Source organism: Siphonobacter sp. SORGH_AS_0500, assembly GCF_031453245.1.
GTDB lineage: Bacteria > Bacteroidota > Bacteroidia > Cytophagales > Spirosomataceae > Siphonobacter.
This window is the reverse complement of the sequence record NZ_JAVIYT010000001.1, coordinates 4,183,130-4,298,472: the sequence shown is the minus strand read 5'-3', so window position 1 is coordinate 4,298,472 and position 115,343 is coordinate 4,183,130. Positions and strand designations below refer to the sequence as shown.

Below are 115,343 nucleotides of genomic sequence, written 5' to 3'. Positions count from 1 at the left end.
ATGAATTTCTTTAGGCTTGGTCAGGTGAGCCCAGCGGGCCTGCACCAGATGCCGATTAGGATAATTTTTTTTGATGGATTGCTGAAGAGCGGCTTCTACGCAATTCAGCTGAAAAGGCGGCAAAAACTCACCATCAGGCATGGCTTCGATGCCATCGGCATTGCCGCAAACGCCAATAAAATTTTCGACATGGGTGTACCAGGGAGCTATGTCTTTGTACCGAATGGGCCAGTCAATACCGTAGCCAAAACGTTGGGGAGCAGTAAATTCAAAATCACTCCAGCGTTGACAGGCCCTTCCCCAGGTCAGGGATTTTCCACCAACCTGATACCCGCGAATCCAGTCAAAAGGCTTTTCCTGAATATAGGGATGATCCTGATCGCGGATGAAGAAATGAGCATTATCCGAACCAAATCCGGCGGCTTTACTAATAAGCGGATTTTCTTCAAGAAAGGCCTTACTCATCCGACCCCGATGCGGAATCTGCCAGGGATGCAAATGAGCCGTTGGGTAATCTTTGAGATGTTCCACGGAACGACCCCGTTCCAGGACCAGCGTTTTTAATCCTTTGTCACACAGCTCCTTGGCTGCCCAGCCACCGCTGATACCAGAGCCAACAACGATGGCGTCGAATGTAGCTTCTTCTTTCACTAAATACGTATGCTAATAAGTGTTCATATAAACATACTTATTTATTATTGAAATTTAATAAGATAAAGAATAGCTATTTATCGAAAGGGTTTAATCTTCGATTGCTTCAATACCCAGTTGCTTCAGCCGTTCCAAATGATCCTTCATGGTCTGAAGTTGTTCGGGAGAGTGGCCTTGCCAGGTGGTTATTTCACCCACCACCCGGAAGGCATGTTGCGAGCGGTACGATTGGGTAGGGTTTCCTGGAAATTTCTTATCAGTTAAGTTGGGGTCGTCTTCGATGGGGCCGGTGGGTTCAACGATGTATATTCGCTCACGTCCGTCGCCAGCAGCCAGTTCGGCTCCCCAGATGGCGGCATCCAGCGTAGCGGTTAAATAGATGAACTTGGCTTTGTTTCTCTTTCCGTAGTTAGAGTGAAAACCCGGTTGAATCAAGTCTCCGGTTTTCAGATCGGCTTTGGTGCCGTGGTAATAGGACTTGGTTGTGGATTCGGTGTTTAGGCTCATGTGATTCGGATGGGTGACTTTTAACGAGGGCTAAAGTGCTAAATTGAACATTTGTGTTTTAATTCCCCTTCTTCTTTGCAAAGCCCCGTACATTAGCATTAATAATAAAACTGGGACAAAACAGTGGGACTTTTAGACTTTATATTCGGAAAATCGACAAAAATTGAAAATGAATTCTTTGGAACAATGTTATTTCTTGAGGATAAAAAAGACGCATTAAATAGTTATTTTGAATGTAAGCGACATTTTAATCCTTCCAACAAAATAATAGAAATCGGAATAGACGGAGAAGTGTCGGGTCCGACACAAAAACAAATTGACTTTTTCAAAAGTATTGAGGCCAATTATTCCATAATTGCGAAAGCAATTTCACCTTTAATTGAAGATGAATTTGGGAATCGGAAAGAGGGTTTTAAAATCAATGACTTTAATAACGAGTTTGAACCCGTTTACCTGCGACTTCCAAGATGTGAAGACAAACCGATAGTTTGGGAAATTGCTTTTGAATCTGACCACGACAGAAATCATACTTTTACATTAACAATGTCGGACTTTGACGCAAAAGAAATGTTAATTGATGGATAAGTTACTGATACTATCAAAGCTTTTGCGTTATTCGGGTGACGTGTAAACTTGTAGCTTTGTGCTTCATGTCCGAACCCTGCGTTACCCCGCGTTTGCAACGCGGATTTAAGAGAGGCACGTCGCAGACGTGCCCCCAACCCAAATCTATTCCTTCACCGTCTTCAACTGAAAATTATCAAATACAGCCGTTCCTTCACCCTTGGCAATTACCCCAACCCGAACGGCCCGGTCCCAGGGCGGCAAAAACGCTCCATCGACGGAATCGAATACCTGGGTGTTTTTTTCGTTGATGAGGTATTTGAAGGTAATGTCTTTGCTATTCTTTACCTCAGCTTGCAAGACTACCGTTTTAGCACTCGTTATCGGAAGCGTTTGGAGGACTTTATCTTTTCCTTTTTCACGTTTCCAAACGAGCATTTCACCTTTTCGAACAGAAATCCCCACCACATTCTCATCATCTCCGATTAAACTCAAACCACTACTTAACCCCTCTTTTGTGGGCACTTCCACCTGTACCTGAGCGGTATAGTTGCCCGTGTACGTTTTACGGGCCAGGTAAACGCCAGCCTGTTCAGGAATAGCTTTTAACTGAAGTTTTCCTGCCTTGACCTGATACTCGGGGCGATGAAAGACCGACCAGTTCCATTGATTGGAAAAGCTGGAAAAATCATCTTTCACCAATGTAGGTACCTGATTGGGCGTGGCAAGGGGAGTTTTGAATGCTACCCAGCCATCAGGTGTAAATTCGAATTCCCGCAAGACTCCCTGACGACCTGAATAAGCAGTACTTTTCGTGCTGTAGGCATGGTAGAGGAAGTAATACTTTCCGTCTTTTACAATGGGTGTACCATGACCGGGACATTTCCAGTTTTCATCCGAAATCAGAATAGGGTTTCCCGAAAACTTCTCCCAGGGGCCTAATAGATTTTTGGCCCGGGCCACGCCCGAAACGTAAGTGCAACCTTCTCCGCAACAGCCTGCTGCCGCGTAAAAAGCATAGATATATCCACCGTGCCGCATCATCGATACGCCTTCCACCAGGTTGGATTCCCAGGGTTGATCGTTGCGGAATAATTCCTTTTTCTCGCCTAGCAGAGCCGTCCGCTCTTCGTTCATTTCCTGAATCCAGATGGGTGTTGGCTGACGAATACTGTTGCCGTCTTCCTTCCAGATCAGATGTAGTTTACCGTTTTCATCCCGCATCGGAAAGGCGTCAATAGAGCCATCTGACTGGCATACCAACGGCCCGTGATCCTTCCAGGGACCTTCGGGCTTATCAGCACTGGCTACACCTACGCACAGGTTTCCACCTTTTTTATGAGCGGTATAATAGGCATACACTTTACCTTTTTCATAGGAAATTTCGGGTGCCCAGAAGTAATAATCCGCCCAGTCGGGAAGCTTGTTGAAAATATAACCTGCCGTTTGCCAGTGAATTAAGTCTTTGGATTTTAACAGCGGAAATTCTGGAGCCCAGTTAGAAGAAGTAGCCGAAGCCCAGTAGGTATCTCCAATTTTGGTAACGGAAGGATCGGCATGATCGCCCGGAAGAACGGCTTGCTGCTGAGCAAAAGCAGTTACTGAAAGCGTCAGTAACGAGGCAATGAGTAAGGATTTCATAGGTTTAGCATAAACGGATGAACTAGGCATAGCCCATCCGGCAAAAAATAATGGTAAAACTAGTAGTGACTGTCCAATAATGATACTTAAAAGTAAAATAGGAAGACCGTGAGTTCGTTCGAAAGAACCGTTGAAGGAGACCTTTGCTGCAACATTCCCTCTCGTTCCTACCAATCCTACCTGTCGTTATCCTCGCAAGCAAAGCAACCGGGAAGGTCCAATTTCCAGGTAATGCTACATCCTTTGCCTGCTATTTGAAAAAACATTATTCAAGATAAAACAAGCCCAGTTACTTTGCGGGGACAAATTCTGCCTCTGCCATGGTTGTACCTCCTAAATACAGTTGGTTTCGATTATTGTTTGTCTGGAAAGGTTCTATTATTGAAAAAATCTATCCCAGGCTGATCGGTCTCTTTCTTTTCTGCTGCGTCATTGTGTACTTGCGGGGAGAAATTTTTGACTATAAGATCGCCCTCAACCCAACTCCTTTTTCTTTGATTGGCGTGGCGGTTGCTATCTTCCTCGGTTTTAGAAATAGTGCCAGTTACGACCGTTTCTGGGAGGGTAGAAAACTCTGGGGGGCCTTAGTGCGGGAGAATCGCTCGCTGGCCCGGCAGGTGACCACGCTGACGGGGTTACCTATGCAGTCCAACGAACTTTCGGCTTTTATTCACTTGCAAATTGCGTTTGTCTATGCCCTGAAACACCAGTTACGGTCCACAGACCCACGACCTGATTTGGAGCGGAACTTACCCGAATCTTTAGTAACGCAGGTGATGCAGGCTCGCTTCAAACCTATTTTTCTATTACGGGAAATGGGCTTCTGGCTTCAAGAACAACGGCTAGCCGGAAAGCTGGATTCAATTACCCTGACCACCATTGACCATACGCTTAATCAGCTTTCGGCCATTGTAACGGGCTGCGAACGTCTCGTCAACACACCCATCCCTTATACGTACAATGTATTACTGCACCGTACGGTTTACATCTATGGCTTATTATTACCCTTTGGCCTGGTTGATTCGCTGGGCTGGATGACGCCCGTTATTGTGGTTTTTATCGGTTATACCTTCATCGCGGTGGATGCCATCGGCAGTGAAATCGAAGAACCCTTCGGCACCGAACCCAATGACTTGCCCCTCAACGCGATGTGCCAAATCATCGAAGCCAGTGTATTGGAAACCATTGGGATAATCCTTCCGGTCAATACTAGTTTTTCCTCGAAGTTGATTGTGGATTAGTGACAAAAAGCGACTGTACCCGTTGAAGACTATCCGTGCAGATAATGTCGGCTCCGGTAAGAAGAGCGTCCTGATACTGAGCTTTTGCTTCAGCAAAAGGCAGGTGATCCACGGTATTATTAGCTCCCCAGGAAGTCATGATTCCCATTTGGTGAATGCGGTCATAAAAGGCTGCCGGCTGAACTTGCGAAGGAGTTAAGGCCACAAGGTTTTCGTAAGGAATGCCGGATGTAGTGATGGCATCAATCGCTTTTGCATCATTGAAACCCAGAGCAATCATTAAGGAGGGGTATTGCCGATGAAGCTTCTGAGCTTCGGCCACGGTATAACAAATAACAACGACATCGGTAACCATCCGGTGTTTGACCAGCGTCTGCATCAATCGTTTCGGATCCGTGCCGGGTTTCATGTCCAGAAAAAGAACTATTTTATGCTTAGCGAAAGTCAGTAATTCGTCCAGCTTAGGAATTCGCTGGCCTTTTAATACCCGACCGCGTTCGTCTTTCAATTCCAGTTTTCGTAATTCCTGATACGTGAACTCATTCAGATTTCCTTTTCCCGTCGTAGTTCGCTCCAGGGAAGCATCGTGCAGAAGCACAAGCACGCTGTCTTTACTCATGCGTACATCAATTTCCTGGGTAGCACACGGCGATAGTTGATAGGCGTGTTGCAGAGCCGCCAGCGTATTCTCCGAATACCCTGAAACCGGGGTCGTTCGGTGAGCCATGATGAGCTTTTTATTCTTTTCCCACTTAAAGTACTGTTGAAGCGGCTCGTTTTTTTTACGGCAGATAGGCTGGAAATCAGGGTGACCCGTCAGGAGTATACAGGTCAGAAAAAGAAAGCGAATCATGATCTGAGAAGAAATTTTAGCAAAAGACGGTATTCTTTTTCAATTCCTTAGTTTTACTTCCATCCATGAATTAACTAACGCTCCTTCTATCTACGATGAAACAGGTATTACTAACGGGTGGAACAGGATTAATCGGAACCCGACTAACGCAATTGCTTTTCGAACGCGGGTATAGCGTCGCTTACCTGACGCGTGGCAGCAAGAGCGAAGCAAAGATTGATCCCAAAGTCAGGCAATACCGCTGGGATGTGCGTAAGAATATGCTGGACGAGCAGGCTTTGCTCGATAGCCAGTACCTGATTCATCTGGCCGGAGCGGGCATTGCTGAAGGTCGCTGGACGGAAGAACGCAAACGGGAGATCATTGACAGCCGGGTGCAGACTATGGAGCTTATTACCCGAAAATTAAAAGATTCAGGACATCGCTTTGAATCGTTTGTCTCGGCTTCGGGCATTAGTTACTACGGAGCAGACACCGGAGCAGAACGGATTTCGGAGCAACACACTCCCGGCGTTGATTTTCTTGCTGATGTAGTAATCAAATGGGAAGCGGCGGCTGACCAACTACAGGCTCTGGGCATTCGTACCGTAAAACTACGCACGGGCATTGTGCTGGATACCAAAGGCGGAGCCTTGAAAAGCTTTCTGATTCCGGTACGATTGAACCTCGGTTCACCGCTCGGTAGTGGTGAGCAGTTCATCAGTTGGATTCATACCGATGATCTTTGCCGGATGTACATCGAAGCCCTGGAAAATGCTTCGTGGACGGGGGCTTATAATGCCGTTGCTCCCAATCCGGTAACGAATGAAGAGTTGGTGAAAAAAACGGCGGCTGTTTTACATAAACCTTACTGGGCTCCGAATGTACCGGCCTGGGTATTAAAGGCCTTATTTGGGGAAATGTCGATTGCCGTTTTAGGCGGGAATTATATTTTGAATCAACGCATTCGGCTGGAGACGGATTTTGAGTATGAATACCCGGAATTAGAGCCAGCCCTAAAAGCTATTTTGACTTAGTTTGAGCAGGTACTTGTAGGCTGCGGCTACAACCGTAATGCAGGGAATCTCAAACGCTAATCTTCTGAAACGATGGTTTGGTTTATTACGGGTTGTTCTTCCGGCTTTGGAAAAGAACTGGCCCGACAATTACTTGAGAAAGGCGAGCAGGTGGTAGCCACCGCCCGCAATCTGGATAGTCTTCAGGATCTGGATTCTGAAAAGCAGTTACTTAAGCTTTCCCTGGATATTACGGATCAATCTGCCGTGGAATCCGCAGTGAAGGAAGCCATCAGCCGTTTTGAGCGGATTGATGTGCTGATCAACAATGCCGGGTACGGCTTGGGAGGAGGACTGGAAGAAGCTAGCGACGAGCAAATTCGGGCTCAGTTTGAGACAAACGTGTTCGGAACCATTCAAGTAACAAAGGCCATCCTGCCCCTGATGCGTGAGCAGAAAAGTGGTTATATTCAGGTACTTTCGTCCATTGCAGGCTTAGTTTCAACCCCTGGCTTTGCCTATTACAATGGCTCTAAATTTGCTCTGGAAGGCATGTTTGAAGCTTTACAACAAGAGGTAAGACCTTTCGGTATCAAGGTAACCATCGTGGAACCTGGCCCTTTCCGTACGGAATTCGCCGGATCATCCATCAAACTGGCTGACCCGATTCCAGCGTACGCAGAAACGGCGGGGAAAATTCGTAATTACTTTGATAAAACGAATGGGAATCAGCTAGGAGATCCCGTAAAAGCCGCCGGAATTTTGATTGGTCTGGTTGAAAGGGATGAGCCTCCGTTGCGATTACTACTGGGCAACTGGGCCGTTGATCGCTATACTCAAAAGCTCGAAACCGAACTGAAACACATCAAAGCCTGGGAAGAGTTAAGCCGATCAGCGGATTTTGATGACTAAGGTACTGATGATGAGTAGTATTTTTATGGATACATTTTCTTGACAACTTGTCTCGAAAATGTATCTTTGTTTATATACTTAACTGGAAGGTATGAAAACGATGACTGTTGGTGAAGTAAAAGCCCATTTTTCGGAAGTATTAAAGGAAGTAGAAGCAGGCGAGCGAATCGCCATTACTTTCGGAAAAAAGCGGGAGATTAAAGCTTTTCTGGTGCCCCGAAAAGAAGATATGAAACCTCGTACGCTGGGTATTCTTCAGGGAAAGGGAAAAGTGGTTTTCAAGGATGCTTACCAAATGTCGGACGAGGAATTGTTGGGATGATTAGTTACCTGTTGGATACACACGCACTCATCTGGGCTTTAACCGAGCCTGAAAAGTTATCCAGAAAAGTCAGAACCGTTCTGGAAGACCCGTTGAGTTCGGTTGGTGTGAGTGCTATTTCTTTCTGGGAAATTTCCATCAAATACGCTCTGGGAAAGCTGGAGCTGGAAACCCTCGTGCCGCAGGACTTTCATCAGGCTTGCCGGGATATGCGGTTTGACATCGTAGAGCTTTCCGCCGAGGAAGCTTCCACCTACCATTTACTCACCGCCACGCATCACAAAGATCCTTTCGATCGGATGCTGGTTTGGCAATGTCTTTCTAATAATCATATCCTCATCAGCCAGGATGAAGATATGAAGAAATATGTTTCTGAAGGGTTGAAGGTATATTGGTAGTTAAGCTTATAAGTCTCTTCTGATCCCGAGACCAACGCCTACCGTCATGGGCCGGATTTGCATGTAATCGCCCTCCCTGATCCCGCCCATCAGGCTTTTCCGGGCGAAAGCTTTCAGGTTAAGCGAAGTTTTCTTGAAAATCCGGTAGTTGGCTCCGATGGCGGCCTGCGTACTTGTATTGATGTTGCGATAAACCCCATCTTTCGGCCCATATTCAGCCGGCGGAATATCTTCATAGCTATTATCAACCAGGACGTTCTTCAGGAAGAAATCCAGCGTTAATCCCGCCGTAGCAAAGTAATTCAGACGCTTTTCTGGGCGGAAATTGTAACCAATACTCACCGGAACAGACAGGAAATCAAACGAATACCGGAATTGATTGGTACCACCAACGGATACTGAATTGAGGTCGTTTGTTGGATTGCTGGGAGACGGAAAATTCAATTGGTTGGTTCGAGAGTTCTTCTGGGTTGATAGTAACTGGTTATATAACGTATTCCGGTAATTGCTACCAGTCAAAATAATATTGTTATTCATAATGGAATGGCCTTTCAGGTATTGAGCACCAGTTTCCAGGTACCAGTGCCGGGAAAGGCGGGTCCCTCCCGTAAGCTCAAGCAAATATGAAATATGCGAGCTGTTACGATACGTATTCGTCTGAGGTTGGGCCGTCGCCAGGGATAGTCCACTATAGGCAGGAGCGTAGGAATAAAAGGCAGACGTATATTGACCACTAGTAGAAACGGCGGGGTCGAAATTAGCCCAGGAAGCATGGAAAGCAATCCAGTGCTTCGATAGTGGTAAGTTTGACTTGGGCTTTACGAGAAGGGCAGGAGCCGTCGCTAGGGCTGGTGAGGTTAACTTCCTGTCAACCGTATATAAAGTCCAGGACTTACCTTGAGCATCCTGTAAAGTAATCGTTTCCTGTTTCTGAAGTGTTAAAGGTTGCGATTTAGCAGGGGTAGTTGAGGCAGTAGGTTGGATAGAAAAAGTGGGTACGGTTGAAGGTTGAGAATAGGGACGAGTTATCGCCTTTTCCGACCGCTCTTGGGTTGAATTAGGGATTACTAAATTGGTTTTCTTACGGGTAACTCGCTGGTCAGTCTGGTTTTCATTACCTGCCCATCCCGCCTTTTTAGACTCTGATCCAGAAGATAGGAAAGGCTCCTCTACTTTCAATGTAGCGGAAGAAGAATGCATACGGGTAGCTGGTTCCGTAGTTGCCCGAGCAGGGACCTTCGGAGATTCACTAGTTACTTTTCCGTGGGCAGACTGAGCCAGTACCGGGCGATTTTTGGTCATAGGAGTGTTATTGGACTGGGAAAAATACCACCAGCCCAAACTGCCTACTAAGAAAAGAAGCACCGTGCCTATCCAGAATAAGGGCAGGCCCATGGGTTGCTCGGGCGGAAGTTTCTGCTCAAGGCGATCCCAAAGCTCGTCCGAAGGAGATTCGGAAGCTTCTTCGAACGCCTTACGCCAGCGTTCTTCAAAATCGTTAGGTTCTTGCTGGCTCATGTCCAGGAAAAATTCATGTTAATGTCTGTTTTCAGCGATGCGGTGGTTTAGTAACATCTTTTGCATCAGAGTTTTAGCTCTGCTGTATTGTGATTTTGAGGTACCTTCTGAAATATCCAGTAAAGTGGCGATTTCCTGGTGTTGATACCCTTCAATGGCATAAAGGTTGAAGACTGTTCGGCAGCCCGGCGGTAACTCTTGTACTAGTAATAAAAGGTCTTTCCATTGCAGGTCATCGGTCATGGTGGTGGCCACTTCCTCTTGCACGTTTTCCAGTTCTTCGGCAAAATGATAGCGGCGATTATCCCTTAAATAATTCAGAGCGGTATTAACGACAATGCGTTTAATCCAGGCTGCTAAGGGAGACTCAAACCGGAAACTGTCTATCTTTTCGAATATTTTAATAAACGATTCCTGCAATACGTCCTCGGCTTCATCCCGACTTTTGACGTACCGTAGGCATACCACCAACATCCGCCCAGCGAACGCGTCGTATAAACGACGCTGCGAGACGCGATCCTTTCGGCGGCAGCCAGTTACCAGTTCTTGTTCATCAAAAGTCATTTGTAAAGGTTAAGCCATGTCTTGTTCCTCCGAAAACAGGACACGAAGGGTTGAAAAAGGGTTGGAAGGCGTATTAAATTATTTTATAAAACGTGTATCGCAGGTATTCATTCTATTTTTGTGGAATTAAATCAGTTGTATCAAGTCAAAACTCACCTGTCGCTCTGGAGCGGACGGAAGTTCATGTTAAACCTGATCTAGTAAAAACCGTGTTGACCGTCTAAAGCAGAAGAATCCTGCTATCAGTGCGAATGATGAATGACTATGAGAAAAAGCTTCTGACGGAAGTTCAGTTAGCTATCCATGAAATTGAGGCCGTATTAGGGACAACTTTCAGTTTCACAGAAATGGAAGATAATGCACTCCTGGTTCAGGCTGTAGGGGAAGAATTGAAAATTATAGGAGCGGTAGTTTCTGAATTAAATCGAATGAATAGCTCTTTCTTACGCATGAATCAACGCGTGGTGGAAGTAGCCAGGGGCATTGAAACGGATGATGGACGTATAACGCTCGATGATATTACGTGGGTTTTGCAAAATGATTTACCACTTCTGAAAGAAGAAGTGCAACAACTTTTGATGCAGGAATGAAAGAGAAAATAAAACAATTAGCCGGAAAATACGCTGCTGAATTTGTAGCTAATCGTCGGCATTTGCACACAAATCCAGAATTGTCTTTTCAGGAATACGAAACCCAGAAGTTTGTAGCCGAACAGTTACAAACCTTGGGCTTGGCTCCGCAGGCCATGGCGAATACTGGTCTGGTGGCTTTGCTGGAAGGTAAAAACCCATCCAAAAAAGTAGTAGCTCTACGGGCGGATATGGATGCTCTGCCCATTCTGGAAGCCAATGATGTGTCGTATAAAAGCACTAATCCCGGCGTGATGCACGCCTGCGGTCATGACGTACATACGGCTTCGTTGCTGGGGGTAGCCCGTATTCTGACCGAGCTGAAAGACGAGTTTGAAGGAACGGTTAAGCTGGTTTTTCAACCCGGTGAAGAGCTGGCTCCCGGTGGAGCTTCGATGATGATTCGGGAAGGCGTGCTGGAAAATCCTACTCCTCAGGGAATGATTGGGCAGCACGTTGCTCCGCAAATTCCTGTGGGTAAAATCGGTTTTCGGGAAGGCATGTACATGGCTTCAACGGATGAGATTTACCTGACGGTTAAAGGAAAAGGTGGGCACGGAGCCGCTCCCGAATTGGGCGTGGACCCCGTGCTGGTAGCTTCGCATCTGATAGTCGCTTTGCAGCAGATCGTTTCCCGGAATCGTCCCCAGAATTCACCTTCGGTGTTATCCTTTGGCCGGGTCATTGCGAACGGTGCCACAAACGTTATTCCTAACGAAGTCAAGATTGACGGAACGTTCCGTTGCATGAATGAAATCTGGCGGGAAGAAGGCTTGCGTCGAATTCAGAAGTTAGCCGAAGGCCTCTGCGAAAGCATGGGGGCGGAATGCGAAGTGCGAATCGTTCGGGGGTATCCTTATCTGGAAAATCATCCCGAATTAACCCGCCGTTTGCGGGCGGAGGCCAGCGAATACATGGGCGAAGAAAACATCGTCGATCTGGACATCTGGATGGCAGGTGAAGACTTCGCGTTTTATTCCCAGGTAACCGATTCCTGTTTCTATCGTCTGGGTACGCGTAACGAAGAACGTGGCATCGTATCAGGAGTGCATACGCCTACGTTCGATGTAGATGAACATTCGCTGGAAATCGGAGCAGGTTTGATGAGCTGGCTGGCTCTTCAGGAACTCGCCGTGTAGAATAGTTGATAGTTATGGGTTGTTAGTTGTTTGAAAACTAATTAAAAATAGTTAAGGGTGATTCGTTTCAGTTTTCCGAAACGAATCACCCTTAACTATTTTACTAACAACCAACAACTATAAAATCGTGCGGAATAGGATGAACAGCGTTCCTGCCAGAATCATCGAAACGGGTAAGGTTAATACCCAGGCTAAAACGATGTTACGAATGGTGCTGGCCTGAAGGTTCTTAATCCCTTTATTGGCCACCATACTTCCGGCAATACCTGAAGAAAGTACGTGTGTGGTCGATACGGGTAAACCTAATCCAGAGGAAAGACCAATGGTCCCGGCGGCTACTAACTCGGCACTGGCTCCCTGAGCATACGTCAGGTGTTGCTTTCCAATTTTTTCACCTACGGTTACGACAATACGTTTCCAACCTACCATCGTACCTAAACCTAAAGAGAGGGAAACCATTAGGATAACCCAGGTCGGAGCATATTCCGTGTAAGATTTTAAGCCTTTCAGTGAAGAATCCAGCGTAGATACTTCGTCACGGTTGAGCGTTAATGCTCCGTCTTTTTGAATTTTAGATAAATCTCTGGCAATCAGAAGAATATCTTTGCGAGATTCTAAACGTAACTGAGGAGGAATCTTTCCATTGGAAACTCTGAGTACACTGTCAAGGTCAGAAATGCTAGCTTTCACTACCTTCAGACGTTCCTGATCTACAGCCGCCAGACGAGGCTCTTCAATGTGATTAACCAATTGCTGAATCTTTACCAGATTCGTCTGCATGTGGGACGTATCCTTATTGGCATCCAGTGCAAAGTAAGCAGGAGTAATACCGATCAGAATCAACATGATCAGACCCACGCCTTTCTGTCCATCGTTTGAGCCGTGGAAGAAACTTACGCCCGTACAGGTCGCCACCAGAATACCGCGAATCCAGCCCGGAGGCGACTGGTTTTTCTTAGGTTCCTTGAAAATGATATCATTCTTAATGGTTCTTTTCAGGATAAACATCAGAATGATAACCAAGCTAAAACCCACCAGTGGAGAAAGCAGAAGGGCAAAACCCGTTTCTTTTGCTTTGTCCCAGTTAACGGAACTAACGCCTGATACGTTTTCGGGTAATAAAGAATAAGCCAGACCTACGCCGAGGATGGAGCCAATCAGCGTGTGTGAGGACGACGAAGGAAGACCAAAATACCAGGTGCCGAGGTTCCAGATGATGGCACTAATCAGTAGTGATAGTACCATCGCCACGGCATGATAGACATTTTGGTCGATTAGCAGTTCAACGGGAAGGAGATTGACAATACCCATTGCGACGCTGATGCCTCCGAAAAATACACCAAGGAAGTTGCAGAAACCTGACCACATAACGGCCACGTTAGGTTTCAGGGAGTTTGTGTAAATAACAGTAGCTACCGCGTTGGCCGTATCGTGAAATCCATTCACGAATTCGAAGGCACACGCACAAAAGAGGCAGATACACAGAAGAAAGAAAATTCCAGTCTCTAAGCCAAACATAAGGAGTTAAGGGGGCTATTTTGACGCGAAGCTACGCAAAGGGATTAAGCCTAATGTTAAGGAATTGTTAAGAGTATCTGAATGAACAGGCTTACCCTCTGCTAAGAAAAAAGCTCTAACGATTGGTGAACTTGCTTTTGACCAATCGTTAGAGCAAAGATCAGGCGAATTATCCAGCTATCCTTCGGATTGGTGCCGGAAATACCGAATTTTTATTGGAAGAACCAAAAAATATATTCCAACTAAGTTTTAAGCATTTTGTTCGGCTCTACGTAAAAATAGTTTCACGAAGGCAAAAACTTAGGCTGGAACCGTAGCAGGAGCCGTCTTGGTAGCCAACTGGCCGCAAGCTGCGTCAATGTCTTTTCCGCGACTGCGACGAACGGTAATCGGGATATTTTTCTGCTCAATGAAACGGGCAAACTTGGATAGCGTTTGCGGATCCGTGTTTTTATACTGAGCGTTTTCAATGGGGTTATACTCAATGATGTTGATGTGAGCGTTGGGAATGTGCTTGGCAAAGTTCCAAAGCTCCTTGGCATCCTCAAGCGAGTCGTTGAAGTTGTAAAACAGGATGTACTCCAGCGTAATTTTATTACCCGTTTTGTTATAAAAATACTTCAGAGCATCTTTCAAAGCTACTAGCGTATTACTCTCGTTAATCGGCATAATCTGATTCCGTTTGCTGTCATTAGCTGCGTGCAGCGAAAGAGCCAGATTGAATTTTACCCCATCGTCACCAAGTTTCTGAATCATCTTGGCAATGCCAGCAGTACTCACCGTAATACGCTTGGGCGACATATTCAGCCCTTCGGGAGAAGTAATGTGCTCGACGGATTTAAGAACGTTGGCGTAATTCAGCAAAGGCTCGCCCATACCCATGTACACGATGTTGGTCAGGGGTTGGTTGTAATTCTCTTCTGCCTGGTTTTTAATGGCTACCACCTGATCATAAATCTCAGCAGGGTCGAGGTTCCGTTCCCGATCCATGTAACCCGTTGCACAGAATTTACAGGTTAAAGAACAACCCACCTGACTCGAAACGCAGGCCGTCATTCGATCATCGGCGGGAATTAATACGCCCTCGATCAATTTCCCATCAAAAAGCTGAAAAGCGGATTTGATGGTCTTATCACTCGAAATCTGTTGCTTAGAAACACGAATCGGTCGAATTTCGAAATGCTCGGCAAGGACTTCCCGTGTCTTTTTGGACAGATTCGTCATCTCATCAAAGCTGCGGGCCGACTTCTTCCATAACCACTCTAAAATCTGTTTGGCCCGGAAACCCTGTTCTCCGTGCTCGACCAAAAAGGTCTTCAGCCCTTCCGCTGAGATTTTCCGAATATCCTGTTTTTGTATGACTGTGTTTTCCATTGCTCGAAATCCTAATTCTTTGCCCAACTGCAATCTAACTCATTGGGTTCCAATTCTATACTTAATCTTTCCGTAACTGATCAACTTTTTCAATCAATCGGTCACTTTTGGGAATGGCATCCGACACCTTGTCCATAACTTTTGGAGCAAAAGGACGGATAATGGGGTAAACGTAACTTCCCTTCATCTGTTCGCGATTAGGGTAACCTACATTCAGAGCATTCAGTAACCATAAAAAAATGCTGATACCGAAAGCATACGTAAACAAGCCCACAACGGCCCCGGCCATACTATCGAAGCTACCAAAAATGGTATAACGCATACTTCGCCGAAGTAGCCATCCGAAACGATTGATGGTGAAAATAACCAGTACAAAAATACTGGAAAAGCCCAGGTAAGGCAGAAACTTTCGACCAATGGTTTCGCCCACATACGGAGCTACAAAAGCAATGGCTTCATTTAATAGCTTGAATCCAAGGATAATGGATACGACAAAAGCAATAACTGCAATAATCTCGACCAATACGCCCCGCCGAAATCCCGTATACGCTCCGTAGGCCAGAGGTATTAGCAACAACAGGTCAAGAAAATTGAAATTCATTTAGGTATGGGTAGGGTTTGAAAATAGTTTGATTTTGGGTTTGGCAGGTTTGATTTATGGTTATATGATGAGGTTTGAACTATAATTCGCCAAATCATTACCGTCATTATGGGCCCGCATTTGTAACGTAAAGAACCGCAGGCAACTAGCCAGCTGGATTAATTTTTATGTAGAGACGCGACGTCATCGCGTCTGGCCGGGAAATGAAAATCATTTAAATGGTAATATCCGCCCTGGTTGGTTTCCTCACCAAACCCTATTCTTAGCAGTAAGGGCTGGTGAAGACACCAGCCAAGGCGGGAGTAACCAAAGCCGCCTCTACCCAGCCGAGATACCGTCGCTTATGGATTATAATCTACTCTCACGGCTATCCAGAGTGAAACTTCCGCATCACCGTTTTCTTGCTTCATTCGAGAGAACGGCTGGTGAGATAGTAACGTTTAACGGCTTTAAACCTTATCAAACAACGGTTCAAACCTGCCCCAAACCAAAACCTCCTCCAACTACTGTAATAATTGCTTCACTGCTGCTGAGATGGCTTTCCCTTCGGCTTTTCCGGCCAACTCTTTTGTGGCTACGCCCATAACTTTGCCTAGATCGCTGGGGCCGCTGGCACCTACGCGTGCAATGATTTCCTGCAAACGAGCTTTGAGTTCGTCCTCAGTTAGCATTTTTGGTAAAAACTCTTCAATTACGGCCACTTCCGCAAATTCTTTATCGGCTAACTCCTGACGACCGTTTCCGACGTACATTTCCGCCGAATCCTTACGTTGTTTCACGGCTTTCATCAGGATTTTCATTTCCTGATCGGAAGTTAGTTCGTGAGCAGTTCCAGACGTTTCTTCTAATAAAATGGCTGATTTAATAGCCCGCAATGCCAGTAAGCGTGACTGATTTTTCGCGAGCATCGCTGATTTAATCTCAGCTTCGATGGTTGATTTTAAAGACATAACCTAAAATTCAGGATTGATCTATAAAGATTTAAAAAGATTTCCCGCAATATTTGATGCGTTATTTAGAACTGTTCTTGCTAAAGAAGAGTTCTCTACCTTGCAAAGTTACAAAATCTCAACCGCAGAAGGGGCTTTCCTGTGCTAGCACCCCTGCATATCATACGATTTATGCCTACTCGTCTTTCGGTAAATATTAATAAAGTAGCTACGCTGCGGAATTCCCGCGGAGGTAATAATCCGGATGTTATTAAAGTGGCCCTCGATTGCGAACGATTTGGAGCCGAAGGAATCACCGTTCACCCGCGTCCCGACGAACGTCATATTCGGTATCAGGACGTACTGGATTTGAGCAAAGTATTAACAACGGAGTTTAACATCGAAGGAAATCCCACGGAGCAGAAATTTGTTGATCTGGTTCTTCAGGTAAAACCGGCTCAGGTAACGATGGTGCCCGACGTGCTCGGAGCCGTTACTTCTAATGCGGGTTGGGATACCCTGGCGAATAAAGCGTTACTGACGGATTTGGTTAAGACCTTTAAAGAAGCGGGCATTCGTACCTCCATTTTTGTGGACGCCGATGTCGCAATGGTAGAGGGAGCCGCCGCCGTTGGAGCAGATCGCATTGAATTATATACGGAGCCCTATGCTCATCAATATTCACTCGATCAGTCATTAGCATTAACGCCATTCATTAAGGCGGCTGAACGGGCCAATGAATTGGGTTTGGGTATTAATGCCGGGCATGATTTGAGTCTGGATAACCTTCGCTATTTCCAGCAGAACATTCCAGGATTACTGGAAGTATCCATCGGCCATGCCCTGATTTGTGATGCTTTGTATTACGGTTTGGAAAACACCATTCAGTTATACCTGCGGGAAGCAAAAGCAGGCTTGATTTAATGGATAATTTAGAAATAAGATAGAAATAGATCTTCCCGAAAGGCAACGTGCCCTAGGCAGCGTACCTCGGTTTAAATTTTTGGGAAGTTACTAAAGAAAAAAGCTCTGAATTCTCAGAGCTTTTTTGCTGACTTATGGTCAATACTCCTCTCGTTGAGAAGTACTTCAATTGTTGTTGTAAGGAAAAGACCCGCCGATGAAAAGAAACGTTGGAAGGTTTCAAAACTATTCTGGTAGATAGCCTTCCCGAAAGCTTTTAAATAAACTCAAACCTAGTCCAGCTATTCATTCAATTCAATCCAGTACCCATCTGGATCTTGCAGAAAGATTTGACGAATGCCATCGGGACGGGCTTTGGGGCCTTTGAAGGTTAGATTTTTGCTTTTGAGGAAATCCTCTGTTTCATCCATATCCGCAATTTTCACCGCGAAATGATTCTTGCGGGAGCCTAATACTTCTCCATTAACTACCTCCGTACGGTTTCCTAATAAATGTAACTGCTTAGTACCGCCGAGGCTAAACCAAGCTCCCGGGAAATCAAACGCGGGGCGGGGTAATACTTCCAGCTCTAAAACATCCCGGTAAAAGGCGATACTCGTTTCGGTATCGGCGACGTATAAGGCGACATGATCCAGTTCAATAATATGCATAGATGAAAGGCGATTCAGACCAGAATCTACAGGTCGGTGATAAAAACTTCACAAACATACAATCTTCCGGCTGGACGGGTAAATTTTAGGTTAGGTCTATAATTCTACCCTACTTTTAAGCATTGTTTGTATAATTGATGGTCAAAAGCATTAATAGCTTAATATTGTTCTGTATTAATTATAGATAGCGATATTTTGTTGTGATGCTGTTCATTTCCCATTGATTTCCTCACCAATACTTCTTATGCGTAGAGTTCTATTACTAGCCGCATCGCTGGCGTGTTCGTTGCCTTCCTTTGCTCAGGGTCTTTCGGGAGTTACCAATGGCCTGCAAAAAATGCCTGGTTATCTCAATATGTACTGGGACGCCAAAAAGGGCAAAATGTATCTGGAAATTGATAAGCTGGATACCGAAATGCTTTTCCATACCACGCTTCCGGCGGGAGTAGGTTCTAATGATATTGGACTGGACCGTGGAAAAATGGGTGCTGCCAAAGTGATCAAGTTTCAGCGGACGGGACCGAAGGTATTAATGCTGGAGCAGAATTACGGGTATCGGGCCACTTCTGGTGAAAAAATGGAAGTTAGAGCCGTAGAGCAATCCTTTGCTCAGTCGGCCCTGTGGGGATTTGACGTGGCAGCTGAAGAAGGGAAATCCGTTTTAGTGGATGCCACCAGCTTCTTTCTGCGGGATGGTTACGAGGCGGCTTCAGCCATTGCCCGTACCAAGCAGGGTGTTTTTCGGGTCGATCCTACGCGTTGTGCCTTTTATCTGCCTTATACTAAAAACTTTCCCGAAAATACGGAAGTAGAAGTAACCATCACGCTAACGGGTGAGCAGGCCGGTTCTTTCCTTCGGGAAGTCGTACCTACCCCAAATGCAGTAACCGTTCGGGAACATTATTCCTTCATCAAGTTACCCGAGCCCGGTTATCAGCCTCGTGAATTTGACCCACGGGCGGGTATTAACTCCATCGATTACTTCGACTACTCGTCGCCTTTCAGCACAGCCATTGAGAAGCGATACATTCGTCGTCACCGCTTGCAGAAGAAAAATCCAAACGCAGCCGTCTCGGAAGCCGTGAAGCCCATTGTCTATTACATGGACCCCGGTGCTCCCGAACCCATTCGCTCGGCGTTGATGGACGGGATTGCCTGGTGGAATCAGGCCTACGAAGCCGCAGGTTTCAAGAATGCCTTTCAGGTAAAAGTATTACCCGACTCGGCTGATCCGATGGATATTCGCTATAACCTTGTGCAATGGGTTCATCGCTCAACGCGGGGCTGGTCATACGGAGCAAGTGTGATTGATCCTCGCACGGGTGAGATTATTAAGGGAAAGGTAACGCTGGGTTCGCTTCGCGTTCGTCAGGATTATCTGATTGCGAACGGCTTAGTAGGAGAGTACGAAGGGGATAAACCCAGTAAGGAAGCCGAAGAAATGGCACTGGCTCGTCTGCGTCAGTTGGGAGCCCACGAAACGGGTCATACACTGGGTCTACCTCATAACTATGCCTCTAACCATAATGACCGGGCGTCGGTAATGGACTACCCGCATCCGCTGGTTCGCATCATGGGTCAGAATAAATTAAGTCTGGCCGATGCCTATACCAAGGAAATTGGTGGCTGGGATAAAGTAGCCATCAACTACGCCTACCGCGAGTTTAAAACGAAAGAAGAAGAAAAAGCGGGTCTGAAGAAGATCATCGACGATTATATCGCCAAAGGTTTCTTATTTCTGAGCGATCAGGATGGACGTCCTGAAGGTTCGGCTCATCCCATTACACACTTGTGGGATAATGGTAAAAATTCAGTGGAAGAACTCAACCGCGTCATGCAGGTTCGCCGGATTGCTCTGACCAATTTCAGCGAAAAGAAAATTCCAATGAATGCTCCGATGGCGACACTGGAGGAAGCACTCGTGCCGATTTATCTTTTTCACCGGTATCAGATCGAAGCAGCCAGTAAAGTAGTGGGCGGCGTATTCTATACCTATGCCGTTCGTGGCGACAAGCAAAAAGTCATGGAATACGTTTCAGGCGATGAGCAACGCAAAGCTCTCGATGCCCTGATGGCGACGCTAAAACCCGAAGAACTGGTACTACCAGCCAACATCGTGAAGCTGATTCCGCCCCGTCCTTACGGATTTAACGAAAATTTCCGCGAAGTATTTAAAGATCGTACGGGCTTGACTTTTGATCCGCTGGCTCCCGCCGAAGCCGCGGCTAACATGACCCTTCGTTTGGTATTACAACATGAACGGGCCGCTCGACTGATTGGTAACCATTCCATTGATTCATCCTTACCCGATTTCAGTGAAGTGGTAGACAAAGTAGTAGGAACAACCTGGAAGGCTCCCGTACAGGAGGGCTATGCAGGTGAGGTACAACGCGTAGTAAACGCGGCGGTGCTGGATCGATTGTTACAGTTGGCGGCTAACAAAGATGCCGCTAGCCAAGTGCGGGCAGTAGCCTTACTGAAACTAAAAGATCTAAAAGATTGGCTCGAGAAATCAGCTACTTCGGCTAAAGATGTCAACCAGAAAGCCCAGTATCTTTTCGCCGTTTCGCAAATTCAGCAATTCGAAGCGAGCCCCGAAACGGTCATTATTACGCCTCCCTCTAAAGAACCAGACGGAGCACCCATCGGTAGCTTTGACGAGTTTAGCTGTGAATGGTAATACTTTAGTTCTTGGTATTAAAAACAGTTATGATGGTTGATGGATGGGTTATTAGTCGTATGAAAGTTACTGATAATGAATTCATCAACCGTTTGTTATTACTAACTAAGATTCCCTGCCGACATGGCCCGGCCAACATTCTGCGGGCAGTCAACCACTTGCCTAACTTAAGGCTGGCAGAGGGTAAAACCTAAAAAGAAAAACAAACAATCAACAACTATAAAACCACCATTTGAGCCGCCGCTGCCAGCTTTTTCGCTGGCAGCACTAGCCTAGTGCTTTTAGAGAAAAAGAATTAAAGTTATCAATGGTTATAGTGATTCATATAAGTTATGGAGAATGAACCATTCGCTACCAGCAAAAGCCAGCAGTGGATGAAAACTAACACCCACCAACAACGATAAACACATCTTAACCAAACTACCTATGAAACGATCACTACTTTGTGGATTGGCCCTGTTGGGCTTAGGGCTGGGAAAAGTGGAAGCTCAAAGCAAAAAGAAAGCTCCCGAGGCTTCGGTAAATCTGCTGATTCCGGCTAAAAAACTGGAATCGCTAAAGCAGGAATTGTTAGTGGAAATCGACAAGATGAAAGACTTTTCCGCCGAAATGAATGACATGGTTTTCAGTTTCGGGGAATTGGGTTTTCAGGAACACGAAACCTCTAAATACCTGACCGGGATTTTAGAAAAAAACGGGTTTACCATCCAGAGAGGTATCGGAGGCATTCCCACGGCCTGGACGGCCACCTGGGGAACGGGCAAACCTAAAATCGCGGTAGGCTCCGATATTGACTGTATTCCCAAAGCTTCGCAAAAACCCGGTGTAGCGTATCACGACCCTATCATCGAAGGTGCTCCTGAGGTCATGGAGAAGGGCATAACTCGGGTAATCCCTTGAACATTACCGCCGTTCTGGCCCTGAAGAAAATCATGGAACGGGAGAAAATTTCAGGCACCCTGATGCTCTGGCCGGGCGTTGCAGAAGAGCAGGTAGGAACAAAAGCATATTACATCCGAGACGGCTATTTCAAAGATGTAGATGCCTGTATTTTCACGCATGTCGGTAATAACCTGGGCGTAACGTATGGTGACGTAGGTAATAACGGGTTAGTCTCGGTGAAGTTTAATTTTGAAGGAGCCGCCGCCCACGCCGCCGGTGCTCCTTGGCGGGGTCGCAGTGCTCTGGATGCCGTAGAGTTGATGAACATCGGCTGGAACTTCAAACGTGAACACTTATTACCCACTCAACGCTCACATTACGTCATTGTAGACGGTGGCGATCAGCCTAACGTGGTTCCGTCCAAAGCTTCGGTCTGGTATTACTTCCGCGAACGGAGTTATGATAAAATCAAGCAACTGTTTGACTACGGCGTGAAAATGGCCGAAGGGGCTTCCATCATGACCGATACTAAATACACTTATGAAATTCTGGGTTCGGCCTGGCCGGGGCACTTCAACAAGCCTATGGCGGAAGTAACCTTCCAAAACATCAAGCGGGTAGGGTTACCTACCTGGTCGACGGAAGACCAGACGTTGGCGAAAGCTCTTCAGGAGGAGTTAATGTCACCGGAAAAAAATGGTCTAGCGACAAAAATTGATAGCACAATTGAGCCTCCCGCCGTATCTCTGGGCGGCGGCTCGGATGATATTGCCGACATTGCCTGGTCTATGCCGACGATTGTGCTGCGTTACCCTTCCAACATTCCGGGCTTACCCGGTCACCACTGGGCAAATGCCATTTCGATGGCTACCCCGATTGCTCATAAAGGCGTTACGGCGGGAGCGAAGGTAGAAGCCATGACCATTCTGGATTTACTGGTTAACCCTGATTTAATTAAAAAATCCTGGGATTACTATACCAACGTGCAAACCAAAGATATGAAATACGAGCCGCTGGTTCGGGAGACAGATAAGCCTGCCGTCCACCTAAACACGGAAATCATGGCGGAGTATCGCGAGAAAATGAAGAAGTATTACTACGATCCAAGCAAGTATAAATCGTATCTGGAGCAGTTAGGAATTAAGTATCCAACGGTGCGTCCCAAAGAGGAAAAACCCAAAGCAGAAAAGACCGGTAAAGAATAAATTAAAGGAATACCCTAAAAGAGCCTCGCCCCGAGGCTCTTTTTTTATGAATACAATAATCTGAATGTTAGTAATTTAGCTCATCAGAATAAAATAATTATAAATAAATTGTTTAAAATTAAATTGTGTACAATATATTTGAACCACTTAATCATTATGGAACACCTGAAATTAGATAATCAGCTTTGCTTTCCGATTTACGCGGCTTCCCGGCTCATTACGTCGGTGTATCGTCCCATGTTGGAAGAATTGTCGCTAACGTATCCCCAATACCTGGTTTTGCTGGTCTTGTGGGAGAAAGAGTCGGCTACCGTTAAAGAATTAGGTGAAAAGCTTTGGCTGGACAGCGGAACACTGACCCCTCTACTTAAACGCATGCAGGAGAAAGAACTGGTGCTGCGGACGCGGGATAAAGCCGATGAACGGGTCGTGAACGTAACCCTGACGGAGGCTGGCAAGCAATTAAAAAACAAAGCATCTGATATTCCTAACCAGTTAATCAGTTGCATGAATATGGAAATTGAGCAGGCGGTACAATTACGTAATCAGCTTCAGGCCTTATTAACCAATCATTCGAATCCCATTTAATAGAAAACAAACGCCATGGAAAAATTGTATACAGCTCAGGCTACGGCCACGGGCGGACGCAACGGTCAGGTTAAATCAAGTGATGGAGTGCTGGATCTGGAAGTTCGCGTTCCTAAAGAAATGGGAGGTTCCGGTGGAGCTTACTCTAACCCTGAACAATTATTTGCAGCGGGTTACGCTGCGTGTTTTGATAGTGCATTAAATCTGATTATTCGCACTGGAAAAGTAAAAACAGGCACAACCACCGTTACTGCCGAAGTGAGTATCGGTAAAAACGACGCGGGAGGATTTGGTCTGGCGGTGACGCTGGATGTAACTATTCCGGGAGTAGATCAGGCTACGGCGGAAGCATTGGTGGAGAAGGCTCATCAGGTTTGTCCTTACTCAAATGCCACCCGTAACAATGTAGAAGTGACCTTACAGGTAACTGCCAGTTAAATAAACTTTATGCGTATAGAGTTTTGGGGTTGAGGGTCTTGAGTGAACCTTACCTAAGAAAAAGCCTCCTGTATTCTTTGCAGGAGGCTTTTTGTGGTATTAATGTTGTAGTAATGCTAAGGCTCGGTTGGCTACGGTTTCTGGGGTAATCCAGTCCAGACAGGCCAAATCCCCTCGAGCACAGGGTTTATTGCCAAAAACGGAACAAGGGCGGCAACTGAGCTCTTCCGTAGGTACCTGTACCATGTTTTCTTCTGATTGCATCCAGGGACCGAAACCCGCAAAAGGATGCGTGGCCCCCCAAATAGAAACCACGGGAACACCGTTCAGCGTAGCCAGGTGCATGTTGCTGGAATCCATGCAAATCATTAAATCAAGTTGATGAATAAGCGTTAATTCCCCCTGAAAGGACAACTTACCCGCTACCACCTTTGCCTGTGGAAACGCTTGCTCCAGGGTCCTTAACTGAGCGATTTCCACCTCACCACCGCCGAACAGAAAAATGCGAACGTTTTGTTGCTGGGTAATGAGCTCAAGCACTTTCTGCATGCGGTCAAAAGGCCACATTTTTTGTTTATGCTGAGCAAAAGGAGCTAGTCCAATCCATTGCATATCAGTAGATTTTGCCGGAATAGCCTGGTCCTGCAAAAACCGTTCTAATTCACCTTGAGCCGTTAATGAAAAATAGGGCGGTGCGGCTATCTGAGCTTTATAGCCTGCTTTCTCAAAGGTTTGTAAATACCTTTCAATGCTGTGAGGTAAGGGCTTTAATACCTTATTTTCAGGACGAGTCAGGGCTTTTTTATCGGATCGTCCTTTGTCGATAGTGGTAAAACGAACGCCTGAAAGAGCAAAAAATGATTTGAGGATGGACGTTCGCAGGTTCTGGTGCGTATCAATTACGTATTCAATCTCACCCCCTTTTTTCAAATCGCGGTAAAGCTGATACAGGCCCTTAATGCCTTTATGACGACCCTGTAAATCGGCAGGGAACACCTTCACACCAGCCATTCCTTCAAAGAAAGCCGCCAGTTTGGGACGGGTTACTACGGTTAATTGCCGATCGGGGTATTGCCGGGCAATGGCCTGTACAACCGGAGTTAACAGGGCCACATCGCCCATTGCCGAGAACCGAAAAATGATTAATTGTTTCATTCGCTAGCCATCACCCCGAGTAGGTACGCAGGACTTCGGCTTTGATAGATTAACTCGTTGTGAACTTATTTCTGCTGGTATAGCACCGGGTTCAGAGCCGGATCATTATACATTTTCATCTGACGATAAACCTTCATATACCGATTGCCTTCCCGAATATCTTCCAAAAGCTCATCGAAACAGCTTGCTAAATCCTGTTCCTGTTCAAGTAAAAGCTGAAGCTTCTGTTTTGCCTTTGCAATATGTTCTTCCGACGCATCCGAGCGTTCGGCCTGTTCGCGGAAGTGGTAAATCTTAAGCTGAAGAATGGACATCCGATCCAGTAACCAGGCGGGCGTTTCAGAATTCAGGCGAGCGTTTGGTTTCCGGGCAATTGCTCCGAAAAAAGCCATAAACCAGTCATCCATTTTTTCCACCATGTCCGTCCGATCCTGATTCGAGGCGTCAATACGGCGTTTAATACCCACTAGTTCAGCGGGATTGATATGAGGATCACGAATCAAATCTTCCAGATGCCACTGAACGGTGTCGATCCAGTTTTTATGATAGAGGTACGACTCAATCGTGCCTGAATCGTAGGGATTATTTAAAGGAGTATCAACGTGGTCCGTGCGATGGTAATCATTTATACTCTGACGGAAAATGTCGTTAGCTAATGGAGCATTCATGCAGTAAAACTTTCCACAAAAATATTGAAAAGAACCAAGTACGAACCAATATATAGATATAGATCGGCACGAAAACGTCAGATTCAACTGATTCCCAGCTATCAGGAATGCGGGTAGAGGAATTTTCTGACCAGTTTGAATGAAGGGACTAGTAACAAAAGCGGACTGGCGAAATGGACAAGCCCCAGAAGTGAGATACTACTTGGGAGCACTCCATTTCGTCAGTCAGTTCTTACTTTTTGGCTTTCTTATAGAGTGGAACTGTACTACAGGGTTCACCAAACATGAGCGTTTGAACCACGGGGCGAAGTTTGCGTGTAATTTCCACGTAAGCTGAAATCGGGACGGGATAGGTACTGCAACCTTTCACTACCACACGAGCTCCTTCGTAGTCTTGTGGATTAATCTGAGATAGGGCATCCTGAAAAAGTCGGTCTTCCAGAGCCTGTAAATCCCCGAAAACAAATTGATGAGCGTAAGGCTCTAAATGCACGGCCAGCAACATGTAGGCCCAGGTGGGAACAATCGCATCTGCCGAGCAGATAATAGCTACGTTTTTATCAGCGTACTGACTCCAGTCATGGTTCTTCAGAAATTCGCGGAAATCCTTTTCGCGAAGAATGGCTTCCATAAAAAGGTTATCCTTCAGATCGTAGATAATCCGCTCTCCCTGATGGTAATATTCTTCCAGATCCAGGCTCTTGATGCCCGAATTAGCTACCCGATTAATGATTTCCGGCGTTTCCATCTGACCTTGGAATGATTATAATTTTGGTTTGGGCTTGGTACCCATAAATTCTTTTAAATAATAAGGCTCAAACGTAATCAGGTCCTCAAATTGCTGATGCTGAAATGCATCCGTTGCCAGGTATCCGACTGTTTTAGCCGAAGGATAAATCAATTGAGATGGAAATAACGCATGGGCCTGTTGGGCTAACGCCGGTTTGCACTTGGCGGCTCCATCTCCAAAGAATACAACGGGTCGCTCCTTTAAAAGTTCCTCGAAACTATGTTCGTCGATAATTTCAGCGGCTGTTTCTCGTAGACATTCCAGACTGACGGACTGGTAATGGGCACAATATACTTCCATGCGACGAGCATCAATCATGGGGCATAAGACGTGCGATTCCGGATAAAAATCGCGTAACTGAGCTGCCATGGCTTGAAGGGTATCAATGGCAATAAGCGGTTTGTCGAGAGCGAAGCATAACCCTTTGGCCGTGGACACGCCAATACGTAACCCTGTGTAGGAGCCTGGTCCTTTGGCTACGGCGATGGCGTCTAGATCAGCCAGTGAAAAGCCGGCTTGTGTTACGATATGGTCCAGCAGGGTCGTGAGCATGGACGAATGCGTCTTTTCCGTAAGGAGTTCATAGCATCCTAGTAATTCACGGTTCTGGTGAAGAGCAACCGAACAAACCTGCGTTGACGTGTCTAGTGAAAGAATAAGCATGCTGCAAAATTACAGTAGCCGGGGGCTTGAACATACTAGTCGTCAGCAAAGAAATATGGATTAGTCTAAAACGGCGGTATAAAATGGGTTTTAATTGTCAATCATCTAATTCATAGGTTTTATAATTTTTCCGTTAAAGTATGTTTTTACATAGATTATCTATTGAGTTTTGTTAGTTTTGAGTCGAACCATTTGGTTTTGAAATGAATCACTACTTTTTCGGTAAGTACTTTTGTCTACTATTCCATGGTCAGTTATTTTACATTTTTACAAAAAAAAATAGGATACAAGCGTAGCAAATTGAGAAAAAACTTGTAATGTTGCAGAACAAATGACACAGCTTGAGACCGGAATACACCATCGCCTAGGATGGAGGATATTAGGAAATCAAATTGTACTATTCATTTAGGTATTAATTCGAATTGATCGCCCTCAGGGCATTCATAATAATCTCACTCGATCTCGCTGCGTCTGCAGATCGGGTATAACGTGGGTTGGATAGACGCCGCTCTCCGATTCGGGTTTCTCGGATCGGAGACTTTATTTTTAGAGGATTCATTAATTTCCTACAAGAGGCCTTTCCGCTAGGGAAAGCCTTTTTTTATGTTGAATAGCAAAAACGTAGCTTTCTTCGCAAGCCCGTTTTATAACATTACTTAATCTCTTTACACCATGATTACCTGGAATGAATTTGAGGCCGTGGAAATCAGAGTGGGCACTATCATTCAAGTAGAAGACTTTCCCAAAGCCCGCAAACCTGCCTACCAGTTACTCATTGATTTTGGCCCGGAAATTGGCGAAAAGCGTTCTTCAGCTCAAATTACAGCTTTGTATACGAAAGAAGAATTGGTAGGTAAACAGGTAATCGCGGTGACAAATTTCCCGCCTCGGCAGATTGCTAACTTTTTCTCCGAAGTGCTCGTAACCGGTTTTGCGGATGAGCAGGGGAATATTGTACTTTCCCAACCTGAACGTATAGTTCCTAACGGCACGAGACTGATCTAGGAAAACAAGGGGAGCGGGCGTTTATTACCGTCCTTGTTTAAACATACCTCGACAAATAAAATATCTTTTGTGATGAAGAAAACGATTGTGTTATGCCTGAGTCTGGTACTGATCGCTTTTGCGAGTCAGGCTCAGTCGAAAGACGAGACGGCAGTAGCCGAAGCCGTAGAACAACTCAAAGCGGCGATGATCAAAGGGGATAAACGTGCCCTAAACGCCATCACCAACGACCAATTGAATTATGGACATTCCAGCGGTATCGTGGAAGATAAGGCGGCGTTTGTTGATAATTTGACGAATGGAAATTCCGTTTTCAAGTCCATTACCCTGACTGATCAAACCATTACGATTGTGGGTAATACGGCCTTGGTAAGACATATTCTTACTGGCGAAACGGCCAACAAAGGTCAGGCAGGTCAGGTGAAAATTGGGGTATTACTGACCTGGATAAAGGAAAAAGGGAAATGGGTATTGCTGGGTAGACAGGCGTATAAAGTTAGTTGAGGGTTGTCATGTACATCGGTATAGAAAAACGGTCCTGAAACTTAGCTTCAGGACCGTTTTATTTTATTGAATAGTAAGTGAAGTAAAGCGAAAGATGGTTAACTCCTCATTACAACACGCCCATTTTACCCAGTTGATAATCCGTAATGGCCTGTTGAATTTCTTCGTAGGTGTTCATCACAAAAGGCCCGTGTGCTACAACAGGTTCGTTTAAAGGCTCAGCAGAACCAATCAGAATGCGGGAATCGCTGGTGGCTTCCACCGTAATTTCATTACCGTCGTTAGCGAATTGTACTAAAGAACGGTTATTGACTTCCCGTCCATTCACAATGATTGAACCATTGAGTAGGTAAAACAAAATGTTCTGTTGGGCGGGAATAGTTCGGGTAAAAGAACCACCCGTTTGCAGACTTACATTCGCAAGGGAAAGGTCAATGAGCGGTTGAATGGGGCCTTTTATGCCATTCCATTCTCCAGAAATAACGGCTACTGAGCCTTTATCAACAGAGGCTAAGGGAATGTCCTGTTCCTGTAAACCCGTGTAGTTTGGTTTCACCATTTTATAACGAGCGGGCAAATTCGTCCAAAGCTGGATTAACTCAACAGGGCCACCCGACTCGAGAAATTCCTCTGAGGATTCTTCGGCGTGAACCAGTCCGCTTCCCGTTGTCATCCATTGAACACCCCCTTTTTTTATCGTACTGGCAAAGCCGCTGCTATCCCGGTGTTGTACATCGCCTTCATAAATGAAAGTAACTGTTTCAAAACCCCGGTGAGGGTGAGGCGAAAAAGGAAGTCCATTGTTATGAGCCGGAAATACCTGCGGACCGTGGTGGTGCAATAACAGAAAAGGATCAATCTGATCAAGTCCCGCGGCTGGAAGTGGCTGATGCATCGTCAGCGGACCCATGGGTCGAGGCTGAGGATGAATGATTTTATGGATGGATCGTAAGGTCATGATTAAAATGTATGTATATACATATATATCAAAATTTGATGGTTTTTAGTTCAAAAGGCTAAGCTTATTTTGTGAATGGGGTAATGCGAATTGGTCATTTAGAGGGAAAGGTTTTTTGCATATCAAGTTTCTGACATTTTTAGTAAAGTCCTCCCTATGCATTCGCATCCAAGACCTTCGTATTTACACTCGGCAGAGCTGAGTAACTGTAGATTAGGTAGAGACGCGACTTCATCGCGTCTGGGTAGAGGCTGCTTTTGTTACGATTGAAATGGATCTTTATTCCCCGAGTAGACGCGATGAAGTGGACTAGCCCCAAGAAGTTGGACGGTTGTTTTAAAAGCCAGCGTTGATGCGGAAGTCTACGGGACTCATACCCTGTAGGTTCAAACGGATTCGCTGGTGATTGTAATAGTGAATGTACTGCCTGATGTCTTTTTCTAAAGCCTGGATACATTCATAACTGTTAAGGTAAAATAACTCACTTTTAAGCGTACCAAAAAAATTTTCCATCACCGCATTATCCAGACAATTCCCCTTTCTGGACATACTTTGGATCAGACCCTGCTTTTTCAGTCTTCTCTGATAGGGTTTCATCTGATATTGCCAGCCCTGGTCCGAGTGTAACAAGAGCCTCGTAGGAGCAGGCAATTTAGCTAAGGCCTCTTCCAGCATCCGACTTACCTGTTTAAAATTGGCTCGCTCCGAGAGATCATAACTGACAATCTCACCATTGTAAAGATCTAGTATGGGGGATAAATACAGTTTTTGAGCACCCACTTTGAACTCGGTGACATCGGTCACCCACTTGGCAAAAGGCTTTTCTGCTGTAAACTCCCGATTCAGTAGGTTGGGAGTGGTGGGAGCCTTTTCTCCCCGATAGGACCGGTATTTTTTGAGGCGAATCCGGCTTCTGAGCTGCAACTCTCCCAAGAGTTTGAACACCGTTTTATGATTGAGCGTATAGCCTTCTGCCCGTAGAACAGAGGTCAGGCGTCGGTAGCCATAGCGTCCCTGATGTTGCTGATAAAGCTGGCTCAGCCGCTGTTTATGGGGAGCATACTTGCCTAACCTATCCCTGCTTTTGAGTTGATAGTAGTACGTACTGCGGGCGAGCTGAGCGGCCCTTAGTAGCAGCGATAGATCATAATCAGGCCTTAATTCATGCACAATCAGGGCTTTTTGCCTTTTTTCTGGGCCTGAATCAAGGCTCGTAACTTTTTTAGGTAAGCCACCTCCGCCTGCAGTCGTTTATTCTCCTCAACGACTCGCTCGTATTCACTGGCGGGCACTCGACTCGATTGGGATGAAGCCATAGGGGGGAAATCGTTAAGCTCATCGCTCTGCTGGGGGTAATTTGCCAGGGCCCTGTTAATCCAACCCCGAAGCACACTAGTCGAGCGAAGAGAAAAAGTCAAACAAACTTCCCGCAAAGATAAGTCTTGAGTCAGAAAAGCGGCAACGGCGGCAGTTTTGATCGATTCGGAATAGCGATGTTGATGCGAAACGCATGCCAGAGCCGATGGCCCAAAGGCTTCATACCCATCGATCCATCGTCGTAGCATGGACTCGTGAATACCGTAAGCTCGGGCTAGGGCGTGAATCGATGCTTTACTCGACTTGGCCGCTTCCACCGCTGCTTTCTTAAAGGCATAACTATACTTCTTTTTCTTTTGCATTGCTCCTTTCAGTTAATGTCTAACTTTTCGGGGGCAATCCAAAGTCGCGTCTCTACATTACAGAAAAACACATCTACTTGTAGTTGATCGGCTTTGCCGAGTAACGAAATAGCTATAGGTCTCTGGCCGGGTGGTATTAAAAGACCTTTGGGACAAGTAAGTACTTGGTCACCTATATTTATTCGCGAAAGACGGCCAGAGGCCTACAACTAGGTGGTCACTCGGCAGAGCCGAGCGACTGCGGAGGATACTATCTTGATAGTAAAAGCTTAGGCAATTTTATGTAGCATGAAAATAATTTTAGAAACCAATAGGCTACTAATGAGGGAATGGGATGCAAGCGATGCCGTAAATTTCTATCGATGAAACCTTAACCCCAACGTCATAAAATATACAGGAAATTCAGCATTCACGAGTATAGAGGAAGCTCAGGAATTTCTTGAACACTACAAGAACTATGAAATAAATGGCTTTGGAAGATGGGCGGTGATTCATAAATCAACCCATGCATTTCTAGGCTAGTGTGGACTAAAGTATGATAGAAGTTTAGGGGAAACGGATATTGGTTTCAGGGTTTTTGAAGAGCACTGGAATAAGGGATATGCTACCGAAAGTGCAAAATCCCGTATTTATTATGGGTTTAATACGTTAAAACTAAAAATGATTATTGGAAGAACTAGAGTAGAAAATACCGCTTCCATCAAAGTGCTTGAAAAGGTGTGCATTTGTGAAAGAGTTTAATTTTGACCAATCGAACAAAGGGGTGATCTATAAAATTGAAAGCGATCTGAGGTAATTTTTATCGCTCTGTCTTAATTACAATCCGAAAGCCATCTGGGCGTAGGGATTTCAAACAATAAAGGCGACTCACAGAGTCGCCTTTATTACTTTATTTTTTCAGTGCATTCCACAAAATTTCCGCTGGGTGCAGGGCTTTGCGGCCCGTTCCGTCGTGGATTTGGTGGCGGCAACTGGTACCGGCTGCGGCGATGATTACTTCTTCGGGCTGTTTTCGAATCGTTGGAAATAAGACCAGCTCGCCAATTTTCATCGAAACGTCAAAATGCTCGGCTTCGTAACCGAAACTACCTGCCATGCCACAGCAACCCGAAGGAATCAATTGTACTTCATAGTTGGCCGGTAAGGACAGGATTTTCTTACTCGGCACGAGCGAACTCATCGCTTTCTGCTGGCAGTGCCCATGCAGTTTAATGAGTCGTTTTTCGGTTGTGAACTGGTCGGCTTTGATGCGTTTCGCGTCCAGCTCCTGAGCCAGAAACTCTTCAAAGGTGTACACGTGAGAAGCAATGGCTTTAGCATCGTTTACCAGATCGTCGTCCACCAGATCAGGATATTCATCCCGGAAGGTAAGAATCGCAGAAGGTTCAACACCCACCAGTGGCGTTTCCTGGGTAATAAGCGTGCGAAGCAGTCGAACGTTGCGGTTGGCTACTTCTTTGGCCATTTTCAGTAATCCTTTCGATAACTGAGGCCGTCCCGATTGCATATTTTCGCCGGGAAGCATCACGTTATAACCCAGTCGTTCAAAGAGTTGTACGACTTTCTTACCTACTTCAACGTCATTATAATTAGTGAATTCGTCCGCGAACAAATAGAAGCTCCGGCCTTGCGAGTTTTTCGATTTCCCTTCTTTGTTCCACCAGTTGGTAAAGGTCTGTTTGGCCAGTAATGGCATCGTCCGGTCGGGATGGAAGCCAACCATCCGGTTAGCGACGCGTCTAAGAGCAGGGGTATCAAAAATGCCGTTGTAGGCCCAGGGAGCCAAACTTGCCAGCTTATTAAGGGAGGTAAAGTTTGCTACCAGTCGGGAACGCAGCGGAATACCTTTCTCCTCATAGTAATGTTGCAGAAATTCCATTTTAAGCTTAGCCATGTCCACATTGGAAGGACATTCAGCCTTGCAACCTTTACAAAGCAGACACAAATCCAGTACTTCCTTGATTTCCTCATGGGCGAAGCGATTGATTTGCGTAGAGTTGGTCAGAAATTCCCGGAGAATATTGGCCCGAGCCCGCGTGGTTTCCTTTTCGTTTCGCGTTGCCATGAAACTAGGGCACATGGTACCTCCGCTTAGCTCGGTCTTGCGACAATCACCCGAGCCGTTGCATTGCTCGGCATGTTGCAAAACATTCTGATTCTGATACCGAAAAAAGGTTTTGAACTCCGGTGTTTCCTGACCAGGTTCGTACCGCAGGAAGGTATCCATGGGAGGCGTATCCACGACCTTGCCGGGATTGAAAATGTTCTCTGGATCCCACATACGCTTTACCTCTTTCATTAAAGCGTAATTCTTATCACCCACCATCCAGGAAATAAACTCGCCCCGCAGACGACCATCGCCGTGTTCACCCGAAAGCGAACCGTCGTATTTCTTTACCAGCCGGGCAATCTCTTCGGCAATTAAGCGGAATTGCTGATTTCCCTCTTTCGTTTTGAGGTTAATGATGGGCCGTAAGTGAATCTCACCCGAACCTGCGTGAGCATAGTGTACGGCACTCATGTTATTCTGAGCCAGAATTTCATTGAAATCCCGAATAAAATCGGGTAGATCATGAATATCCACTGTGGTATCTTCAATCACGGCTACGGCTTTTTCGTCGCCGGGCAGGTTGGATAACAAGCCTAATCCAGCTTTACGCAAAGTCCAGATTTTACCGGTATCCGCACCAAAAAGGATAGGGAAGTGGTAACCCAGATGGGCCGCCTTCATTTCCGCTTCCATTCGGGCGGCTACTTCCAGTACTTCTTCCTGCGTTTCCCGACGGAATTCAACGACCAGAATTGCTCCCGGATCACCCTGTACGAAGAAACGGTTTTTACTCTGTTCGATGTTTTCCTTGGTACACTCCAGAATGTAGTGATCAATCAGCTCACTCGCCGAAGGCTTGTACTGCATGGCGATGATGTTCGCCCGCAGAGCTTCATCCACCGAATGAAAGTGCACACAAACCAGTCCGGCTTCTTTGGGAGGCAGCGGGTTAATATGCAGTTTGATTTCCGTTAGAAAACAGAGCGTTCCTTCCGAACCTGCAATCAGTTGACAGAAGTTGAAATCCATGCCGCCGGGCGTGAAAGGCTCACAATTCAGGAGCATATCCAGGGCATAACCCGTATTCCGGCGTTCGATGCTGGGTTTAGGGAAGTTCTTCCGAATTTCCTGCTGATTATCTGGATTCGAAAGGATATCGAAAGTCTGACGGTAAATGTTCGCTTCCAGAGAATTGGAAACGCCTTCAACCGCATTACTTTTCTTCAATAAAGACTGAATGAACGGACTTTGAGAAGCCTGGGAACCAAAGGTAGCTTCCGAGCCGTCGGCCAGAAGGGCTTTAACTTCCATCACGTGCTCCCGCGTGGAACCGTAAACCACGGAGTTAGAACCGCAGGAGTTATTCCCTACCATTCCTCCAATCATGGCCCGGTTGGCCGTAGAGGTTTCGGGGCCGAATAAAAATCCGTAGGGTTTCAGAAAAAGGTTCAGTTCATCGCGAACGACGCCGGGTTGCACCCGCACCCAACCTTCCTGTGGATTTATTTCCAGGATTTTAGTAAAATATTTGGAAACGTCTACCACGATACCTGCTCCAACTACCTGACCCGCCAGTGAGGTTCCGGCGGTACGGGGAATGAGCGAAGTGCGATGCTGACGGGCAAAAGCTATAAGGATTTTTAGATCTTCCTGCGTTTTAGGAAGGGCCACCGCCGTTGGAAATTCCCGGTACGCTGAAGCATCAGTAGCGTAAAGCGTACGCATGGTTTCGTCGTAGTAGAATTCGCCTTCGAGTTGGGTGGCAAGGTCACGGAGAGCTTCGGTCGGAACTGAGGACTTCGTAATTAATCGATCCGTTGCTGTAGTCATGATTCGTTTTATTGCTTCGGGGCTACAAAGGTAACCGATCGGGTGAATAGTTTACGGTATTACCATTTTCAGTTTTTGCTTTTTACAAAAGATTATTTGGAGATGGTTTTCTTTTGAAGCCACGGACAAACTCCACTGCAGAGACGCGATTGATCGGTTCTGGTTAAGGTAATGAAGGGATTAACGTTACTGCGGGATTATAAATCCCTGACAGATTTGCTTTCGGATTGGAAATCCGAAAGAGCGGAATAAATCCGAACCAGTATACCCCTGTCGGTCATCTCGAACGAAGTGAGAGACCTTACGAGTGAGAGGTTATGTTTCTTTTAGATAATTTTTCTGAGAACGAGAGAAGATCCTTTGCTTCGTTTTGAATGACAGGGAGTGTAGATTAGAAAACGCGGACGAACGAAAAGCAGTAATACGTAAGTGGTAGTTACTGGGGCGTGACATTCAGATAACCTCGGTTGATAACCCGGGAAATGCTGGCAAAAAAATAGTCCCAGACCTTACGGCCCAGGACTATCATGAGAGAACAGCTGCATACCTACCACGTTTTACTCGTTCATAAAAAATTAGTTTACTGCAATCGTACGAGAAGGTTGATCCGTGCTGATGACGAAGTCTTTTTTCAGTTTTGTTTCTCCGTCAGATACTTCAATGGAGTAAGTCCCATCGGCCAGGCTGGCTACGTCAAAACGACGGGCGTAACCTTTTGCATTCTTCGTAATATTTTCATTAAAGAGAATTTCACCTTTACCGTTGCGGAGCGTTACATTCAGTTTTTTACCCTGAACTTTTTCCAACAGGAAGTTTACTTTACCTTCTTTGCCTTTGAAGACATTAACGGCGTAAGAGGCTTTAGCGGTTTCTTTAGGATCTTCCAGAGAAGCAGCGTTTACGCTAACGAAAGAAAGAGCAACAAGAGCAGCAGCGAAGATGGATTTGATTGAAGTTTTCATGGCTTTTATAGATTGATACTGGTTTGACAAAAAGGTTCGTGTTATGTTTTTAGAATTTCATGGCTTTATCAATTTCGGGTGTTTTGCCCTGATTGATGATTCAAAGATAATGGACTGAAAGGTACTATGTAATACAAAGTAGTATGTGTGGCTATCTAGTGTGATGAATGGTAGTATTCGTTTACTAACTCAAGCCTTACTTTTCGTTTGAATTACGTACCAATGATGCGATGGAAACGGCCAGCGTTGCAAGCAAAAGGCTTTTTTATCTAAATCGAGGATGAACGGATGATTAATCGGGATGAAAGGTAAATGGACCTTTGAATCTTCTCAATAGTCAATAATTTCTTGGTTGAGTCAAGAAAAAAGAAGAAAAATGAATGTTACCCGAAGGTTAATCTTTTGTGAAAAATGAAGGAAGTGGAGGTCTGAGCTCCGCTATTATCCGTAGATTTTAGTCGCTCGACCGAATAAAACGCGGGGATCGTTTGATTGAGCCAGCGGTTTGTTCTAATTTGGAAACACAGCCGGAAAACAACCGAACCTTAACCTCTAGTAGTACATGGCATATCCAGAACAGGCCGGAGACGAACCTTTAAAGCAAGCTCAGAAGGAGGCCGCTTTAGCCAAAGCAAAAGCTGAACGGATTGAAGCGGAAAAGCAAATGGCCGAAGGCGAACGAGCCATTCGGCAGGCCCGGCGAGACCTGGCACTGGAAGAAACAGTAGCTGCTCAAGTGGGTAAACTGAAATCCCTCACTAGCCTGACGGAAACTCCGGCAACGCCCGTTACCCTTCCTAGTGGGGGCTTGACCGTCGGTGAAGGGGTCATTTTCCCGCAAATACTGGATTCCGTTAATCAGCAACTGCGAAGTCTGATTCAGCAGTGGCTCGGCGATCAGGTAAATCTTCAGTCGTCACAGCTCATTATTTATCAGGAGCAGGATGCCTGGGCTGTTCATCACTATCGCCTGTTGCTGGATCAGATCCAATCACTTCATAAAGCATCTGAACAAGTTTTTCAGCGTACCCAACAAATCATCCGACGGGCGAATGCCTGGCTGGAAAACCAACCCTTAGCTGAGTCGCAAAACGTAGGAATTGGGTTGATTGCTGTACCCGCTCTGGCCAGCGGAATTGTCAAATCGGTCGCCGATCTGGTGCAGTTATTTAAAAAGGAGGTAGACATTCGCAGTCAGTCTTCCTTACTAACGGAAGAGGACGCGGTGGCATTACTGCAAAAAGAAGCCTTAAGGGCCGGATTAAAGCTGGAAATTTATTATCCGAAGTTATACCCCGTCTATAAAACCGGAGTGACTTCAACTTTTGTAGAACAGTGGCATTCGTTAGCTCAATCGCTTCAATTGGCGGCAGAAGCAGCGGAGGCTGTGCCGGGGTTGCTGGAACGTCTGCACACCTGGGCTGATACGGATGAAAGAAAGTTTCGCCTGCAACAACTTATCCAAGAATGGAACGACTTGCAGGCCGCTTTGACGGTTATCCAGACCACTCATGTTCAACTGAAGCAGGAGGGAACCAGGGAAAACGCCTTTATGATCCAACCGCTGGAACAGTTGTCCCAGTTACTAATGAACCATTCGGCTTATCACCTTCGTTTGCAGGTGAGTTCAAAGGGAGCATATCAGATTACCAAGCGACTCTGGTGGAATGCAGAGATTGAATATCATGCCTCGGTGGAATTGAATTATATGCTGTTTCAGTCGGATGGGCAATTAATCCGAGCGGATAAATTAAGCAGCCGGGCTTCATTTACCTGAATTTGATGAGACTATGTTTGATGTAGTTTGATAACGTTTGCCAAGCAAAGTCCAATCAAACGTCAAACCTTTAATCAAACTCTCGAACTTTTCTATCAAACGCGTTACTCAAACTTCCTCAAACCATTTCAACCCAGAGTAATGGATTATCAGAAAGCAGTTGAAGCGAAAAATCTTTTATCGGGTCAATTACTGGCCTCTCAACATAAAATTATCAGAGCTTTTGGGCTGGAGTCCGTTTTAGAAACGAGTCATAACCTGATGCAACCACCGGCCATTGCAGGGATCGGTATTGGGCGGGACGGACTGGATGATTATCACATGCGGATTCTGTTACAAAAGCCTTTATCCGCAGAAGAAGTAAAAGCTCTCATGCAGGTGCTGGAGGTAGAAGAGACCGATTTGCGACTCGTAGCCACTGACCGCATCAGGGCTTTAAACGGCCCTATTCAAACCCGCCAGCGGCCTTTGCCTTACGGTATTTCTATCGGCCACAATCAGGTTTCGGCGGGTACACTGGGAGGGGTGGTTTATGACGAAGGCAAACCGTTCTGGCTGAGTAATAACCACGTCTTTGCCAATGGAAATGAAGCCACGCCGGGAGATGCAATCTGGCAACCCGGCAGTCGGGATGGCGGGACAGCGAAAGATCAGGTAGCTAAACTGGCCCGATTTGTACCTATTGACTTTTCGGGTTCTAATGAAGTAGACGCAGCTTTGGCAGAACCTTTGGATAATTCATTGATTTCCACTACCTTTCCTCCATCGAATCCGGCTTTGCCTGCCATTACGGGTATTACCGTCCCTACGTATGGGATGGAAGTCGTGAAATACGGTCGAACAACGGGTTTTACGAAAGGAAACATTGTTTCGTTAACCACGGATTTACCCGTAAGTTTCGGGCACAAACAGGCCTATTTCATTGACCAACTGGAGATTGAAAGTGAAAACGGTAGTTCGTTCTCACAACCAGGCGATTCCGGTTCACTTATTTTACAGGCTGGAACGGGATTGGTGGTTGGTTTGTTATTCGCCGGAGACGGGAATCTGACTTTCGCCAATCCGATTGCCCAAGTCCTGAAAGCTTTGAACGTTACATTCGGATAATGCTATGAAAATGAGTACGGTAGGTGAAATAAAAAAAGAACTTTCCCGGCAACTCTGTGACAAACAGGAGTTTCTGGGGGTTTCGATTCGGCGGGAGAACGAAAAAGAATACATTCTCATCCGAGTCAGAAGTTTCGGTGCGGAATGGGAAAAACGAATTCCTTCCGAAATCGATGGCGTACGAATTAAGCTGGAAAAAGGAAATCCGGCTCAGGCTTATGCCTTGAAATAGCGTTGTTAGGTAATCGTTACTTGTTATTAGGCAATAAAAAAACGACAACTTTTTTGCTGCCGTTTTTGCTAATAAAGTATTCTTCTGCGAAGGTTACCGCGTTCCGGTTAATGTATTAATTTCTGCAACGGCCAGTCGATACGCCAGTTGAGCCGAGTATAAATCCTGTTCTGCTTTCGCCAGATTTACTTTTGATTCCAGTAAATCTTTCTCCAGTTTTAATCCCGCCTCCCGGGCGTTTGTTTTCATCCGTACTTCTTCCCGGCGTAACGTAACCGCTTGATTGGCTACTGTGATTAACCGCTGCGACTGCGTGATTTTCCGATACGCTTTACCAATTTTTGCGGCTACATCCTCTTGCGTATACGCCAGGTATTCTTCGGCCTGTTTTTTCTGAGAAAGTCGCTGATTCTCCTGCGATTTGCGTTTGCCAAAATCATAAATATCCCAACTGAGGTTCAGGCCCAGAAAGTAATTATTATTGGGTAAATCAGAAACCACATTCTGATACGTATATCCGCCTACTACGCCAATGTTGGGTAACTTATCCTTCTTGGCGGCTTCCAGCCCATAGTTCACTTTCTCAATCGTCTGATTCGCCAGTTTTACGTCCGGGTTGGCATTTTTTGCTTCCAGCTGATACGCTTCGAGCGTTTGGATGGAAACAGGTTCCACGTGTACATCCGCCAGCTTAAAGGAGGTGGTATCCTGCACACCCAGTACATTTCTTAAATCGGCTGCGTAATCTTCCATCTGGTTCATAATCTGCACGACTTTTTGTTGCTGGTTCGCTAACTCGGCCTGCAAACCTACCTTGTAGACTTCATCCGTTTTGCCCGCCAGTAACGCACTTTCAACATCGTATAACTTAGCCTGCGTTAACTGCACATTCGCGTTGGCTTCGTCGAGTTGTTTCTGGGCAATAAGCATTCCGTAATAGAGCTTTTCAACCCCTTGTAATACTTCCAGCTCGGCCTTGCTTACCTGCGTTTCTGCGATGCGGACATCGGCTTCGGCGGCTTTAACGCCTACTTTGATTTTGCCCAATTGGCTAATGGGCTGATAGGCCGCTACCGATCCCAGTAAGAGGTTATGTTTGCCTTTGAACAGCGGAATATTCTGCTGGGGAAGATACGTGCCGCCCACCTGCCCGAAGGCTCCCATCGGAAGTTCCAGGTCTTTTTTGATTCCGTTGAAAAGGTAAGTCCCCGAAGCCAGAAACATGGGTTTGTTCTTGGTTTTGGCTTCCAGCACTTTCAACTCGTTTTCTTTAACTTTCTCTCTTTGAATGCCTACCAGACGGTTGCTTTGCAGGGCCATCCGTTTGGCCTGATCCAGGGTAAGGGCCTCCTGAGCCTGAGCGTAAAAACTACTCATCAGCAGAAGACTATAAAAAAGAACCTTTTTCATGACGTTCAGGTCTTGTTTTCTTTGAAAAACCTGCCGAATGCCTTTTCGCTTCGGCAGGCTGTTGGGTTGAAATATTAGGCGTGATTTCCTTCCAGAATGTACTTTTTATCCTTCGGTTTAATCATCTTGACGTAGAGAACGGGCACGGTTAATAAGGCCATAATCATGGACCAGACTACCCCCACGGCAATCACACTGGCTAGTGGACTCCACATCGGTGACCCCGAAAGAATCATGGGCAATACCCCAATGGCTGCGGCCATTGCCGTCAGGAAAATGGGGCGTAACCGTCGTTTCCCGGATTCGGCGGCGGCGGTAGGAATGTCCATGCCGTGCTTGAGTAATTCGTTGGTATGATCGACGAGGATAATCGCGTTCCGAACCACAATTCCCGAAAGGCTAATGAGCCCAACGAAAGCCGTAAAACCGAAGTTATTGTGCGTGAGGAATAGACCCAGAACCGCTCCGAACAGACTCAGCGGAATAGTTAACATCACCAGCAGAGCTTCCTTGATATTGCGGAATTGGAATAGCAGAATCAGAAAAATCAGCACAATACTAATGGCCATGACTACCACCATCTGACTAAAGGTTTCTTTCTGGCCTTCAAATTCACCACCATACTCGATGCGATACCCGGCGGGTAACTTCAGGTTATCAATTTTCGGACGAACGGATTTCAGCAGCTCCGAAGGCAAAAGGTTATTCGCCGTTTCACTCTGAACCGTTAGTGTTCGAACCCCATTGCGGTGCATGATGCGGCCCGTTTGCCAGGCGGGTTGTAAGTCTGCAATCTGACGCAGTGGAACGCTGGCTCCCGTTACCGGCGAGGGCAGATACGTATTCTGTAAATCATCGAAGTTGCGACGATTGGCTTCATCCAGCCGAACTACTAAATCAACGGGGGTATTTCCCTCGTACATCGTCGTTACCGGAGCTCCGTTAAAGCCCGCGTAAACCGTTTGAGCAATGCTGGATGTCGTAAATCCGAGTCGGCTGGCTTCGCCTTTCAGGTTAATGTTTACGCCGTAATAATCCTCCATGAAATCGGTGCGAATCATGGCACTGCCGGGCGTGCTGCGAATGATACTGTCTACCTGCAAACCGATGGATTTCAGCGTATTCAGATCATCGCCTACAATCCGAACCTCGATGGGAGCTTTCGTAACCGTTCCCTGCTGCATGAGTTTTACCTGCGGGCGGCCTTCAGGAACCAGAGCGTCTACCTGTTTGGAAAGATCCGCCGCCAGACTTTGCGTGGTTGGAATATCCTTGGTATTGATCAGAATCTGAGCGTAATTGGTAACAGGAACCTCGGGTGAGAAGTTATAGTAAAACCGGGGAGCACTCGTGCCCGTAAAGGTCGCGTAACTCGTCACCCGATCCTCTTTTTTGATTACACTTTCAATCTTCTCAATCGCCGATTTGGTCTTATCCAATTGGGTTCCCGTGGGCATCCAGAGTTCTACTACAAACTGGTTACGTTCAGCAGCGGGGAAGAATTTCTGACGAATCTGCATGAATAATAGCCCCGCCAGAGCAACCGTTACCAAACTTCCCACAATGGTAATACCCGAGTGACGCATGCACCAGTCGATCGCCTGATTATAACCATTTTGCATCCGGTCGAGTAAGGAAGTACGTTTTTTCTTATTCGCCTCCGAAGGATCGTGCAAGCCTTTTTTAATGAAGGTATAGCACAACAGCGGTGTTAAAATCATGGCGACAATAAACGAGGCCGCCAGGGCAATAGCTACGGTAATGGGCAGAGCAAAAATGAATTCACCCACCGAACCCGACAGAATAACCATGGGCATGAAGGACGCAATAATGGTAATCGTGGCCGCCAATACGGGGATGACCAGATCACTCGCACTTCGCCAGGCTGCCGTCCAGCGATCTACGCCTTCGTCTAGTAGTTCTACGTAGTTGTCCGCAATAACAATGGCATCATCCACCACCATTCCTAATACCACAATCAAAGCCGCTAGTGATACCTGATGTAGTTCGATTCCGAAGGCATGTAATAAGGCAAACGTGACGGCTACCGTCATGGGGATGGCCATGGCGGCCACCGTGGCAATGCGGAAGGGTAACAGCAAAATCACCACAATTACGACGGAAACAATCGCCAGGAAAAACTCCCGAATGAAGTGGCCCACGTTTTCATCGACCAGATGCGGCTGGTTAACGATAGTCGTGATTTTTACTTCGGATGGTAATAACTTCTGGACGGCTTCCAACTGAGCTTGCACTTCATCGCCGAACTTCACAATGTTATTTCCCTCGTGCATTTCAACGGCCAGCATCAGGGCTTTATGGCCATTCACGGTCGTGGTGCTGGTGGGGTCCTGATATTGGCGGGTAATGGTCGCGACGTCACCCAGACGAATCACTTCACCCGTTTTGGAGGTACCGATGATCTGGCTGGCAATCTGACTTTCCGTATTATAAATACCGTTGGCGTAAAGGGGTACTTCGGCGGTGCCTGTTTTTACATTACCCGTAGGGCCAATGGCATTCTGCGATTTCAGAACGTTCATGACCTGCGTAAAGGGAATGCCGTATTGAGCCAGTTTTTCCGAATTACTGGTGATGAGAATCTGCTCTTTCTGCTCGCCAATGCGTTTAATTTTAGAAACGGCTGGAAGCGTTCGGATCTGATCTTCCACTTTTTGCGTGTAGCTTTTCAGTTCATTGTAAGAAGCTTTATCCGATTCAATTCCAATGACCAAGGCTTCTGTATCTCCAAAATCAGAGTTAACAATCGGGCCACGTACGCCTTCGGGTAGGGATAAACTTTTGGCAATCAGTAACTCGTGGCGAAGTTTACTCCAGAAAATATCGGGGTCTTTGACCTTATCTTCCAGTTCGACGTTAATGACAACGGCTCCGTCGCGGGTCGTGGAAAAGGTTTTTGACTTTTTAACTTCCTCAAACTGAAAAAGATACTGTTCCAGTTTTTTAGTTACCTGATCTTCCACCTGAGCCGAGTTAGCTCCGGGATAATAGGCCAGCACCAGACCCGTACGAATGGTAATTTTAGGGTCTTCCCGCCGGGGCATGGTCAGGAGGGAATGCACGCCGACGGCAAAGACCATCAGTAGCACCGTCAGGGTGACCTGCGAATATTTTAGCGATGATTTAACAAAATTCATGACTATAGGAGACCGATTGAAAAGATCAGATCAATCGTATTAAATCGGTCTTTTAAGAAGATGAAACAAAACAACGATTGTGATTATACGCCCTAAGATTAAGGATTCGTAAAACTTACGGATGAACCATCATGGATTTTCTGCTGGCCGCCCGTAATAACCAGTTCACCTTTTTGTAAACCAGAGGTAATCTCAATCGTTGAATCCTGTAAACGACCAATGGAAACCCGACGTTTAAATGCTTGTTTTTTCTGCGGATCGGCTACGTAGATGTACGAGGAATTATCAGTATCCCGAAGTACGGCTTCAGTAGGTAAGCTTAGGAATTCCGACTTTTTAGCGGAGGGTAATTTTATCTCAGCGATCATTCCCGGACGAATTAATAACTTCGGATTACTAACCACAATTTTAGCCGAAAAAGATCGCGTGGTAGCATCTGCCGCCGAACCTACTTCAATGACTTTTCCGGTGAATGTACTATCCAAAGCAGAAATATAAACCTGAGCTTTCTGCCCGATTTTTACATTCCGAAGTTCAGATTCTGGAACGGCCGCGTTTACCTTTACTTTCTGAATATCCGAAACGATAAACAGGGGCATTCCTGAGCCCACAATTTCACCGATTTCGGTGTTCTTTTTCAGTAATACGCCGGAGAAGGGAGTGTATAGTTTTGTATCAGACAAATTCTTTTTTTGTAAGCCCGCCTGAGCTTCCGCCTGCTTGAGGCCATTGCTGATTTTAGAGAAATCGGCATCGCTCAAACTATTGCGATCATGCATGAGCTTGAGTCGATTATATTCATCCTGAGTCTGGCTGACGCTGGCATTAGCCGCATCAACGCCAAGCTTATAGCTCGTGGGGTCAAGGCTGGCTAATACCTTTCCGGCAGACACCATTTGGCCTTCCGCCGCCGCGATGTAATTGACTTTACCCGCCACAAGAAAGCCAAGTTTCACGGTTCGGTTTCCTTCTACATTACCACTGATCGATAGCTGGCTTTCGCTGGAGGAAAGGGAGGCTGCCTGTGTAATAACGGGTACGGCAGATTCGGTAGTAACCACGTTTTCGGTGGACGGCTTGGACTGGCAACTCGCTAATACCAATCCCATGAGCAGGGCAGGATAATATTTCGTTTTCATAATTTGATTAACTGGCAATTTCCAGAAGGTTAATTTGACGGGTAGTTACTCCTAAAAAAATCAATTGTTGATGAATACAATCACTCCATTCTTCCTGATCGGATAAAAAGAAATGTAGTTGCTCTTTATCGTAATTATTCAGAAAGGATTCAATCATTTCTAAGGCAACCACCGGGTCATAAAGGCTGGAGTCAATAGAAATGTAATAGGTTTTTAACTGCGTAATAAAGTCTTTTTCTAAACCCTTTAATGTTGGGTTAGAAAAATGGGAAGAAAGATCACTGGATAAGTAAAATACGCGGATGATATATCCTTGTTTAATCAAAGGAATGATCCGCTCAATGGCCTGATCAATTGAAGCTTCGCCGGTAATAAATACCAGCGAAGGCTTCGGTTGATCAGACGTATTCATTAATTGAGATAACTTATTCATGGCTTTTACTCTGGATTGGTGAGGCAAAGGTCCTAAAAGTTAAGGCCAGAGTCTTTGACAAAAGTCAAAAAGCAATTTTTGGGAAGTTAGAGATACCAGCTTTTCACCGGAAGATAATTATTTTGTAGAGACGCGATTGATCGCGTCTGGGTAAGAGGCGGTTTTAAAATTAGTCCGTTCTTTTCCGCCCTGGTTGGTGTCCTCACCGACTCCTAGGCTTATGGATGGCTGGAGAAGACACCAGCCCGGGCGGGCGAGAGGTGCCTAATTGCATTTGGGTAAGAGGCGGTTTTTAAACCAGCCCGTTCTTTCGCATGATAAATTCGAAAAAGTCAAAATACACACTATGCCGATGCCAGCTTTTCTGCTGGCATCAATCCTTAGAAGGATGACTACCTAACGTTGAGAAAGAATAGTTTAGAAAAAGCTGCCAGCGGAAAAACTGGCAGCGAATAATAGATCCGCATCCGCGGGCTAGTAGAAAAGCAACTTTGAGAAAGCTAGAGATACCTAACGCTTACTCCGAATACGGCTTAGCGTCTCCTGAGAAATCCCCAGAAAAGAAGCAATATGTCCCAGGCTAACTCGCTGAAAAATGGAGGGTTGACTTTTAAGGAGTGATTCGTAGCGTTCGGTAGCGGTCTGAAATTGCAAAGCTGTAATTCGCTCCTTCATTTCCCGAATGAGTTGATGCATTACCAGAATATGTAACTGCTCCAACTCCGGGTGCTGCCGAAGAATGTTTTCGAAATCAGCATGTGAGATCGAACAGATCACGGAATCTTCGAGCGTCTCGAATGTATATTGACTTGGCTGGTTATCGGTGAAACTTTCGTCAGCAGTAACAAAACTGCCTTCGGTATGAAAACGGTAGGTGGTATCCTTTCCGGCCATACTCAGGTAATGCTCCCGAATGAGGCCTTCTTCTACGAACATCAAGCGGCGGTAATATTGGCCGGGCCGGATCAAAATATGGTTTTTAGGAAACTGTTCCCGCACAATGATGTGGGTCAGATCGGCTTCTATTTCCGGGCCAAGGTTGATCGTTTGTTGAAGGAAAGAGATAACATTCATGGAGCGAGAGCCAAAATACGAGCCTTGATCCAAGGCTCGTATAGATGATTGTATTAGGAAAGGCTGGTGTAAAATGCCAGAGCCTGTTGCATTTCTTCACTCGAAACGGGGATATCAAAGACGCAGGTACCCAGGCCTTTCAGGAGTGAAAACCGAATTTCCTTACCCCGGTTTTTCTTGTCCTGAGCCGTCAGTTCGATAATGGAGTCGTAGGTGTCGGCTGGGATTACTGCTTTTCCGTACGTGGCGAGCAGGTAATGCGTGATGGTCTCAAATGCCTCCGTTGTCAACCAGCCGCGTTGATAACTCAGGTAAGCTTCCGTGATCATTCCGGCTGCAATGGCTTCGCCGTGGAGCAGACGTTGATCGGAATCGTCCAGAAAGTACGTTTCGATGGCATGGCCGAGCGTATGACCGAAGTTCAGGATTTTCCGGAGTCCTTTTTCGGTAGGATCCTGCGTGGTAACGTTCTCTTTAATGGCTACGGAATGCGTAATCAAATCCGTCCAGTCCTGCTCTTGCCAGTTTTTCTGCCGAATCTCTTCCCACTTACTGGCGTCGGCAATCAGGCAATGTTTAATCACTTCGGCGTAACCTGAGCGAAGCTCACGCCAGGGCAGGGTTTTCAGAAAAACCGCGTCGATTAAAACGGCGTCGGGTACCCGGAAAACGCCGATGTGATTCTTTAGGCCGTGAAAATCAATACCAAGTTTGCCGCCTACGCTGGCATCCACCTGCGAAAGAAGCGTAGTAGGAATTTGAATGAAATAAAGCCCACGTTTGTAAGTTGCGGCACAAAAACCACCCATATCACCGATTACCCCACCGCCCAGATTAATGACCAACCCATGACGATCAAAAGCAGCTTCGGTTAATTTTTCCCAGATCAGACTGGCCGAGTCAAGCGTTTTCTCGCTCTCACCGGATGTAATCTCGATGAGTGTATGAGCCGGAAGCAGCGACTGAATCAGCGGATAACAATGAGCCTTTGTGTGTTCATCTACTACAACGGCTATCTGAGAAAAAGAATGAGCGGCCAGAAAAGCAGGCAGACTTTCGGTGATCGGAGCAATTTTTACCATAACCGCAAAATTAGAGAATTAGCTGGTAGCGTAAAGAACTAAACGCAAGTCCTCCCTTAAAGTAAGGTCAGGCCCGCTTTTGCGTACATCTGTAGTGAGGCGTCCTGAGGCTCAAGTTCGGTAATGAGCGTCTGGATGGAACCAAGATCACAGAGCTTCATCCGGTGAGAGGTTCCCAGTTTTTCAGAAATGGTAAGAATGGCAACCTGATCTGCCGATTTCATCATGGCTTTTTTCACCTGCACTACTTCCATGTCACTTTCCGTGAGGCCCTGAACGGCATCAATGCCAGTAGTTCCCAGAATCAATAAATCTACCCGAATTTCACTCAGGCGGTGAATGACTTCCCCGCCCGAGCAAATCTGATTCTCGGCGGTCACTCGTCCCCCCAGCAGGTATACCTCAAGGTTAGGGTTTTCAATCAATTCCAGAGCTATCACGGGGCTGATGGTAAAAATCGTCAGGCGTAGATGCGACGGAATCATCCGAACCAGAGACCGCACGGTAGTACCTCCTCCCAGCAGCAGAAACATACCTTCCCGGATCAGGCTTAGGGTTTTCTGAGCAATAATGTCTTTCTGATTGGTGGCATATACCTCGCTTCGGGTGGCGATGTGTCCGTACGAGCGGGAGAGAGCTCCCCCGTGAACTTTAATAAGCTGCCCATTGTCGGCGAGTTCGTTCAAATCCCGGCGGATGGTGTCTTCCGATACGTTGAGCTTCTGACTTAAATCAGAAGATAAAATCCGGTTATAAATATTAAGCTGGTGCAGAATAAACGAATGTCTTTCTGCTTTCAGCATAGCATTAGTAAGAGAGGACATGGTGCTATTGATTGAAAACGTGCTAATGCTGTTTTGTGCGGTTATTTGTCGTAAAAACTAAAAAATAGAGAGTAACTCCTATTAAATATAACACTAAATAAAGTGAAGTGCAATAAATATATTTATAAATATTATTGCTGTTTATTTGATATTTAGCTAATTATGTATGGTCGAATGATCCATATGGGTCGATTATTTTCTTTTTTGCAGTAAAATGCAGTTTTATATGTTTTTATCAAGTTTGATTTATTTTCGTGCATAAAAACGCACTTCTTGTCTCCCTTTATTATCTCAATCAACAGCTTCTTTATGCTACACACACTTCTACAGACTTTTCGGTTACTCTTGCTGGTGAGCGTTCTGGGGGCAGGTCCAATGGCCTGGGCTCAGGATCGCACCGTAAGTGGAAGAGTAAGTGATGAATCAGGTTCGCCTTTGCCCGGCGTTTCTGTGCAGGTGAAAGGCACCACCAAAGGCGTTTCGGGAAATGCCGATGGGGTGTATCGCATCACGGCAAGCCAGGGCCAAACGCTCGTTTTCACGATGGTAGGTATGAAAACGCAGGAAATCACGCTTTCCAATCAGACCACGCTGGACGTAATCATGACTAGTACGGACGCCCAATTGAACGAGGTCGTGGTGACGGCTTTGGGGATTAAGCAGGAAAAGCGGGCTCTGGGTTATTCCATCGGGGAAATTAAAGGAACCGAACTCGTAAATGCCCAACGGGACAACTACCTAGTTTCCTTGCAGGGCCGGGTGGCGGGTTTGAATGTGACGACTACTTCGGGAATGCCAGGTTCTTCCACGAGTATTCAGCTTCGCGGGGCTACTTCAATTGGCGGCAACAACCAGCCCTTATTCGTGGTCGATGGTCTACCCATTGACAACCGGACTACGTCAGGAGGGGTGCTGTATTCAGACCGGGCGAACCGTGATGTGGATTACATGAACAAGGCGGCTAATATTAACTTTAATGATATTGAGTCGATTACGGTACTCAAAGGTCCCGAGGCGGCGGCTCTGTACGGTATCGATGCGGCGGCGGGAGCCATCGTGATTACGACTAAGCGAGGGGTGAAAGGCCGTGGACAGGTAAGCTATAGCAATAATTTCCGCTTTCTGAATGTGAATCGCTTTCCCGAGGTGCAGAAAGTATATGGTCGCGGAACGCAGGGCTTTTCTGATCCTAACGCCGTATCCTACTTTGGACCTAAGTATGCTGAGGGAACTACGTTTTTTGACAACGCCCGTAATTTCTTCCAGACGGGGCTGACGCAAACGCATAATGTTTCTATCTCGGGTGGTTCGGAGACGGCTACTTATAACCTGTCGAGTCAATTCATTGGTAGCGATGGAGTAGTTCCTAACACGGGGATGAAAAACTTCAACATCAAGCTGGCCTCCCGTATTCAGCTAACGCCTAAACTGAGCATACAGCCGTCGTTTACCTACATTAATGTTAACACGAAAAAAGCTTTACGCAACAACAGTGGTTTCGTGATTGGATTGCTCACTTGGCCGACGAATGACGATGCCAGCGTGTATCTGAATTCCGACGGTTCTCGCCGGACCATTCTGGGAGCGATTAACCTGGGCGAAGCGGACAATCCTTACTTCACAGTTAACAAGAATAACTTTCAGGATTTAACGAATCAGAGTCGGATTAACCTGCAAGCGGATTATAAGGCTACGGATTGGTTATCGCTTACGGGCCGTGTAGGGGGCGATATTTATACCACTCGTAGTAACCTTTTCCTGCATCCCGAATCCTGGCAGTCAGGTAATGGAGCGGGTACGCCGGGGGGATATGCTTCGCAGGGTTCCATCGAAGATCTGGTAGAAACCAGCCGATTGTTAAACGGAAACTTTCTGGCGACGATTCAAAAGAAAGTAGGTCGACTGGGTACCAACCTGATTCTGGGAACGGCCATTGATGACCGGGATTACAGCACGAGTGTGACGTATGGACAGAAGTTATACCTTCCAGAATTTAATTCTGTTAACAACACGGACCCAACGACGCAGCGTAACAAATTCCGGCGATTGCAACAGCGGACGGTAAGTGCCTTTGCCAGCTTGACCATGAATTATGACGAGTGGTTATACCTGACGCTGACGGGCCGGAACGACTGGGCTTCTACGTTACCTGTTTCTAATCGCAGCTTCTTTTATCCCTCGGCTAGCTTGTCCTACGTATTCACAGATATGCCGGGTTTAAAGGGGAACACGGGTATTCTTAATGCGGGTAAAGTGCGGTTGGCCTACGGACAAACGGGTAACCCCCCACCGCCGTATTACGTATTACCTAAACTCGTCCTTCAAACCACCAATGGTGGAGGTTTCGGCTATGACTTTTACGGCGGTAACCCTAACCTGAAAGCAGAAAGAGGAAAAAGCTTCGAGTTGGGTACAGAACTGAAGTTCTTTAATGATCGGTTGGGAATTGACGTAGCTTATTACGAAAAAACACTTTCCCAGCAGATTGTTCACCAACGACTGAGTTACGGGACTGGGTTTATTTTCGGATTGATTAATGGCGGTACCTTCAAAAACCGTGGGGTAGAAATACAGCTCAATGGAACACCCGTCAAGAACCAGGATTTCCGTTGGAACGTGACGTTAAACTTTACCAGACTCAATACAAGTGTATCCAGTCTGCCTGCCGATGTACCGGAGTATTATAACTCCGACGCCTGGCCTTATGGGAATGCCCGGGCCAGTGCATTTGTCAATAATCTGGAGACGTTCTTTCCTTCATCGGTGGCGGCGTATCGGGGCTTAAACTGGAACTATTACCAACGGGGTATGGGCTCAGCAACGGCTATTGGTGGGTATTCCTATCAGCGTAATAACAAGGGGGAAGTTCTGATTAACCCAGCCACTGGATTACCGCTGACGAATGCCAACTTCCTGCCCATTGGGGATCGGAACCCTGACTTTACGCTGGGTTTCCTGAACTCATTTACTTACAAAAACCTGACGCTTTCTTTCTTATTGGACATTCGGAAAGGTGGAGACGTATTTAACGGTACCGAAATGTACTTGTGGAGAAATGGTTTGAGCCTGAAAACGCTGAATCGCGAAAATCCAGTGGTGTTTAAAGGCGTACTGCGTGATGGAAAGGAAGATTCGGAGAACCCAACGGTAAATACGATTCAGATCAACCCGGTAGCACGTTCTGCCGATTACTTCTCTTCCATTCCTGAGTCAGAATTTGTGGAGAAAGATATTAACTGGGTTCGGTTGAGAGATGTCACGCTTCGTTATCAGGTGCCTTCCGGGTGGCTGACTCGCAGTAAACTGGTTCGTTCGGCCAGTGTCTTTGTGAACGGAACGGACCTGTTTCTGCTGACCAACTATACGGGAGCCGATCCTAATGTGAACGGAGCTTCGGCTGCTTCGGGTGGGGTAGGAGCCGGCGGTTTTGACTTCGGTACCATCTCCATGCCCCGTGGATTATCCTTTGGCGTTTCACTGGGCTTCTAGTTTCGAAACCTGACAAGCATTATTACGTTATGCGAAAACTGAAATCAACACTCGTACTGCTTGCTTTAAGCATGGGCTTAAGCAACTGTAATAAATACCTTGACATTAACGTCGATCCCGCTAACCCTCAGGTAGCGGATCCCAGTGCCCTGCTGCCTCCTATGATTCAGCAAACGGTGTTGGGGGAACAGTTCGATTGCCGGTTCATCGGAAAATACATTCAAAGCTGGGGCGATGCTGCGGCCAACGATACTTGGGATCGTCACGGTTACCAGGCGGGTTCCGACAACGCTGGGTTAATCTGGCGGGTAAATTATTGGAACCTGGGTCCTAACGTCAACTTACTGATTAATCAGGCGACGGCCAATCAGCAATGGGAATTTGTGGGAGCGGCGAAAGCTCTGTTTGCCTGGAGCTGGCAAACCACAACGGACTATCACGGAGAAATCGTTCTGAAGCAGGCTTTCGAACCTAATCGTTACGTCTTTGATTACGACACGCAGCCGGAAGTCTACGAATACGTAGCCAAGCTGGCTAACGAAGCTCTGGAGACGTTCAATCGCACGGATGGTGTGCAGGGAGCTGCCGTATTAAATCGGAACGGAGCCGATCAGGCCTATAAGGGTGACAAAAGCAAGTGGGTTAAATTTACCTATGCTGTTCTGGCCCGTAACATGCTCCACCAAAGTAATAAGAGCACCTTTAATGCCGATAAGGTTATTGAGTACTGCGATAAATCACTGGCCTCCAATGCTGATAACTTCGTTGTTCCTTATGCGGCGGGTAATACGGCAACGCTGAGTTTTATGGGGCCTACCCGGAGTAACTTCGGTAGTTACCGCCAGACCGACTGGTTGATTAAAATGCTGGATGGTAGCTTACTCGGAGCGACTGATCCTCGCCTGAACATTCTGGCTTCTCCTTCGCCCGATGGAAAATACCGGGGGGTGACGGTAACTTATGGCGATCCTAATAATATCAATGGCAATGAGGCCCGCATTCCGACTTTATGGGGAGTGGTGTCTAATCAGGTTACCAGCAGCACCCCCGGCAAGTATATTTTCACGGATCTGGCCGGGTTCCCTTTGATGACTTACAGTGAAGTGCAGTTCATGAAAGCAGAGGCTGCCTTTAAGAAAGGAGACAAGTCGGTTGCCTACGATGCCTATAAAAAAGGAGTAGCGGCAGCCATGGATTTTGCGGGCGTAACGGCTGCCAACCGGGAGACCTATCTGGCCAGCAATGCCGTGCCGAAAGCGGCGGCGAGTTTGAAGTTAAGTGACATCATGATGCAGAAATACCTGGCTTTATACGGACACGGGGTAATCGAAACCTGGGTTGATATGCGTCGGTACAAGTACAGTTCAGAGGTATATCCTGGATTTACCCCTCCTGCACCTGAGCGTCTGTTCCCTGACAACAATGGAAAACTGGCCTATCGGGTTCGTCCCCGGTATAACTCCGAATATGTATGGAACCGAGCTTCCCTGGACAAATACGGCGGGAATAACCTGGACTACCATACGTACGAAACCTGGTTTGTTAATCCTTAACCATGCCGAATGCTCAGGGTTTTCTTCATAAAATCCTGGGCAGGCATCTGAACAGCTATTCAATGAAATCAATAGTCAAATCATTCATCACTGTACTACTGGCTGCTGCCGTCGTGGCCTGTGGTAACGAAAGCGATCCTCTGGCAAGCCTAAAGCCCGCTACCGGAGCCCGGCTGAGGTTTTATCACGCCGCCCCCGATGCTCCTGGACTGGCTCTGTACCTTAATAACAAGGCTTTTTCAGGAGTAAATACCGTGCCCACCACGCCCGATCCGCTACCTGCGGCGGTTACCTATTTTTCTGCGTTTCCGGTTCGGAATTATGCAGCGGTAGAACCTGGAACGGCCACGTTGAAAATCAATGCGGCGAAAACGACAACGGCTGAGGAAGCGGCTTTATGGGGGGCTAACCTAACGCTGGAAGATGGGAAGTATTACTCCGTCTTTGCCGCTGGAAATGCCTCGGCCTACGAAGTAATTAGTGTAGAAGATAACCGAACCGTGGCTGATGCTGGAAAAGCATACGTGCGGGTTGCTAATTTGGTAGTGAACAGTCCTGCTGGGGGCTATGAAGTGGCAATCAATGGCAAGGTGATTACCACGGTATCTGCCTATAAAAGCATTACTAACTTCATTGCCATTGATCCCGTCGCGTTCAATTCGGCAGCTCAGACCATTACGGCTAAAAATGGCTCAGTTACCTTAACCTCGGCCTCCGCAGATCGGATTCAACCTTATGCCGGACGTTTTTATACCATTATCCTGAGAGGGGTTGCCGGGGATACCAAAACGCCACCCACCATATCATTACCGCTGGATATTTAGTATTCCCAGAGCAGGAATTAAATAAAAACCGGAGCGTAAGTGTAAAACTTATGCTCCGGTTTTTGTTTAATTAAGCTGGCGTTATCTGACGGAATAGATTACTAAGGGACGGTTCTTAGAACGTTACCCCCACTTTAGCAAAGACAAAGCGGCCATTGAAACCAAACTGCGACACGGCCCGGCTGTAGAGGAATCGACCGTTAGAGGTATTATCCAGTGCCGTCGTATAACTTTGGGTTGCGTCTGTGGCGTAATTGAACTGGTTGTTACGAGCATTGATGTACGCCTTATCGGGATACACATCGAACAGATTGTTTGCTCCCAGTGTCAGGGTTACGTGCTTGTTTAAAGCATAACTGGCCGTTACATCCGTTACCCATTTGGGCGAGAAAGTCTGGTCATTGTCAGCGGGGTAGGGAACGCCTGCTACAGTCGTACCAGGAATGGTAGCACTTCGATACGTTACCTCACCGAAGCGTACCGTCCGCAAAAAGAAATTCCAGGCTTTTACCTGATAGTTAGCACTCAGATTGATCTTGCTTTTGGGTACCGAAGACTCAAAGCGGGACTGCTCTTCGCGGCTGAATAAACGGGTTTTCAGAGAAGGATCGGCTTCAATCACCGAAGAACCCTGAATGCGGGTTACTTTGGTTTCGTTGAAGTTTCCTGAAACAGTTAGGTTCAATGTATTCGCACCGACTTTGATACGATCACTCAGCACAATGTCCAGACCCTTCGTGCGGGTATCAATGGCATTCGTGAAAAACTGAACAGAGTTGATGGTTTGATTCGGGTCAACCGTATTGAGAATCGTATTAACCGTTCCAGTAGTACCCGACTCACGGGCAAACTGGCTGGAGAAAACGATCCGGTCTTTGATGTTAATCTGGTAGGCATCAATGGTCATGCTGAAGCTACCAAATTTACCCGTTAAACCCAGGCTGTAGTTTTGGGAGATTTCAGGTTTGAGTCTACCTACGCCAAACTGACTTACCACGGGACTTTCGTTATTGACTGTCAATACCTGCCGGGCTACGCTGTTTACAAACTGGGTGGATTCGTTATTAAAATAAATCTGGTGCAACGAAGGAGCCCGGAATCCCGTGGATACGGCCCCCCGTAAAGCCAGCCCCTGGAACAGATTCAGACGACCCGTGGCTTTGTAAGAAAGGTTGCTACCAAAGTCCGAGTAGTTTTCATAACGTAAGGCCGCTCCCAGTAATAAACGCTCTTTGAACTCGCCCTCAAAATCAGCGTAAATACCAACGTTAGTTCGGGTTTTTACCAGGGCATTAGCGGGTTTATAACCGGGAAATACCTGAGCACCCGCGGCGGTAGAAGAGGAGCCAATCATTCGGCCAGGAATATTCTCGGAAGGAATACCAAAGGACCAGGATTTTTCTTCACCTGCTCCAATTTCATACCGGCTGGTGCGGAACTCCGTGCCAAAAGCCGTGTTCAGAGCTGAAAATACCCCTGAGAATTCATGCCGTCTGCTAACGTCCAGGTTCACTACATTCTGGCCATATTTCAGTTTACCCGCGTAAAACTCAGTAGGGCTGGTGCCGACTGGAAGCGAAGCATTCAGCGTATTGGAGATATTAAATTTGATGCTGTTTTCTCCGTAGGTATTACTTAAATCCCAGTTCCATTTTCCCAACATTCCTTTCAGGCCAAGTCCGCCTGAGAGGTCATGTACAGAAGTATTAATCTGCGGCAGGAAACCGTTCGGATAAATTGACAGGTCAATTTGAGTAGATTGAGAAGGCAGGCGATAAAAACCAGCGGCATTTCCTTCTTTATTAGTGTAACCCGCCTGACCGTAAAGCGTAACGTTAGTTCCGAGTTTATACTCAGCATTAGCCATTACGCCAAAATTTTTCACGGCAGCATTACCCACCCGCATGTTATTGCGATCCAGTCCGGCGGCCTGAGCCTTGGCATCGTCGGCTGCTTTCAGAGTTTGACGAGCTTCTACCGTAGTCGCCGAAGAAGGCCATACCGAAGAGTATAATAAGGGTCGGGTATCGAGTCCACCGCGATTGGTAGCTCCCCGATCCTGATACTGAGCGGCGATGTTTACGAAGCCTTTGTTATTCAGATTAAAGCCTTTCGAAAGATCGAACTGTACCGTTTTTCCGTCTGAATAACTCTTGCCTAAGGTATTCGTCAGACTTTGACCGTACATGAGATTGGCATTCCAGGGCGTTTCTTTTTTCAAAACCAGGTTAATAACGCCGGCAATGGCGTCAGATCCGTACTGGGCCGCAGCTCCATCGCGTAATACTTCAATTCGCTCAATGGCCGATACTGGAATGGCATTTAAATCCGTTCCCACAGTTCCACGACCAAAGGTTCCATTGATATTGACCAGAGCAGTGGTGTGGCGACGTTTTCCATTCACCAGTACTAACACCTGATCTGGCCCAAGACCCCGTAGCGAAGCGGGATCAATGTGGTCGGTACCATCCGAAACGGTCTGACGGTTGGAGCTAAACGACGGAGCTACGTAGTTCATGATCTGCGTAAGATCGGTCTGAGCCACCAGCTTCATTTCCTTGGCTCCAATGACGTCCACCGGAACGGGCGTATCGGTGCTGGTACGGGCCTGCGAAGAGCGGGAACCCAGCACTACAATATCATTCAGGCTAACGGAAGATTCGTTGAGGACAAAATCCAGCTCAAGCGTTTGATTTCCCTTCACCTCGGCGGTTTTAACCAGACTCTCATAACCTACGGCCCGAGCAGTTATCTGATAAGAACCGGGCTGTACTTTCAACAGATACTCTCCAGTCCCCGACGCATTCGCTCCGTTGTTGGTTGAATTAATCTGAACAGTTGCTCCAACAATGGCATTTCCTTTAGAATCCAGTACTCTGCCGCGAATTTGTTGAGCAAATAATGCACCAGGAAGAATGCATAAACACAGCATCCATAAACGTAAAAATAAAAGGTTCATAATGTTTAAAATTTGGGTATTCGTGAATCGCTATAATGTTATGACATTTTTAAGTAATATTGCTTATTTGGTTATTAATAAATAATTTTATAAATTAAGGGGAAGAGCCTGAGCTGAGGATTAGAGTAACCATTGCATGATTGAAGGTTAGCTAGAAAGGCATATAAGCTTCTTTGTTCTGGATGATAGGTCTGAAGTCCCTCACTATTCGTCCGCGACGCTAAGCGTTACAAATGCAGACTAGCGTTCTTCATCTTCCAGGGTATTATCGAACAAGGTGGGGAAACCTAAATAGTAGGTTTCGGTCACGCCTGATTTGCAATCCAAATCCAAAATAGGATAAAAACGTTTTTGGGGTAGAGACGCGACTTTATCGCGTCTGGGTAAGAGGCGGCTTTTGTAATTAGTCCTCCCGCCATGGCTGGTGTCTCACCAGCCATTTATACATAAGTAGTGTTTGGTGAGACACCAACCACGGCTTAGAACGGGTCTTGAATGAAGGAAAAACATACTCATGGCTCCCTGTTTTACTCTAAACGTCATCTTAGAAAGCTTCTCCCGCCATGGCTGGTGTCTCACCAGCCATTTATACATAAGTAGTGTTTGGTGAGACACCAACCACGGCGTAGAACGGGTTTTGCATGAAGGGAAACATACTCATGGTTCCTTGTTTTACTCAAAACATCATCTTAAAAAGCCTCCAGGTCTTTGCAAAAAATGCACAGAATAGAATAGGGATATCCCTGTCACGATTGAATAGGTTTAGACGTTTTTCGATGGAGAAATGAACTATTACTTGCTCAACTGATCGAAAATGGGCAGTTTGCGTAGAAGATTGCATAGCGAAACAATAATGGAAGAAGAAAAGGAAGGCTTACCCCCCTTTGTCCGCTCCTGGCGACAGTTGTATGGGTTGGTGATTGCCAATCTAATTTTGATGATTATGCTGTTCTGGTGGTTTACGGAAGCCTTTTCGTAAGTACCGACTATTCTTTCGTCCACACTTCTTAACCCTAAAATTTAAATACTCTGGAATGTCTTTACTCGACTGGATCGTTCTGGCCGTTACGTTAACCTTTATTGTGGGTTACGGAATTTATCGCAGTCGGCGGGAACAGAACCTCGAATCATACCTGACGGGTGGTCATACGTTACCCTGGTGGCAGGTGTGCCTGAGCGTTATGGCTACGCAGGCCTCCGCGGTTACCTTTCTTTCGGGACCGGGGCAGGCCTATACCGACGGGATGCGGTTTGTGCAGTTTTACTTTGGGTTGCCACTGGCGATGGTGGTCATTTCTATTACCTTCATTCCCATCTTTCACCGCCTCAATGTCTATACGGCTTACGAATACCTGGAAACCCGTTTTGACCTTCGTACCCGAACCCTAACGGCAATTCTCTTTTTGGTGCCACGCTGGCTTTCAACGGGCATCAGTATCTATGCTCCCAGTATTATTCTTTCGACCATTTTCGGCTGGGATATCGTCTGGACGAATATAGCGATGGGTGGTATTTTATTGATTTACACCGTAATAGGTGGAAGTCAGGCGGTGAGTTATACGCACGTGCAGCAGATGTTCATCGTATTGGGCGGCATGTTTCTGGCGGGCTGTCTGGTCGTACGGTTACTACCCGAAAATATGGATTTTGTGGATACGCTGGAAGTGGCCGGAAAGATGAATAAACTCCAGACCATCAACTGGGAATTTGACCTGAATGATCGCTACAATGTCTGGTCGGGTGTAATCGGTGGTTTTTTCCTGCAATTAAGTTATTTCGGTACGGATCAGTCGCAGGTGGGACGTTATCTGGGGGGCGAAACCATTAGCCAAAGTCGGTTAGGTTTATTAATGAATGGGATTATCAAGATTCCCATGCAGTTTTTGATCTTGTTGGTCGGAGCACTCGTTTTTGTCTTCTACCAGTTTCATCAAGCTCCTTTGGTATTTAATGAAACGGCATTGAGTAAGATCGAAAATACGGTTGATTATCAGGTTTTGCAGAAAAAAAATACACAGATTTTTACGGAGAAAAAACAGGCCGTCACGCAGTTACAACAAGCTCTTGAGAAAAAGGATGCAGCTCAGGTAAATCTGCTTCAAAAGCAGGTATTGAACCTAACCAAGCAAAGCACCGAACTACGCGAAAAAACGCAGAAACTCGTCCGAGAAAAGGGTGGCGACGCCAACGATACCAATTACATCTTCCTGACTTTTGTCGTAAGATACTTACCTAAGGGGGTAGTCGGTTTATTGATCGCTATCATCTTTATTGCTTCCATGGGATCCATCGCATCGGCGATTAACTCGCTGACTTCCAGTTTTGTAGTGGACATTTACCGACGCATGTGGGTAACGCAGGCTTCGGAATCTCATTATGTAAAGGTCTCTAAAATCAGTACGGCTGTGTGGGGAATATTAAGCATTGCAGTAGCCATGTACGCCAGTCGGGTAGGAAGTTTACTAGAGGCCGTTAACATTTTGGGTTCCTTATTTTACGGAACCGTTTTAGGGGTTTTTGTGGTTGCTTTTTATTTTAAACAGATTGGAGCCAAAGCAACTTTCTGGGCGGCAGTTATGGCAGAGATCGGGGTAGTGGTTTGCTGGTTATTAAACTTAACGGCTTTCCTCTGGCTCAATGTAATCGGCTGCGTGGCTGTAGTAGCCATGGGTTTATTGCTGGAAACTATACTGGGGAAAAATAAGGTGGTGAACGGGTGATCACTAGTTTAGTGGTGTGTAATTGCAATAGCTTTTAATGAAGAACTCGTAACCCCAGCGGGGTTCAATCCGAATAGCCCCGGGTGTCAACCCGGGGACCCTGGCAACATAGGTAGGAAGAGGAGAGAGTGCTTGCTGCCAGCGAAAAGGCTGGCCGGGCCACCCTGGCAGCGGAATCGTAAATCTAAAAGAGCTTTTAATGTAGAGCTCGTAACCCCAGCGGGGTTGAATATGAATAGCCCCGGGTATTAACCCGGGGGAGTAAGTAGGTAGGGAGATAAGAAAGTGGTTGCTGCCAGCGAAAGGCTGGCAGTGGAATCGCAAAACTGAAAACTAAACCGATGCGGGAGGCACTAATCCATCTGGCCCATAGTGAAGCGAAAATGGCTAACATTATCGCCTCCGTTTCTTTATCCGAACCGCAAAGTTCGGGAGATGTATATTACGACCTGTTGAACTCGATTGTTTCTCAGCAGCTTTCCACGCAGGTAGCCGTCGTGATTTTTAATCGTTTTCTTAAATTATTTCCCGGAGAATATCCACATCCCAGGCAGTTACTGGCTTTGGAAACTGAAGAATTACGGGCCGTGGGGTTATCCCGGGGCAAAGCTCAATACATGCAAAACGTCGCCGAGTTCTGGCTGGCTGAAAATCTGGAGACCAAAAACTGGGACGAGATGGATGATGACGCCATCGTCGATTACCTAAGTCAGATTAAAGGTGTAGGTCGCTGGACGGTGGAGATGATTCTAATCTTTACCCTGCAACGCCCCGATGTTTTTCCCGTTGATGATCTGGGCGTTCAGCAGGCCATGATGCTGGCGTATGGTTTGGAGAAAGACCGGAATCTTCGCAAACGAATGATTGAAATTGCTGAGTCCTGGCGACCGTATCGCTCTACGGCTAGTCGGGCCTTATGGCGTTGGAAACACCAGGTAAAAAAGTAAGGAAGATTGATCAATGAAAGTAGTAATCGTGATTGCCGGGCCTACGGCAGTGGGTAAAACGGAGCTTTGTGTAAAGCTGGCTCAGGAGTTAAATACCGAAATTGTGTCGGCGGATTCGCGGCAGTTTTACAAAGAATTAAGCATCGGAACGGCCAAGCCCACGGTGGAAGAAATGCAGGGAATCCGACATCATTTCATTGATTCACATTCCATACAGGATTACTTCAGTGTTGGCGATTTTGAACGGGAATGCCTGCAAACGCTCGAGGCTATTTTCTCAAGAAAAGACGTCGTTATTCTAACGGGTGGTTCCGGCTTATTTCTGAAAACCATTACCGATGGATTGGACGAAATGCCCGAGGTAGATTTGAGCGTTCGTGAGGAATTGATGCAACGATTTGCAGAGCAAGGAATTACGCCGCTGGTGGAAGAATTACGTCGGCTCGATCCAGCTTATTTTGAATACGTAGATCGCAATAATACCCAGCGGATTGTGCGGGCATTGGAAGTGTGCCTGAGTACAGGTAAGCCTTATTCGAGCTTCCGAACGGGGCAAAAAGCGAAACGACCTTTTGAGGTAATAAAAATCTGCCTGACCCGCGACCGGGAAGTATTATATGACCGGATTAACCGACGGGTCAACCTGATGATGGAGGCTGGGTTAATCGATGAAGTAAAATCAGTAACGGATTATCGGGAGCATTATGCTCTGAAAACCGTAGGTTACCAGGAAGTTTTTGAATACTTCGATGGCACGTACGATTCCGGCAAAATGGTCGAAAAAATTCAGCAGAATAGTCGCCGCTACGCCAAACGGCAACTAACCTGGTTTCGCCATCAGGGCGATTTTCAATGGTTCGAAGCTTCAGATTACGAGGGGGTAAAAGCGTATATACTGGACCAGCTAGCCGGCTACCGTTCCTCAAATGCATAGTAGCCATGCTCAATCATCATAAAGTAATAACCTCACCCGTAGGAGCTTTAACCCTGATTGCTACGGAAAAAGGGCTAGCGGCGATCCTGTGGGAAAATGATAATCCTGACCGAATTGCCGTGGAGTTAGGGACTCGGGATGAGCAACATCCAGTTTTACTGGAAACGGAACGTCAGTTGAATGAATATTTTACCGGGAAACGCAAGCGTTTCGAGTTAACGCTCGATTTTATCGGAACGGATTTTCAAAAACAGGTCTGGCAGGCTTTACTGACTATTCCTTACGGAGTAACGCGTACATACGGAGAGATTGCCCAGCAGTTAAACAACCCGCAGTCGGTACGGGCAGTAGGTGGAGCTGCGAACCGTAATCCCATTTCCATCATTGCTCCCTGCCACCGGGTGGTCGGGTCTTCAGGTAAGTTAGTGGGTTTTGCGGGCGGATTGGACCGTAAAAATCGATTACTGAGACTGGAAGGAGCCATTAAGCAAACATCTTTATGGGAGTAAGGGGGCTTCCCTTTTGGCTGATAAGGTATTAGAAAAGGGAGTATAGCTCTGACAGATGAAGGCTGGCAAGAAAGCCCTCCCCATACCTAATGACCCTATTCTTTCAGACATGGAAGAAAACCATTTTTTAAGAATTAGAAAATCCATCAAAGATTATTATTTGAAATAAGTCTAAATACAAATAGATTTGGGGCCGTAAAATGAACTCCTTAGTTATGTACCCCATTTCAAAACTTCCCTATCTCTTACTTTTATCCTTCTTCTTCTTTACCACCGCTTGGGCTCAATCCGATCGAGCTACTTTACAGGGCACGGTTAAAACAGCAAAAGGACTGGCTGCCTTCATCAACATTTCTCTGGAGCAGGAAGGCCGCATTCGAATGATTGCTACGGCGGATGAATCCGGGAAATTTTCCCTGAAAGCCCCTGCGGGTTCGTATACAATCATTGCCAGTGGCGTAGGTTACGAAACCATACGTCAGTCCATCGAACTGGTGGCAGGCGAAAAAAATGAAGTTACGCTGCAAACTACGGAAATTGACAAGCAGCTCTCAGAAGTAATCGTCTCGGCGGGTCGGCGGGTAGAAACGCTGGCAGAAACCCCTTCTTCGGTTAGCGTTATTACCGGAAAAGAGCTGGAAACCCAGGCAGGAATTAGCCCCAACGTAGCTAATATTCTATCGAACACCGTGCCCGGTCTTGCTCCTTCTACTAACCAGACGGGTAATAGCGGACAAACTTTGCGAGGACGTAACGTGCTGGTACTCATTGATGGAATTCCGCAGTCAACTCCACTGCGGGCGGGTGGCCGTGACATCCGCAGCATTGACCCTTCGGTTATCGAACGCATTGAGGTAATCAAAGGAGCAACCTCTATTTACGGAAATGGGGCCGACGGGGGACTGATTAACTACATCACCAAGAAAGTTCGTCAGGGCAATCACTCGGGGGGTAATACGCAACTGGCCATGACGGGTAATACACGAGGGGACAGTACGTTCGGTTACCGTTTTTCACAACAATTTTTTGGTCGTAGTGGAAAGGTGGATTATGTCGTTAGTGGCATGCACGAAAAGACGGGTGTCTTTCGGGATGCACAGGGACAAGTGATCTCCCCTGAATATGGTCTGGGCGAGACACGAATCTATAATGCCTTTGTTAAAATAGGTTACGATATTTCCAGCAAGCACCGGATTGAAGGAATGTATAATTTTTACGGTTCCAATCAACATTCCAATTACGTTCTCAAGGCCGGTAAGTATGGGGTAAGTCCTGCCATTGGGGTCATTGGCAAACGCGTGGGAGTGGACGAAGGAACCCGGCATAACCATAATGCAAATCTTCAATACATCGGACGAAATATCATTGGGGGTACTAATATCAATGCCAGTTTATATTACCAGGATTTCCTGACGATTTACTCAAATTCGGCTTCGTTCTACGGTTCTGGCCAGTCTCAGATTCCCTCCGTTAAGAAAGGTCTTCGGGTCAACCTGAATAGTCCCTTCGTCCTTGCCAGTCGTATTCGTGGTGACCTTACGTATGGTTTTGATTTACTCAATGACCAGACTTCTCAGTCTCTGGTGGACGGGCGTACCTGGGTTCCTAACATTAACATGCGAAACCTGGCCCCCTACGCTCAGCTAAGTGCTCTTTTGGTGGAAGGGCTGACGCTGAAAGCAGGGGTTCGGGCAGAAAACATCAACATTAAAATAGCCGATTACAATACCCTAGCAACGGGTCCTAATGGGCAGGGAAGTATTTTTGTAAAAGGCGGTAATCTTGGCTATGAGGCCCTGGTATTCAACGCCGGATTACGGTATTCGCAAAACAAATGGTTTAATCCTTTTGTAAGTTATTCGCAGGCTTTTTCCATTTACGATCTGGGACGGATTCTACGGTCGGCTCAGGAAAATACCATTGAGAAGCTACAAACCCAGCCCATTATTGTGAATAATTATGAAGTTGGATTCAGTAGCCAGGTCGGAACACTTTCTCTATCAGCGGCGGGTTACATCAGTACGTCTAAACTGGGAGCTAATTTTGTTGACCTCGGGGAAGGAGTGTATACAACTGAGCGTGCTCCTGAACGCGTCTGGGGGTATGAAGTTCAGCTTGACTGGACTCCGGTTCGAGCATTTTCCGTGGGCGGGAACTATGCTATTACGGAAGGAAAAGTGGATAAAAATTCGGATGGACGCTATGATACCTATTTAAATGCCAGCCGAATTTCTCCCGATAAAACTACTCTGTATGCCCGCTATTCCGGTATTAAAAATGTAAGTATTGATTTGAACTGGTGGCGATTAGGAGACAGGGATCGGTTTACGCCCCGGGCCAACGGTACCTATGCCATTTACGAAGGACGGGTACGATCGTATAACCTCTGGAATTTAAATGTAGGATATAAAGTGAGTGAGCCCGTGCGGCTGAGCCTGGGGATTGAAAACCTACTTAATAAGAGCTACTATACCTATATCGCTCAGTTCTTTGGAAGTAATGAAAACTACACCCGTGGCAATGGTCGGCGATTCATGCTGACGCTTAATTATTCATTTTAATTAGGAATAGGGTGATAAGAAAAGAGGTCTTTCCGTAAGGAGGGACCTCTTTCCCTATTTTATACGAAAGACGAAACAACGGATTATAATTTGATTAAAACCCGGCTAGGTAGCTTAGCTGGCAAGGCTTTTGTGACTTTGAAGTTTTGTGCAAAACCTATCATGAAATATGGCAAAGTCTATAGCGGCTGTGATGGTCGAAATGCTGGTGAATGCCGGAGTTAAACGCATTCACGGAATCGTGGGAGATTCTCTCAATGGATTAGTAGATGAAATTCGTCGTTCGGGGAAAATTGAATGGATTCATTACCGGCACGAAGAGGCGGCGGCTTTTGCTGCCGGAGCCGAAGCTCAGGCCACGGGTCAGTTGGCGGTTTGTGCCGGAAGTTGTGGCCCCGGTAATCTTCACCTTATCAATGGTTTATACGACTGCCACCGAAGCATGGCTCCGGTACTAGCCATTGCGGCCCAAATTCCAAGTATGGAAATTGGAACGGGTTATTTTCAGGAAACGAAGCCCGAGTATCTTTTTCAGCAGTGCAGTCATTACTGTGAAACTATCTTTTCAGCCAAGCAAATGCCCCGTGTTTTGCAGATTGCTATGCAAAATGCCATTGGTAAACAGGGGGTGGCTGTTATTACCATTTCCGGGGATGTATCCTCGGAAAAAGTAGAAGAATCCCATCTTGAACATCAGATCTTTCTTCCCCAGCCCCTCATCCGGCCTTCGGATCAGGAGTTACAACAAATGGCTCAGCTTATCAACGAGGCTGAAACTGTTACTATTTTGGGGGGAAGCGGTTGTGCGGGTGCTCACGCCGAGGTGTTGCAGTTATGTGAGCAGATAAAAGCTCCCTTAGTCTATGCGTTGCGAGGGAAGGAATACCTGGAATATGATAATCCTTACGAAGTCGGTTTAACGGGTTTGATTGGGTTCCGTTCTGGAGCAAGAGCCGTGGCTAATGGCGAAGTATTACTCATGCTGGGTACGGACTTCCCTTACAAAGACTGGTACCCGGATAAGGCAAAACTGATTCAGGTCGATACGCGTCCTGAGCATTTGGGGCGTCGCTCCAACCTTACCTTGGGAGTAGTTGGAAGTGTCGCTCCGACCATTCAGGCTTTATTACCTTTATTGATCGAGAAAACGAATCGCAAACACCTGGATCGGGCTTTAGAAGATTATAAAAAGAACCGGGAAGAATTTGATTCGCACGCCCGGGGAACCGAAAACGACGGCGTAATTCACCCGGAATACCTGATGGCAGCTCTCAGCGAGAAGGCAAGTAAGGACGCTATTTTCACGGCTGATGTGGGAACCCCCACCGTCTGGGCGGCCCGCTACCTGAAAATGACGGCTCAGCGTCGATTATTAGGTTCGTTTACGCACGGTTCTATGGCTAGTGCGATGCCACAGGCGATTGGGGCACAACTGGCCTTCCCGAATCGTCAGGTAATTTCTCTTTCTGGTGATGGTGGTTTTGCGATGTTAATGGGCGATTTGCTGACGATCTTTCAATACAACCTTCCCGTTAAGCTGGTAATTTTTAATAACTACTCCCTGGGGTTTGTAGCTATGGAAATGAAAGTAGCCGGATTGCCACCCTTCGGGACGGATATGAAAAATCCCAATTTCGCTCGTATGGCTGAAGCGATGGGCATTCGGGGCATTCGCGTCGAAAGTCCAGATGATTTACCCGAAGCGATTGAGGAAACGTTCCGGCATTCTGGTCCGGTATTACTGGACGTCGTAGTGAATCCAACGGAGCTTTCCATGCCGCCTAAAGTTACCTTCGAACAAGCCTGGGGCTTCGGGATGTACATGATGAAAGATACGCTTCGCGGCGATGTCAGCGAAGTGGTGGATACGATTAAGAGTAACTTTTTGAATAAGTTATAATCGTTGCTGGCTTTTCTGCTGGCAGCTTGAATAACTCAGGCTGCCAGCGGTTACTTTATTTCAGTAAAGTCTTTACCTTCTCCCTGGGTAACTCTTCAATGGTCCCATTCTTCCCTTGGGTCGTTCGGGCAGCCCAGAGCGAATTTAGAATGGCTTCTTCCGTTGCTTCAATTGAAGCTAAAAAAAGAGCCGACATAGAGTCATTATTGACTTCTTCGAGGGTTTGGGTAATTCCTTTGGTTTCGTGTGGAATACGAACCTTTTCATTCGTAGAAAAAGCCAGCACGTATTCTCCTGAACCATTACTCGCAATACCGCCTACTTTTGCCAACGCCGACCAGGCCCGTTTAGCCAGTCGCTCCAGATTTCGATGGGTAAGGGGAGCATCTGTAGCTACAATAATCATGCAGGAACCATCGGCGGGGTCGTTTAGCTGATCGCTCAGAAAGTATTTACCCAAAGCTTTTCCAATGGGTTTGCCTTTGATTTCCAGCACACCGCCAAAATTGGTTTGCACCAGTACACCTACGGTATAACCACCCGATTTTTTAGGAATCACGCGGGAGCTCGTACCGATACCCCCTTTCCATCCAAAACAGATGGTACCCGTGCCGGCTCCTACGTTTCCTTCAGCAACTGACCCCGTTTTTGCCTTTTGAATGGCTTCCAGCACGTGTTCGGGTTTAACGTGAAAGCCCGTAATATCATTGAGGTAACTATCATTGGTTTCACCCACCACGGCATTAACCGAGCGAACGTTCTCATTACCCGGTTGGGCTAACGTGTAATTGATAATCCCCTGCATGCCCGCTGCGACGGAAAGTGTATTCGTTAATACAACGGGTGTTTCCAGATTTCCTAACTCATTTACCTGACTGATCCCCGCCATTTTTCCGAAACCATTGGCCACAAAAACAGCCGCCGGAATTTTCTGTTGAAACAGGTTACCTTCCGTCGGAACAATGGCCGTCACTCCCGTACGAACATCCGTCCCCTGGCTTAAGGTGACGTGTCCAACTTTTAACCCGGCGACATCCGTAATGGCATTGGTTGCACCCGTTTTTAAAATTCCAATGGGGAGTCCAGTATCCTCGCGAAAGCGGGTTTGGGCCTGAAGAATGGAAGAACTGATCATGAGAAGAAAAAAAAGGTGTTTCATTGGGAGGGTTTAGAGTTTTCAGTTTTCAGTTTTCAGTTTTCAGTTTTCAGTTTTCAGTTTTCAGTTTTCAGTTTTCAGTTTTCAGTTTGAAAAGAGAAAACCCATAAAGATAAGGGAGATGTTTGAAAAGGGAACCCTAACCCCGGAGGGGTTTAATATGAATAGTCCCGGTCTGGATGGACCCGGATGAAAATCCGGGGTTCCCTATAGATGGACCCTCCCCCTGACTGGTGTCTTCACCAGCCCTTACTAAAAGCATAGAGGTTGGTGAGGACACCAACCAGGGCGGAAAATAACAGGCGATCATTTCAGGTAGAGACGCGACTTCATCGCGTCTGGGTAAGAGACGGTTTTGGGTTACCTCTGTATTCCTTTCTACGCCGTTGTTAGTGTTTCACCAAACACGGTTTGCGTACAAATGACTGGTGAGGACACCAGCTAGGGTAGGGAGAGCCAGACGTGATAAAGTCGCGTTTCTACCATTAGACTACGCTCTTTCGGATTTATAATCCCTAAAGTAACACTAACCATCTCTACAGAAATGCGGCTAGCAGCTGTGCTGAATTGCAAATCCGAAAAATAGAATAAGCTCACTTCTCAACATCTAATCAAACTGAAATTCCGATTGATAATACTTATACGCATTGATCCATGCCGCATAGACCCAGAGGAAACCACCTAAAATGGCTAGATCTACATGAAACATAATAAGCAGTAAACCGACGATAAAGCCCCACAAACCATACGCACTTAGTTTTTCCAGACTTTTGTCATGCTGATACACCCGATGCAAAGCCGCTATTTGAATACCACTGATAAACACGAAGGCTTTCCCCACAAAAAGAAAAGAGACCGTGTCGGGTAAATAGCGAAACAGGAGTATGATTTCCGGGATGAAAATCAACAGCATTTGCAGGGCATGAGCCGTAAAACGCTTCCCAAAGGATAAAGGTAAATTTCGGACGAAGAGCAAATACTCGTGCTCGAACGTATAATGTTCGGTGGTAAGTCCGAGGTGAATCAGGCTGCCCAGTAGTAAGCCAATGGCCAGTAACCGTTCATCGTAATCATCCGTAGGGTAAAGCAGGCAGACGCCTAGGAGCAGGGCCCCCGAGAAGAATTTAGTGACCAGTACCAAGATAGCATGTTTCCGTAATAAAAACTGAATGAAAAACAGCGGATAGGGCAGCGGCCAGTTCTGGGCAAAAGTTCGAACCTTTGCTTCCGTATCACTTTGCCGAAGGGTTCGTTCGAAGATTAGTAACGCAAGTAGGCTGATGGCAGCAAAAAAGAGAATAAGGCTGATAATAGCCATCCACTGCTGATTTTGAATGGCATACAAACTCATCCAGAAAGCATACGCCAGAATGGGTAGTAATAAGCTGATGGTAATGGTTAACCAGCTAATCACCCGCTGAGGGGTGGAAATTAATCGAAAATGATGCAGAAACCGATAGGCTGGATGACGAAACTGTTGCCGGACAAACCCAATTATTTTAAGGGCATATAACGTCCAAGCGGCAAAGTAATAAAGTAAAATAGAAGGCGAAGTCATGGCATACTGAAACACCGCGACGTGATCATCCGAGCGAATGATTCCGAAGCCTAGCATTACAATAACCAGAAAGAAACCCGTATTTTGACGGTAAAACTCCGTTACCAGCGTTCGATAGAGGACCGTTTTCAAGGAATAGGCGAGGCTTTAGCCGAGGTGAATTTCCTCCAGCGTTTGGTTACGGATGATGTAAGAAGAGTCCATTTTTAGGTCGGTTAACCTGAAATCCTGATGGGAGGAAAGTAGAAACTGAACCCCATTCTGATGGTACTGATCAATGAGCTGACATACATTGGCCACCGCCCGATCATCAATCGTAATGAGAGGTTCGTCAAGCATAATGAGCGTTGGATTGCCCAGAAAACCCAAAATTAAAGACGTTTTTTTGAGCATTCCCGAAGAATAAGTTCCAACGGGCTGTTTCCAGAACGAAGCTATTTCCAGCGTTTCTACTAACGCGTCCACTTGTCCTGCCGGAGCTTTCTTGGCTTTGGCGACAAAAGAAATCAGATCAAAAGCAGATAAATATTCCGGGTAGAGCGGCTCGGCTTCGGCGTAATTCACCCGTAATCGAAACGCAACGGGATCACGCTTTACTTCCCAGGTATCATCTAGCCAGATTTCACCCTCGAAAGGCAACATCCCTGCTACCGACCGAAAAAAAGTACTCTTTCCGGCTCCGTTCACACCCCGAATCCAGTGAATGCCGGGTTGAAGTTGCAGTTCGGGAACTTCCAGAATGGTGCGACCGTGATACGCTTTTCGGTAATTTTTGACGTGTAGCATACCTACAAAAAAAGACATTTGGCAAAGCTTTCCAAAACCTTTCCGGTATACGGACGAGCCGTTTGTACTTTTGTATCATGCAAAGCAATTATTACTTCCTTCGCCAACTGTCCAGCGAACTGGAAAATCAGTTGAAAGGCCTAGTTTTGGCGGAGTGTTTTTCGCAGGAAAAAGACGAGCTAGTCATCGGGTTTTGTCCTGAGGAAAAGCAGTGGCGAAAAAAGCGTGATTTTTACATCCGGGCTACCATTCGCCCTGATTTCGTAGCTTTAAGCTTCCCCGATGATTTCAGAAGAGCAGGCCGAAATACGGTGGATCTTTTCTCGGAATTACTGGATAAGCAAGTGCTTGGCGTTCGTCAGTTTCTCAATGAACGGGCCTTTTCAATTGAATTTGCGGATGATTACCATTTGGTTTTTAAGCTCTTTGGCAACCGTTCCAACCTGGTATTAATTCAGGGTACGCAGGTCGTTGATCTCTTTCATAATAAACTCGTTTCCGACGAAAACCTAGATATCCAGACGCTGGACCGACCTTTAGACCAGAGTCGGGAAGCCTTTGATCGGGCTAATGGCGACTGGCGGAAGTTATTCCCAACGTTTGGTAAAGATGTAACGTCCTGGCTGGATCGGCATCACTACCGTTCGTTACCCATTGACGAAAAATGGGCCTTGGTAGAGCAGGTAAGGGCCTACCTGGAAAATCCGCAGTATTACATCAAGACGGTGGAATACCAGCCCGTGTTGACGCTCATTCCCGACGAGGCCGAAAAGACCTTTACCGATCCGATTGAGGCAGCCAATGGCTTCTATTATGCTTATTCGAGAATCAATGTTTTTGACCGGGAGAAGGGACAGATTGTTCGATTACTGCAAAAACGTAAGCAGAAAACCCAGTTATACATTGATTCGGTCTACGAGAAACTCGACGAGATGGAAAAAGCCATCAAGCACGAGGAGATCGGACATATTCTGATGGCAAATCTGCACCAGATTCCCGAACGATCCGAAAGTATTGAGTTACACGATTTCTACCGCGATCAGCCCGTCACGATTCGTTTAAAGCCCGATTTGACGCCTCAGAAAAATGCCGAGTCGTATTACCGAAAGGCTAAAAACGAGAAAATTGAGATAGAACACCTGATGGAAGCTCTGGAAGTTCGGGAAGGCGAAATGGATGAATACGATGCCCAAATCGAAAAAGTGGAGTCGCTGGAAACGTTAAAGGAGCTGCGAAAATACCTAAAAACCAGTGGGCTGGACAAAATGGAGAAGCCCGATGTTTCGGCGGCTACCTTGTTCAAACGCTATGAGTATCAGGGTTTCGAAATTTTTGTGGGAAAGAATGCCAAAAACAATGACCTGCTTACGCAGCGATATACCCGTAAAGAAGACCTCTGGCTGCACGCCCGCGATGTCACGGGTTCGCACGTTATTATTCGCCATCAGGCCGGTAAACGATTCCCCAATCCAGTCATTGAACGAGCGGCTCAGCTAGCGGCTTATTATTCCAAACGTCGCAATGACAGTTTGTGTCCAGTTATTGTTACCCCGAAAAAATTCGTCCGCAAAACCCGCGACTTACAGGAAGGTCAGGTCATTGTAGAAAAGGAGGAAGTAGTGATGGTAGAACCGAAAGCTTAGCTTAGTTGATGGTTGTTCGTTGTTAGAAAAAAGTAGAGACGTCGATTCATCGCGTCTCTTACTGCATGCGTAGGAGCTCTATTCTTAACTGAAAACGGAAAACTGACCACTGAAAACAAAGAAAATGAAAGTTAAATATCTATTCATAGGAGCCATCTTTTTGTTGATGGCCTACATGGTTTATAATGCCACTTCTCAACCCGGCATTCAGGATTTAAAAGGTAATTTTCAGGAAGTAGCCCTGTATCGCAATGAAAACAATACCGGACCTATTACCCGCATCTATGCCGTAACGGTGGAAGATACGTTATGGGGAGAAATGAAAAAATACGGCGATTTTATGCCGCATACTAAATACGGAACTACGAAAGTCTATTTCTTCAAAGCAGGTAGTATGGTACCTAAAGAACTGAATCCAAAAGAAAAAGACTTTGAAGAAAAATATCATCCGATCGCTTCGTATGAGAAGGATGGAATGGGAGAGGTTTTGTTTGATATATAACTAATAAAAGTTAATAAATATGGTATTTTTTATTAAAAACAATGCTATTAATTAGTGTAAAATAGATTTTTTATATTTTATTTAAATAAAATATTATTCTGTTTTGTGACAGAATAATATGTATCGTTATATTAGCATAATTAACCATCTACTTTATCTAAAGTTTTATAATGATGAGAAAATTTAAATTTACATCTTTTTTTATTTTATTTCTTTTTTTGTTTTTCAGTTGTTCAAAGCAATTAGAAATAAAGCCTAACTTACCAGCTAGAAAGCCTGATTATCTTGCTAGAGGAGGACGACAGAATACTAGTTATATTGCTTGGGAAAATGCAGATTTTTTTTATTACAAAGATGATATTGGCACAACTAGAGCAGTTAGGACTCCTTGGTCATCAGGGGGAAGTTCTGTATTTTCGTTTTATGAAGCTACTGACCGGCTTCAGCAAGATGGATGGGTTTTGCTATATAGTACTCTAGATCCTAATCAGTTTATAGACAATAAACTATTTTTTATATTGTATAATAAATGGAGAGGTATAGTCAGAGTGTTTTTTTATAATAAAGACAATCCTCCTAGTTATTCAAATTACGTTTTAGGTAAACTGCGTTTTGGTAGTGATGGAGTTTTAAACTCTGGACTGTTGAACTTTTCAGAGCAATTTGCATCAGCAAAGGATATTAAATCAGATAGACCATTTACTATTTTATCTAATATTAATCCATCTAGTATAAATACAGGAGCACTGAATAACAGTTGGTATAGTTTTGACTATGAAATTGCTTATGATCCAACTATTACAAGTGTAAATGAAATGAGCGTCGGAATGGATTTAGAAGCGAGAGCTATTGGACAACAGAAGATTTCATTAACAGGATCCTTAGACGGTTCTATAGATGGTACAATAGAAATATCGGGTAAAGAAGGATCTTCGTTAATTAATACTCTGTTTACCTCAAATGATAACTCTATTTCTAATGTTATCGGAAATGTTAGAACCGGATCAAGAAAAAGTTCAGCTAAAGATGGTATATTGAAAATATTAGGAAGTGCGATTACAGACGGGTTTAAGTCTTCGGTGGAAAATGCAGCTAACACATTAGCGACAGGGGGGCTAAACATAATTACCTCTCCAATATCAAAGTTTTTCAATTCTTTAATAGCATCTCCTGCTGAAAATACTGAAAATGTGCATTTAAAAATGAATGCAAAATTAAAAGTACAAGGTACAGCGGAATCAGAATTCCTGTTGTATAATCAACATTTCTTTGTTCCTGGTACTATAAGAAACTCTAATAACCCTGGATTAGTACCTTACTATGATAAACCATTGGGCGTTTTTAATATTTCAACAACACCTGTTATTAATGTGTCTGCATACGGAAGTGATGGTATAACTTATTCATTTAATCCATCTACCTTTAACGTAGATATTAATCCAGAAGTTGCCAATGATATAACTATTTCTGAAATCCAAAAAAGTATTGTATGGCTAAAAACATTTAATGGTATAAGTGTATCACCAACTTCTACTTCCCCCGTCACATTGATTACTAGAACAGAAGGGAAACAGGAAAATACCAATACTCCTTTTGTTCAAGATGAATGGTATGATTCAGGGAGTAATACCTTTCGTATTATAGGGAGAAATGGAAGGCGGATGGCTGCAAATGTTAAAGTACGAGTTTCATTTAAAATCCAGCCTAATAATGGAGGTAAATCAGTATATATATCAAAAATATTTAATGCTAATGTTGTTGGACTAGAAAATTTACTTTAAATTATACTTTAGTTTTAGTAATTTAGGGAATTTTTTGAATATAAGTTCCCTAAATTACTAGGCCATCACCGAAACCATTTCCAACGCTACTCTTCCAAGTTTCTGATCTCCCCTTATCATAACCTGATGCATAATTTCCTGAGGCCTAATACTTTTTGAAAACAAAGGCCAGGCCGTTTCCGGGGAAAGACTTACTTCACTTGTAGGATTACCGATATATTCTTTCTTTAATATCCACGCATTATTTTCCCGAACGACGTACCAGGAACCCCCTATCTCGCTGGTAATGGTAAGTTGAATGGTCGTCCCATTTTCTGCCTGAATGCTTCGATAGGTGTGTGGCAAAGCATACATGAACGTATCGATAAACGGATAGAAAAATTCTTTTGTTAAAAGCCCGGGTTTATGAACGGCTGCCCGGATTTGCTGCTGGTGTAGCCACTTTTCAGTGTATTCCCGAGCGAGGTGCATCCAGTTTTTACTCTCTTCTTCTCCGGCCCAGGCTACTGAAAAAGTAGCAGGAGCTTCTGGGTCCAGCGTAGCATAATAATCACAATACAAAGGCCCGGTTAATTCGTGCAGGAGAATTAATAGGGGCGGGCTTACCCGCTTCATGGCTTTCACCCAATCGGCATTTAAGCCATTGAGATAATCTAGTAAGTCCTGATAGGAATGAATGGAAGGATTTTCGCCCTGATACCCGTCTCTTAGTTGTGAAAGAATGCGAATATTCCCATCCAGCAAGTGAGCAACTACATCCTTTACTTTCCAGCGTTTCGCAATGGTTTGAGCCTGCCACTCTTCCGAATTTAGGGAACGTAACAAATCAAACAGCATCTGATCGAGCGTTCGGATTTTTAGGATGAAATCAGTGGTTTGAATAGTGCTCATAATTCATCAATGAAGGGACTAAATATGCACATAATTGTTGATTCATGAGAAGCTATTCATGACAAACCGGAGCTGGCTGCGAGGCAGATATACTAACTTTTGGACTGTAAGGAAGATTTAGTCCCAGTCCTCGCCAGATAAAAAGCAGAGCAATGGTTAAGGTAACGACGGGTAACCAGCGGTTCAGTCGTTGACGAATGGGAAGACTGATCCATCGCCAAACCCAGCTAACGGCCAGCAGGGCAGGTAAGGTGCCGAGACCGTAAACGGTCATAAAAAGCATTCCTTCCAAAGGCGAATTAGCCGTTAATGCCCCCGCTAAAGCCACGTAAACTAAGCCGCAAGGTAACCAGCCGTTGAGAAACCCGGCAGCGGGGTAAGACCACCAGGTTTTCTGGATTAATACCTTTCCAAATAGTTTTTGTAGCCGCAGAATCGGGCGAAAAGCCAGCCAGCGATTTCCCACCAAGAAGGCAATCATTAACAGGCCGGCCAGTACTGAAATCTGCTGTTGCCAGCCAAAAAGTGAAAACCGTTCCCCTAACAACCCTACTGCCATTCCCAATAAACTATAACTCAGGCACCGGGCCAGATGGTAACTCAGCCGGGCGAGCCATAACTGATTAACTGAAAGTCCACCCACGGGTAAGGCCAGCGAAAGCGGCCCACACATGCCTATGCAATGCAGGCTGGCGGTAAGTCCGGTGACGAAGGCGATTAGCATTGGGTTTAGAGTTTGGAGCGGCCGCCGCTGCGGTTTTGAGTTTTGAGTTTTGAGTTTTGAGTTTTCAGTTTTCAGTTTTGAGTTTTGAGTTTTGAGTTTTCAGTTTTGAGTTTTCAGTTTTGAGTTTTCAGTTTTCAGTTTTCAGTTTTCAGTTTTCAGTTTTCAGTTTTCAGTTTTCAGTTTGAAAAGAGAAAACCCATAAAGGTAGGGAAGAGGTTTGGAAATGGAAGTGATAACCCCGGAGGGGTTTAATATGAGTAGCCCCGGATGCTAATCCGGGGTATCCAGCCAAGGGTAAAGGAAGTGGTTGGTGTCCTCACCAACCACGGCGGAAAATGTGTCCCCCTGGCGGGTCTCGGATTATTTAACCCCCCTTGGAGTTGGAGAACCCTCTACAAACTAACTTCCTCTCCCGCCATGGCTGGTGTCTTCACCAGCCATTCATATAAAGCCTAGTGGTTGGTGTCCTCACCAACCACGGCGGATGACCCAGTTTGTACGAACCGAACCCCGGATTATATCCAAGCCTATCTAACCTCATGAGGGGTTAGATTAGCACCTACAACCTAACTTCCTCTTCCGTATAATACTCCTGTTGTCCATCGGTCCAGGTGATTTTGATTCGCCAGTGACCCGTTTTTAGCTTTCGCGTAGAAACGATTTGTTCGGTATGGTTGGGCTCAACGGCTACATTGAAATCCAATTGAGCGTCGGAGGGGCGGAAAAACTGAATCCGGCCCTTCGTTAAACCTTTAGGGATGGAAAACTGAATTTCCTTCTTGGAAGGCTGGTGGTTGATTTTGAAAGGATTATGAGCGGATTTGTTGTTCTGAATCCGGTCGATTTGCTGTTGATAAGCCATTTCAGTCTGGTAATAATCTTTCCGCACCAGATCTACTTTAGTACTGGCCATGCGATAGACCAGAAAGCCAATAAAGCTGCCAAAGGCAACAAAGGCAAGAATGATCGATTTTCCCCAGTTCATCTTTTTAGTTTTCAGTTGTTTGTTTTCAGTTTTCAGTTGCTAGACTTGGGGCGGCGATTGTGAGTTATTTTATTTAACTAAAAACTGACAACCGCAAACTGAAAACTCATTCTACTGGTCCCATGAAATTGGTTTTTACCTGGTCGATGAGCTGACCGTTGGCGGTTACTTCAATTTCGATGGGCGTTTTATTTTCGGTAATCTTTTTGGCGGGTGTTAGTAAGAAAAAAGAACCCTTCGTTAACTCGCCTGGTCGGACTGTTTTTAGAGCCTGCCCCACGTATTGTAACTGAAAATCAGGATTTTTTACTTTGAAATTTAGTTCGATGGGGCGGAAGGTTTTATTAATAACTTCTACCGTGTAGAGATTGGAAACCTGTCCGTTGTCCTGTTGCTGAAAAGTTAACCCAGAAGCCCGTAACACCGTTGTTTCGACGTCTTTTCGATTAATTAATAGATAACTGAGTACGCTGATTAATACCACTAATACAGCGGTGTACGCTTGTAATCGACCATCAAAACGGAATTTTTTATGTTGCTCAATACCTTCCTGGGAGGCATAACGAATCAGTCCGATGGGCTTCTGAATTTTGTTCATGACCCCATCACAGGCATCAATACAGGCCGTACAATTGATGCATTCGAGCTGGGTACCTTTTCGAATGTCGATGCCCGTCGGACAAACCTGTACGCAGAGCGAGCAGTCCACACAATCGCCTTTGGGAGCCGTATCCTGTTTTTTGAGTTTCCCCCGAGGCTCACCCCGAACGTAATCGTAAGCAACCACGATTGATTTTTTGTCCAGTAATACACCCTGCAATCGTCCATAGGGACAAATGACGACGCATACCATTTCACGAACTTTGGCGAAAACGAGATAAAAAAGTACCGTAAAAATCAGGATCGCAGCCAAGCCGCCGAGGTGGTTAGCGGGATCATCCGTCTGGATACGAAGCAATTCATCTTTACCAATGATGTAAGCCAGAAAGGTATTGGAAATAGCGAAAGCAATCAGTAAAAACAGTCCGTGTTTGAGTGCCTTTTTTCTGATTTTCTCAGCCGTCCAGGTAGCTGCCTGGAGTCGTTTCTGGGCTTTGTAATCGCCTTCAATCCAGTTCTCAATTTTCCGGAAGATCATTTCCATGAAAACCGTCTGCGGACAGGCCCAGCCGCACCAGAGGCGTCCAAACGCTACCGTAAAAACCACAATAAACAAGATAAAAGTAAGCAGGCCGATGGCTACCAGGTGGAAATCCTGTGGCCAGAACGGTACCCCGAAGAAAATGAATTTCCGCTCTAGAACATTAAAAAGAAACAGCGGATGCCCTTCAAATTCAAGCCAGGGTAAGCCGAAGAGGGTGAGCAATAAAACTCCGGCTACGATTCCTCTCCAGCGATAGAGTCGCCCGCCTTCGGGTAAACGCGGATACTGACGTTTCCCCGAAGTGATGGCGAGGTCCTCTAATAGATCATCTGCGGTAGTCATGACTTACTGTTTTTGGGCTACCTCTTCGGGCTTCACTTCCTCGCCCTGAGGTGCCTTAGCTCCGGCGGGTTTACTGCCCTGGAGTGAAAAAATATAACTCGAAACCTGCTGAATCTGAATGGGGTTCAATTGCTTCTTCCAGGAAATCATTCCCTTGTCGGGCACGCCTTCGGTAATGGTTTTGAAGACTGCTTTAATCGTTCCGCCGTGTAGCCAGTAGGCATCCGTCAGATTCGGACCTACTTTGCCTTCAGCTGCCGCTCCGTGACAGGCGGTACAGTTCTGGTCAAAGAGCTTTTTCCCAGCTTCGATGGATTTTGGATCTTTCAGTACCGTTACATTCGATTCATTCACCGCATTAGCAAACTTCTTGAGATACGCTTCGTGAGCCTGTTCAGCAGCGGCCATTTCGGCGGTGTATTCCTGATGCATCACATCGCCGTCGCCGATGACGTGGTAGGTAATCAGATAGCCAATTGCACAGATAATGGTGATATAGAACAGGCCCATAAACCAGCCTGGCGTTGGGTTATCCAATTCCTGAATGCCATCGGGAGCATGGGCCATGAGTAACTGTTCGTTGGTAGAAGAGGGCGGTACCCGGAAAATACGATTCCAGATGCTACTGCCTTCGTAGACATCTACTTTGGTTTCTTCCTTCGTAGGTAAGGTACTTTTTACCGTTAAGTATAAGTGAAGGGTAGAAAACAGCAAGGCTAAAGCTCCGAAGATCAGGCAAATGAGTAATACCATCAGTAGTAACTCTTCGCCCGTTTTTATTTCAAAGTTCATTTTATGTCAGTTTGCAGTTTACAGTTGTCCGTTTACGATTGAAAACTGAAAACAGACAACTGAAAACTCATTTATTCCAAAGGCATTTTACTCATTTCCTGTAGGTGTTTCTGGTCGGTCAGAAAAACGAAAAGACCTACCGTAACGAAAAAGGCAACGAAGATGACGAGCGACGAAATCATAAAGAAATCGGTTCCCTGAAGCTGGGTGATGAGGTTGCGAAACATGTGTTTGGTTGTTAGTTGTTGGTTGATGGTTGTTGGCGGCTGCCGTTGCGGTTATAGTCGGGAGAACTAACAACTACGAACCAACAACCATCAACTTATTTCAAAGCCGCTTCGTCCTTCTTGATGTCCGTTCCCAGACGTTGTAAGTAGGCAATCAGGGCGACAATTTCCTTGTCTGATTTAACTTTGATCCCTTCCTGTTTCAGGCGTACCGAGATGGCTTCGGCCTGTTGTTCGGCGTCAGCAGAAGCCTGTGAAATGGCGTAGTCATCATAAGGAACCCCGAGGGACTGCATGGCTTTGAGTTTGGCCTCCAGAGTGGAGTTATCCAGCTTTTGGGTTAACAACCAAGGGTAGGCCGGCATGATCGATCCCGGAGACATACTCGTCGGATCATTCATGTGGTGGTAATGCCAGGAATCAGGGTATTTGGCTCCTTCGCGGTGTAAATCCGGGCCGGTACGTTTAGAACCCCAGAGGAACGGGTGATCATATACGAACTCGCCCGCTTTGGAGTATTCCCCGTAGCGTTCGGTTTCGGAACGGAAGGGACGTACCATCTGGCTGTGACAGTTATTGCAACCTTCGCGGATGTATAAATCGCGTCCTTGAAGCTCCAGTGGCGTATAGGGCTGGACAGAGGCAATGGTTTGCACGTTGGACTCAACGGTAAAGGTTGGAATCAATTCCAGCACCGTTCCGATCAGAATAACGATTAATGAACCTGCCAATAACTGCATGGGGCGACGTTCGAAGACGCGGTGCCAGTAGGTGTCTTCCCCTGTGGGTACGTATGCTTTCTCCAGAGCCGGAGCTTCGGCGGATTCGTTAGCTACGAAGCTGCCTTTAGCCATGGTTTTGAAGAGGTTATAGGCCATCAGAATAGCCCCAAGCAGATAGATGGCTCCGCCAATGGCACGCATCATGTGCATGGGTAACAATTGCAGCGTTGTTTCCAGAAAAGCGGGATACTTGAGCGTTCCTTCGGGCGTAAATTCTTTCCACATCATTCCCTGCGTAAAGCCTGAGATATACATCGGAACGGCGTAGAACAGAATACCGAGTGTGCCTAGCCAGAAGTGGATGTTCATCATCCGTTTCGAGTAAATTTCCGTCTTCCACATTTTAGGAATCAGGTAATACAGAATGGCAAAGGTTAGGAAGCCGTTCCAACCCAGAGCACCTACGTGTACGTGAGCCACAATCCAGTCGGTAAAGTGGCCAATGGCGTTTACGTTTTTCAACGAAAGCATCGGACCCTCAAAGGTCGCCATCCCGTAAGCCGTAACCCCCACGACCATGAATTTCAGCCGGGCATCTTCCCGTACTTTATCCCAGGCTCCGCGAAGGGTCAGCAGACCATTAATCATACCACCCCAGGACGGAGCAATGAGCATAATAGAGAAGGCTGTTCCCAGGGATTGAGCCCAGTCAGGCAAACTTGTATAAAGTAGATGGTGAGGGCCAGCCCAGATGTAAATAAAGATCAGCGACCAGAAGTGTAGAATGGAAAGTTTATAACTGTAAACGGGTCGGTTGGCCATTTTTGGCAGGTAATAATACATCAGCCCCAGATAAGGCGTGGTCAGGAAGAACGCCACCGCGTTGTGCCCGTACCACCATTGCACCAGAGCATCCTGAACGCCAGCGTACATAGAATAACTCTTCAGGAAGGTAACCGGAATGGAGAAGGAATTCACCACGTGCAGAACGGCTACGGTAATAAACGTGGCGATGTAAAACCAGATTCCCACGTACAGGTGACGCTCACGGCGTTTGATGATCGTTCCGAACATGTTAATGCCAAAAACCACCCAGATGAGCGTAATGGCAATGTCGATGGGCCATTCTAATTCGGCGTATTCTTTGGAAGAGGTGATCCCCAAAGGCAGCGTTGCTACGGCAGAAACGATGATGAGCTGCCAGCCCCAGAAGTGAATCCAGCTTAATACATCCGAAAACATCCGGGCTTTCAGCAGCCGTTGCAGAGAGTAATAAACGCCCATGAAAATGGCATTACCCACAAAGGCAAAAATCACGGCATTAGTGTGTAAAGGCCGGATGCGACCGAACGTGGTGTACTGGTTATCCATGTTCATGGCGGGCTGAAACAACTGCGTGGCGGCAATCACACCGACCAGCATACCGATTAACCCCCAGATGATGGTAGCAATGGAAAAGGCTTTAACGACCTTGTTGTCGTACGCGAAGCGTTCGAGCTTAGGTGGGGCGATTTCAGTAGAAGAATAGGAAATCATGGGATACAGGAATGGTTAATGTGAACTCAGGCTTCGTCGTCGAGTAAGGCTCGGAGACTGGGTGTATACAAATCATCATTCTGCCCGGATTTCATGGCCCAGAAGAAGGCAGCCAAAAAGCCTAAAGCCAGCAGAAGACTAATGCCGATAAGAAGAAAAATGATTTTCATAAACCTTTGATTTTCAGTTTCAAAGGTCAGGAGAAAGGACACTCTTAAAAATGACAAAAATCACCCCGGAGGGTGATTTTCGAAGGGTAGGCTAGTAAGAAATGGAGTTTAATTCTCCATATAAGAATCGTTATTGAGGTATTCGAGCTTACTGTTCCAGACCAGGGCAATCTGCGTGGCTCGTTGTCGGGCGTTTTCCGCCCCTTCGCCCTCAAAATTTTCCGCAAGGGTTTCCGTAAAGAGTGTTAACCAGCGTTCAAAATGCTCGATGGTTAAGGTATGCTTCTGATTAATAATCAAATGCGGACGAAAGGGGTGACCGTGGTAACTGTTATTCCCTAACAGCAGGTTTTCCCAGAAACCGTACATTTTGGGTAGGTGTTTGGCCCAATCTACCTGAGCAACGTCGGTGAAGATGGGAGCCAGTAACTCATCCTTCTGAACTTTTTCATAGAAAGAATCCACCAAATGCCGAACGGCTTCTGAACTATCAAGGTACATCTTTTTTGAGGGAGGATTCATATCGTCTTTCGCTGTCAGCTTTTCTGCTGGCAGTTAGTTGTTAGTTATGGGGCTACTCGCGAAAAGCGGGCGGCGAATCATTTAAGCAGAATTCAAGTATAAGGATTCTGAATTAACCATTCAATCAATCCAGCCATGAAAAACGTTCGCTTCCCGGTCTTTTTTGCTACGCTTTATTTACTCCTTTACACCATCGGAGCGAACATGGGCTGGTTTTCCCTGCCTCTCATCGTTACCCTCTGGATACTGGCTCCGGTCTTGGTAGGCTGGATGGTTTATCGCATTCTGAAAGATGGGGTTCCCAGTGGCCATACCTTCGAGGATCGTTTTTACGAAGATTACCAGCCTCGTAGAAAATAAAAGGCTAGGTGCCGCCCTGATAAACTTTCATTTATTGAGACTGCGTCGTACTACATTTTAAAGAACGCCTTAGTAGAGACGCCGATTTATCGCGTCTGGGTAGAATTGATTTATAACTTCCCAATGATTTCCCTTTCCCCGGCTGAGACGTGATAAATCGGCATTTCTACGTTTGGAAAACCCCTTAGTAGAGACGCCGATTTATCGCGTCTGGGTAGAGAGTTGATTTTATAACTTCCTAATGATTTTCCTTCCCCGGCTGAGACGCGATAAATCGGCATTTCTACGTTTGGCCCTCCCTGGTAGAGACGCCGATTTATCGCGTCTGGGTAGAGTTGATTTATAACTTCCCAATGATTTTCCTTCCCCGGCTGAGACGCGATAAATCGGCGTCTCTACGTTTGTTTGGTGTTTGGGGAAAGACCAAGTTAGGGGTAAACTATGTTTACTACCTCACAGATTTGCCTCTCGCAGTTACTCCGATAAAGCCAAGCGACTGTGGAAGGCTATAACCGCTGCCAGCTTTTTCGCTGGGAGCGGTAGGTAACCTACATATAATTCAAATCATTGTTCTTCTTCAGCTTCAGCACACCAACGGCGTTCAGTAGCAGAATAACTGGAAACGTAGGGTCAAATTCAAACCAGCGAACACCGAAGTTAGCCCGACCGCCAAGCTTGTGGTGATTGTTGTGATACGATTCTCCCATCATCAGAAAATCGAAGGGTAACAGGTTCTTCGCAGTATCATTTACTTTGAAATTGGTATAGCCGTATTTGTGAGCAAACCAGTTAATAATTACCCCGTGAACGGGACCCATCAGGTAATGAATGGGCAGTAACAGATATTGCCAGGGGCTCGTTGCGAAGTGGATGTAAAATAGGGTGTAGGCAGTTCCCCAGGCAACCCGTGAAATCCAGTTATCGCCAATCTTTTCCATGAAACCCCAGTAGGGCACATTCTTGAAATACTTAGGGTCCACGTTCTCTTTGTGGTGCAGAATGCGGTTATAAATGGTTTTGGTCTTCCACATCATGTCGAAGGCATTGTCCGAAAAACTGGGGGAGTGCGGATCTTTTTCGGTATCCGCAAAGGCGTGGTGTAAGCGGTGCATAACCCCATACGCATACGGACTTAAAAAACTGGAACCCTGAGTTACCCAGGTGAAAAAGTAGAAAAACCGCTCCCATCCCTTCGACATGGTAAACATCTGGTGTGCTGCGTAGCGATGTAGAAAAAACGTTTGTGAAAATAGGGATAGATACCAGTGGGCAATGAAAAACAAAAAGATGTACATGAAAAAAAGAGTTAGTAAAAGCTGTTTTAAAGGTAGGCTGAAGGTTGAGGCAGGTGTCGGCGGCTAGCTAGGTTCATTCCCAGCGTAGCAATAAAAACCATGGTAGCAGAGCTGACGGGCATAAGAATGGCGGCCACAATAGGGGCGAGGTGTCCCGTTAGGCCATAACTCAGTCCGATGAAATTATAGATGAGTGAAATCAGAAAACTGAAGCGAATTACCCAGAGTCCCATGCGGCTGAACTTAAGCATCTTTGGTAAATTTCTGAGTTGGCTGGCTTCCAGAATACCGTCGCTGGCGGGACTGAAATGCAGGGTGTTATCCGTTAAAGCAATACCCACATGAGCCTGTTTCAAGGCTCCGGCATCGTTCAGCCCATCGCCCAGCATCATCACTCGTTTTCCTGCTTTTTGTAATTGCTCGATAAAGGCCAGTTTATCTTCGGGTTTCATCCGAAAACGCATATTCTCTGGGGAAAACCATTGCTGTAAAGCCATTTTTTCGGAATCAGAATCGCCGGAAAGCAGGTAAAGCTGATACCTGGGGCGAAGTTGAGTCAGCATGGAGTCAAGTCCCTGGCGGTAGGACGTATGCAGGAGAAAATAACCCCGGCATATTTGATCCACGCTGACAAATACCGTACTGCCTTCCTGTGGAGCTACATTCGCTCCCGCCCAGGATGCGGAACCTATTTTGATCGCATGTCCCTGAATGGTTCCTGATAACCCTTTACCCGTAAAAGAGGCAAAGTTTTCGACGGACTCAAGAGGGTAGGATTCATGGAGAAAATGCTGGATTTTTATACTCAGGGGGTGATTGGAATGCTGAACCAGCGAAGCCACCATCCGCCGTTCTTCGGGGCTTAAAGCCAGTCCGATGAATTGAATGGGTTGTTCTTCGGTAGTTGTTAATGTTCCGGTTTTATCAAAAACAATGGTATCGCACTGAGCCATTTGCTCAATCACCTCGGCGTTTTTCAGGTATAATTTGCGGAGGCCTAACATTCGCAAGCCATGCCCCAGAGCAAAGGGGTAAGAAAGGGCCAACGCACAGGGACAGGCAATGATTAATACCGCCGTAAAGGCATTGAGCACTTTAGAGGGATCATGAAAGTACCAGTACCCTGCTGTCAATGAGGCCAGAATCAGCACGCTGATGGTAAAGTAATTACCTACCTGATCGGCAAAGGTTTTCAGCACGCTATCCTGATTTTTGGAGAACGAAGCGTGATTCCAGAGCTGGGTAAGTGTACTTTGAGAAACGTTTTTGAGAACTTCCATTTCAATGGAATCCCCCATTTGTCGGCCACCGGCATAAACCAGATCACCCGCCTGATGCGGTTCCGGTAGGGCTTCTCCAGTAACAAAACTGTAATCAATCAGTCCCGAGCCCCGGTATAATAAACCATCGGCGGGAATTAACTCGCCGTGGCGAATGCGAATGCGATTACCTTTCTGTAACTGTTGAACAGGGATAACTTCCAGAGTCGAACCAGATGCTTCGGCCAGCGTAGCGGTTAAAGGAAAATAGGATTTATAATCCCGTTCGAAAGACAAAAAGGAGTAGGTTTTCTGCTGAAACCATTTTCCGGCTAATAAAAAGAAAGTTAGTCCGGTAAGGGAGTCAAAATATCCATTTTGGTGCAGAAAAATAACTTCGTAGACACTCCGCAACCAGGCCACCAGAATCCCGAGCAGAATCGGAAAATCCAGATTTAAACGCCCGGCACGCAGGCTTTTGTAAACGGACTCGAAGTATTCCCAGCCGGAGTAAAACACTACTGGAATGGACAGAACTAAACTCAGCCACCCGAAAAGAATTTTGTAGGAGGCATCTTCCAGCCCCAGGTATTCCGGGAAACTGAAAAGCATAATATTCCCCGCACAGAATCCCGCCACACCCACGCGGCTTAACAGATTCCGATAGCCAGGATTCTGCTGTTCTTTGACTACATCCTGAAGGCTAATCAGCGGTTCGTAACCAATGGAAGTTAACAACTCGGCTAACTGCCGCAGCGTTACCTCTTTCGAAAATGAAACGGAAACCTGCTTTTTCAGAAAATCCACTCGGCTACTCAGCACCGCCGGGTTCAGCCGATTGAGATGCTCCAGTAAGTACAAACACGACGAGCAGTGAATGCTGGGGATATAGAAAGTAACTTTAGACTGGGTATCGTTCTGAAAATCAAGTAAAGACTGACTCACTTCCGCATGGTCGAGAAATTCAAATCGACTGGAAGAAGGCGAAATGCCTACCTGCTGATCTTCAAGGGTATAATAACGGCATAGATTATTCTGCGAAAGCAGATCATAGACCGTCCGGCATCCTTCACAACAGAACGAATGATCGTCCTGCTCGAAGGCCTTTTCAGGGCATTCGTTACCGCAGTGGTAACAATGCGTCGGGGTAAGAACGGAATCCTGGATTGTATGCATGGATCAGGAAAGGGGCTGACGTTAACAAGAAATACCCACTGGAAAGAAATTTTTCTGCGGTACGAGTAGTTCTTTAGATAAGGCCCCCAATTCGACATCAAAGCTCCGATTCATTGCCCCGGCGGCCTATGATAAGGAATAAGTGCACAAAGTGATTTATATCATTTTTTGAACTGATAACTTCTGTCACCTTTGTAATGCCAACCCGGAAGAATAGTCTAAACGGAACGGCGTATTGTTAATAAGCGTAACGGCCCGTTGTTCGAACATGGGATTCAATCGGAACCGTTGCCCGAGATCCACTAGAATCTGATGAAATCGCAAGCTGCTCCCGAATGCCAACGTTGTGCTTTTCGTGAATTTTCACTTTTCAAAAACTGTCAGCATGAAGAGCTGGAAGGCATGAATGAAAACAAGTGCTTTCATACGTATAAAAAGGGACAGGTTATCTTCCACGAAGGAAATCGACCCTTTGGCTTGTTCTGTGTATTCGATGGAAAAGTAAAAATCAGCCGCCTGAATTCTGATGGTAAAGAACATATTATTCGTCTGGCTAAACCCGGCGATACGTTAGGCTATCGTTCGCTAATTGAAAATGCAAAATACACGGCTTCAGCTGTGGCTTTAGACGATACACAAGCCTGTTTTTTGCCCGCTTCGGATTTTAATAACCTGATTGACTCGAACGTAAAAGTGGCTAATGATTTGATGAAAATGTTAGCTAAAGCACTCGGTGATTCGCAGGAAAGAATGATTCATTTAGCGATGAAACCCGTACGCGAACGACTCGCTGAGGCTTTATTATTACTGCGTTCGACGTATCAGAAAAAAGAAGAAAATGCTCCCTTTAGTATTTCCATTTCACGGGAAGATTTAGCAGCCATTGTAGGTACTGCTAAGGAGACGGTTATTCGGTTTTTGTCTGAATTTAAGGAAGATGGAATCGTTACTTCTCACGGTAGCACCATTACCATTGTGAAGCCTGATCGCTTATTAAAAATCAGTCAATTGTACGATTAACAGATGTAGGTAAGAATCGGGTTTCTGTTTATTAATATTCGGAAATTCTCAATTCTTCGACTGATTTATATCATTTCTTACTTGCCAGATTTTCAACAACTTCGCCTTAGAAATAAGCTTTTAATGAATCAGGTGAAATTGATTCCCAAAAGCCAGACGAAGAGCTATGCTACTAGATACGGAGAAAATACTGTTGGCCCGTGGGACTGAACTTTATGCTCACAAAGGAGAATATTTATACCGAAAACAACAACTCGCAGAGTTCGTTTTCTATCTGAAAGATGGATCGGTAGATATTCTGGATGAAGAAGCTCAGACGGGCCATCGTTTGCAGGGATGTCGCTGCTTTTTAGGGCTGCATGAAGCCTTATTAAATGAATCTCATCAGTCTTCTGTAAAGGTGAATGATGAGTCAATCTTACTCGTTTTTGATAAACAGCAAATCGAACATTTCATCGAGGAACATGACATGGCTCGCCGCTATTTCATGATAAAAATGTGCGATCAAATGGAGTTAATGCGGAAGAAATTTGAATGACGTGATCATTTGGTTTCTTTTGAAAGTTTGAGAATGCTTTGATGAAGTTATTTTAGTGGTATTGCCGCCAGTATGAGTTCAATCCAATTAATGATGAATCTACTGTATAGTTAATTGCCAAAAACAGTAGTAAGATTACCGCTGCCAGCTTTTTCGCTGGCAGCAATGTATTTGATGGTGTCGAGTTATAGGAAGTAGTGCTACCAGCAAAAAAGCTGGACGGGCCACGCTGGCAGCGGCATGCTAACTAACGCTGGGTTACCCCAAATGGTAGGTAGCCTAGTAAAATAATTTTAGAGGAATTACCGCTGCCAGCGAAAAAGCTGGCAGCAGTGTGTTTGATCGTGTCTAGTTATAGGGAGTAGTAGTACCAGCGAAAAGGCTGGCCGGGTCATGCTGGCAGCGGCATGCTAACTATCAATAAGTTATCCCAAATGGTAGTCTGGTAAAAAGAACCCTATAGCACGTTGTCAGCAGCTTAATGTATCAAACGTCGCCTCAAACTTATTAAACAGTCAAGAACCAACCTTCAACCTTATTCCATTACCAGTTAATTTCCGGTAATCCCTTGCTTCGCAGGTAATCGTTAGTTTTGCTAAAGTGTTTATTACCAAACCAGCCTCCATAATTGGCTGACATAGGAGAGGGGTGCTTGGACTTCAAGACCAGGTGATTTTCGGGATTGATAACGGCTCCTTTCTTTTGAGCATAAGCTCCCCAAAGCAGGAAAACCAGATTTTCTTTCTGCTCCGATAAGATACGTATAACCGCATCAGTGAAGGTTTCCCAGCCTTTTCCCTGATGTGAACCTGCTTCTCCCGCTCGAACGGTTAAGGTCGCGTTAAGAAGTAATACCCCCTGATCTGCCCAACGTTCAAGATTACCCGAATGTGGAATGGGCTTACCCAGATCGTCTTTAATTTCCTTGAAAATATTAACCAGCGAAGGCGGTGTACGAACGCCATCATTCACCGAAAAGGCCAATCCATTAGCTTGATTAGGGCCGTGGTAAGGGTCTTGGCCGAGAATAACTACTTTCGTATTTTCAAATGAGCAGTGATTGAACGCATTAAAAATTAACTTGCCCGGTGGGTAAACCTGCTTGGTGGCGTATTCTTGCTTTATAAATTCTACGAGCGTCTGAAAATAAGGTTTTTCGAACTCCGGCTGTAGATAGGTCTTCCAGGATTCGGCGATTTGAACGTTCATAAGGTAAAAAATTAAGAATAACAGGGATCATTAACGACCTGAATAGAGCTTTTCCCGTAGATATTTTATTAAGAATTCATAAAAATCAATTCCAGGATTTGCCCCGTATCGGGATGATGGTTAATTTCGATTGTTTAGTAAGTAAGAATCCATTCGGCAAACTACGAAACGATTATGGTAACGGCTATTACAGAAGGCGTCAAAGTTAGTGTGATTACGGAGTTTATTTCCGACCATTCAAATGCTTCCTTGCAGCATTTTGTATTCACGTATCGCGTACGCATTGAAAATCAGTCGGATCACACCATTCGTCTTCGTCGTCGGCATTGGTTCATTTATGACTCCAACGGCACTATTCGCGAAGTAGAAGGGGAAGGCGTTATCGGGCAACAGCCTGTGCTGGAGCCGGGTGAAATTCATGAATACGTTTCGGGAAGCAACCTGCAAACCACCATGGGTAAAATGGCCGGTAGCTATTTGATGGAGCGTACGTACGATGGTCGCGAGTTTTCCGTCCAGATTCCTGAATTCCTGCTCATTGTTCCTTACAAGCTCAACTAAGCTTTAGAGCTATTTTCTTTTTGTTACTCATTTTAACGGCTTCAAAAAGGTTAACTCAGGTTAATCTTTACGGGCGAATGTATTTTGATTACTGCTTTCCTGCGTTACCTGTTTTCTGCGAAAAACGAGCATTCGATTCACTCTCCGTTTGTTTTCGAACTATACACCAAAGTTATTCGTAACTCGGTAGATAAGTCGGTTTTTCAGGAAATTGAGGCTATTCGTTCGGAGATGAAAAGTAGTATACTGGAGATTGAAGTCGTCGATTACGGAGCGGGTTCCCGACTAAGTAATACTCCGCTTCGGAAGGTTTCCACCATTGCAAGAAACGCTCAGAAGACGCCCAAATTTTCCCAGTTGCTGTATCGCCTGATTCAGTATTTTCAGCCTACGGTTCTCTTTGACCTGGGCACTTCACTGGGTATTACTACACTTTACGAGGCCAAAGCTGCTCCTGAAGCTCAGATTTATAGCTTTGAAGGCTGTCCGCAGACGGCTCAGGTGGCGGCTAAAAACCTTCAAAAACTTCAGGCTTCAAAGGTTGAATTAGTAATAGGGAATCTCGATGAAACTTTGGTTACTCAAACACAACAGGTTTCGCAAATTGATTTTGCCTTCTTCGATGCCAACCATCGCTATGAACCTACGGTTCGATACTTTCTGCAATGCCTGAAGAAAGCTCATCAGGACAGCGTTTTTGTCTTTGATGATATCCACTGGTCACCAGAAATGGAAAAAGCCTGGATCGAAATCCAGGCTCATCCAAGCGTGACGGTAACAATCGATTTGTTCTTCGTGGGCTTAGTCTTTTTTGGCAATAAACAGCCTAAACAACACTTCGTACTTCGATTTTAGATCTTAGTCGTTCGTACGTGGGAAACCAAAGGTTACACCAACGTTAACGGCCCACAGTTTGCTTGGGTTATCCCAGCTAATATTACTGCCTGAACCAATGTTTGCACTACCATTTTTGTTGCCAAAGATGAAGTTGTAAGCACCTTCGGCAAACAGGCCTACACCACCTAAGGCAAAGGCTACCCCAATTTTAGGAGCGGCACCGAAGTTAGTACGTGAGCTTTTGAATTCGTTACCCAAAATGGTTGCCTTGGTGTTACGGATGTAAGCACCAGCCTCAGCACCAATATAAGGACGAACCACACCACTGGTCAGGAAAATGTCTAATGTACCAGTAAGAGGAACCAAAGAACCTTTGTTTTCCACGTTGCTTCCAACTGATTGATTGTAATCATAAGAAAGAGCAATGTATTTGGCGGCTGCACCTACGGCTACGTTAGGACCAAGGAATACTTTCAGACCTGCACCAACCCCTGGCTTTACTTCCGCACCATCAATATTAGGAGCGGCTGCTGTACCGTGAAGCGTGAAACCAACTTGTGCGAATGATTTTGTGCTGAAGGTAGCTAACATAGCCACCAGAGCCATACTAGCGTAGAATCGAATTGTTTTCATGGATAGTTGTCTAGTTTAACAATTGTACTTAGGTAATATAAAAAAAGATGCCAAACCCTACATAGGGCTTGGCATAGCTTTGAATAATGGGTAATAATATCTACAACATTGGGTTGTGCTCCTATGTGTATACCCTCAGATGGGTACATATATTAGCGGCAATAGCCAAATATTATTTTTATCAGGGCATTCCGAAAGAGACTCCGGCGTTAAAAAACCAGTATTGATTGGGCGTTTGCCATCTGAACTTTACGGTTTGATCGGTTACACTCCCGTTTGTACTTCCAAATAAAAACTGATAACTACCTTCAGCAAATAGAGATAACTTGTTGACTTTGAATGAAATACCAAGCTTCGGAGCAGTGCCTAGTTTAGTATAGGTAGCTCTGTAAGAGCCATTGCCTTCTACATCCGTTTTGAGGGAATGGAAATAAGCTCCCGCTTCGAGACCCATGTAAGGACGAACGGGGCCCTTAGCTAAGTACAAATCAGCAGTAGCAGTAATAGGAATAAGCGACCCCGTATTTGTAATAATCGAAGATGAGGATTGTTTATGCTTGTAACCAAGAGCCGTATATTTTGCCGCAATTCCCACGGCAAAATACGAAGTGATAAACAGCTTGGCCCCAGCCCCAAAACCGGGTTTAAGTGGAGCATAGGGGTAATTGGCTACTGCTGCCGTACCATGTAAGGTATAGGCAATTTGGGCATTAGCGAGCTGAGCAGAGAGGATGAACAGAACAAATAGCAGAAGGCGGGGTACTAATGCAGTACTTTTCATGTATAATCGGATCAGTGAATGAAAAAATAGCAAGCCTGAGTTTCAAGAACTGTAACGGCTTATTAGATCAAGAATATACACGAATGTAAAATAAAAAAAGTACTAATTATGTGAATATAATTAGTACTTTTTCAATAAAAAGAGGCTATTTATCTACACAATGTAGGCTAACTTCCTGTTTAATCTACGCAACGTAGATTAATTGGAATTGGGGAATCCGAAGGTAATTCCAGCATTAAGCGACCAAAGGTTCTGAGGTCTTTTGAAGCTTATGTTACTGCTTGAAGTAATATCGGGGCTACCGTCTTTGTTTGAAAAGATGAAGTGATAATTCCCTTCGGCAAAGATTCCCAAGTTTCCGATAGCAATGGCTAAGCCAACTTTGGGAGCTGCCCCAAATCGGGTAGTTTTAGATTCGTATAGGCTATTAGTACCCTGGCGTAAATCATAACGTTGGATATACGCTCCAGCTTCTCCACCAATATAGGGCCGAATAAAACCGGAAGTCAGGTAATAGTCAGCAGTAGCCGTTACTGGAATCAGCGAACCGATGGCCTGTAAACCTATGCTGTTATTAGCTTCGTAAGAAAGGCTGATGTACTTGGCAGCCGCTCCAATAGCAAATTGTTTGCCGAGAAATAATTTCAGATTGGCACCTGCCCCACCACGGGTATTGGCATCATCCAGCGTTGGAGCTGCCAGGGTGCCGTGAAGACTAAAAGCTACCTGGGCTTCTGCGGCGGGAATCAGGAGCATTGCCAATGCACCCATACTGAAGAAACGACGGAGGTTTTTAGGAGAAATCATTGATTTGTTGAATAAGGTTGAAACCTGGAAGAGTAAAAGACTGTAATCGCCGGAACACATAGAACTAGTTACAAGCGGCTTAGTCGCTATGTGTCAAGTAGATAACGGTGAAAAATAGGTAATGTTTTAGGCGTTAACAAGAAAAGTGATCGGCGAAATGTTCACCGATCACTTTGATAACCTGTCAAACCAATTACTACGGTATTCTATTAAGGAAAGCAATGGAGAGAAATGAAAGTCCAGAATTACCAGCGGTCATAACCACGTTGTCCGTCGCGTTTTTCCCAGGTAATGGCCCGGTCAATGCGATCCTGTAAGTCATTAATGATCAAACGTTCGCGGGGGGAAGAGTACCCATTGGCACGAGCAGACCAGATGGCACGATCTGCATCAGCCTGCATGCGTTTCAGGTTACGCACTTCACGACGACTCAACTGACCGGAACGGATTCCCTGCTCAATTCTTCTATTTTGTTGTTGCTGACGAAACTCAGGATTAAAACGGCCCCGGCTTTCGGAGCGACGATCTTCGTACCGGTCCCGACGATCATATCGGTCATCATACCGACCGTAAGACTGAGCCTGAGCAGCGGCAACAGAACCAATCACAAGGGTAGCAGCGAAAAAGAAAGCTTTGTTTAACAAGGAGGTTTTCATGGCGTTTTTGTTTATAGTATCAATGATTTTTTCATTTTCGAGACTATGAAAAGAAACCATCAGCCACGTTTAAAGCCTTAACTTTCTTTAACAGGTTTGGCGTTTATAGTTTAGTGTGGAGAGTTTTGCGTTCGGAGTTAATGAATAGCTTAAAATAAAAAAGCGAGTCTGAGTATCAAATAGATACCCAGACTCGCTTTTTTATATAGGCAGGTTTAATGTAAAGGATAAAAAACTCAGAACCCCTAACACACAACCCTAAACCCTATTATCCTTTCGCTACTTCAACGTTTACGCGTTTGCCTTTGATGGTGTTGCCATCCAGAGCACTCAGAACCGTTTGGTGGTGTTCTTTCGGAACGTCCACGAATGAATAGCTGTCAAATAAATCAATTTGACCAATCACTTTACCAGGCAGACCGGTTTCGCCAGTGATGGCTCCAACGATGTGGCTAGGCGTGATTTTGAAGTTCTTACCGATGTTGATGAACAGACGAACCATACCGGCATCTGCACCCCGACGGAAAGGCTTACCTTCCCGATCAACCCGCTCACGCGTGTTACCGTTACGTTCGGCAGTGTTACCACGACGATCACCGAAGCGATCGTTGCTGCGACGTTCGCCAAAACGGCTGCCATTACGATCACCACCGCGAGAATCACGACCTTCGAATTTATTATTCCGAGGTTGTTCTTCCAGGTTATCTTCCGTTGTTTTTACACCACCCAGATTTAACTGAGCCAAAGCCGATACGATAGCCGCAGGCTCATGTCCAGCTTCTTCGAGGGTGCTTAATACGTCAGCGTAAAACTCAGAAGTACCTTCTTCAATCGTCTGCTGTACGCGTTCGATAAAGCGGTTTTTCTTGATTGCAAATACATCAGCAAAAGTGGGTAATTTACCACGGATGATTTCTACTTTCGTATAGTTCTGAATGTCGCGGATGCGGTATTTTTCTGAACCTGAAGCCAGCGTAAAGGCTTTTCCAGACTTACCCGCACGGCCCGTACGACCAATCCGGTGTACGTAATACTCAGAATCCATAGGAACGTCGTAGTTGAATACGGCTTCCACGCTGTCTACATCAATACCACGGGCAGCTACGTCCGTTGCTACCAGGATTTGAGTCGTTCCGGCACGGAACTTGCTCATCACCTGAGTACGGGCAGCCTGACGCATATCACCGTGCAGACCTTCAGCGGCATAACCCCGCATCTGGAATTGCTCAACGATTTCGTCTACCCGTGCTTTCTGATTACTAAACACCAGCATCAATTTGATTTGGTGGAAATCAATCAGACGGCACATTGCTTCGAATTTTGCATCTGGACGAACGGCATACCAACTCTGCTCAATGTTAACATTGGTTACTTCGTTCTTCGTTACTTTTACCAGTTGGGGATTCTTCTGGTAACGTTTCGTTAAGTCCATGATAGGCTTAGGCATCGTAGCCGAGAAGAACACCGTTTGACGATCTTCAGGACAGTCAGCTAATACCGTTTCAATATCTTCCCGGAAGCCCATGTCCAGCATTTCATCCGCTTCATCTAATACGATGTAACGAATATTATCCAGACGGAGTGTTCCGCGATCAATATGGTCCATTACCCGGCCCGGCGTACCTACCACAATCTGGCAGCCTTTACGCAGGTCACGGTTCTGGCGTTCGTAACTGTCACCACCATAAATAGCAGTGATCCATACCCCTTTTTTGAATTTAGCAAGTCGACGAAGCTCTTCAGATACCTGTACCGCTAATTCGCGGGTGGGGCAAAGAATAAGCGACTGAATCACTTTTTCGTTAGGGTCAATAATGTCAATTAAGGGAATACCAAAGGCGGCAGTTTTACCAGTACCCGTTTGAGCCTGGCCAATAACGTCACGACCTTCAAGTAAGTGAGGAATAGATTCTGCCTGGATAGGCGAAGGTGCCACGAAACCCATTTCCGCGACGGCTTGCTTAACCTCGTCGGAAAGACCCAGGTCAGCAAATAAAATTTGATTCTCCATGAATTAGTAATACCACAAGAGTTCCTTGTGCTCCGGTCATCCACAGGCGGCTGCCTGTAACCAAAGACGTCACAAACAGGAAGTTTGTGGTACAATCGGTTTTAAAATGATGTAAAATAAACCACAACGATGCCTACACATCCGTCGGGCTTCTGATGACCAAAGTGTGAGCTACAAAGGAGGGTTCGGCACGCGAACCTAATCAGAGCAAGGCAGACGGGAGGCCTTTTTAGTCAGCAGAACTATGTATATCTTCCACTGCTATAAATACAAATGCAAAATACGGTGAAAGAGTTCGCTTCTGCAACTAAATTGTACTATGTGGTGGAAAAATCCAGTATAATCAATGAAATGTATCATTGTTTGTAAATTTTCCTGGAATCTGTTCATCAAATGAGCCGATAACCGTTCAAAGTCACTGATTCTTATTCAAATTTGCAGCAAAATCGTTTACATGAAAAAAGCCTTATTCATAGATCGGGACGGAACGATTATCGTAGAGCCGCAAACCGATTTTCAGATTGATTCCCTTGAAAAACTGGAATTTCTGCCCAAAGCCATTTCTGCCCTTCGGAAAATTGCCGAAGAAACAGACTATGAACTCGTCATGGTTACCAATCAGGATGGCCTCGGCACGGATTCGTTTCCTGAAGATACCTTCTGGCCAGCTCAGAATAAAATGTTGAAAACGCTGGAAAAGGAAGGAGTGAAGTTCTCCGCAATACACATTGACCGTTCATTCCCGGAGCAAAATTTACCTACCCGCAAACCCGGAACGGGCCTCCTAACGCAGTATCTGGACGGCAGTTATGATCTGGCGAATAGTTACGTGATTGGTGATCGTCTGACGGATGTGCGGCTGGCTTTAAATCTGGAGGCAAAAGCGATTCTGGTGGAGCCCGATTATAAGGAATCCGAACGTAGCTTATTAACCCCCGAGCTGGAAGCCGTAGTGGCTTTGGCTACACCTGATTGGGATGAAATTTACCGGAAAGTAAGACTCGAAGACCGAATCGGACGGGTTCAACGCGATACGAAGGAAACGCAGATTTTTGTTGAACTTAACCTGGATGGAACGGGTAAAGCCAACATTGAGACTGGTCTTGGATTCTTAGATCACATGCTGGATCAGTTAGCTAAACACGGTGGACTGGATCTGACCATTAAAGTCAAGGGCGATCTGCACATTGACGAACACCATACCATTGAGGATACCGCTTTAGCTCTCGGCGAAGCCTTCCGCAAAGCCCTGGGTGACAAACGCGGCATTGCCCGTTACGGATTTTTATTACCCATGGACGAGGCTCTGGCTCAGGTAGCCATTGACTTTTCCGGTCGCCCCTGGCTGATTTGGGAGGCGGATTTCCGCCGGGAGAAAATTGGGGATATGCCAACGGAGTTATTCCACCATTTCTTCAAATCCTTTACCGATACTTCGCTTACGAACCTGAATATTAAGGTAGAAGGGGATAACGAGCATCATAAAATTGAAGCCATCTTTAAGGCCTGGGCAAAAGCCATTAAAATGGCCGTTCGCCGGGAAGTAAAAGAGCTCAATAATCTGCCCAGTACAAAAGGTGTGCTGTAATTTGAAAAATGGTTTTAGAGTTTAAGCTTTGTGGCTTACTTTTGCACGTACCGAATTCTGAACACTGATCATTACACAGATATGTTACTGAATATTCCACTTCCTACTTATGTTCCTCTGGCATTCTTCGTATTGCTGATGGTTTCTGCGTTCTACATTGGATCATTCCTGGAAAAACGCGAACCTAGAAAATAGGATCTAAGAACAGACAAAAAAGAGCGGTATCCCTTGGGAATGCCGCTCTTTTTTCGTGAAATACTCATTAGTTTGAAAATTTCAGGTTTGCGTAAGTTTGATAAATAACCTGATTTGCCAGCATACATATGTATACGTTATACGCCATTCCGAATTGTGATACCGTAAAAAAAGCCCGCGTATGGCTCGCCGATCAGGGCATTACGTACCAATTCCACGATTACAAAAGGCAGGGAGTTAGTCGGGAAATCATTGAACATTGGTTAACGCAGAAACCCTGGGAGGACTTGGTCAACAAAGCCGGAACGACCTGGAAAAAACTTGAAGAAAAACCAACGGACGAAGCTTCTGCGGTAGCCTTAATGCTGGAAAAACCGTCCGTCATTCGCCGCCCTTTGATTGAGTCCAATGGAAAGATAGTGGCTTTGGGCTTTAAGCCAGACGAATACGAAAAGACGTTTAAGTAATAATAGATAACAAAAGTAGTTGATCGTTTCTAACGGCGGCCGCTGCGGTTATTCGATTGATAGTCGACGTTTTACAATCGAATCTTTACAAGAATTTGACAAACATCGAACCCACTGCATTTTCTGCTTCATGGAAATGCAGTGGGCTCGATGTTTGTGATTACCAGTCCATTCGGGGTAAAGGAGAAACGGTTTGCGGGCAGAATTCACCTCGTACGGCTTTGTAATAACCAGCCATGCCGATCATGGCGGCGTTATCCGTGCAATATTCAAAATCAGGGATGTAGACATTCCAGCCGAGTTTATCGCCCGTTTCCTGAAGTTCTTTCCGTAAACCAGAATTTGCGGAAACACCACCAGCAATGGCAATTTCCCGAATACCTGTTTCGCGGGCGGCTCGTTTGAGTTTGGTTAATAACGTTCGAACTAACGCCGCCTGCACCGAAGCACAGATATCCGCCAGATTTTCTTCAATGAAGTTAGGGTTCTGAGCCGTTTCTTTCTTTAAAAAGTATAATATGGCCGTCTTGATTCCAGAGAAAGAATAACTTAATCCGGGCGTATCCACAGCCGGAAAAGGAAACCGTTCGGGGTTACCTTCTTTAGCATATTTGTCAATCAAAGGGCCACCAGGGTAGGGAAGGTTCAGGAGTTTCGCCGTTTTGTCGAAGGCTTCGCCCACGGCATCGTCCTGCGTTTCTCCGATGACTTCCATGTCGAGGTAATCCCGGACGAGTACAATTTGCGTATGTCCGCCCGAAACCGTTAAGCACAGAAAAGGAAAGGCGGGATGAGGCGTTTGCAGGAAATGAGCCAGCACGTGAGCCTGCATGTGGTGGACATCTACTAACGGAATGTTCAGACCCATGGCCAGCGATTTAGCAAAGGAAGTTCCTACTAATAAAGCTCCCAATAAGCCTGGCCCGCGGGTAAAGGCAATCACGTTCAGGTCCTTTTTTGTAACTTTGGCCTGTGCTAAGGCTTCCTGTACCACCGACACGATGTGTTGCTGGTGGGCTCGGGACGCTAATTCGGGCACTACGCCGCCGTATTGCTGATGAATAAGCTGAGTTGCTACGATATTGGAACGAATCTGCCCGTCTATCAGCACCGCAGCGGAGCTTTCATCGCAGGAAGATTCGATGGCAAGTAATACCATAATCTGGGGAGTAACCGAAGGTTTCGGCCTGATTTTATTAATTTTAACTACTGAACTATCAACAAAAGTACGCCTGAAACGTTCTAAAAACAGTTATTGATGGCAGGTTTACTGCTGTTTCATTGACTGTCTTTCTTTTCCATGATGACTTACTTACTGCGTTTTATATCCCGATTTCTGCTGACACTCCTCGTAGTGGCAGTCATTGGGCTGAGCGTAGGTCATTATTTAGCCTGGATAACCCTTACTCCCAATCAGATTACGGAAATAAAAAGGGGACTGCTATTGGTAGGATTACCCGCCGCACTAGTAGGGCTATTCCTGATTATTTTTTTTCCTGCTGTACGAAGCAAAGTCGCCAGCCTGATTCGTCAGGAAGTTCCGATTTTAATCCGAAACGTTACCTTCTTCTTTTTATTGACGGTTGGGTTGAGCGTAAGTATCATGGCGTTTCTGCGGATTCCGAAAGTGCAGACCAGGATTACCCGTTACATCACTGACTGGTTCTATAAGGAAACACAATATCCGATAACCATTGGACGGGTGAACTACCAGTTTCCTGATTACCTGATTCTGGAGAAGGTTTCGATTCCTGACACGTTACGTCAGCCGATGATTGACGTGAATCGGCTGGAAGTTAATCTTTCCCTCTTTAACCTGATCGACTCCGCCAGTACCAATATTCACCTCGATAAAGTCAAGCTAGTCAATCCCGATGTCCGTCTGGTTGTTCAGCCGAGCGGAGATTTGAATATTGATGGATTCATTGCGGCAATTGATCGATTAACGGCTCCGAAAACACCCCGTAAAGGCCCGCCCAAAATTATTCCGTTTACCATTGGAACCGGAGAAGTGGAAGCCGGAGAGTTCCATTACGACGATCCGCGAACCCAACCTCTGAACCGAAAGGGGACTTTTGATTACAATCATTTTGTGATCAATGACTTAAGTGGAGACGTAAAAAACTTTCTGGTTTTTGCCGATACCATTGCCGCCGATATTACAAACCTGCGAGGAATTGATCGGGTGGCTCAAATGCGGATTCATAAGTTCGATACCAAGTTTTTCTTTTCTTCGGAACAGATGCGGTTTGAAAACTTGCTGGTACAGGTGAATCGCTCCACACTTCGCAAGCACATTGAATTCCGGTACAAACGAAGTCGTGATCTGGGCGATTTTAACGAGAAAGTCCGCATTCTAGCCGATCTGGATCATAGTGTGGTGTATGCGAATGACCTGGCCCGTTTCTCGCGACCGTTATACGAATTCAATGATCGGTGGGAAGCGACGGGGCATTTTGATGGTATCGTTCGGAATTTCAAATTTTGGGCTAAAGACCTGCGGTATGGCAAGAAAAGCCAGGCGGCGGGTGTTTTCGCGTTTAAGGGCCTGCCCGATTTTGAAACCACCGACATGAATTTCAACCTGACGCAGTTCTCTACCAACGCTCAGGATCTGGCTCAGTATACGGGCAAAACAGCCGCTGAAACGCTGGATGATTTTGGTACGCTGGAATACACAGGACTGTTTGCCGGACGCTATAATGATTTCCGGGCGAATGGATCGTTGAAGACCCGATACGGCATTGCGAAGCCCAACTTAAGCATGAAAATTGCTGACAAGATCGATAACTCAACCTATAAGGGGGATATTGAGCTGGTTAATTTTGCTCTGGGCGATTTGATTAACGATCCGAAGATGCTTCAGAAGATTGATCTGAAAGGGCAGATTGAAGGCAAGGGTTTTGATAAGGAAACGGCCATAGTGAAGCTGAATACTGACGTTCGTAGGTTTGGTTTTCAGGGGTACGATTACCGTCATATTCGCGTTGACGGGAATCTACAGTTAGGTCAATTCGATGGACGAATTGCTATGCAGGATACCAATCTGGTGTTCGATCTGACGGGTAAAGCTGATATTCGGAAAAAACGGAATTACTTCGATATTGACGGAACGATTCGCAAGGCGATGCTACATCCGCTGGGTATTTCCGAAGAAAACATGCGTTTGCAGTCGGAAGTACACGTCGTCTGGACGGGACTGGATATTGACGAAATGTACGGCGTAGCTCGCCTGAAAAACACCTATTTAACCCGTGACTTAAAGGACGGTGATCGGAACCTTCTGATTGATACGCTGTATCTGTTTATGCCCAAACCGGTGGATAAGCGGTATATCTCCCTGCAAACCGATATTCTGAATGCCAGCGTAGAGGGTCCCTTTAAGCTTTCGCAGGCTTTGAAGGATTTACCCAATCTGATTGAAGAGTATAAAATCTACTTCACCGAGCTGGATTCTGCCCGGCAAAGTTATTACCAGAAAAAGGCTACCAAGCCCATTCCAAACCCCTATAATCTGAATTATGCCGTCGAATTTAAAGATTCCCGGCCATTGATGGCTTTTCTTTATCCTGACGGTTACCTCTCTCCCAATAGTAAAGTGGAGGGTAATTTCACGATGGGAAATACCTCCGTTTTTACGCTGAATGCGAAAGCCGACACGCTTTTAATGGGGGGATATAAATTCTTCCACTCCGAAGTCGATATCAATACTTCGAAGTTTGCCCATCAGAATGATGTGCTGGCTTCTGCCGTTATTACCTCTGATAATCAGCAGATTTATTCCGCTTCTCCCACCGAAAATCTTCAGGTGGAAGCTTCCTGGGATAAAGATCACATTGCTTTTACCAGTCGGTTACAGCAGAAAGCCAGTACAAACCGCCTGAGTTTAAACGGAGATATCTTCTTTAGAGCCGAAGGTACTGATCTACACTTCCGTCGTTCCAGAATCCGAATTCTGGATCAGGACTGGAATGTGAACACGGGTAATATGATTCGATTGACGGGTTCAACGGTGGACGTGAAAGATTTGACCTTCCAGAATACAGAACAGTCCATTGCTTTAAACGGAAGAGTATCAGAAAATCCGCAGGAAACGTTATTACTGAACGCCCGTGACTTTAATCTGCAAACGCTTGAACCGATTTTGCAGGTGAAAATCAACGGGACGCTTAATGGGGATGTTCGAATGCGGGACGCCTACGAGAATATCAATCTGGATGGAAAACTCAACATCGACGAGCTGGTGTATAAAGGCTTTCTGATCGGTAACGTAGACGCGTCTTCGCAGTGGGACAAGGCCAATCAGCGGGTGAATGTGAACGTGAATGTAGATCGGATGAATAATCCGATTCTGAACATAAAAGGCACTTACACGCCTGATCAGGGAGAAAATGCTTTGGATTTAGCCGCAAACCTGAATCGTACGGATTTACAGATTTTTGAACCTTTCGTGGAAGGCTTATTCTCCGAAATTAAAGGTCAGGCGAGTGGAAAGTTAACCATTAAAGGAACCCCTAAATCGCCACAGATTCGGGGACTAGCAGACGTAAAAAAAGGTCAATTACGGTTCGATTACCTGGGCGTTCGATTGAATTTCGCGGATACCATTCGGTTCCGGGGAAGTGAAGCATTAGCGAAAATGGCGGTGACGGATGAAGAAGGTAACCCCGGAAATGTGCGGATTGGACTTTACTCGGGTGGCAATGGGAATTACGCTCTGGATTTGAAAGCCAATTTGCGGAACTTCAAAGTACTGAATACCACCATTAAGGAGAATAAGTTGTTCTTCGGAAAAGCTTACGTTACGGGCGATGTAAGCGTAGAGAGTGTAGGGACGCTGGAAAATCTGGTGATTAAATCTAACGCGACCACGCGTCCCGGAACGGAGATTACCATTCCAATTGACAATGCCAGTGAAGTAAGTAATACCGATTATATCCAGTTTGTTAATCTGGCCATTCCTAAGAAAAAAGAGGAAGATTTTAGCCTGAAACGTCGGGTTCGCACGGGTATTCGGATGGATTTCAACTTTAATATTACCCCCGATGCCAAGTGTATTCTGGTACTGGATCGTCGCACGGGCGACCGACTGGAAGCCTATGGAAATAGTAACCTGGCTTTGGAAGTGGATACCAAAGGGGATTTCTCCATGCGGGGAAGTTACGAACTGGAAAAAGGGAAATACTTCTATAAATACGAGGCTCTGGTTTCGAAAGAATTTGCCATCCAGCCCAACAGCCGCATCAGTTGGTACGGCGATCCTTATGAGGCCTTTGTGGATGTAAAAGCTTCTTACACGAAACTAACGTCGCTGACCCCTATCATGAACCTGACGAATGAGCAAACCTCTTCCGCTCAGGCCCGGCGGGCGTATCCCGTAGAGGTAACGATTAGTTTGAAGGATCGCTTAATGAAACCAAACGTTGCCTTTGGTTTAAAAATCAAGGAATATCCGCTGGAACCCCAGTTTTCGGGTTCGGTGCAGGCCTTTGAAGCCCGCATTGCCAATGATGAGCAGGAGCTGAATAATCAGGTCAGTAGCGTGCTTTTTTCGGGTCGTTTGTTACCGCAGAACTCGCAGGCTTCTTTCTCGCAGGGAACGTTACTGAATCTACTAGCCGAAACCGGGACGAGTGTCTTAAGTGATATCCTCTCGAAAGTAGCAAATGGGGTAGAGGTGGATATTAATACGGTTAATATCATTGGCTCAAATTCGACTTTGGCCGATCAGTTGCGAGCAAGGGTTTCCTACAACTTTGGTAATGGATTGACTATCAGTCGAGATGGAGGGTTTTCTTCGGTGTACAGTACGCAAAATGCCAATCTGATTGGTGACTGGGCAGCCGAATGGACTGTCACTCCTGATGCCCGCTGGCGTTTGAAAGCCTTTAGCCGTTTCCCGCAGAATACATTCCTGCAAAGTACCATCAACCAGAACACGCCGACGGTGGGCGGAAGTGTGCTTTATACCAAGAGCTTCAACTATATCTTTCCCCGGAAAAAAGTAGCTCAGAAGCCCTTGCCGACGCCAGTTAAATCAACTAGCTCCACGGGTAATAACTTGCTGCCGGTCTTCATCAATTCTTCGAACGTCCTGCAATTCAGGGAGTAGTTAGATTGTAGTTTTCAGTTTTCCGTTGGTAACTAAAGCTTTGCTCAGGACCTCTGGGTTTCTGCCTTATTTTAGGTACGAGATGTAATCTTCCACCAGTGGAGTTTCTATAAAGGAAAAACTGGGTATGATCCCTGATCTCTCGAACGCAGTGAGAGACCTTCTGTGAAATGGGGCGGGGTTGATTTATTCAAGTTACCGCATGACCCAACCAGCTCGCAAATGGCCATAAGATTCTTCGCTTCGCTCTGAATGACAGACGCGGATGATTAAGTAATGACATATCCTTCAGGTATGAAATAAGCTATCATTACCAACCGTGTCCCCGGATTTCATTCGGTTCTATCCAGCCTGGGACTATCCAGCCTGTGTACCTCCAGGCCGAAGCTATCCATGTTTAACCCCTCTGGGGTTATTGGTCGTAAACCTATCATAATAACAACCCCAGCGGGGTTGAATATGGATAGCCCCGGATAAAATCCGGGGAAGCTCTGGGTCGTAAATCCAAATATGAGCAGGATAACCCCAGCAGGGTTTAAGAATGGAAAACCCCAGGTGTCAAACCCGGGGTTTTCCATTAGATTTTATCTGGGCCGTGGAATGAGAAATCCAAAGAGTCCTTACTTCGAGTAACTCCCTAGTTACCCAACTGAAAACTGACAACAACAAACTGAAAACTAACTACTAAAGCAAAGCTGACAATAAAGTCTGGCACTTCATTTCGGTTTCGTTCCACTCCTGTTCGGGGACAGAGCTTTCAGTAATACCCGCTCCGGCGTAAAGAATCGCCTGATCGCCTTCGATCTTCATCGTACGAAGGTTCACAAACAAATGAGATTCATTATTGATATTCACTGGACCTAAAAAACCACTGTAATAGGTGCGGTCGTAGGCTTCGTAATGTTCAATAAATCGGAGAGCAGAAGATTTAGGCGTGCCGCAAACGGCTGACGTAGGATGCAGCAAATCCAGCATAACCGTACTCAGTTGCGGGAAGTTAACGGATTTAGTATCAATCTTAAAATCCGTCCGTAAATGCAGAAGATTACCTGCTTTTACCGTCTGTGGGCCGCTTTCAGCGTATTCCCGTAATCGGATTTTCTTGAAGCATTCAATAATATAACGACTCACCAGAGCCTGTTCCTCAATCTCCTTGTGCGACCAGCGAGCTTCGCCCAAGGGAATAGGATGATTATTCTCATCCAGAGCGGACTGCGTTCCGGCCAGCGACATGGTTCTGAACATACCCTGTTGGTCCTGACTAACCAGAATTTCGGGCGTAGCACCCAGCCAGACACAGGCCGATTCGGGTAAGGAAACCAAGGAAATAAACGCATGCGGGTACGCTTCACAAAGGCGATGAAAAGCCGCCACATGATCGAATTGGGCCGGTAGTTGCACCCATTTTCTTCGCGAAAGTACAACCTTCTGAAAAGCACCGAGCTTCATCTCCGTAACTGCCTGCCGCACCGATTCTTCAAATTTCTCCCGCTCACTCAACGACTCTAGATCTAGCGGAATGGGAGACAGGTTATAGTCGGGAGCATCCACTTCCTCAAAGGCATCGTCTTCAAATGCCTGAATTCGCCAGAAGTCAGCCGAGGGGGAAGTCTTTTCGGCCACTAAATTTTCTTCTGAATCAAAAGAAAAATAAAGATCAGCCCTTAAAAAACGCGTCTGATCTCCTTCGGGATTTATAAACGGACTAATGGCAAAACCAGCGGGCAATTCTTCCAGATCAATCTTGGTACGGCGGTCTTCGCTCGATAAGTCAATGATTAACTGTTTTTCACTTGCTCGTGGTAACCGCCACAACGCGGCAGGGTAACCTCCGCGTTCAGCCGTACTCCATAGATTGGATAATGAGTGGGTACGAATTGAAGTATTTTTAGATTGAACTGTTTCCATAGCCTCCATTTCAAGATGCAACTATAACTATTTACAGGCAGAAATGGTGCTTGAAAGAAAGAAAAAGATCGGAAAGTCTGCCAAAAACTTTCCGATCTTTTACCAATTATCGTAGAGAAACGGCGTTACCCGTCTGCGTACTTAAAAAGGCAGCCTCGATGACTTTAATCTGATTGATGACGTGTTCAGGCTTCACGGCAAGCTCAGCTCCGTTCAGGATCGCATCGGCTACATTTTCGTAAAAAAGACCCCAGTTCCCAGCGTGACTTTCTATTTTTCGTTTGATGGAAGTATCGCCTAACTGAGTGTGGATCATGCCCCAAAGCGACTCTGGTTCTACACCAAAATTAGGGTGACCGGGCATGATTTCTCCGGCTTTCAATTGATCTTCCTGAATATCAATACCGGGTTTTAGAAAGCTTCCCAACGTTCCATTGATGGTATAACGAGGAGCGGGTTCGAGAACTAACAAGCTTGAACGTAAGCGAACCCGAAGTTTATCATAAGTCAGATGGAGATCAAAGGCATCATGGATGGTGGAACCTTCCCGTTGCGTCCAGATGTCAGCCCAGACTTTAGTAGGAATACCAAACAGATGCAGGGCCTGATCCAGAATGTGCGAACCGAGATCGTAGAGTGTTCCACTACCGGGAGACGGCTTTTCTTTCCAGCCTTTTACGTTCAAAATGGGCTTATAGCGGTCATAATGAGCTTCATAACTCAAAATTTCGCCCAGTTCTCCCGACTCCAGTACATCCTTAACGGTCAGAAAATCACTATCCCAGCGACGGTTATGGTATATAGTTAATACCAGGTTTTTTTCTTTGGCTAACTGCGTTAACTCTTCGGCTTCCTCAACGGTAGGCGTAAAAGGCTTTTCAACGACCACGTGCTTGCCCGCCTCTAGAGCTTGCCGGGTATAATCAGCGTGCGTTTCGTTGGGCGTATTGATGATAATGAGATCAATCGAAGGCTCTTCGAGCAGGGCTTCAAAACTGCGAACGGTCGTTACAAAAGGAAAAACCTCTGCTGCTCGATTTTTGGAACGTTCGAACACATGCGTGAGTTGAAAAGAGGAATTGGCGAGTATAAAAGGGGCATGAAGGTAACGGGCAGAATCTCCAAAACCCGCTAGAGCGGTACGTATCATAGATATAGAGTTTACAGTTTCCGGTTTTCTGTTGACGGAACCACTGGGTTACTCAGAGTAATAGATCTCTTTCAGATTGCAAATCCGTAAAGAACAGGATCATAAGACTTACAACTTTGAGTAACCCTGTGGTTGGTTATATGTTACATCAACAGAAAACTGCAAACAGAAAACTAATTAGATTAATTTTGTAAAATGAACGAGCGTTACGCGGAGCACAAACGGTATCTGAACCGGCTTAAGGCCCGTAAACCTAAAAAATTAGACGAAGCTTTTGAGCAATTGCACGAAGAAGTTTTTGACGATATGGATTGTCTCACCTGTGCCAATTGCTGCAAAACTACCAGTCCCATCTTCACGGATGCCGATATTGAGCGGATTGCCAAACACCTGCGGATGCGTCCAGCGGATTTGATTGCTCGCTATCTTCACATGGATGAAGACCGGCATTATGTCCTAAACAGTTCGCCCTGTACTTTTTTAGGTTACGACAATTATTGTTCCATTTATGAGGTAAGGCCCAAAGCCTGTCGGGAATACCCGCACACGGATCGGCGGCGGATGCACCAGATTCTGGACTTAACGCTGGCGAATACCCAGGTTTGCCCGGCGGTGGCTGAAATTGTGGAACGTCTGCAAAAGGTAATACCCGCCTAAATTCTTAGAGATACATTCATGCAGGAGAAAGTTTTTCATTGTGCCTCATTGGCGGATTTACCCGAAACGGTTCGTCAGGTACTGGCTTACGGCCAGGATTTGCGGGTATGGTTATTCGAAGGAGAGATGGGAGCGGGCAAAACCACATTCGTGAAGGCTTTATGTCGTGAACTAGGAGTGCTTCAAACGGTGCAAAGCCCAACGTTTGCCTTGGTGAATGAATATTCTACGGATCAGAATGACACCATTTATCATTTTGATTTCTACCGGATTAAGTCCGAAATAGAGGCTTTTGATATCGGAGTTGAAGAATATTTTTATTCCGGGAACTTTTGTTTCGTCGAATGGCCTTCCCAGATACCTCATCTCTGGCCCGAAGCTTATTTATCGGTACGGATTGAGAGTAATGCTGATGATTCGCGGAGTATTTCAGTAACTAAAGTTTCCTGAAAGTTCGCAAGCCGATTTTCCCATCCATCCCGAAACCATGAATAATCCTTATATCTCACTGCTACGCACGGCCTGGCAGTATGCCCGACAGGAACGTCGAAGGTATCTGCTCGTGTACGCTCTTTTTATTCTTTCCAACTTAATTGAAGCAGCCTTGCCGCTGATGCTGGGCTGGCTGGTTAATAAGCTTCAGCAGGATGGAATGCATGCCCTGCGTTATGCCCTCTGGTACGCTCTGGGCTATTTACTGATTCGTTTTCTGTTCTGGGCCTGTCACGGCCCAGCCCGGGTAATGGAGCGGGAACTAGCCTTCAATCTAAGTCGAAATTTCCTTCAGGAACGGTATCATCAGGCACTCCACCTGCCCGTGAAATGGCACAAAGATCACCACTCGGGAGCGACGATTAACCGGATTCGAAAAGCTTTTGAAGCTCTGCGGGAGTTTTTCCAGAATGGCTTCGTTTACTTACACGCTCTGGCCAAATTCGTATTTTCGCTGAGTGCGATGCTCTACTTTTCCCCGGTTTTCGGAACCATTGGAGTGCTCATTGGGGCGATTACCCTGCGGGTTATTTTCATGTTTGACAAACCTTTCATTAGATCATTAAATGAGGTGAACGAACATGAGCACACGGTTTCCGCAACTTTGTTTGACAGCCTTTCCAACATCATTACGGTCATTACGCTTCGACTGGAAAAAAGCATGGAAACGGGTTTGCTGGGGAAAGTATCCGCTATGTACCAGCCTTTTCGCAGAACGGCAGTCATTAATGAATGGAAATGGTTTACCGCCGAAATGATGATTGGTCTGATCTACGCGGTTATCACGCTGGGCTATGTCTACCAGAATTATAGTCCAACGGGAGCTTTTGCCGTCGGTGGTTTGGTAACGTTACTAGGATACGTCAATCAGTTTACCAGCGTTTTTCAGGACGTAGCCTGGCAGTATACGGACATCATTCGGCATAATACCGACTTACAGGCGGCCAATGAGATTGCAGAAGCCTATAACGATCATCACCGCCCGGAAGCTGCTACCAAAGTGCCTGAAAACTGGAAAGAAATCACGCTTCATAACATCAACTTCTCTCACCAGACGGAGCAGATTACGGGTTTGCATGGCCTCCATTTACGTATTCAACGGGGCCAACGCATCGCATTAATCGGCGAAAGTGGCAGCGGAAAAAGTACCTTACTTGCCTTATTGAGAGGACTGTACGAACCCAAAGAAGGTGCTCAATTAAAAGTAGATGGCGTAGAAGCTCAAAGCATGGGTACACTTTATGATACGGTGACGCTATTTCCGCAGGAGCCTGAAATTTTTGAAAATACCATTGCCTACAACATCACGCTAGGGTTGCCCTTTACGGAAGAAACGATTCGGGAGGTTTGTGAAATCGCTCATTTTCAGACGGTCGTTGAGCAGTTGCCTCAGGGATTGGAATCAAGTATTCAGGAAAAAGGAGTTAACCTTTCGGGTGGACAAAAACAGCGGTTGGCTCTGGCTCGGGGCATTCTGGCGGCTCAGGAAAGTCAGGTGGTATTACTGGATGAACCTACTTCCAGTGTCGATCCCAAAACGGAAGCCCTGATTTACAACAGCATGTTTAAGGCGTTCTCGGATAAAGCCATTATTTCTTCTTTGCACCGACTGCACCTCTTGCGGGATTTCGATTACGTCTACGTCATGGACAAAGGGCGGATTCTGGAAGAAGGTTCTTTTGAATTCTTACGTAAAAATGGCCAGAAGTTCAATGAACTTTGGTGGCATCAGGGAGAAAAGATGGAACAATCGCTCTGAACCAAGTAAAATCCCGAAGCTTCGAAAACTTCGGGATTTTTTCGTTTTTAGCCAAATAATCTATTTCTCTTCCCGAATTAACTGAGTAAATAAATGGGGTGAATTGGCTTTTCTCCATCAGAATTTCTAATTCTTCACCTGCATAATGGGTGTCTCGGCTATCTTTGCGGCTCTATTGTCTAAATAGCCTATTCCCCAGAGGCTCATTTACTTTATCGGGACGGCGATCAGGCCGTTCATTAGCGTATGAAAGTTCTAAAGTTTGGCGGCACCTCCGTAGGAAGCATCAAAGCCATTGAGGCGGTTTTGGGCATTATTCATGATAATCTTCAACGCGGTGAGAAAATTGCCGTAGTTTTTTCGGCCATGGGTGGTTTTACCAACCATTTGCTCGAAATGGGCAGCCGGGCTGCTCGTAATGAAGAATATCGCGACGTATTCAAGAAAGCATCGGATCGTCACCTGGAAGTTATTAATCATTTCATTGGCCCCCGTTTTCGCAGTCGTGTGATTGCTGATGTGATGGGACTTTTCAATGAACTGGAAGATCTGCTGCGGGGGATTACCCTGATTCGGGAAATTTCACCTCGCACGTCTGACTTGTTAGTAAGTTTTGGGGAACGTCTCTCTACGACCTTAGTAACTGAAGTATTGAAAGATCAGGGCGTAGACTGTGACTTTCTCGATGCCCGTAAACTCATTAAAACCAACGCCAGCTTCCAGCAGGCCGAGGTAAATTTTGAGTTAACCAACCACCTGATTCAGCATCATTTTTCAAAAAATAAAAGTTTACAGCTCATTACCGGCTTCATCGGTTCGACTGAAGATGGTATTACCACAACCTTAGGTCGTGGGGGCTCAGATTATACGGGCAGTATTTTTGGCTCCGCTCTGAATGCTTCGGTAATTGAAATCTGGACGGACGTACCAGGCATGATGACTTCCGATCCCCGAAAGGTTCGTAACGCCTTTACGATTCCCGTGGTGAGCTATGCGGAAGCGATGGAGCTGACGCACTTTGGAGCCAAGGTGATTTACCCACCCAGTTTAACGCCAGCGTTCAAAGCAAATATCCCCATCAAGGTACTCAATACCTTTGATCCTTCGCATCCGGGTACGATTGTCACACGTCAGGCTCCGCCGCATGAGTATACAATTACGGGGATCAGTTCCATTGATAACCTGGCTTTGGTTAACCTGCAAGGCTCGGGAATGATTGGAGTAGCCGGGGTTTCGGCTAAGTTATTTACCGTGCTGGCTCGCCACGAAATTTCGGTCATTCTGATTTCACAGGCTTCTTCTGAGCATTCCATCTGTTTTGCTATTGATCCTAAATTCTCAGCCAAAGTGCGGGAAATCATGGAAACGGAGTTCGCCAATGAACTTCGCATGGGGGACGTAGAAGGCGTGGATATTCAGGAAAACCTTTCCGTAATTGCCGTAGTGGGTGAAGGCATGCGTCAGCACACGGGCGTTTCGGGCCGTTTGTTCTCCGTGCTGGGTAAAAATGGGATTAACATCGTGGCTACGGCTCAGGGAAGTTCGGAGCTGAACATCTCAGTTGTGATTGAGCGGAAAGATCTTTCCAAAGCACTGAATGTTATTCACGAAAGCTTCTTTGCCGATCAGGTAAAAACGCTGAACATGTTCCTGATGGGTACGGGACTGATTGGAAAGACGTTACTCAATCAGTTGTCGCAGCAGGAGAGTTACATGCGGAAATTCCGCAACCTGAAGATTCGTCTGATTGGCGTAACCAACAGCCGGGTTATGGTGATTGACGAAGGCGGTATTTCCAAGGAACACTGGGATGAACGCATGGATCACGATGGGGAAAAGGCCGATCTGTCGGGCTTTATCGAACGGATCAAAACGCTCAATTTACCAAACAGTATCTTCGTTGATTGTACGGCGAATAAATCGATAGTAGACTATTACGAAGGCCTGCTGGAAGCTTCGGTTTCCATCGTTACGCCTAATAAAACGGCCAACGCGGCTTCTTATGAAGAGTACGCTCGTCGTCATCGTATGGCTTTGAAAAAAGGAGTAAAGTTCCTGTACGAAACCAACGTCGGGGCGGGTTTACCCGTCATTAATACCATTCAGGGACTCATCGCGTCGGGGGATCGTTTCCTGAAAATTGAAGGCGTTTTCTCGGGAACACTGAGTTACATTTTCAACAATTTCCGTCCGGGATTACGTTTTGCGGAAGTGGTTCGCGAAGCGAAAGCCAAAGGATACACCGAACCCGATCCTCGCGACGATTTAAGTGGTCAGGATGTAGCTCGAAAAATCCTGATTCTGGCTCGTGAAATTGGGATGCAACTGAATTTCGAAGATATCGAAATAAAACCCTTACTGCCTGAAAGTTGCCAGAATGCTCCTTCGGTGGATGATTTCTTTGCAGAGTTGGAGAACTGTAATGCCGTATTCGAGAAATGGGTGGATGATGCCGATGCCAAAGGCGAAAAGCTACGTTACGTGGCTACGCTGGAGAGTGGCAAAATTACCATTGGCCTGAAAGCCGTTGGGCCTAATCATCCGCTGTACGCTCTGGAAGGTGCCGACAACATCATTTCTTTCACCACGAAGCGTTACCATGATCGCCCGCTGGTGATCAAAGGCCCCGGGGCGGGTGCTGAAGTAACGGCTTCAGGCGTATTTGCCGATATCGTTTCGATTGGAAGCTATCTTTCCTAGGCATAATAGCTATGATAGTAAAAGAGCCCGAGGTTTGTTACCTCGGGCTTTTATTGTGATTATTCCAGATCAGAAGCCACCTGGTAATGGGGGTCTTGCATGATATTAACCTCGATAATACTTCCCGCTTTCCGAAGCAATCGCTGGCAATCAGGACTTAAATGGCGTAAATGAACGACTTTACCCGCTAATGCATATCGTTGGGTTAGTTTATGCAGAGCTTCAATTGCAGACATATCAGCAACCCGGCTTTCGGCAAAATCAATAACCACTTCACTTGGATCGTTCGTGATGTCAAATTTTTCGTTAAAGGTTTGAATCGAACCAAAAAACAGCGGACCAAAAAGCTCGTAATGTTTGACACCGCTTTCGTCCGTGTATTTTCTGGCCCTAATGCGTTGAGCATTCTGCCAGGCAAAGACAAGGGCAGAAATGATAACGCCGACGAGCACCGCCAGAGCCAGGTTATGTAAAAATACCGTTACCAATGTGACCAGTATAATGACGATCACATCGATTACGGGCATCCGTCCAATCGTTTTTAGGCTTGCCCATTCGAAAGTTCCGATGCAAACCATAATCATCACGCCAGTTAGGGCGGCCATAGGCAGTTTTTCAATCAGACCTGCTCCAAACATGATGAATACGAGCAGCATCACGGAAGCTACTATTCCCGATAACCGGGCTCTGGCACCAGACGAAATATTAATCAGACTCTGGCCAATCATCGCACAACCACCCATGCCTGAGAAAAGCCCGGAAACGATATTGGCCGTTCCCTGAGCCATACATTCTTTATTGCTTCGGCCTTTGGTTTCAGTTATTTCATCAATAAGGTTGAGGGTTAACAGACTTTCAATCAGGCCAACACCAGCCACGATACAGGCGTAGGGAAAAATAATTTGCAGGGTTTCAAGGGTAAACGGAACCGATGGAATGTGAAAAGGTGGAAAACTACCTTGAACAGAAGCGATGTCTCCAACGGTTTTAGTGTCGATGTTAAACCCAATCACAGCCGCCGAAACAACCACAATAGCGGTTAATGAGGACGGAATTACCTTGGTAAGCTTAGGAAGGCCCCAGATAATGAGCATGGTAATACCTGCAATGCCAAGCATGATCCATAAAGGCGTACCCTGTAACCACTGCAAAGTGCCTGAGGCATCAGTATACTTGAACTGATTAAGCTGGGCCATAAAAATGACAATGGCCAGGCCATTTACAAATCCGAACATAACGGGATGAGGTACTAGCCGGATGAATTTGCCAAGTTTTAAAGTTCCCGCCAGAATTTGAAGTAGTCCCGCCAGAACTACAGTAGCGAAAATATATTCAACACCATGCGATTGAGCCAGACTAACAATAACCACGGCGACGGCTCCCGTTGCTCCTGAAATCATGCCGGGGCGGCCTCCCAAAATAGAGGTTACGAAACCCATCGTAAAGGCAGCGTATAAGCCAGTCAAAGGCGAAAGACCTGCAATCAGGGCAAAAGCAATGGCCTCGGGAATGAGGGCCAGGGCAACCGTAAGACCCGAAAGTACTTCAGTTTTGTAATTTACTTTTTGACTTAAATCGAACAGATTCAATCGTGAGTTCATAAAACAGTATAGTTACACCGAACGGAACGCAGTAATTCCGCGGCTTGGGATGGCCAGAAAGATTAATCATTGGAAAAGGAAAGCAGGAAAAGACCAAACTCAGGGTGGAGTAAGGGCTAGATGCAGAAAAGAAGATAACGTCAGGTGATTCATCTAGTTGCAAAAGTAAGAATAGCTTTTGAATCCCGGGGGGAATGTGGGAATAAGCATAATTAACCCTGTAATAGTTTAATACTTTGAAGAACTTGATCAGGTAACTTTCGAAAGTTAACGGATTCAGGGCTAACAGGTTGGTTTCTGGTATGCTTTTAATACCGTTTCTCTTAAAATCAAGGCACGTTTAAAATTCACTAAGAGCTTAAAATGTATATTTATTAGGGTTTCTAGCTTGTTTCGTAGTTATTATTTTGAATAAGTAGCTATTGTATTGGTTAAAATTTGGCTTATAGCTCTGTTTAAAGTTTTTCGTCAGCAGGCTAATCTATTTTTTTAGTCCTATTTTTGACTAAGCAAACTCACGGACATAGTAGAAATGAACTAGTGTATTTGGTAAAATGTGGGTAAAACTGGAGGAGAGGTTTCGACCTTACTCGCACAAGCAGAACGCATGGTAACAGAAACGATTCATTCTTTATTAGATTCTTACAAAAGCCAGATTAGTTCGTATGACGAGATTTTAGCTTCCGATGGAAGTATAAAACCTTACTGGAAAAATTTATTTATAGGACTGGAGAAAATAGGAAATTTAGAGTTAAAAAATAGGTTACAGGAAATCAAGAATAAAATCCGTGAAAACGGGGTTACCTATAATGTGTATCAGGAACCTAAAGGCTTAAATTCTCCCTGGAAATTAGATCCCATCCCTTTTTTAATTGAACAAAAAGAATGGGAATCTATTTCGAAAGGATTACAGCAACGGGCCGTATTACTGGATTTAATCTACCGTGATGCGTACGGAGATAAAAGACTCCTGAAAGAAGGGATTCTTCCTCCCGAACTGGTGTTTGAAAATACCGGCTTTTTTCGCCCTTGTCTGGACGTAAAGCTTCCCACCGAAAATCAGTTAATGACTTACGCTGCCGACATGGCTCGGGGGCCGGATGGCCGGATGTGGGTGCTGGATAATCGTACGCAGGCTCCTTCGGGGTCGGGTTATACACTCGAAAATCGGGTAATCATCAGTAAGATCATGCCTGAGTTGGCGGAGGATGTCTACATCAGCCGATTATCACCTTTTTTCACGCAGGCTCAGCAGTCCATGTTTAAAGTGTTCAGAGAAAAATCAGAACATTTAAACATCGTTTATCTGACGGCAGGTCCCAATAATGAAACGTATTTCGAGCAGGCGTATCTTGCCTCTTACCTGGGCTATACGCTGGTTCAGGGAGATGATTTAATTGTCAAGAATGGCTATGTCTGGTTGAAATCCATTGAAGGCTTACAACGGGTGGATGTCATTATTCGCCGGATT

95 protein-coding genes and 2 pseudogenes (2 of these 97 running past the window's edge) are annotated in these 115,343 nt (G+C 45.9%); 45 read left to right on the top strand and 52 right to left on the bottom strand.

Translation table 11 applies throughout. The annotated features are described in order from the left end of the window. Both QE357_RS18195 and arr read right to left on the bottom strand, forming a co-directional pair. Positions 1-651 carry the 5' end (the start) of a GMC family oxidoreductase gene (locus QE357_RS18195; RefSeq protein ID WP_309710451.1) on the bottom strand. The gene continues 1,044 nt to the left of window position 1, outside the view, so the window shows 651 of its 1,695 coding nt (coding positions 1-651); it begins with the start codon at positions 649-651; the stop codon falls past the left edge of the window. A gap of 90 nt (positions 652-741) precedes the next feature. Continuing rightward, positions 742-1,158 (bottom strand): NAD(+)--rifampin ADP-ribosyltransferase, encoded by a 417-nt coding sequence (arr, locus tag QE357_RS18190; protein ID WP_309710449.1) that lies wholly within the window; start codon positions 1,156-1,158, stop codon positions 742-744. A 123-nt stretch (positions 1,159-1,281) separates the two neighbouring features. Here arr and QE357_RS18185 point away from each other — a divergent pair, with 123 nt between their 5' ends. Next, positions 1,282-1,743, top strand: coding sequence for a hypothetical protein (locus QE357_RS18185; protein WP_309710447.1), 462 nt, complete (start codon positions 1,282-1,284; stop codon positions 1,741-1,743). Positions 1,744-1,887: 144 nt separating this feature from the next. Here the strand turns inward: QE357_RS18185 and QE357_RS18180 are convergent, their stop codons facing one another. Beyond that, entirely contained in the window at positions 1,888-3,363 is a 1,476-nt protein-coding gene (locus QE357_RS18180; protein WP_309710445.1) for a family 43 glycosylhydrolase, read from the bottom strand. A 320-nt stretch (positions 3,364-3,683) separates the two neighbouring features. On the opposite strand from QE357_RS18180, the gene QE357_RS18175 reads away from it, so the two are divergent. Further along, entirely contained in the window at positions 3,684-4,604 is a 921-nt protein-coding gene (locus tag QE357_RS18175) for a bestrophin family ion channel (RefSeq protein WP_309710442.1), read from the top strand. Here QE357_RS18175 and QE357_RS18170 read toward each other — a convergent pair. After that, positions 4,573-5,457: a glycerophosphodiester phosphodiesterase family protein gene (locus QE357_RS18170; RefSeq protein WP_309710440.1), complete on the bottom strand. Its 885-nt coding sequence runs from the start codon at positions 5,455-5,457 to the stop codon at positions 4,573-4,575. The genes QE357_RS18175 and QE357_RS18170 overlap by 32 nt on opposite strands. Before the next feature lie 95 nt (positions 5,458-5,552). On the opposite strand from QE357_RS18170, the gene QE357_RS18165 reads away from it, so the two are divergent. The 4 genes from QE357_RS18165 to QE357_RS18150 all read left to right on the top strand — a co-directional run bounded on the left by QE357_RS18165 (position 5,553) and on the right by QE357_RS18150 (position 8,084). After that, complete coding sequence (locus QE357_RS18165; RefSeq protein WP_309710438.1) at positions 5,553-6,473, top strand: TIGR01777 family oxidoreductase; 921 nt, start codon at positions 5,553-5,555, stop codon at positions 6,471-6,473. 72 nt (positions 6,474-6,545) lie between these two features. After that, positions 6,546-7,364 carry an oxidoreductase gene (locus QE357_RS18160; protein ID WP_309710436.1) on the top strand — a complete coding sequence of 273 codons (819 nt, stop codon included), beginning with the start codon at positions 6,546-6,548 and terminating at the stop codon, positions 7,362-7,364. 91 nt (positions 7,365-7,455) lie between these two features. Beyond that, on the top strand, positions 7,456-7,686 hold the full coding sequence (locus QE357_RS18155; RefSeq protein ID WP_307141268.1) for a type II toxin-antitoxin system Phd/YefM family antitoxin: 231 nt from the start codon (positions 7,456-7,458) through the stop codon (positions 7,684-7,686). Beyond that, the gene (locus tag QE357_RS18150; RefSeq protein ID WP_309710434.1) at positions 7,683-8,084 is read left to right on the top strand and encodes a type II toxin-antitoxin system VapC family toxin; all 402 of its coding nucleotides are present in this window, start codon (positions 7,683-7,685) and stop codon (positions 8,082-8,084) included. The genes QE357_RS18155 and QE357_RS18150 overlap by 4 nt, the downstream gene beginning before the upstream one ends. 6 nt (positions 8,085-8,090) lie before the next feature. Here QE357_RS18150 and QE357_RS18145 read toward each other — a convergent pair whose 3' ends face one another. Both QE357_RS18145 and QE357_RS18140 read right to left on the bottom strand, forming a co-directional pair. Then, the gene (locus QE357_RS18145; RefSeq protein ID WP_309710432.1) at positions 8,091-9,602 is read right to left on the bottom strand and encodes an outer membrane beta-barrel protein; all 1,512 of its coding nucleotides are present in this window, start codon (positions 9,600-9,602) and stop codon (positions 8,091-8,093) included. An 18-nt stretch (positions 9,603-9,620) separates the two neighbouring features. Continuing rightward, complete coding sequence (locus QE357_RS18140) at positions 9,621-10,166, bottom strand: RNA polymerase sigma factor (RefSeq protein ID WP_309710428.1); 546 nt, start codon at positions 10,164-10,166, stop codon at positions 9,621-9,623. Between the two features lie 251 nt (positions 10,167-10,417). On the opposite strand from QE357_RS18140, the gene QE357_RS18135 reads away from it, so the two are divergent. Both QE357_RS18135 and QE357_RS18130 read left to right on the top strand, forming a co-directional pair. Then, positions 10,418-10,756: a hypothetical protein gene (locus QE357_RS18135; protein WP_307141264.1), complete on the top strand. Its 339-nt coding sequence runs from the start codon at positions 10,418-10,420 to the stop codon at positions 10,754-10,756. Beyond that, entirely contained in the window at positions 10,753-11,934 is a 1,182-nt protein-coding gene (locus QE357_RS18130; RefSeq protein ID WP_106637740.1) for a M20 family metallopeptidase, read from the top strand. Before QE357_RS18135 ends, QE357_RS18130 begins: the two co-directional genes overlap by 4 nt. 117 nt (positions 11,935-12,051) lie before the next feature. On the opposite strand, the gene QE357_RS18125 is transcribed toward QE357_RS18130, so the two are convergent. From QE357_RS18125 to QE357_RS18110, 4 genes are all read right to left on the bottom strand, one after another. Then, positions 12,052-13,452 carry an inorganic phosphate transporter gene (locus tag QE357_RS18125; RefSeq protein ID WP_106637741.1) on the bottom strand — a complete coding sequence of 467 codons (1,401 nt, stop codon included), beginning with the start codon at positions 13,450-13,452 and terminating at the stop codon, positions 12,052-12,054. Between the two features lie 300 nt (positions 13,453-13,752). Beyond that, entirely contained in the window at positions 13,753-14,826 is a 1,074-nt protein-coding gene (rlmN, locus tag QE357_RS18120) for a 23S rRNA (adenine(2503)-C(2))-methyltransferase RlmN (RefSeq protein WP_309710423.1), read from the bottom strand. Between the two features lie 61 nt (positions 14,827-14,887). Further along, positions 14,888-15,427 carry a CvpA family protein gene (locus QE357_RS18115; protein WP_106637742.1) on the bottom strand — a complete coding sequence of 180 codons (540 nt, stop codon included), beginning with the start codon at positions 15,425-15,427 and terminating at the stop codon, positions 14,888-14,890. 503 nt (positions 15,428-15,930) lie between these two features. Next, positions 15,931-16,377 carry a GatB/YqeY domain-containing protein gene (locus QE357_RS18110; RefSeq protein WP_307141260.1) on the bottom strand — a complete coding sequence of 149 codons (447 nt, stop codon included), beginning with the start codon at positions 16,375-16,377 and terminating at the stop codon, positions 15,931-15,933. A 171-nt stretch (positions 16,378-16,548) separates the two neighbouring features. Here QE357_RS18110 and QE357_RS18105 point away from each other — a divergent pair, with 171 nt between their 5' ends. Next, positions 16,549-17,280 carry a pyridoxine 5'-phosphate synthase gene (locus QE357_RS18105; protein WP_106637744.1) on the top strand — a complete coding sequence of 244 codons (732 nt, stop codon included), beginning with the start codon at positions 16,549-16,551 and terminating at the stop codon, positions 17,278-17,280. A gap of 281 nt (positions 17,281-17,561) precedes the next feature. Here QE357_RS18105 and QE357_RS18100 read toward each other — a convergent pair whose 3' ends face one another. Further along, positions 17,562-17,930: a VOC family protein gene (locus tag QE357_RS18100; RefSeq protein ID WP_309710418.1), complete on the bottom strand. Its 369-nt coding sequence runs from the start codon at positions 17,928-17,930 to the stop codon at positions 17,562-17,564. 244 nt (positions 17,931-18,174) lie between these two features. On the opposite strand from QE357_RS18100, the gene QE357_RS18095 reads away from it, so the two are divergent. The 4 genes and pseudogenes from QE357_RS18095 (at position 18,175) to QE357_RS18080 (ending at position 23,723) form a co-directional block, all read left to right on the top strand. Next, on the top strand, positions 18,175-20,610 hold the full coding sequence (locus tag QE357_RS18095; protein WP_309710416.1) for a zinc-dependent metalloprotease: 2,436 nt from the start codon (positions 18,175-18,177) through the stop codon (positions 20,608-20,610). A 426-nt stretch (positions 20,611-21,036) separates the two neighbouring features. Further along, positions 21,037-22,697: pseudogene (locus tag QE357_RS18090) on the top strand (amidohydrolase). A gap of 150 nt (positions 22,698-22,847) precedes the next feature. After that, entirely contained in the window at positions 22,848-23,285 is a 438-nt protein-coding gene (locus QE357_RS18085; RefSeq protein ID WP_373424555.1) for a MarR family winged helix-turn-helix transcriptional regulator, read from the top strand. A gap of 15 nt (positions 23,286-23,300) precedes the next feature. Further along, entirely contained in the window at positions 23,301-23,723 is a 423-nt protein-coding gene (locus QE357_RS18080) for an organic hydroperoxide resistance protein (protein ID WP_309710412.1), read from the top strand. A 99-nt stretch (positions 23,724-23,822) separates the two neighbouring features. On the opposite strand, the gene QE357_RS18075 is transcribed toward QE357_RS18080, so the two are convergent. The 4 genes from QE357_RS18075 to tsaB all read right to left on the bottom strand — a co-directional run bounded on the left by QE357_RS18075 (position 23,823) and on the right by tsaB (position 26,999). Further along, positions 23,823-24,878, bottom strand: a complete 1,056-nt coding sequence (locus tag QE357_RS18075; protein WP_309710409.1) for a glycosyltransferase family 9 protein — start codon at positions 24,876-24,878, stop codon at positions 23,823-23,825. A 65-nt stretch (positions 24,879-24,943) separates the two neighbouring features. After that, on the bottom strand, positions 24,944-25,546 hold the full coding sequence (locus QE357_RS18070; RefSeq protein ID WP_106637752.1) for a DUF4254 domain-containing protein: 603 nt from the start codon (positions 25,544-25,546) through the stop codon (positions 24,944-24,946). Positions 25,547-25,778: 232 nt separating this feature from the next. Next, the gene (locus QE357_RS18065; protein ID WP_106637753.1) at positions 25,779-26,294 is read right to left on the bottom strand and encodes a DUF2480 family protein; all 516 of its coding nucleotides are present in this window, start codon (positions 26,292-26,294) and stop codon (positions 25,779-25,781) included. 15 nt (positions 26,295-26,309) lie between these two features. Beyond that, positions 26,310-26,999: a tRNA (adenosine(37)-N6)-threonylcarbamoyltransferase complex dimerization subunit type 1 TsaB gene (gene tsaB, locus QE357_RS18060; protein WP_309710402.1), complete on the bottom strand. Its 690-nt coding sequence runs from the start codon at positions 26,997-26,999 to the stop codon at positions 26,310-26,312. 672 nt (positions 27,000-27,671) lie between these two features. Here tsaB and QE357_RS18055 point away from each other — a divergent pair. Both QE357_RS18055 and QE357_RS18050 read left to right on the top strand, forming a co-directional pair. Next, positions 27,672-28,004: a tRNA-binding protein gene (locus tag QE357_RS18055; protein WP_106637755.1), complete on the top strand. Its 333-nt coding sequence runs from the start codon at positions 27,672-27,674 to the stop codon at positions 28,002-28,004. A gap of 72 nt (positions 28,005-28,076) precedes the next feature. Next, a complete protein-coding gene (locus QE357_RS18050; protein WP_309710400.1) occupies positions 28,077-28,508 on the top strand; it encodes a nuclear transport factor 2 family protein in 432 nt (143 codons plus the stop codon). Positions 28,509-28,617: 109 nt separating this feature from the next. Here the strand turns inward: QE357_RS18050 and QE357_RS18045 are convergent, their stop codons facing one another. The 3 genes from QE357_RS18045 to QE357_RS18035 all read right to left on the bottom strand — a co-directional run bounded on the left by QE357_RS18045 (position 28,618) and on the right by QE357_RS18035 (position 31,145). Continuing rightward, entirely contained in the window at positions 28,618-29,466 is an 849-nt protein-coding gene (locus tag QE357_RS18045; RefSeq protein ID WP_309710398.1) for a pirin family protein, read from the bottom strand. 336 nt (positions 29,467-29,802) lie between these two features. Further along, entirely contained in the window at positions 29,803-30,636 is an 834-nt protein-coding gene (locus QE357_RS18040) for an IS3 family transposase (RefSeq protein WP_309704883.1), read from the bottom strand. Positions 30,637-30,638: 2 nt separating this feature from the next. Next, the gene (locus QE357_RS18035) at positions 30,639-31,145 is read right to left on the bottom strand and encodes a transposase (protein WP_309704884.1); all 507 of its coding nucleotides are present in this window, start codon (positions 31,143-31,145) and stop codon (positions 30,639-30,641) included. A 549-nt stretch (positions 31,146-31,694) separates the two neighbouring features. Here QE357_RS18035 and QE357_RS25060 point away from each other — a divergent pair. Continuing rightward, positions 31,695-31,886, top strand: a pseudogene (locus QE357_RS25060) (GNAT family N-acetyltransferase; N-acetyltransferase); the annotation flags it as partial. A gap of 148 nt (positions 31,887-32,034) precedes the next feature. Here QE357_RS25060 and QE357_RS18030 read toward each other — a convergent pair. Together QE357_RS18030 and QE357_RS18025 are read right to left on the bottom strand one after the other, a co-directional pair. Then, positions 32,035-35,025 (bottom strand): FAD-linked oxidase C-terminal domain-containing protein, encoded by a 2,991-nt coding sequence (locus QE357_RS18030; protein ID WP_309710396.1) that lies wholly within the window; start codon positions 35,023-35,025, stop codon positions 32,035-32,037. A gap of 575 nt (positions 35,026-35,600) precedes the next feature. Continuing rightward, entirely contained in the window at positions 35,601-35,987 is a 387-nt protein-coding gene (locus QE357_RS18025; RefSeq protein ID WP_106637759.1) for a hypothetical protein, read from the bottom strand. Between the two features lie 562 nt (positions 35,988-36,549). Here QE357_RS18025 and QE357_RS18020 point away from each other — a divergent pair. The 3 genes from QE357_RS18020 to QE357_RS18010 all read left to right on the top strand — a co-directional run bounded on the left by QE357_RS18020 (position 36,550) and on the right by QE357_RS18010 (position 39,103). Next, entirely contained in the window at positions 36,550-37,764 is a 1,215-nt protein-coding gene (locus QE357_RS18020; protein WP_309710391.1) for a hypothetical protein, read from the top strand. Positions 37,765-37,905: 141 nt separating this feature from the next. Continuing rightward, positions 37,906-38,871 (top strand): hypothetical protein, encoded by a 966-nt coding sequence (locus tag QE357_RS18015; protein WP_309710390.1) that lies wholly within the window; start codon positions 37,906-37,908, stop codon positions 38,869-38,871. Positions 38,872-38,875: 4 nt separating this feature from the next. Then, complete coding sequence (locus tag QE357_RS18010) at positions 38,876-39,103, top strand: hypothetical protein (RefSeq protein WP_106637763.1); 228 nt, start codon at positions 38,876-38,878, stop codon at positions 39,101-39,103. Between the two features lie 93 nt (positions 39,104-39,196). Here the strand turns inward: QE357_RS18010 and QE357_RS18005 are convergent, their stop codons facing one another. The 7 genes from QE357_RS18005 to QE357_RS17975 all read right to left on the bottom strand — a co-directional run bounded on the left by QE357_RS18005 (position 39,197) and on the right by QE357_RS17975 (position 48,223). Beyond that, positions 39,197-40,513 (bottom strand): TolC family protein, encoded by a 1,317-nt coding sequence (locus tag QE357_RS18005; protein WP_309710387.1) that lies wholly within the window; start codon positions 40,511-40,513, stop codon positions 39,197-39,199. Between the two features lie 74 nt (positions 40,514-40,587). After that, positions 40,588-43,671, bottom strand: coding sequence for an efflux RND transporter permease subunit (locus tag QE357_RS18000; protein WP_309710385.1), 3,084 nt, complete (start codon positions 43,669-43,671; stop codon positions 40,588-40,590). Positions 43,672-43,769: 98 nt separating this feature from the next. Beyond that, positions 43,770-44,810 carry an efflux RND transporter periplasmic adaptor subunit gene (locus QE357_RS17995; protein WP_309710383.1) on the bottom strand — a complete coding sequence of 347 codons (1,041 nt, stop codon included), beginning with the start codon at positions 44,808-44,810 and terminating at the stop codon, positions 43,770-43,772. A gap of 7 nt (positions 44,811-44,817) precedes the next feature. Then, positions 44,818-45,243, bottom strand: a complete 426-nt coding sequence (locus tag QE357_RS17990) for a hypothetical protein (RefSeq protein ID WP_309710381.1) — start codon at positions 45,241-45,243, stop codon at positions 44,818-44,820. A gap of 510 nt (positions 45,244-45,753) precedes the next feature. After that, entirely contained in the window at positions 45,754-46,317 is a 564-nt protein-coding gene (locus tag QE357_RS17985) for a Crp/Fnr family transcriptional regulator (RefSeq protein ID WP_106637768.1), read from the bottom strand. A 53-nt stretch (positions 46,318-46,370) separates the two neighbouring features. Then, positions 46,371-47,399 (bottom strand): 3-dehydroquinate synthase, encoded by a 1,029-nt coding sequence (gene aroB / locus QE357_RS17980; protein WP_307141243.1) that lies wholly within the window; start codon positions 47,397-47,399, stop codon positions 46,371-46,373. Between the two features lie 56 nt (positions 47,400-47,455). Beyond that, the gene (locus tag QE357_RS17975) at positions 47,456-48,223 is read right to left on the bottom strand and encodes a DeoR/GlpR family DNA-binding transcription regulator (RefSeq protein WP_309710375.1); all 768 of its coding nucleotides are present in this window, start codon (positions 48,221-48,223) and stop codon (positions 47,456-47,458) included. Between the two features lie 309 nt (positions 48,224-48,532). Between QE357_RS17975 and QE357_RS17970 the strand changes: the two genes are divergently transcribed. From QE357_RS17970 to QE357_RS17960, 3 genes are all read left to right on the top strand, one after another. Then, the gene (locus QE357_RS17970) at positions 48,533-51,712 is read left to right on the top strand and encodes a SusC/RagA family TonB-linked outer membrane protein (RefSeq protein ID WP_309710373.1); all 3,180 of its coding nucleotides are present in this window, start codon (positions 48,533-48,535) and stop codon (positions 51,710-51,712) included. A 29-nt stretch (positions 51,713-51,741) separates the two neighbouring features. After that, entirely contained in the window at positions 51,742-53,265 is a 1,524-nt protein-coding gene (locus tag QE357_RS17965; RefSeq protein WP_307141240.1) for a SusD/RagB family nutrient-binding outer membrane lipoprotein, read from the top strand. A 62-nt stretch (positions 53,266-53,327) separates the two neighbouring features. Beyond that, entirely contained in the window at positions 53,328-54,089 is a 762-nt protein-coding gene (locus QE357_RS17960; RefSeq protein ID WP_307141239.1) for a DUF4397 domain-containing protein, read from the top strand. A gap of 115 nt (positions 54,090-54,204) precedes the next feature. Here QE357_RS17960 and QE357_RS17955 read toward each other — a convergent pair whose 3' ends face one another. Next, complete coding sequence (locus QE357_RS17955) at positions 54,205-57,048, bottom strand: TonB-dependent receptor (RefSeq protein WP_309710370.1); 2,844 nt, start codon at positions 57,046-57,048, stop codon at positions 54,205-54,207. An 853-nt stretch (positions 57,049-57,901) separates the two neighbouring features. Between QE357_RS17955 and QE357_RS17950 the strand changes: the two genes are divergently transcribed. The 7 genes from QE357_RS17950 (at position 57,902) to poxB (ending at position 66,619) form a co-directional block, all read left to right on the top strand. Then, positions 57,902-58,027 carry a hypothetical protein gene (locus tag QE357_RS17950; RefSeq protein WP_255400706.1) on the top strand — a complete coding sequence of 42 codons (126 nt, stop codon included), beginning with the start codon at positions 57,902-57,904 and terminating at the stop codon, positions 58,025-58,027. A 55-nt stretch (positions 58,028-58,082) separates the two neighbouring features. Next, the gene (locus QE357_RS17945) at positions 58,083-59,768 is read left to right on the top strand and encodes a sodium:solute symporter family transporter (protein WP_309710368.1); all 1,686 of its coding nucleotides are present in this window, start codon (positions 58,083-58,085) and stop codon (positions 59,766-59,768) included. 341 nt (positions 59,769-60,109) lie between these two features. Beyond that, positions 60,110-60,715, top strand: coding sequence for a DNA-3-methyladenine glycosylase 2 family protein (locus tag QE357_RS17940; RefSeq protein ID WP_309710363.1), 606 nt, complete (start codon positions 60,110-60,112; stop codon positions 60,713-60,715). A gap of 13 nt (positions 60,716-60,728) precedes the next feature. Next, entirely contained in the window at positions 60,729-61,649 is a 921-nt protein-coding gene (miaA, locus tag QE357_RS17935; RefSeq protein WP_309710361.1) for a tRNA (adenosine(37)-N6)-dimethylallyltransferase MiaA, read from the top strand. A 5-nt stretch (positions 61,650-61,654) separates the two neighbouring features. After that, a complete protein-coding gene (locus tag QE357_RS17930; protein WP_106637776.1) occupies positions 61,655-62,158 on the top strand; it encodes a methylated-DNA--[protein]-cysteine S-methyltransferase in 504 nt (167 codons plus the stop codon). Positions 62,159-62,373: 215 nt separating this feature from the next. Then, positions 62,374-64,719: a TonB-dependent receptor gene (locus tag QE357_RS17925; protein ID WP_309710358.1), complete on the top strand. Its 2,346-nt coding sequence runs from the start codon at positions 62,374-62,376 to the stop codon at positions 64,717-64,719. Positions 64,720-64,888: 169 nt separating this feature from the next. Further along, entirely contained in the window at positions 64,889-66,619 is a 1,731-nt protein-coding gene (gene poxB / locus QE357_RS17920) for a ubiquinone-dependent pyruvate dehydrogenase (protein ID WP_309710355.1), read from the top strand. A 55-nt stretch (positions 66,620-66,674) separates the two neighbouring features. On the opposite strand, the gene QE357_RS17915 is transcribed toward poxB, so the two are convergent. The 3 genes from QE357_RS17915 to QE357_RS17905 form a co-directional block, all read right to left on the bottom strand. After that, a complete protein-coding gene (locus QE357_RS17915) occupies positions 66,675-67,778 on the bottom strand; it encodes a P1 family peptidase (RefSeq protein ID WP_309710352.1) in 1,104 nt (367 codons plus the stop codon). 604 nt (positions 67,779-68,382) lie between these two features. Beyond that, complete coding sequence (locus QE357_RS17910) at positions 68,383-69,465, bottom strand: hypothetical protein (protein WP_309710349.1); 1,083 nt, start codon at positions 69,463-69,465, stop codon at positions 68,383-68,385. Positions 69,466-69,480: 15 nt separating this feature from the next. Further along, positions 69,481-70,137 (bottom strand): ATP-binding cassette domain-containing protein, encoded by a 657-nt coding sequence (locus tag QE357_RS17905; protein ID WP_309710346.1) that lies wholly within the window; start codon positions 70,135-70,137, stop codon positions 69,481-69,483. Positions 70,138-70,196: 59 nt separating this feature from the next. On the opposite strand from QE357_RS17905, the gene QE357_RS17900 reads away from it, so the two are divergent. The 3 genes from QE357_RS17900 (at position 70,197) to QE357_RS17890 (ending at position 74,045) form a co-directional block, all read left to right on the top strand. Beyond that, entirely contained in the window at positions 70,197-71,762 is a 1,566-nt protein-coding gene (locus QE357_RS17900; RefSeq protein WP_309710341.1) for an NFACT RNA binding domain-containing protein, read from the top strand. A 124-nt stretch (positions 71,763-71,886) separates the two neighbouring features. Next, a complete protein-coding gene (locus QE357_RS17895; RefSeq protein WP_309710337.1) occupies positions 71,887-72,264 on the top strand; it encodes a hypothetical protein in 378 nt (125 codons plus the stop codon). A 170-nt stretch (positions 72,265-72,434) separates the two neighbouring features. Further along, complete coding sequence (locus QE357_RS17890; RefSeq protein ID WP_309710333.1) at positions 72,435-74,045, top strand: hypothetical protein; 1,611 nt, start codon at positions 72,435-72,437, stop codon at positions 74,043-74,045. Positions 74,046-74,102: 57 nt separating this feature from the next. Here QE357_RS17890 and QE357_RS17885 read toward each other — a convergent pair whose 3' ends face one another. The 9 genes from QE357_RS17885 to QE357_RS17845 form a co-directional block, all read right to left on the bottom strand. Continuing rightward, positions 74,103-74,936 carry a maleylpyruvate isomerase N-terminal domain-containing protein gene (locus tag QE357_RS17885; RefSeq protein ID WP_106637785.1) on the bottom strand — a complete coding sequence of 278 codons (834 nt, stop codon included), beginning with the start codon at positions 74,934-74,936 and terminating at the stop codon, positions 74,103-74,105. A 52-nt stretch (positions 74,937-74,988) separates the two neighbouring features. After that, positions 74,989-75,660, bottom strand: a complete 672-nt coding sequence (locus QE357_RS17880) for a sulfite exporter TauE/SafE family protein (protein ID WP_309710330.1) — start codon at positions 75,658-75,660, stop codon at positions 74,989-74,991. A gap of 559 nt (positions 75,661-76,219) precedes the next feature. Continuing rightward, a complete protein-coding gene (locus QE357_RS17875) occupies positions 76,220-76,645 on the bottom strand; it encodes a FixH family protein (RefSeq protein ID WP_106637313.1) in 426 nt (141 codons plus the stop codon). Between the two features lie 106 nt (positions 76,646-76,751). Next, complete coding sequence (ccoG, locus tag QE357_RS17870; protein ID WP_309710324.1) at positions 76,752-78,131, bottom strand: cytochrome c oxidase accessory protein CcoG; 1,380 nt, start codon at positions 78,129-78,131, stop codon at positions 76,752-76,754. A 3-nt stretch (positions 78,132-78,134) separates the two neighbouring features. Next, on the bottom strand, positions 78,135-78,923 hold the full coding sequence (locus QE357_RS17865) for a cbb3-type cytochrome c oxidase N-terminal domain-containing protein (RefSeq protein WP_106637315.1): 789 nt from the start codon (positions 78,921-78,923) through the stop codon (positions 78,135-78,137). A gap of 71 nt (positions 78,924-78,994) precedes the next feature. Next, positions 78,995-79,150 carry a hypothetical protein gene (locus tag QE357_RS17860; protein WP_157830376.1) on the bottom strand — a complete coding sequence of 52 codons (156 nt, stop codon included), beginning with the start codon at positions 79,148-79,150 and terminating at the stop codon, positions 78,995-78,997. A gap of 95 nt (positions 79,151-79,245) precedes the next feature. Continuing rightward, complete coding sequence (gene ccoN / locus QE357_RS17855) at positions 79,246-81,408, bottom strand: cytochrome-c oxidase, cbb3-type subunit I (RefSeq protein WP_309710319.1); 2,163 nt, start codon at positions 81,406-81,408, stop codon at positions 79,246-79,248. Between the two features lie 26 nt (positions 81,409-81,434). Beyond that, entirely contained in the window at positions 81,435-81,578 is a 144-nt protein-coding gene (gene ccoS, locus QE357_RS17850; protein ID WP_106637317.1) for a cbb3-type cytochrome oxidase assembly protein CcoS, read from the bottom strand. 108 nt (positions 81,579-81,686) lie between these two features. After that, entirely contained in the window at positions 81,687-82,100 is a 414-nt protein-coding gene (locus QE357_RS17845; protein ID WP_309710316.1) for a group III truncated hemoglobin, read from the bottom strand. 135 nt (positions 82,101-82,235) lie between these two features. On the opposite strand from QE357_RS17845, the gene QE357_RS17840 reads away from it, so the two are divergent. After that, complete coding sequence (locus QE357_RS17840) at positions 82,236-82,460, top strand: hypothetical protein (RefSeq protein WP_106637319.1); 225 nt, start codon at positions 82,236-82,238, stop codon at positions 82,458-82,460. Between the two features lie 548 nt (positions 82,461-83,008). Here QE357_RS17840 and QE357_RS17835 read toward each other — a convergent pair. After that, positions 83,009-83,755, bottom strand: a complete 747-nt coding sequence (locus QE357_RS17835) for an acyl-CoA desaturase (protein ID WP_307141218.1) — start codon at positions 83,753-83,755, stop codon at positions 83,009-83,011. Between the two features lie 26 nt (positions 83,756-83,781). Next, positions 83,782-86,190 carry a heavy metal translocating P-type ATPase metal-binding domain-containing protein gene (locus QE357_RS17830; protein WP_309710311.1) on the bottom strand — a complete coding sequence of 803 codons (2,409 nt, stop codon included), beginning with the start codon at positions 86,188-86,190 and terminating at the stop codon, positions 83,782-83,784. A gap of 312 nt (positions 86,191-86,502) precedes the next feature. On the opposite strand from QE357_RS17830, the gene QE357_RS17825 reads away from it, so the two are divergent. Together QE357_RS17825 and QE357_RS17820 are read left to right on the top strand one after the other, a co-directional pair. Then, positions 86,503-87,210, top strand: coding sequence for a Crp/Fnr family transcriptional regulator (locus tag QE357_RS17825; protein ID WP_106637321.1), 708 nt, complete (start codon positions 86,503-86,505; stop codon positions 87,208-87,210). Positions 87,211-87,376: 166 nt separating this feature from the next. Beyond that, complete coding sequence (locus QE357_RS17820; RefSeq protein WP_106637322.1) at positions 87,377-87,748, top strand: cyclic nucleotide-binding domain-containing protein; 372 nt, start codon at positions 87,377-87,379, stop codon at positions 87,746-87,748. Between the two features lie 543 nt (positions 87,749-88,291). Here QE357_RS17820 and QE357_RS17815 read toward each other — a convergent pair. After that, positions 88,292-88,957 (bottom strand): uracil-DNA glycosylase, encoded by a 666-nt coding sequence (locus QE357_RS17815; protein WP_307141216.1) that lies wholly within the window; start codon positions 88,955-88,957, stop codon positions 88,292-88,294. A 174-nt stretch (positions 88,958-89,131) separates the two neighbouring features. On the opposite strand from QE357_RS17815, the gene apaG reads away from it, so the two are divergent. Both apaG and QE357_RS17805 read left to right on the top strand, forming a co-directional pair. Beyond that, positions 89,132-89,518, top strand: coding sequence for a Co2+/Mg2+ efflux protein ApaG (apaG, locus tag QE357_RS17810; RefSeq protein ID WP_106637324.1), 387 nt, complete (start codon positions 89,132-89,134; stop codon positions 89,516-89,518). Positions 89,519-89,602: 84 nt separating this feature from the next. After that, positions 89,603-90,373: a class I SAM-dependent methyltransferase gene (locus QE357_RS17805; RefSeq protein ID WP_309710304.1), complete on the top strand. Its 771-nt coding sequence runs from the start codon at positions 89,603-89,605 to the stop codon at positions 90,371-90,373. Positions 90,374-90,376: 3 nt separating this feature from the next. On the opposite strand, the gene QE357_RS17800 is transcribed toward QE357_RS17805, so the two are convergent. From QE357_RS17800 to QE357_RS17780, 5 genes are all read right to left on the bottom strand, one after another. Further along, positions 90,377-90,988: an outer membrane beta-barrel protein gene (locus tag QE357_RS17800; protein ID WP_106637325.1), complete on the bottom strand. Its 612-nt coding sequence runs from the start codon at positions 90,986-90,988 to the stop codon at positions 90,377-90,379. A gap of 181 nt (positions 90,989-91,169) precedes the next feature. After that, positions 91,170-91,769 carry a hypothetical protein gene (locus tag QE357_RS17795; RefSeq protein WP_309710302.1) on the bottom strand — a complete coding sequence of 200 codons (600 nt, stop codon included), beginning with the start codon at positions 91,767-91,769 and terminating at the stop codon, positions 91,170-91,172. Between the two features lie 198 nt (positions 91,770-91,967). Next, a complete protein-coding gene (locus QE357_RS17790) occupies positions 91,968-92,576 on the bottom strand; it encodes a hypothetical protein (protein WP_309710299.1) in 609 nt (202 codons plus the stop codon). A 245-nt stretch (positions 92,577-92,821) separates the two neighbouring features. Beyond that, positions 92,822-93,232 (bottom strand): hypothetical protein, encoded by a 411-nt coding sequence (locus QE357_RS17785; protein WP_309710297.1) that lies wholly within the window; start codon positions 93,230-93,232, stop codon positions 92,822-92,824. A 268-nt stretch (positions 93,233-93,500) separates the two neighbouring features. Continuing rightward, positions 93,501-95,243 carry a DEAD/DEAH box helicase gene (locus QE357_RS17780; RefSeq protein WP_106637329.1) on the bottom strand — a complete coding sequence of 581 codons (1,743 nt, stop codon included), beginning with the start codon at positions 95,241-95,243 and terminating at the stop codon, positions 93,501-93,503. Between the two features lie 454 nt (positions 95,244-95,697). On the opposite strand from QE357_RS17780, the gene hisB reads away from it, so the two are divergent. Continuing rightward, positions 95,698-96,831 (top strand): bifunctional histidinol-phosphatase/imidazoleglycerol-phosphate dehydratase HisB, encoded by a 1,134-nt coding sequence (hisB, locus tag QE357_RS17775; protein ID WP_309710292.1) that lies wholly within the window; start codon positions 95,698-95,700, stop codon positions 96,829-96,831. 323 nt (positions 96,832-97,154) lie between these two features. Further along, positions 97,155-97,493 carry an ArsC family reductase gene (locus QE357_RS17770; protein WP_309710289.1) on the top strand — a complete coding sequence of 113 codons (339 nt, stop codon included), beginning with the start codon at positions 97,155-97,157 and terminating at the stop codon, positions 97,491-97,493. Positions 97,494-97,653: 160 nt separating this feature from the next. Here QE357_RS17770 and tsaD read toward each other — a convergent pair whose 3' ends face one another. Next, positions 97,654-98,652, bottom strand: coding sequence for a tRNA (adenosine(37)-N6)-threonylcarbamoyltransferase complex transferase subunit TsaD (tsaD, locus tag QE357_RS17765; RefSeq protein ID WP_309710286.1), 999 nt, complete (start codon positions 98,650-98,652; stop codon positions 97,654-97,656). Between the two features lie 141 nt (positions 98,653-98,793). Between tsaD and QE357_RS17760 the strand changes: the two genes are divergently transcribed. Beyond that, complete coding sequence (locus QE357_RS17760; RefSeq protein ID WP_309710283.1) at positions 98,794-103,605, top strand: translocation/assembly module TamB domain-containing protein; 4,812 nt, start codon at positions 98,794-98,796, stop codon at positions 103,603-103,605. A gap of 684 nt (positions 103,606-104,289) precedes the next feature. Here the strand turns inward: QE357_RS17760 and QE357_RS17755 are convergent. Together QE357_RS17755 and QE357_RS17750 are read right to left on the bottom strand one after the other, a co-directional pair. Further along, positions 104,290-105,513, bottom strand: coding sequence for a chorismate-binding protein (locus tag QE357_RS17755; RefSeq protein WP_106637334.1), 1,224 nt, complete (start codon positions 105,511-105,513; stop codon positions 104,290-104,292). Positions 105,514-105,619: 106 nt separating this feature from the next. Continuing rightward, the gene (locus QE357_RS17750; protein WP_106637335.1) at positions 105,620-106,663 is read right to left on the bottom strand and encodes a Gfo/Idh/MocA family oxidoreductase; all 1,044 of its coding nucleotides are present in this window, start codon (positions 106,661-106,663) and stop codon (positions 105,620-105,622) included. Positions 106,664-106,858: 195 nt separating this feature from the next. Between QE357_RS17750 and QE357_RS17745 the strand changes: the two genes are divergently transcribed. The 4 genes from QE357_RS17745 to thrA all read left to right on the top strand — a co-directional run bounded on the left by QE357_RS17745 (position 106,859) and on the right by thrA (position 112,271). Then, a complete protein-coding gene (locus tag QE357_RS17745) occupies positions 106,859-107,320 on the top strand; it encodes a YkgJ family cysteine cluster protein (RefSeq protein ID WP_106637336.1) in 462 nt (153 codons plus the stop codon). Between the two features lie 18 nt (positions 107,321-107,338). Then, positions 107,339-107,770, top strand: coding sequence for a tRNA (adenosine(37)-N6)-threonylcarbamoyltransferase complex ATPase subunit type 1 TsaE (tsaE, locus tag QE357_RS17740; RefSeq protein ID WP_307141208.1), 432 nt, complete (start codon positions 107,339-107,341; stop codon positions 107,768-107,770). Positions 107,771-107,807: 37 nt separating this feature from the next. Further along, a complete protein-coding gene (locus tag QE357_RS17735; RefSeq protein ID WP_309710276.1) occupies positions 107,808-109,571 on the top strand; it encodes an ABC transporter ATP-binding protein in 1,764 nt (587 codons plus the stop codon). Positions 109,572-109,817: 246 nt separating this feature from the next. Further along, complete coding sequence (thrA, locus tag QE357_RS17730) at positions 109,818-112,271, top strand: bifunctional aspartate kinase/homoserine dehydrogenase I (RefSeq protein WP_106637339.1); 2,454 nt, start codon at positions 109,818-109,820, stop codon at positions 112,269-112,271. 59 nt (positions 112,272-112,330) lie between these two features. On the opposite strand, the gene QE357_RS17725 is transcribed toward thrA, so the two are convergent. Continuing rightward, positions 112,331-113,872, bottom strand: coding sequence for a SulP family inorganic anion transporter (locus tag QE357_RS17725; protein ID WP_309710272.1), 1,542 nt, complete (start codon positions 113,870-113,872; stop codon positions 112,331-112,333). Positions 113,873-114,479: 607 nt separating this feature from the next. Here QE357_RS17725 and QE357_RS17720 point away from each other — a divergent pair. Further along, positions 114,480-115,343, top strand: the beginning of a protein-coding gene (locus QE357_RS17720) for a circularly permuted type 2 ATP-grasp protein (RefSeq protein ID WP_106637407.1). 1,695 nt of this gene lie beyond the right edge of the window; the window shows 864 of its 2,559 coding nt (coding positions 1-864); the start codon lies at positions 114,480-114,482; the stop codon falls past the right edge of the window.

Bases quoted from the DNA above. Each gene is read 5' to 3' on its own strand.
- QE357_RS18165 (WP_309710438.1), top strand. From the start codon at position 5,553: ATGAAACAGGTATTACTAACGGGTGGAACAGGATTAATCGGAACCCGA.
- QE357_RS17890 (WP_309710333.1), top strand. From the start codon at position 72,435: ATGATGAGAAAATTTAAATTTACATCTTTTTTTATTTTATTTCTTTTT.
- miaA (WP_309710361.1), top strand. From the start codon at position 60,729: ATGAAAGTAGTAATCGTGATTGCCGGGCCTACGGCAGTGGGTAAAACG.
- QE357_RS17800 (WP_106637325.1), bottom strand. From the start codon at position 90,988: ATGAAAACAATTCGATTCTACGCTAGTATGGCTCTGGTGGCTATGTTA.
- QE357_RS17795 (WP_309710302.1), bottom strand. From the start codon at position 91,769: ATGAAAAGTACTGCATTAGTACCCCGCCTTCTGCTATTTGTTCTGTTC.
- QE357_RS17840 (WP_106637319.1), top strand. From the start codon at position 82,236: ATGAAAAACGTTCGCTTCCCGGTCTTTTTTGCTACGCTTTATTTACTC.
- QE357_RS18075 (WP_309710409.1), bottom strand. From the start codon at position 24,878: ATGAAACAATTAATCATTTTTCGGTTCTCGGCAATGGGCGATGTGGCC.
- QE357_RS17835 (WP_307141218.1), bottom strand. From the start codon at position 83,755: ATGTACATCTTTTTGTTTTTCATTGCCCACTGGTATCTATCCCTATTT.
- QE357_RS18030 (WP_309710396.1), bottom strand. From the start codon at position 35,025: ATGACTACAGCAACGGATCGATTAATTACGAAGTCCTCAGTTCCGACC.
- QE357_RS18050 (WP_309710400.1), top strand. From the start codon at position 28,077: ATGAAGAAAACGATTGTGTTATGCCTGAGTCTGGTACTGATCGCTTTT.
- QE357_RS17770 (WP_309710289.1), top strand. From the start codon at position 97,155: ATGTATACGTTATACGCCATTCCGAATTGTGATACCGTAAAAAAAGCC.
- QE357_RS18045 (WP_309710398.1), bottom strand. From the start codon at position 29,466: ATGACCTTACGATCCATCCATAAAATCATTCATCCTCAGCCTCGACCC.
- QE357_RS17915 (WP_309710352.1), bottom strand. From the start codon at position 67,778: ATGAAACACCTTTTTTTTCTTCTCATGATCAGTTCTTCCATTCTTCAG.
- QE357_RS17865 (WP_106637315.1), bottom strand. From the start codon at position 78,923: ATGAACTTTGAAATAAAAACGGGCGAAGAGTTACTACTGATGGTATTA.
- ccoS (WP_106637317.1), bottom strand. From the start codon at position 81,578: ATGAAAATCATTTTTCTTCTTATCGGCATTAGTCTTCTGCTGGCTTTA.
- QE357_RS17895 (WP_309710337.1), top strand. From the start codon at position 71,887: ATGAAAGTTAAATATCTATTCATAGGAGCCATCTTTTTGTTGATGGCC.
- QE357_RS18170 (WP_309710440.1), bottom strand. From the start codon at position 5,457: ATGATTCGCTTTCTTTTTCTGACCTGTATACTCCTGACGGGTCACCCT.
- QE357_RS18065 (WP_106637753.1), bottom strand. From the start codon at position 26,294: ATGGAAACGCCGGAAATCATTAATCGGGTAGCTAATTCGGGCATCAAG.
- QE357_RS18080 (WP_309710412.1), top strand. From the start codon at position 23,301: ATGGAAAAATTGTATACAGCTCAGGCTACGGCCACGGGCGGACGCAAC.
- tsaB (WP_309710402.1), bottom strand. From the start codon at position 26,999: ATGCTTATTCTTTCACTAGACACGTCAACGCAGGTTTGTTCGGTTGCT.
- QE357_RS18110 (WP_307141260.1), bottom strand. From the start codon at position 16,377: ATGTCTTTAAAATCAACCATCGAAGCTGAGATTAAATCAGCGATGCTC.
- QE357_RS18160 (WP_309710436.1), top strand. From the start codon at position 6,546: ATGGTTTGGTTTATTACGGGTTGTTCTTCCGGCTTTGGAAAAGAACTG.
- tsaE (WP_307141208.1), top strand. From the start codon at position 107,339: ATGCAGGAGAAAGTTTTTCATTGTGCCTCATTGGCGGATTTACCCGAA.
- QE357_RS17875 (WP_106637313.1), bottom strand. From the start codon at position 76,645: ATGAACTGGGGAAAATCGATCATTCTTGCCTTTGTTGCCTTTGGCAGC.
- QE357_RS17755 (WP_106637334.1), bottom strand. From the start codon at position 105,513: ATGGAAACAGTTCAATCTAAAAATACTTCAATTCGTACCCACTCATTA.
- QE357_RS18145 (WP_309710432.1), bottom strand. From the start codon at position 9,602: ATGAGCCAGCAAGAACCTAACGATTTTGAAGAACGCTGGCGTAAGGCG.
- QE357_RS18095 (WP_309710416.1), top strand. From the start codon at position 18,175: ATGCGTAGAGTTCTATTACTAGCCGCATCGCTGGCGTGTTCGTTGCCT.
- hisB (WP_309710292.1), top strand. From the start codon at position 95,698: ATGAAAAAAGCCTTATTCATAGATCGGGACGGAACGATTATCGTAGAG.
- QE357_RS17955 (WP_309710370.1), bottom strand. From the start codon at position 57,048: ATGAACCTTTTATTTTTACGTTTATGGATGCTGTGTTTATGCATTCTT.
- QE357_RS18055 (WP_106637755.1), top strand. From the start codon at position 27,672: ATGATTACCTGGAATGAATTTGAGGCCGTGGAAATCAGAGTGGGCACT.
- apaG (WP_106637324.1), top strand. From the start codon at position 89,132: ATGGTAACGGCTATTACAGAAGGCGTCAAAGTTAGTGTGATTACGGAG.
- QE357_RS18010 (WP_106637763.1), top strand. From the start codon at position 38,876: ATGAAAATGAGTACGGTAGGTGAAATAAAAAAAGAACTTTCCCGGCAA.
- QE357_RS17790 (WP_309710299.1), bottom strand. From the start codon at position 92,576: ATGATTTCTCCTAAAAACCTCCGTCGTTTCTTCAGTATGGGTGCATTG.
- QE357_RS17785 (WP_309710297.1), bottom strand. From the start codon at position 93,232: ATGAAAACCTCCTTGTTAAACAAAGCTTTCTTTTTCGCTGCTACCCTT.
- tsaD (WP_309710286.1), bottom strand. From the start codon at position 98,652: ATGGTATTACTTGCCATCGAATCTTCCTGCGATGAAAGCTCCGCTGCG.
- QE357_RS17945 (WP_309710368.1), top strand. From the start codon at position 58,083: ATGTCTTTACTCGACTGGATCGTTCTGGCCGTTACGTTAACCTTTATT.
- QE357_RS18125 (WP_106637741.1), bottom strand. From the start codon at position 13,452: ATGTTTGGCTTAGAGACTGGAATTTTCTTTCTTCTGTGTATCTGCCTC.
- QE357_RS17825 (WP_106637321.1), top strand. From the start codon at position 86,503: ATGAAATCGCAAGCTGCTCCCGAATGCCAACGTTGTGCTTTTCGTGAA.
- arr (WP_309710449.1), bottom strand. From the start codon at position 1,158: ATGAGCCTAAACACCGAATCCACAACCAAGTCCTATTACCACGGCACC.
- QE357_RS17830 (WP_309710311.1), bottom strand. From the start codon at position 86,190: ATGCATACAATCCAGGATTCCGTTCTTACCCCGACGCATTGTTACCAC.
- QE357_RS17725 (WP_309710272.1), bottom strand. From the start codon at position 113,872: ATGAACTCACGATTGAATCTGTTCGATTTAAGTCAAAAAGTAAATTAC.
- QE357_RS17780 (WP_106637329.1), bottom strand. From the start codon at position 95,243: ATGGAGAATCAAATTTTATTTGCTGACCTGGGTCTTTCCGACGAGGTT.
- QE357_RS17985 (WP_106637768.1), bottom strand. From the start codon at position 46,317: ATGAATGTTATCTCTTTCCTTCAACAAACGATCAACCTTGGCCCGGAA.
- QE357_RS17940 (WP_309710363.1), top strand. From the start codon at position 60,110: ATGCGGGAGGCACTAATCCATCTGGCCCATAGTGAAGCGAAAATGGCT.
- QE357_RS18005 (WP_309710387.1), bottom strand. From the start codon at position 40,513: ATGAAAAAGGTTCTTTTTTATAGTCTTCTGCTGATGAGTAGTTTTTAC.
- ccoG (WP_309710324.1), bottom strand. From the start codon at position 78,131: ATGACTACCGCAGATGATCTATTAGAGGACCTCGCCATCACTTCGGGG.
- QE357_RS17745 (WP_106637336.1), top strand. From the start codon at position 106,859: ATGAACGAGCGTTACGCGGAGCACAAACGGTATCTGAACCGGCTTAAG.
- QE357_RS17900 (WP_309710341.1), top strand. From the start codon at position 70,197: ATGCAAAGCAATTATTACTTCCTTCGCCAACTGTCCAGCGAACTGGAA.
- QE357_RS17950 (WP_255400706.1), top strand. From the start codon at position 57,902: ATGGAAGAAGAAAAGGAAGGCTTACCCCCCTTTGTCCGCTCCTGGCGA.
- QE357_RS18155 (WP_307141268.1), top strand. From the start codon at position 7,456: ATGAAAACGATGACTGTTGGTGAAGTAAAAGCCCATTTTTCGGAAGTA.
- QE357_RS18020 (WP_309710391.1), top strand. From the start codon at position 36,550: ATGGCATATCCAGAACAGGCCGGAGACGAACCTTTAAAGCAAGCTCAG.
- QE357_RS17735 (WP_309710276.1), top strand. From the start codon at position 107,808: ATGAATAATCCTTATATCTCACTGCTACGCACGGCCTGGCAGTATGCC.
- QE357_RS18150 (WP_309710434.1), top strand. From the start codon at position 7,683: ATGATTAGTTACCTGTTGGATACACACGCACTCATCTGGGCTTTAACC.
- QE357_RS17995 (WP_309710383.1), bottom strand. From the start codon at position 44,810: ATGAAAACGAAATATTATCCTGCCCTGCTCATGGGATTGGTATTAGCG.
- QE357_RS17815 (WP_307141216.1), bottom strand. From the start codon at position 88,957: ATGAACGTTCAAATCGCCGAATCCTGGAAGACCTATCTACAGCCGGAG.
- thrA (WP_106637339.1), top strand. From the start codon at position 109,818: ATGAAAGTTCTAAAGTTTGGCGGCACCTCCGTAGGAAGCATCAAAGCC.
- aroB (WP_307141243.1), bottom strand. From the start codon at position 47,399: ATGGTAAAAATTGCTCCGATCACCGAAAGTCTGCCTGCTTTTCTGGCC.
- QE357_RS18035 (WP_309704884.1), bottom strand. From the start codon at position 31,145: ATGCAAAAGAAAAAGAAGTATAGTTATGCCTTTAAGAAAGCAGCGGTG.
- QE357_RS17880 (WP_309710330.1), bottom strand. From the start codon at position 75,660: ATGCTAATCGCCTTCGTCACCGGACTTACCGCCAGCCTGCATTGCATA.
- QE357_RS18135 (WP_307141264.1), top strand. From the start codon at position 10,418: ATGATGAATGACTATGAGAAAAAGCTTCTGACGGAAGTTCAGTTAGCT.
- QE357_RS18140 (WP_309710428.1), bottom strand. From the start codon at position 10,166: ATGACTTTTGATGAACAAGAACTGGTAACTGGCTGCCGCCGAAAGGAT.
- QE357_RS18115 (WP_106637742.1), bottom strand. From the start codon at position 15,427: ATGAATTTCAATTTTCTTGACCTGTTGTTGCTAATACCTCTGGCCTAC.
- QE357_RS17965 (WP_307141240.1), top strand. From the start codon at position 51,742: ATGCGAAAACTGAAATCAACACTCGTACTGCTTGCTTTAAGCATGGGC.
- QE357_RS17760 (WP_309710283.1), top strand. From the start codon at position 98,794: ATGATGACTTACTTACTGCGTTTTATATCCCGATTTCTGCTGACACTC.
- QE357_RS17845 (WP_309710316.1), bottom strand. From the start codon at position 82,100: ATGAATCCTCCCTCAAAAAAGATGTACCTTGATAGTTCAGAAGCCGTT.
- QE357_RS18000 (WP_309710385.1), bottom strand. From the start codon at position 43,671: ATGAATTTTGTTAAATCATCGCTAAAATATTCGCAGGTCACCCTGACG.
- poxB (WP_309710355.1), top strand. From the start codon at position 64,889: ATGGCAAAGTCTATAGCGGCTGTGATGGTCGAAATGCTGGTGAATGCC.
- QE357_RS17975 (WP_309710375.1), bottom strand. From the start codon at position 48,223: ATGTCCTCTCTTACTAATGCTATGCTGAAAGCAGAAAGACATTCGTTT.
- QE357_RS17925 (WP_309710358.1), top strand. From the start codon at position 62,374: ATGTACCCCATTTCAAAACTTCCCTATCTCTTACTTTTATCCTTCTTC.
- QE357_RS17960 (WP_307141239.1), top strand. From the start codon at position 53,328: ATGAAATCAATAGTCAAATCATTCATCACTGTACTACTGGCTGCTGCC.
- QE357_RS18180 (WP_309710445.1), bottom strand. From the start codon at position 3,363: ATGAAATCCTTACTCATTGCCTCGTTACTGACGCTTTCAGTAACTGCT.
- QE357_RS18175 (WP_309710442.1), top strand. From the start codon at position 3,684: ATGGTTGTACCTCCTAAATACAGTTGGTTTCGATTATTGTTTGTCTGG.
- rlmN (WP_309710423.1), bottom strand. From the start codon at position 14,826: ATGGAAAACACAGTCATACAAAAACAGGATATTCGGAAAATCTCAGCG.
- QE357_RS17930 (WP_106637776.1), top strand. From the start codon at position 61,655: ATGCTCAATCATCATAAAGTAATAACCTCACCCGTAGGAGCTTTAACC.
- ccoN (WP_309710319.1), bottom strand. From the start codon at position 81,408: ATGATTTCCTATTCTTCTACTGAAATCGCCCCACCTAAGCTCGAACGC.
- QE357_RS17885 (WP_106637785.1), bottom strand. From the start codon at position 74,936: ATGAGCACTATTCAAACCACTGATTTCATCCTAAAAATCCGAACGCTC.
- QE357_RS18130 (WP_106637740.1), top strand. From the start codon at position 10,753: ATGAAAGAGAAAATAAAACAATTAGCCGGAAAATACGCTGCTGAATTT.
- QE357_RS18100 (WP_309710418.1), bottom strand. From the start codon at position 17,930: ATGCATATTATTGAACTGGATCATGTCGCCTTATACGTCGCCGATACC.
- QE357_RS18105 (WP_106637744.1), top strand. From the start codon at position 16,549: ATGCCTACTCGTCTTTCGGTAAATATTAATAAAGTAGCTACGCTGCGG.
- QE357_RS17860 (WP_157830376.1), bottom strand. From the start codon at position 79,150: ATGTTTCGCAACCTCATCACCCAGCTTCAGGGAACCGATTTCTTTATG.
- QE357_RS18070 (WP_106637752.1), bottom strand. From the start codon at position 25,546: ATGAATGCTCCATTAGCTAACGACATTTTCCGTCAGAGTATAAATGAT.
- QE357_RS17750 (WP_106637335.1), bottom strand. From the start codon at position 106,663: ATGATACGTACCGCTCTAGCGGGTTTTGGAGATTCTGCCCGTTACCTT.
- QE357_RS17990 (WP_309710381.1), bottom strand. From the start codon at position 45,243: ATGAATAAGTTATCTCAATTAATGAATACGTCTGATCAACCGAAGCCT.
- QE357_RS17905 (WP_309710346.1), bottom strand. From the start codon at position 70,137: ATGTCTTTTTTTGTAGGTATGCTACACGTCAAAAATTACCGAAAAGCG.
- QE357_RS18025 (WP_106637759.1), bottom strand. From the start codon at position 35,987: ATGAAAACTTCAATCAAATCCATCTTCGCTGCTGCTCTTGTTGCTCTT.
- QE357_RS17970 (WP_309710373.1), top strand. From the start codon at position 48,533: ATGCTACACACACTTCTACAGACTTTTCGGTTACTCTTGCTGGTGAGC.
- QE357_RS18015 (WP_309710390.1), top strand. From the start codon at position 37,906: ATGGATTATCAGAAAGCAGTTGAAGCGAAAAATCTTTTATCGGGTCAA.
- QE357_RS17820 (WP_106637322.1), top strand. From the start codon at position 87,377: ATGCTACTAGATACGGAGAAAATACTGTTGGCCCGTGGGACTGAACTT.